This window comes from Paracoccus shandongensis, from assembly GCF_017315735.1.
In the GTDB taxonomy this organism is placed as follows: Bacteria; Pseudomonadota; Alphaproteobacteria; order Rhodobacterales; family Rhodobacteraceae; genus Paracoccus; species Paracoccus shandongensis.
Genome location: NZ_JAFLRK010000008.1, coordinates 1 through 109,314, shown reverse-complemented (window position 1 = coordinate 109,314; position 109,314 = coordinate 1). Strand labels below are relative to the sequence as shown.

At 59.6% G+C, this 109,314-nt stretch carries 127 protein-coding genes and 3 pseudogenes (1 of these 130 only partly in view); 60 read left to right on the top strand and 70 right to left on the bottom strand.

Features of this window, described 5'->3' with window-relative positions:
- A protein-coding gene (locus JX613_RS08125; RefSeq protein WP_207100952.1) for a sulfite exporter TauE/SafE family protein crosses the window boundary here: on the bottom strand, positions 1–261 show its 5' portion. It extends 483 nt beyond the left edge of the window; the window shows 261 of its 744 coding nt (coding positions 1–261); it begins with the start codon at positions 259–261; the stop codon falls past the left edge of the window.
- A gap of 1,012 nt (positions 262–1,273) precedes the next feature.
- Here JX613_RS08125 and JX613_RS08120 point away from each other — a divergent pair.
- Positions 1,274–1,783 carry a DUF305 domain-containing protein gene (locus JX613_RS08120; RefSeq protein ID WP_207100951.1) on the top strand — a complete coding sequence of 170 codons (510 nt, stop codon included), beginning with the start codon at positions 1,274–1,276 and terminating at the stop codon, positions 1,781–1,783.
- Positions 1,784–1,947: 164 nt separating this feature from the next.
- Positions 1,948–4,314 carry a heavy metal translocating P-type ATPase gene (locus tag JX613_RS08115; RefSeq protein WP_207100950.1) on the top strand — a complete coding sequence of 789 codons (2,367 nt, stop codon included), beginning with the start codon at positions 1,948–1,950 and terminating at the stop codon, positions 4,312–4,314.
- A 213-nt stretch (positions 4,315–4,527) separates the two neighbouring features.
- Here the strand turns inward: JX613_RS08115 and lspA are convergent, their stop codons facing one another.
- On the bottom strand, positions 4,528–4,986 hold the full coding sequence (gene lspA, locus JX613_RS08110) for a signal peptidase II (protein WP_237168435.1): 459 nt from the start codon (positions 4,984–4,986) through the stop codon (positions 4,528–4,530).
- A gap of 29 nt (positions 4,987–5,015) precedes the next feature.
- Positions 5,016–5,882: a cation diffusion facilitator family transporter gene (locus JX613_RS08105; RefSeq protein ID WP_207100948.1), complete on the bottom strand. Its 867-nt coding sequence runs from the start codon at positions 5,880–5,882 to the stop codon at positions 5,016–5,018.
- A gap of 18 nt (positions 5,883–5,900) precedes the next feature.
- Here JX613_RS08105 and JX613_RS08100 point away from each other — a divergent pair, with 18 nt between their 5' ends.
- Positions 5,901–6,302 (top strand): metalloregulator ArsR/SmtB family transcription factor, encoded by a 402-nt coding sequence (locus JX613_RS08100; RefSeq protein ID WP_207100978.1) that lies wholly within the window; start codon positions 5,901–5,903, stop codon positions 6,300–6,302.
- Between the two features lie 158 nt (positions 6,303–6,460).
- Here the strand turns inward: JX613_RS08100 and JX613_RS08095 are convergent, their stop codons facing one another.
- The gene (locus JX613_RS08095; RefSeq protein WP_336512284.1) at positions 6,461–6,880 is read right to left on the bottom strand and encodes a c-type cytochrome; all 420 of its coding nucleotides are present in this window, start codon (positions 6,878–6,880) and stop codon (positions 6,461–6,463) included.
- A gap of 590 nt (positions 6,881–7,470) precedes the next feature.
- Between JX613_RS08095 and JX613_RS08090 the strand changes: the two genes are divergently transcribed.
- Positions 7,471–7,905 carry a YqaA family protein gene (locus JX613_RS08090; RefSeq protein WP_207100946.1) on the top strand — a complete coding sequence of 145 codons (435 nt, stop codon included), beginning with the start codon at positions 7,471–7,473 and terminating at the stop codon, positions 7,903–7,905.
- Between the two features lie 134 nt (positions 7,906–8,039).
- On the opposite strand, the gene JX613_RS20385 is transcribed toward JX613_RS08090, so the two are convergent.
- Complete coding sequence (locus JX613_RS20385) at positions 8,040–8,162, bottom strand: hypothetical protein (protein ID WP_419538825.1); 123 nt, start codon at positions 8,160–8,162, stop codon at positions 8,040–8,042.
- Between JX613_RS20385 and JX613_RS19845 the strand changes: the two genes are divergently transcribed.
- From JX613_RS19845 to JX613_RS20275, 3 genes are all read left to right on the top strand, one after another.
- Positions 8,112–8,321 (top strand): hypothetical protein, encoded by a 210-nt coding sequence (locus tag JX613_RS19845; RefSeq protein WP_237168434.1) that lies wholly within the window; start codon positions 8,112–8,114, stop codon positions 8,319–8,321. The genes JX613_RS20385 and JX613_RS19845 overlap by 51 nt on opposite strands.
- Positions 8,322–8,341: 20 nt before the next feature.
- Positions 8,342–8,530 carry a c-type cytochrome gene (locus JX613_RS20380; protein WP_419538824.1) on the top strand — a complete coding sequence of 63 codons (189 nt, stop codon included), beginning with the start codon at positions 8,342–8,344 and terminating at the stop codon, positions 8,528–8,530.
- 78 nt (positions 8,531–8,608) lie between these two features.
- A complete protein-coding gene (locus tag JX613_RS20275) occupies positions 8,609–8,797 on the top strand; it encodes a c-type cytochrome (RefSeq protein WP_336512283.1) in 189 nt (62 codons plus the stop codon).
- 622 nt (positions 8,798–9,419) lie between these two features.
- On the opposite strand, the gene arsH is transcribed toward JX613_RS20275, so the two are convergent.
- From arsH to JX613_RS08060, 4 genes are read right to left on the bottom strand one after another with little or no spacing between them, the layout of a single operon-like run.
- Positions 9,420–10,127, bottom strand: a complete 708-nt coding sequence (gene arsH, locus JX613_RS08075) for an arsenical resistance protein ArsH (protein ID WP_207100944.1) — start codon at positions 10,125–10,127, stop codon at positions 9,420–9,422.
- Positions 10,124–11,200 carry an ACR3 family arsenite efflux transporter gene (gene arsB, locus JX613_RS08070; protein ID WP_207100943.1) on the bottom strand — a complete coding sequence of 359 codons (1,077 nt, stop codon included), beginning with the start codon at positions 11,198–11,200 and terminating at the stop codon, positions 10,124–10,126. The genes arsH and arsB overlap by 4 nt, the downstream gene beginning before the upstream one ends.
- A 14-nt stretch (positions 11,201–11,214) precedes the next feature.
- Positions 11,215–11,640, bottom strand: coding sequence for an arsenate reductase (glutaredoxin) (arsC, locus tag JX613_RS08065; protein ID WP_207100942.1), 426 nt, complete (start codon positions 11,638–11,640; stop codon positions 11,215–11,217).
- Positions 11,641–11,643: 3 nt separating this feature from the next.
- Positions 11,644–12,003 (bottom strand): ArsR/SmtB family transcription factor, encoded by a 360-nt coding sequence (locus JX613_RS08060; RefSeq protein WP_207100941.1) that lies wholly within the window; start codon positions 12,001–12,003, stop codon positions 11,644–11,646.
- Between the two features lie 324 nt (positions 12,004–12,327).
- On the opposite strand from JX613_RS08060, the gene JX613_RS08055 reads away from it, so the two are divergent.
- Positions 12,328–12,909, top strand: coding sequence for a recombinase family protein (locus JX613_RS08055; protein ID WP_207100940.1), 582 nt, complete (start codon positions 12,328–12,330; stop codon positions 12,907–12,909).
- A complete protein-coding gene (locus JX613_RS08050; RefSeq protein ID WP_207100939.1) occupies positions 12,906–13,214 on the top strand; it encodes a hypothetical protein in 309 nt (102 codons plus the stop codon). Before JX613_RS08055 ends, JX613_RS08050 begins: the two co-directional genes overlap by 4 nt.
- 249 nt (positions 13,215–13,463) lie before the next feature.
- On the opposite strand, the gene JX613_RS08045 is transcribed toward JX613_RS08050, so the two are convergent.
- Both JX613_RS08045 and JX613_RS08040 read right to left on the bottom strand, forming a co-directional pair.
- The gene (locus JX613_RS08045; protein WP_207100977.1) at positions 13,464–14,636 is read right to left on the bottom strand and encodes an IS5 family transposase; all 1,173 of its coding nucleotides are present in this window, start codon (positions 14,634–14,636) and stop codon (positions 13,464–13,466) included.
- A gap of 158 nt (positions 14,637–14,794) precedes the next feature.
- Positions 14,795–15,625 (bottom strand): hypothetical protein, encoded by an 831-nt coding sequence (locus JX613_RS08040; protein WP_207100938.1) that lies wholly within the window; start codon positions 15,623–15,625, stop codon positions 14,795–14,797.
- 551 nt (positions 15,626–16,176) lie between these two features.
- On the opposite strand from JX613_RS08040, the gene JX613_RS08035 reads away from it, so the two are divergent.
- Entirely contained in the window at positions 16,177–17,307 is a 1,131-nt protein-coding gene (locus JX613_RS08035; RefSeq protein ID WP_237168445.1) for a DUF3800 domain-containing protein, read from the top strand.
- A gap of 143 nt (positions 17,308–17,450) precedes the next feature.
- On the opposite strand, the gene JX613_RS08030 is transcribed toward JX613_RS08035, so the two are convergent.
- Positions 17,451–18,023: a recombinase family protein gene (locus JX613_RS08030; RefSeq protein ID WP_207100936.1), complete on the bottom strand. Its 573-nt coding sequence runs from the start codon at positions 18,021–18,023 to the stop codon at positions 17,451–17,453.
- Positions 18,024–18,265: 242 nt separating this feature from the next.
- On the opposite strand from JX613_RS08030, the gene JX613_RS08025 reads away from it, so the two are divergent.
- Together JX613_RS08025 and JX613_RS08020 are read left to right on the top strand one after the other, a co-directional pair.
- Complete coding sequence (locus tag JX613_RS08025) at positions 18,266–18,523, top strand: AbrB/MazE/SpoVT family DNA-binding domain-containing protein (protein ID WP_207100935.1); 258 nt, start codon at positions 18,266–18,268, stop codon at positions 18,521–18,523.
- Entirely contained in the window at positions 18,516–18,905 is a 390-nt protein-coding gene (locus JX613_RS08020) for a PIN domain-containing protein (RefSeq protein WP_207100934.1), read from the top strand. Before JX613_RS08025 ends, JX613_RS08020 begins: the two co-directional genes overlap by 8 nt.
- A 194-nt stretch (positions 18,906–19,099) precedes the next feature.
- Here JX613_RS08020 and JX613_RS08015 read toward each other — a convergent pair whose 3' ends face one another.
- Together JX613_RS08015 and JX613_RS08010 are read right to left on the bottom strand one after the other, a co-directional pair.
- Positions 19,100–20,548 (bottom strand): argonaute/piwi family protein, encoded by a 1,449-nt coding sequence (locus tag JX613_RS08015; RefSeq protein ID WP_207100933.1) that lies wholly within the window; start codon positions 20,546–20,548, stop codon positions 19,100–19,102.
- Positions 20,548–21,858: a DUF4365 domain-containing protein gene (locus tag JX613_RS08010; RefSeq protein ID WP_207100932.1), complete on the bottom strand. Its 1,311-nt coding sequence runs from the start codon at positions 21,856–21,858 to the stop codon at positions 20,548–20,550. Before JX613_RS08010 ends, JX613_RS08015 begins: the two co-directional genes overlap by 1 nt.
- Before the next feature lie 193 nt (positions 21,859–22,051).
- Between JX613_RS08010 and JX613_RS08005 the strand changes: the two genes are divergently transcribed.
- From JX613_RS08005 to JX613_RS07980, 6 genes are all read left to right on the top strand, one after another.
- Positions 22,052–25,156, top strand: coding sequence for a DEAD/DEAH box helicase (locus JX613_RS08005; protein ID WP_237168433.1), 3,105 nt, complete (start codon positions 22,052–22,054; stop codon positions 25,154–25,156).
- Positions 25,153–25,953, top strand: coding sequence for a DUF4391 domain-containing protein (locus tag JX613_RS08000; RefSeq protein WP_207100930.1), 801 nt, complete (start codon positions 25,153–25,155; stop codon positions 25,951–25,953). Before JX613_RS08005 ends, JX613_RS08000 begins: the two co-directional genes overlap by 4 nt.
- Before the next feature lie 32 nt (positions 25,954–25,985).
- On the top strand, positions 25,986–27,920 hold the full coding sequence (locus JX613_RS07995) for a DNA methyltransferase (protein ID WP_207100929.1): 1,935 nt from the start codon (positions 25,986–25,988) through the stop codon (positions 27,918–27,920).
- A gap of 12 nt (positions 27,921–27,932) precedes the next feature.
- Entirely contained in the window at positions 27,933–30,929 is a 2,997-nt protein-coding gene (locus tag JX613_RS07990; protein ID WP_207100928.1) for a restriction endonuclease, read from the top strand.
- 305 nt (positions 30,930–31,234) lie between these two features.
- On the top strand, positions 31,235–31,441 hold the full coding sequence (locus JX613_RS07985) for a hypothetical protein (RefSeq protein ID WP_207100927.1): 207 nt from the start codon (positions 31,235–31,237) through the stop codon (positions 31,439–31,441).
- 100 nt (positions 31,442–31,541) lie between these two features.
- Positions 31,542–31,745: a hypothetical protein gene (locus JX613_RS07980; RefSeq protein WP_207100926.1), complete on the top strand. Its 204-nt coding sequence runs from the start codon at positions 31,542–31,544 to the stop codon at positions 31,743–31,745.
- A gap of 53 nt (positions 31,746–31,798) precedes the next feature.
- Here the strand turns inward: JX613_RS07980 and JX613_RS07975 are convergent, their stop codons facing one another.
- The 8 genes from JX613_RS07975 to mbhE are packed head-to-tail and all read right to left on the bottom strand — an operon-like array spanning position 31,799 to position 38,153.
- Positions 31,799–32,659 (bottom strand): hypothetical protein, encoded by an 861-nt coding sequence (locus JX613_RS07975; protein WP_207100925.1) that lies wholly within the window; start codon positions 32,657–32,659, stop codon positions 31,799–31,801.
- Entirely contained in the window at positions 32,656–32,985 is a 330-nt protein-coding gene (gene mnhG / locus JX613_RS07970) for a monovalent cation/H(+) antiporter subunit G (RefSeq protein WP_207100924.1), read from the bottom strand. Before mnhG ends, JX613_RS07975 begins: the two co-directional genes overlap by 4 nt.
- The gene (locus JX613_RS07965) at positions 32,978–33,274 is read right to left on the bottom strand and encodes an MrpF/PhaF family protein (protein ID WP_103174710.1); all 297 of its coding nucleotides are present in this window, start codon (positions 33,272–33,274) and stop codon (positions 32,978–32,980) included. Before JX613_RS07965 ends, mnhG begins: the two co-directional genes overlap by 8 nt.
- Positions 33,271–33,756 carry a Na+/H+ antiporter subunit E gene (locus JX613_RS07960; RefSeq protein WP_207100923.1) on the bottom strand — a complete coding sequence of 162 codons (486 nt, stop codon included), beginning with the start codon at positions 33,754–33,756 and terminating at the stop codon, positions 33,271–33,273. Before JX613_RS07960 ends, JX613_RS07965 begins: the two co-directional genes overlap by 4 nt.
- Complete coding sequence (locus JX613_RS07955) at positions 33,753–35,255, bottom strand: Na+/H+ antiporter subunit D (protein WP_207100922.1); 1,503 nt, start codon at positions 35,253–35,255, stop codon at positions 33,753–33,755. The genes JX613_RS07960 and JX613_RS07955 overlap by 4 nt, the downstream gene beginning before the upstream one ends.
- A complete protein-coding gene (locus tag JX613_RS07950; RefSeq protein ID WP_207100921.1) occupies positions 35,252–35,614 on the bottom strand; it encodes a Na+/H+ antiporter subunit C in 363 nt (120 codons plus the stop codon). Before JX613_RS07950 ends, JX613_RS07955 begins: the two co-directional genes overlap by 4 nt.
- Complete coding sequence (locus JX613_RS07945) at positions 35,614–36,015, bottom strand: MnhB domain-containing protein (protein WP_207100920.1); 402 nt, start codon at positions 36,013–36,015, stop codon at positions 35,614–35,616. Before JX613_RS07945 ends, JX613_RS07950 begins: the two co-directional genes overlap by 1 nt.
- Positions 36,012–38,153, bottom strand: coding sequence for a hydrogen gas-evolving membrane-bound hydrogenase subunit E (gene mbhE, locus JX613_RS07940; RefSeq protein WP_207100919.1), 2,142 nt, complete (start codon positions 38,151–38,153; stop codon positions 36,012–36,014). The genes JX613_RS07945 and mbhE overlap by 4 nt, the downstream gene beginning before the upstream one ends.
- A gap of 205 nt (positions 38,154–38,358) precedes the next feature.
- Here mbhE and JX613_RS07935 point away from each other — a divergent pair, with 205 nt between their 5' ends.
- On the top strand, positions 38,359–39,270 hold the full coding sequence (locus JX613_RS07935; RefSeq protein WP_207100918.1) for a LysR substrate-binding domain-containing protein: 912 nt from the start codon (positions 38,359–38,361) through the stop codon (positions 39,268–39,270).
- Between the two features lie 699 nt (positions 39,271–39,969).
- On the opposite strand, the gene JX613_RS07930 is transcribed toward JX613_RS07935, so the two are convergent.
- Complete coding sequence (locus JX613_RS07930) at positions 39,970–40,962, bottom strand: calcium/sodium antiporter (protein ID WP_207100917.1); 993 nt, start codon at positions 40,960–40,962, stop codon at positions 39,970–39,972.
- 286 nt (positions 40,963–41,248) lie between these two features.
- Here JX613_RS07930 and JX613_RS19840 point away from each other — a divergent pair.
- Together JX613_RS19840 and JX613_RS20170 are read left to right on the top strand one after the other, a co-directional pair.
- Positions 41,249–41,557 (top strand): annotated as a pseudogene (locus JX613_RS19840) (transposase); the annotation flags it as partial.
- Between the two features lie 183 nt (positions 41,558–41,740).
- Complete coding sequence (locus tag JX613_RS20170; protein WP_272874516.1) at positions 41,741–41,932, top strand: DUF4113 domain-containing protein; 192 nt, start codon at positions 41,741–41,743, stop codon at positions 41,930–41,932.
- Between the two features lie 24 nt (positions 41,933–41,956).
- On the opposite strand, the gene JX613_RS07920 is transcribed toward JX613_RS20170, so the two are convergent.
- From JX613_RS07920 to JX613_RS07910, 3 genes are all read right to left on the bottom strand, one after another.
- Entirely contained in the window at positions 41,957–42,250 is a 294-nt protein-coding gene (locus JX613_RS07920; RefSeq protein WP_336512282.1) for a hypothetical protein, read from the bottom strand.
- Positions 42,213–42,482, bottom strand: a complete 270-nt coding sequence (locus JX613_RS07915) for a BrnT family toxin (protein WP_207100916.1) — start codon at positions 42,480–42,482, stop codon at positions 42,213–42,215. Before JX613_RS07915 ends, JX613_RS07920 begins: the two co-directional genes overlap by 38 nt.
- 502 nt (positions 42,483–42,984) lie before the next feature.
- Positions 42,985–43,146, bottom strand: a complete 162-nt coding sequence (locus JX613_RS07910; RefSeq protein ID WP_207100915.1) for a hypothetical protein — start codon at positions 43,144–43,146, stop codon at positions 42,985–42,987.
- Between the two features lie 610 nt (positions 43,147–43,756).
- Here JX613_RS07910 and JX613_RS07905 point away from each other — a divergent pair.
- The 8 genes from JX613_RS07905 (at position 43,757) to JX613_RS07875 (ending at position 48,993) form a co-directional block, all read left to right on the top strand.
- On the top strand, positions 43,757–44,170 hold the full coding sequence (locus JX613_RS07905; protein WP_207100914.1) for a DUF3768 domain-containing protein: 414 nt from the start codon (positions 43,757–43,759) through the stop codon (positions 44,168–44,170).
- Between the two features lie 374 nt (positions 44,171–44,544).
- The gene (locus JX613_RS20165; RefSeq protein WP_272874513.1) at positions 44,545–44,676 is read left to right on the top strand and encodes a hypothetical protein; all 132 of its coding nucleotides are present in this window, start codon (positions 44,545–44,547) and stop codon (positions 44,674–44,676) included.
- Between the two features lie 53 nt (positions 44,677–44,729).
- The gene (locus JX613_RS07900) at positions 44,730–45,089 is read left to right on the top strand and encodes a hypothetical protein (protein ID WP_207100913.1); all 360 of its coding nucleotides are present in this window, start codon (positions 44,730–44,732) and stop codon (positions 45,087–45,089) included.
- A 719-nt stretch (positions 45,090–45,808) separates the two neighbouring features.
- Positions 45,809–46,243, top strand: a complete 435-nt coding sequence (locus JX613_RS07895; RefSeq protein WP_207100912.1) for a hypothetical protein — start codon at positions 45,809–45,811, stop codon at positions 46,241–46,243.
- A gap of 309 nt (positions 46,244–46,552) precedes the next feature.
- Positions 46,553–47,164, top strand: coding sequence for a LysE family translocator (locus JX613_RS07890; RefSeq protein ID WP_207100911.1), 612 nt, complete (start codon positions 46,553–46,555; stop codon positions 47,162–47,164).
- Positions 47,165–47,591: 427 nt separating this feature from the next.
- A complete protein-coding gene (locus JX613_RS07885; protein WP_336512281.1) occupies positions 47,592–48,653 on the top strand; it encodes an ArdC family protein in 1,062 nt (353 codons plus the stop codon).
- On the top strand, positions 48,650–48,829 hold the full coding sequence (locus JX613_RS07880; RefSeq protein ID WP_207100910.1) for a hypothetical protein: 180 nt from the start codon (positions 48,650–48,652) through the stop codon (positions 48,827–48,829). The genes JX613_RS07885 and JX613_RS07880 overlap by 4 nt, the downstream gene beginning before the upstream one ends.
- Positions 48,826–48,993, top strand: a complete 168-nt coding sequence (locus JX613_RS07875) for a hypothetical protein (protein ID WP_207100909.1) — start codon at positions 48,826–48,828, stop codon at positions 48,991–48,993. The genes JX613_RS07880 and JX613_RS07875 overlap by 4 nt, the downstream gene beginning before the upstream one ends.
- A 236-nt stretch (positions 48,994–49,229) precedes the next feature.
- On the opposite strand, the gene JX613_RS07870 is transcribed toward JX613_RS07875, so the two are convergent.
- The 3 genes from JX613_RS07870 to JX613_RS07860 all read right to left on the bottom strand — a co-directional run bounded on the left by JX613_RS07870 (position 49,230) and on the right by JX613_RS07860 (position 50,370).
- A complete protein-coding gene (locus tag JX613_RS07870; protein WP_207100908.1) occupies positions 49,230–49,718 on the bottom strand; it encodes a GIY-YIG nuclease family protein in 489 nt (162 codons plus the stop codon).
- On the bottom strand, positions 49,700–50,080 hold the full coding sequence (locus JX613_RS07865; protein WP_207100907.1) for a hypothetical protein: 381 nt from the start codon (positions 50,078–50,080) through the stop codon (positions 49,700–49,702). Before JX613_RS07865 ends, JX613_RS07870 begins: the two co-directional genes overlap by 19 nt.
- A 62-nt stretch (positions 50,081–50,142) precedes the next feature.
- The gene (locus JX613_RS07860) at positions 50,143–50,370 is read right to left on the bottom strand and encodes a type II toxin-antitoxin system VapB family antitoxin (RefSeq protein WP_207100906.1); all 228 of its coding nucleotides are present in this window, start codon (positions 50,368–50,370) and stop codon (positions 50,143–50,145) included.
- A gap of 85 nt (positions 50,371–50,455) precedes the next feature.
- On the opposite strand from JX613_RS07860, the gene JX613_RS07855 reads away from it, so the two are divergent.
- The 3 genes from JX613_RS07855 to JX613_RS07845 all read left to right on the top strand — a co-directional run bounded on the left by JX613_RS07855 (position 50,456) and on the right by JX613_RS07845 (position 51,263).
- Positions 50,456–50,755 (top strand): hypothetical protein, encoded by a 300-nt coding sequence (locus JX613_RS07855; RefSeq protein WP_207100905.1) that lies wholly within the window; start codon positions 50,456–50,458, stop codon positions 50,753–50,755.
- Between the two features lie 63 nt (positions 50,756–50,818).
- Entirely contained in the window at positions 50,819–51,001 is a 183-nt protein-coding gene (locus tag JX613_RS07850) for a DUF3606 domain-containing protein (RefSeq protein ID WP_207100904.1), read from the top strand.
- Between the two features lie 4 nt (positions 51,002–51,005).
- The gene (locus JX613_RS07845) at positions 51,006–51,263 is read left to right on the top strand and encodes a DUF982 domain-containing protein (RefSeq protein WP_207100903.1); all 258 of its coding nucleotides are present in this window, start codon (positions 51,006–51,008) and stop codon (positions 51,261–51,263) included.
- Positions 51,264–51,267: 4 nt separating this feature from the next.
- Here the strand turns inward: JX613_RS07845 and JX613_RS07840 are convergent, their stop codons facing one another.
- Positions 51,268–51,468 carry a hypothetical protein gene (locus JX613_RS07840; protein WP_207100902.1) on the bottom strand — a complete coding sequence of 67 codons (201 nt, stop codon included), beginning with the start codon at positions 51,466–51,468 and terminating at the stop codon, positions 51,268–51,270.
- Positions 51,469–51,510: 42 nt separating this feature from the next.
- On the opposite strand from JX613_RS07840, the gene JX613_RS07835 reads away from it, so the two are divergent.
- A complete protein-coding gene (locus JX613_RS07835) occupies positions 51,511–51,756 on the top strand; it encodes a hypothetical protein (protein WP_207100901.1) in 246 nt (81 codons plus the stop codon).
- On the opposite strand, the gene JX613_RS07830 is transcribed toward JX613_RS07835, so the two are convergent.
- The 3 genes from JX613_RS07830 to JX613_RS07820 all read right to left on the bottom strand — a co-directional run bounded on the left by JX613_RS07830 (position 51,753) and on the right by JX613_RS07820 (position 54,124).
- A complete protein-coding gene (locus JX613_RS07830; protein WP_207100900.1) occupies positions 51,753–52,463 on the bottom strand; it encodes a TetR-like C-terminal domain-containing protein in 711 nt (236 codons plus the stop codon). The two genes, JX613_RS07835 and JX613_RS07830, sit on opposite strands and share 4 nt — an antisense overlap.
- A gap of 411 nt (positions 52,464–52,874) precedes the next feature.
- Positions 52,875–53,153 carry a hypothetical protein gene (locus tag JX613_RS07825; RefSeq protein WP_207100899.1) on the bottom strand — a complete coding sequence of 93 codons (279 nt, stop codon included), beginning with the start codon at positions 53,151–53,153 and terminating at the stop codon, positions 52,875–52,877.
- A gap of 371 nt (positions 53,154–53,524) precedes the next feature.
- Entirely contained in the window at positions 53,525–54,124 is a 600-nt protein-coding gene (locus JX613_RS07820) for a LysE family translocator (RefSeq protein WP_207100898.1), read from the bottom strand.
- Between the two features lie 96 nt (positions 54,125–54,220).
- Here JX613_RS07820 and JX613_RS07815 point away from each other — a divergent pair, with 96 nt between their 5' ends.
- From JX613_RS07815 to JX613_RS07795, 5 genes are all read left to right on the top strand, one after another.
- Positions 54,221–54,676, top strand: coding sequence for an Lrp/AsnC family transcriptional regulator (locus JX613_RS07815; RefSeq protein WP_207100897.1), 456 nt, complete (start codon positions 54,221–54,223; stop codon positions 54,674–54,676).
- Positions 54,677–55,694: 1,018 nt separating this feature from the next.
- Complete coding sequence (locus JX613_RS07810; RefSeq protein WP_207100896.1) at positions 55,695–55,952, top strand: hypothetical protein; 258 nt, start codon at positions 55,695–55,697, stop codon at positions 55,950–55,952.
- Positions 55,953–55,962: 10 nt separating this feature from the next.
- Complete coding sequence (locus JX613_RS07805; protein WP_207100895.1) at positions 55,963–56,436, top strand: hypothetical protein; 474 nt, start codon at positions 55,963–55,965, stop codon at positions 56,434–56,436.
- 165 nt (positions 56,437–56,601) lie between these two features.
- Entirely contained in the window at positions 56,602–57,951 is a 1,350-nt protein-coding gene (locus JX613_RS07800) for a DUF4942 domain-containing protein (RefSeq protein WP_207100894.1), read from the top strand.
- A 63-nt stretch (positions 57,952–58,014) separates the two neighbouring features.
- Positions 58,015–58,206, top strand: a complete 192-nt coding sequence (locus JX613_RS07795) for a hypothetical protein (RefSeq protein WP_207100893.1) — start codon at positions 58,015–58,017, stop codon at positions 58,204–58,206.
- Between the two features lie 35 nt (positions 58,207–58,241).
- On the opposite strand, the gene JX613_RS07790 is transcribed toward JX613_RS07795, so the two are convergent.
- From JX613_RS07790 to JX613_RS07770, 5 genes are all read right to left on the bottom strand, one after another.
- A complete protein-coding gene (locus tag JX613_RS07790; protein ID WP_207100892.1) occupies positions 58,242–58,718 on the bottom strand; it encodes a thermonuclease family protein in 477 nt (158 codons plus the stop codon).
- Between the two features lie 71 nt (positions 58,719–58,789).
- A complete protein-coding gene (locus JX613_RS07785; protein WP_207100891.1) occupies positions 58,790–59,203 on the bottom strand; it encodes a hypothetical protein in 414 nt (137 codons plus the stop codon).
- Positions 59,204–59,257: 54 nt separating this feature from the next.
- On the bottom strand, positions 59,258–60,001 hold the full coding sequence (locus JX613_RS07780) for a hypothetical protein (protein WP_207100890.1): 744 nt from the start codon (positions 59,999–60,001) through the stop codon (positions 59,258–59,260).
- Positions 60,001–60,714, bottom strand: a complete 714-nt coding sequence (locus tag JX613_RS07775) for a ParA family protein (RefSeq protein WP_207100889.1) — start codon at positions 60,712–60,714, stop codon at positions 60,001–60,003. The genes JX613_RS07780 and JX613_RS07775 overlap by 1 nt, the downstream gene beginning before the upstream one ends.
- Before the next feature lie 58 nt (positions 60,715–60,772).
- Positions 60,773–60,934 (bottom strand): hypothetical protein, encoded by a 162-nt coding sequence (locus JX613_RS07770; protein WP_207100888.1) that lies wholly within the window; start codon positions 60,932–60,934, stop codon positions 60,773–60,775.
- Positions 60,935–61,184: 250 nt separating this feature from the next.
- Between JX613_RS07770 and JX613_RS07765 the strand changes: the two genes are divergently transcribed.
- From JX613_RS07765 to JX613_RS07745, 5 genes are all read left to right on the top strand, one after another.
- On the top strand, positions 61,185–61,769 hold the full coding sequence (locus tag JX613_RS07765; protein ID WP_207100887.1) for a helix-turn-helix domain-containing protein: 585 nt from the start codon (positions 61,185–61,187) through the stop codon (positions 61,767–61,769).
- On the top strand, positions 61,766–64,084 hold the full coding sequence (locus JX613_RS07760) for a relaxase/mobilization nuclease domain-containing protein (RefSeq protein ID WP_207100886.1): 2,319 nt from the start codon (positions 61,766–61,768) through the stop codon (positions 64,082–64,084). Before JX613_RS07765 ends, JX613_RS07760 begins: the two co-directional genes overlap by 4 nt.
- A gap of 12 nt (positions 64,085–64,096) precedes the next feature.
- On the top strand, positions 64,097–66,355 hold the full coding sequence (locus JX613_RS07755; RefSeq protein ID WP_207100885.1) for a type IV secretory system conjugative DNA transfer family protein: 2,259 nt from the start codon (positions 64,097–64,099) through the stop codon (positions 66,353–66,355).
- 1,063 nt (positions 66,356–67,418) lie between these two features.
- Positions 67,419–68,090, top strand: coding sequence for a ParA family protein (locus JX613_RS07750; RefSeq protein ID WP_207100884.1), 672 nt, complete (start codon positions 67,419–67,421; stop codon positions 68,088–68,090).
- A complete protein-coding gene (locus JX613_RS07745; protein ID WP_207100883.1) occupies positions 68,087–68,422 on the top strand; it encodes a hypothetical protein in 336 nt (111 codons plus the stop codon). The genes JX613_RS07750 and JX613_RS07745 overlap by 4 nt, the downstream gene beginning before the upstream one ends.
- 233 nt (positions 68,423–68,655) lie before the next feature.
- Here JX613_RS07745 and JX613_RS07740 read toward each other — a convergent pair whose 3' ends face one another.
- The 3 genes and pseudogenes from JX613_RS07740 to JX613_RS07730 all read right to left on the bottom strand — a co-directional run.
- Positions 68,656–69,537, bottom strand: a complete 882-nt coding sequence (locus tag JX613_RS07740) for a recombinase family protein (protein ID WP_207100882.1) — start codon at positions 69,535–69,537, stop codon at positions 68,656–68,658.
- Between the two features lie 472 nt (positions 69,538–70,009).
- Positions 70,010–70,693: an IS6 family transposase gene (locus tag JX613_RS07735; protein ID WP_207100973.1), complete on the bottom strand. Its 684-nt coding sequence runs from the start codon at positions 70,691–70,693 to the stop codon at positions 70,010–70,012.
- A 78-nt stretch (positions 70,694–70,771) separates the two neighbouring features.
- A pseudogene (locus JX613_RS07730) lies at positions 70,772–70,933 on the bottom strand (IS6-like element ISPmar1 family transposase); the annotation flags it as partial.
- A 390-nt stretch (positions 70,934–71,323) separates the two neighbouring features.
- On the opposite strand from JX613_RS07730, the gene JX613_RS07725 reads away from it, so the two are divergent.
- Together JX613_RS07725 and JX613_RS07720 are read left to right on the top strand one after the other, a co-directional pair.
- Complete coding sequence (locus JX613_RS07725) at positions 71,324–72,454, top strand: S-(hydroxymethyl)glutathione dehydrogenase/class III alcohol dehydrogenase (RefSeq protein WP_207100881.1); 1,131 nt, start codon at positions 71,324–71,326, stop codon at positions 72,452–72,454.
- Positions 72,455–72,512: 58 nt separating this feature from the next.
- Complete coding sequence (locus tag JX613_RS07720; RefSeq protein ID WP_207100880.1) at positions 72,513–73,343, top strand: hypothetical protein; 831 nt, start codon at positions 72,513–72,515, stop codon at positions 73,341–73,343.
- A 325-nt stretch (positions 73,344–73,668) separates the two neighbouring features.
- On the opposite strand, the gene JX613_RS07715 is transcribed toward JX613_RS07720, so the two are convergent.
- From JX613_RS07715 to JX613_RS07670, 10 genes are all read right to left on the bottom strand, one after another.
- Positions 73,669–74,295: a glutathione S-transferase family protein gene (locus tag JX613_RS07715; protein ID WP_207100879.1), complete on the bottom strand. Its 627-nt coding sequence runs from the start codon at positions 74,293–74,295 to the stop codon at positions 73,669–73,671.
- Position 74,296: 1 nt separating this feature from the next.
- A complete protein-coding gene (locus JX613_RS07710) occupies positions 74,297–75,151 on the bottom strand; it encodes an aromatic ring-hydroxylating oxygenase subunit alpha (protein WP_207100878.1) in 855 nt (284 codons plus the stop codon).
- A 59-nt stretch (positions 75,152–75,210) separates the two neighbouring features.
- The gene (locus JX613_RS07705) at positions 75,211–75,882 is read right to left on the bottom strand and encodes a Rieske 2Fe-2S domain-containing protein (protein WP_207100877.1); all 672 of its coding nucleotides are present in this window, start codon (positions 75,880–75,882) and stop codon (positions 75,211–75,213) included.
- Between the two features lie 109 nt (positions 75,883–75,991).
- Positions 75,992–76,138, bottom strand: a complete 147-nt coding sequence (locus JX613_RS07700) for a hypothetical protein (RefSeq protein ID WP_207100876.1) — start codon at positions 76,136–76,138, stop codon at positions 75,992–75,994.
- A gap of 88 nt (positions 76,139–76,226) precedes the next feature.
- Positions 76,227–77,174, bottom strand: a complete 948-nt coding sequence (locus tag JX613_RS07695) for a PDR/VanB family oxidoreductase (protein WP_207100875.1) — start codon at positions 77,172–77,174, stop codon at positions 76,227–76,229.
- Positions 77,171–77,812, bottom strand: coding sequence for a glutathione S-transferase family protein (locus tag JX613_RS07690; RefSeq protein ID WP_237168432.1), 642 nt, complete (start codon positions 77,810–77,812; stop codon positions 77,171–77,173). The genes JX613_RS07695 and JX613_RS07690 overlap by 4 nt, the downstream gene beginning before the upstream one ends.
- Positions 77,809–78,342: a Rieske 2Fe-2S domain-containing protein gene (locus JX613_RS07685; protein ID WP_207100874.1), complete on the bottom strand. Its 534-nt coding sequence runs from the start codon at positions 78,340–78,342 to the stop codon at positions 77,809–77,811. Before JX613_RS07685 ends, JX613_RS07690 begins: the two co-directional genes overlap by 4 nt.
- Positions 78,339–79,160, bottom strand: a complete 822-nt coding sequence (locus JX613_RS07680; protein WP_207100873.1) for a hypothetical protein — start codon at positions 79,158–79,160, stop codon at positions 78,339–78,341. The genes JX613_RS07685 and JX613_RS07680 overlap by 4 nt, the downstream gene beginning before the upstream one ends.
- 5 nt (positions 79,161–79,165) lie before the next feature.
- Entirely contained in the window at positions 79,166–80,221 is a 1,056-nt protein-coding gene (locus JX613_RS07675; protein WP_207100872.1) for an aromatic ring-hydroxylating oxygenase subunit alpha, read from the bottom strand.
- A 367-nt stretch (positions 80,222–80,588) separates the two neighbouring features.
- A complete protein-coding gene (locus JX613_RS07670) occupies positions 80,589–81,527 on the bottom strand; it encodes a LysR family transcriptional regulator (RefSeq protein WP_207100871.1) in 939 nt (312 codons plus the stop codon).
- Positions 81,528–81,765: 238 nt separating this feature from the next.
- Between JX613_RS07670 and JX613_RS07665 the strand changes: the two genes are divergently transcribed.
- The 5 genes from JX613_RS07665 to JX613_RS07645 all read left to right on the top strand — a co-directional run bounded on the left by JX613_RS07665 (position 81,766) and on the right by JX613_RS07645 (position 87,313).
- Positions 81,766–83,304 (top strand): ABC transporter ATP-binding protein, encoded by a 1,539-nt coding sequence (locus JX613_RS07665; protein ID WP_207100870.1) that lies wholly within the window; start codon positions 81,766–81,768, stop codon positions 83,302–83,304.
- Positions 83,305–83,357: 53 nt separating this feature from the next.
- Positions 83,358–84,389, top strand: a complete 1,032-nt coding sequence (locus JX613_RS07660; protein ID WP_237168431.1) for an ABC transporter permease — start codon at positions 83,358–83,360, stop codon at positions 84,387–84,389.
- A complete protein-coding gene (locus tag JX613_RS07655) occupies positions 84,386–85,309 on the top strand; it encodes an ABC transporter permease (RefSeq protein WP_237168430.1) in 924 nt (307 codons plus the stop codon). Before JX613_RS07660 ends, JX613_RS07655 begins: the two co-directional genes overlap by 4 nt.
- 25 nt (positions 85,310–85,334) lie before the next feature.
- Entirely contained in the window at positions 85,335–86,417 is a 1,083-nt protein-coding gene (locus JX613_RS07650; protein WP_207100868.1) for a BMP family ABC transporter substrate-binding protein, read from the top strand.
- A gap of 137 nt (positions 86,418–86,554) precedes the next feature.
- The gene (locus tag JX613_RS07645) at positions 86,555–87,313 is read left to right on the top strand and encodes a DUF5020 family protein (RefSeq protein WP_207100867.1); all 759 of its coding nucleotides are present in this window, start codon (positions 86,555–86,557) and stop codon (positions 87,311–87,313) included.
- A gap of 210 nt (positions 87,314–87,523) precedes the next feature.
- Here the strand turns inward: JX613_RS07645 and JX613_RS07640 are convergent.
- Both JX613_RS07640 and JX613_RS07635 read right to left on the bottom strand, forming a co-directional pair.
- A pseudogene (locus tag JX613_RS07640) lies at positions 87,524–87,690 on the bottom strand (transposase); the annotation flags it as partial.
- 219 nt (positions 87,691–87,909) lie between these two features.
- Entirely contained in the window at positions 87,910–88,194 is a 285-nt protein-coding gene (locus JX613_RS07635; protein ID WP_237168429.1) for an HU family DNA-binding protein, read from the bottom strand.
- 267 nt (positions 88,195–88,461) lie between these two features.
- Here JX613_RS07635 and JX613_RS07630 point away from each other — a divergent pair, with 267 nt between their 5' ends.
- The 5 genes from JX613_RS07630 (at position 88,462) to JX613_RS07610 (ending at position 91,086) form a co-directional block, all read left to right on the top strand.
- Positions 88,462–88,938 carry an exonuclease/endonuclease/phosphatase family protein gene (locus JX613_RS07630; protein ID WP_237168428.1) on the top strand — a complete coding sequence of 159 codons (477 nt, stop codon included), beginning with the start codon at positions 88,462–88,464 and terminating at the stop codon, positions 88,936–88,938.
- A gap of 320 nt (positions 88,939–89,258) precedes the next feature.
- The gene (locus JX613_RS07625) at positions 89,259–89,570 is read left to right on the top strand and encodes an H-NS histone family protein (RefSeq protein ID WP_237168427.1); all 312 of its coding nucleotides are present in this window, start codon (positions 89,259–89,261) and stop codon (positions 89,568–89,570) included.
- A 140-nt stretch (positions 89,571–89,710) separates the two neighbouring features.
- Positions 89,711–89,920, top strand: coding sequence for a cold-shock protein (locus JX613_RS07620; RefSeq protein ID WP_207100866.1), 210 nt, complete (start codon positions 89,711–89,713; stop codon positions 89,918–89,920).
- A gap of 128 nt (positions 89,921–90,048) precedes the next feature.
- The gene (locus tag JX613_RS07615; RefSeq protein WP_207100865.1) at positions 90,049–90,273 is read left to right on the top strand and encodes a hypothetical protein; all 225 of its coding nucleotides are present in this window, start codon (positions 90,049–90,051) and stop codon (positions 90,271–90,273) included.
- Between the two features lie 180 nt (positions 90,274–90,453).
- Positions 90,454–91,086, top strand: coding sequence for a DUF2934 domain-containing protein (locus tag JX613_RS07610; RefSeq protein WP_207100864.1), 633 nt, complete (start codon positions 90,454–90,456; stop codon positions 91,084–91,086).
- 480 nt (positions 91,087–91,566) lie between these two features.
- Here the strand turns inward: JX613_RS07610 and JX613_RS07605 are convergent, their stop codons facing one another.
- The 17 genes from JX613_RS07605 to JX613_RS07525 form a co-directional block, all read right to left on the bottom strand.
- On the bottom strand, positions 91,567–92,580 hold the full coding sequence (locus JX613_RS07605) for a TrbL/VirB6 family protein (RefSeq protein WP_207100863.1): 1,014 nt from the start codon (positions 92,578–92,580) through the stop codon (positions 91,567–91,569).
- The gene (locus tag JX613_RS07600; RefSeq protein ID WP_207100862.1) at positions 92,580–93,200 is read right to left on the bottom strand and encodes a hypothetical protein; all 621 of its coding nucleotides are present in this window, start codon (positions 93,198–93,200) and stop codon (positions 92,580–92,582) included. Before JX613_RS07600 ends, JX613_RS07605 begins: the two co-directional genes overlap by 1 nt.
- Positions 93,197–94,171 carry an ATPase, T2SS/T4P/T4SS family gene (locus JX613_RS07595; RefSeq protein ID WP_207100861.1) on the bottom strand — a complete coding sequence of 325 codons (975 nt, stop codon included), beginning with the start codon at positions 94,169–94,171 and terminating at the stop codon, positions 93,197–93,199. The genes JX613_RS07600 and JX613_RS07595 overlap by 4 nt, the downstream gene beginning before the upstream one ends.
- Positions 94,171–95,709, bottom strand: coding sequence for a TraB/TrbI/VirB10 family type IV secretion system protein (locus tag JX613_RS07590; protein ID WP_207100860.1), 1,539 nt, complete (start codon positions 95,707–95,709; stop codon positions 94,171–94,173). Before JX613_RS07590 ends, JX613_RS07595 begins: the two co-directional genes overlap by 1 nt.
- Positions 95,706–96,407 (bottom strand): TrbG/VirB9 family P-type conjugative transfer protein, encoded by a 702-nt coding sequence (locus JX613_RS07585; RefSeq protein ID WP_237168426.1) that lies wholly within the window; start codon positions 96,405–96,407, stop codon positions 95,706–95,708. The genes JX613_RS07590 and JX613_RS07585 overlap by 4 nt, the downstream gene beginning before the upstream one ends.
- A gap of 8 nt (positions 96,408–96,415) precedes the next feature.
- Positions 96,416–97,084, bottom strand: a complete 669-nt coding sequence (locus tag JX613_RS07580) for a VirB8 family type IV secretion system protein (protein ID WP_207100858.1) — start codon at positions 97,082–97,084, stop codon at positions 96,416–96,418.
- 7 nt (positions 97,085–97,091) lie between these two features.
- Positions 97,092–97,898, bottom strand: a complete 807-nt coding sequence (locus JX613_RS07575; protein ID WP_207100857.1) for a type IV secretion system protein — start codon at positions 97,896–97,898, stop codon at positions 97,092–97,094.
- Between the two features lie 8 nt (positions 97,899–97,906).
- On the bottom strand, positions 97,907–99,058 hold the full coding sequence (locus tag JX613_RS20160) for a lytic transglycosylase domain-containing protein (protein ID WP_207100856.1): 1,152 nt from the start codon (positions 99,056–99,058) through the stop codon (positions 97,907–97,909).
- The gene (locus tag JX613_RS07565; protein WP_207100855.1) at positions 99,055–99,198 is read right to left on the bottom strand and encodes a hypothetical protein; all 144 of its coding nucleotides are present in this window, start codon (positions 99,196–99,198) and stop codon (positions 99,055–99,057) included. The genes JX613_RS20160 and JX613_RS07565 overlap by 4 nt, the downstream gene beginning before the upstream one ends.
- The gene (locus tag JX613_RS07560) at positions 99,195–101,705 is read right to left on the bottom strand and encodes a VirB4 family type IV secretion/conjugal transfer ATPase (RefSeq protein WP_207100854.1); all 2,511 of its coding nucleotides are present in this window, start codon (positions 101,703–101,705) and stop codon (positions 99,195–99,197) included. Before JX613_RS07560 ends, JX613_RS07565 begins: the two co-directional genes overlap by 4 nt.
- Positions 101,623–101,904 carry a VirB3 family type IV secretion system protein gene (locus JX613_RS07555; protein WP_207100853.1) on the bottom strand — a complete coding sequence of 94 codons (282 nt, stop codon included), beginning with the start codon at positions 101,902–101,904 and terminating at the stop codon, positions 101,623–101,625. The genes JX613_RS07560 and JX613_RS07555 overlap by 83 nt, the downstream gene beginning before the upstream one ends.
- Positions 101,905–101,911: 7 nt before the next feature.
- A complete protein-coding gene (locus JX613_RS07550; protein WP_237168425.1) occupies positions 101,912–102,292 on the bottom strand; it encodes a TrbC/VirB2 family protein in 381 nt (126 codons plus the stop codon).
- 12 nt (positions 102,293–102,304) lie between these two features.
- Positions 102,305–102,913, bottom strand: coding sequence for a lytic transglycosylase domain-containing protein (locus tag JX613_RS07545; protein WP_207100852.1), 609 nt, complete (start codon positions 102,911–102,913; stop codon positions 102,305–102,307).
- 463 nt (positions 102,914–103,376) lie between these two features.
- Complete coding sequence (locus JX613_RS07540) at positions 103,377–103,640, bottom strand: hypothetical protein (RefSeq protein ID WP_207100851.1); 264 nt, start codon at positions 103,638–103,640, stop codon at positions 103,377–103,379.
- 58 nt (positions 103,641–103,698) lie between these two features.
- Positions 103,699–104,052, bottom strand: a complete 354-nt coding sequence (locus JX613_RS07535; RefSeq protein WP_207100850.1) for a hypothetical protein — start codon at positions 104,050–104,052, stop codon at positions 103,699–103,701.
- Between the two features lie 213 nt (positions 104,053–104,265).
- The gene (locus JX613_RS07530; protein WP_207100849.1) at positions 104,266–104,880 is read right to left on the bottom strand and encodes an acyl-homoserine-lactone synthase; all 615 of its coding nucleotides are present in this window, start codon (positions 104,878–104,880) and stop codon (positions 104,266–104,268) included.
- 10 nt (positions 104,881–104,890) lie between these two features.
- Complete coding sequence (locus JX613_RS07525; RefSeq protein WP_207100848.1) at positions 104,891–105,109, bottom strand: hypothetical protein; 219 nt, start codon at positions 105,107–105,109, stop codon at positions 104,891–104,893.
- A 129-nt stretch (positions 105,110–105,238) separates the two neighbouring features.
- On the opposite strand from JX613_RS07525, the gene JX613_RS07520 reads away from it, so the two are divergent.
- The 5 genes from JX613_RS07520 to JX613_RS07500 all read left to right on the top strand — a co-directional run bounded on the left by JX613_RS07520 (position 105,239) and on the right by JX613_RS07500 (position 109,177).
- Positions 105,239–105,859 carry a helix-turn-helix transcriptional regulator gene (locus JX613_RS07520; protein WP_207100847.1) on the top strand — a complete coding sequence of 207 codons (621 nt, stop codon included), beginning with the start codon at positions 105,239–105,241 and terminating at the stop codon, positions 105,857–105,859.
- A 170-nt stretch (positions 105,860–106,029) separates the two neighbouring features.
- Complete coding sequence (locus JX613_RS07515; RefSeq protein WP_207100846.1) at positions 106,030–106,170, top strand: hypothetical protein; 141 nt, start codon at positions 106,030–106,032, stop codon at positions 106,168–106,170.
- Positions 106,171–106,251: 81 nt separating this feature from the next.
- On the top strand, positions 106,252–106,821 hold the full coding sequence (locus JX613_RS19825; RefSeq protein WP_237168424.1) for a hypothetical protein: 570 nt from the start codon (positions 106,252–106,254) through the stop codon (positions 106,819–106,821).
- A gap of 317 nt (positions 106,822–107,138) precedes the next feature.
- On the top strand, positions 107,139–107,888 hold the full coding sequence (locus JX613_RS07505; RefSeq protein WP_207100845.1) for a helix-turn-helix domain-containing protein: 750 nt from the start codon (positions 107,139–107,141) through the stop codon (positions 107,886–107,888).
- A 281-nt stretch (positions 107,889–108,169) separates the two neighbouring features.
- On the top strand, positions 108,170–109,177 hold the full coding sequence (locus JX613_RS07500; protein ID WP_207100844.1) for an IS30 family transposase: 1,008 nt from the start codon (positions 108,170–108,172) through the stop codon (positions 109,175–109,177).
- Positions 109,178–109,314: the final 137 nt, after the last annotated feature.

Here is a 109,314-nt window from a genome sequence, read left to right as displayed (position 1 = left end):
AAGCATCGAGAAAGGGAAACCCAAAATGGCAAAAGGCCAAACATTACGCCATGAAAGCCGTCCTGCCTTCAGAAACAGGACGGTGCCGATAGCGGCTACCAAAAGGTTCAGGGCAAGAGCCGTTGTTTTCATGGCAAGGGGTGTGAAGCCTGCCAGGCCCATGATTGCGATATAGCCCGAGGCTCCTGCCTGCCCAACCGCTGCATAGATCAAGGCGATGACAAGAAAGGCAGCCGAAAGGAGGATTGTATCGCTGTCCAATGTCACTGCCCGAGCTGTTGGAAGCTCAGCTTATGCCGCTTCGATTCGTTGGGTCCAAGGCAGCAAATGGATGTTCTGGCTGCTTCCTCAGCGTTGAGTAACCAGAAACCCGGCTTACGACTGAGATTAGGACCCGGATTCCTTGTGTATCCTGTGGCATCCAACTCTTCTGCAGGATCCCGCACCTCGGAACTGGCATCTTCGTGACGTGACAAGACGCCGGATCAAGGCGCATCATGACGGGCGAGCGGGGCTGGAAAGCGATTAGAATGAAGGAAGGGACGATGACCAGCCTGATTCATCAAAGCTCAGCCGGAACATTTTGATTGCACAATCGTTTTCCTGATATGGGCTATCGGACTACCCGCATGACAGGCGCGTCGCAGGGCCGAAGGTTGCTCGTCAGTGCAGCAGCCTTCCTGTTTGCGGCTGTGTTTCTGGCCCATTCGGTGATCGCGGGAGGAATGCTGTCGCATTCGCAGGCTCCCAGTGAGCACGCACTCATGCGTTCACAGGCTGATCATGGAAGCGTCCCTTGCCACCAAATCGTGTCACAAGGCGGAGCCAAGGCGTCTGTCGGATCAGGGCACGATTACAGCAATGATACAAGAACACCTCCGTGTTGCGGAGATGCGTGTCATCTGGCGTTGACACCGCAGGAGGTCTCCTCCCCGGAGCGGATGTCACACGAGGAGTCGATCCTGTTTGTCTCTGGATCCCTCCTCAGCGGGCGCGTGCTTGAAGGTCCGCGCCGTCCTCCACGGTTCTCCATCTGATCTGATCGCGCGCCAGCAGGAACTCTGTTCAATCTGATCCTGTCAGGTTGATGGCATTCCTTCCTTTCTTGTTATTGGAAAACGCGATCAGGCTGTGCAGGCCCCGGGGTCATGCATGCTTAGCAACGGGGAGGAGGCATTAGCCGCTCCTCGACCCTAATATTTCCTGACTGGAGAGCTGCCGGAAAAGGCTGCTTGATCCGTTCCAAACCCTATGAACCCTAAGGAGAATGACCATGGGTAAATCCTATCTTACAACCGCCGTTGCTGTGTTTATCGCTGCGACTCCCGGTTTTGCTCAGGAAGCCAGAAATGCCCAATCAGGAGCCTCTGCGAACCAGGCTGAGCAGATGGCCGATCTGTCGATCCTGCCCCAAGGCTGTCAGGACGCGATCCAGCAGTCCGGAATGGGCGGCATGATGCGGGGAGGCATGATGCAGGGAATGGACATGTCAAACATGATGGGTGGCATGGAAGGCATGGACGAGGCCCAGAAAGCGTCCATGGAAGCCATGATGAAAATGAACATGCCCATGATGGCCACCCACACCATCAAGGATCCTGATCTTGCTTTCCACTGCGGGATGATCGCCCATCACGCTGGTGCCATTGCCATGGCAGAAGTCGAGCTGAAATATGGCGACGACGAGCAATCGAAGGCGATGGCTCAGAAGATCATCGACGCGCAGGGCCCGGAAATCGAAGAGATGACGGCCTGGGTCGAGCAAAACACGGGCCAACAGTAACAGACGGGCCGCTGGAGCCTCGTGCTCCAGCGGCTTGGCCGCAGGCTACAACCCGAAGTTCAGGACGGCGTCTGCACCGTTCCCTGACAACGACAGACTCGAAAAAACACAGTGTCGCCCTCGGGATGATCACCGCGGGGGATTGTCTGGAGAAAGGACATATCATGTCGGCGGCTCACGAAAATCATGCCAGTCATAGCCATTCGCATACGGCGGGAAGCGGCACGGCTGAGGGTACCCATCGGGTCAAGGATCCGGTTTGCGGCATGATGGTCGATCCCCACACATCGACCCATCGCGCGGAACATGGCGGGCGGACCTACAACTTCTGCTCGGCCGGGTGCCGAACGAAATTCCTGGCCCAGCCGACGCGCTACCTTGATCCGGCTGCGGCCGCAGCGTCCGAACCCGTTCCCGAAGGAACAATCTATACCTGCCCGATGCACCCGGAGATCCGACAGGTCGGGCCGGGGTCCTGCCCGATCTGCGGCATGGCCCTGGAGCCTGTTCTGGTGAGCCTGGAGGCTGAACCAAACGAGGAACTGATCGACATGCGGCGCCGCTTGCGCGTGGGACTGGTGCTGACGATCCCCGTCGTCATCCTCGAAATGGGCGGGCATTTCCTCGGCCTGGACCATTATATCGGGCAGCGCACGTCCAGCTGGCTGCAGCTGATCCTGGCGACCCCGGTTGTGCTCTGGGCAGGATGGCCCTTTTTCGAACGTGCCTGGCAGTCGCTGCTCACCCGCAACCTCAACATGTTCACCCTCATCGCCTTGGGAACAGGAACCGCGTGGATCTACAGTATCGTGGCAACGCTGGCACCGGGCATCTTCCCTGACGCTTTTCGCCAGCATGACGGGTCGGTCGCAGTTTACTTCGAGGCTGCTTCCGTCATCACCGTTCTTGTGCTGCTGGGTCAGGTCCTGGAACTGAAGGCGCGGGAGGGCACCAGCGGGGCAATCCGGGCACTGCTGGATCTGGCGCCCAAGACGGCCCGGCGGATCAGGGAGGATGGCACTGAAGAGGAGGTGTCGCTCGATCAGGTGCAGGTTGGGGATCGGCTCAGGGTTCGGCCAGGCGAGAAGGTCCCTGTGGACGGCGCGGTCCTTGAAGGGCGCAGCGCGGTCGACGAGTCGATGGTCACGGGCGAGTCCATGCCCGTGACCAAGAAAACTGGTGCCACGGTGATCGGCGGGACCATGAACCAGTCAGGGGCCCTGGTGATCGAGGCGCGCAAGGTGGGGCGCGACACCATGCTGGCGCAGATCGTGCAACTGGTGGCGGAGGCTCAGCGCTCGCGAGCACCGATCCAGCGGCTTGCCGACCAGGTTTCGGGTTGGTTCGTGCCAGCGGTGATCCTTGTAGCGCTGCTTGCCTTTGCGGCCTGGTCAGTCTGGGGACCCGAGCCGCGTTTCTCATTCGGTCTGATCGCTGCGGTCTCGGTCTTGATCATCGCCTGCCCCTGTGCCCTTGGCCTTGCGACCCCGATGTCGATCATGGTGGGGGTTGGCCGCGGCGCGCAGGCCGGTGTCCTGATCAAGAACGCCGAAGCCTTGGAGCACATGGAGAAGGTAGATACGATCGTGGTCGACAAGACCGGCACCCTGACCGAAGGCCGGCCCGCCGTCACTGCGATTGTTTCCGCTCCCGGATGGACCGAAAGTCAGGCTCTCAGTCTTGCGGCCAGCGTGGAACGGGCAAGCGAGCATCCCCTGGCGCTTGCCATCGTGCGGGCCGCGGAAGACCAAGGCGTGGAAATCTCCTCGGTGGCAGAGTTCGACTCGCCTACGGGCAAAGGCGCCCTGGGTATCGTGGACGGCAAGCGTGTTGCCTTGGGCAACGGCAAGTTCCTCGAGGAAGAAGGTGTTGATGTTGCACCACTCGCAGAGCGTGCGGACGCGTTGCGCGCCGACGGTGCCACTGCCATTTTCATGGGCGTGGACGGCCATCCTGCCGCGATCTTTGCGATCGCTGATCCGGTGAAACCTTCGACGCCCGAGGCGCTTGCGGCCCTCAAGGCTGACGGGATCCGGGTGGTCATGCTGACCGGTGACAACTGGACGACGGCAAGGGCAGTGGCCCGGCAACTCGGGATCGATGAGGTCGAGGCCGAGGTCCTGCCGGATCAGAAGAGCGCCGTGATCCAACGTTACAAAGCTGAAGGCCGGGTTGTGGCCATGGCGGGCGACGGGGTTAACGACGCTCCTGCACTGGCCGCCGCGGATGTCGGCATTGCAATGGGCACCGGCACCGATGTCGCCATGGAGAGCGCCGGTGTTACCTTGCTCAAGGGAGATCTGACTGGCATCGTCCGGGCGCGGCATCTTTCCGAGGCTGTGATGCGCAACATCCGGCAAAACCTGTTCTTCGCCTTCATCTACAATGCGCTCGGGATCCCGGTCGCAGCGGGGGTTCTTTATCCGGTCTTCGGCATTTTGCTGTCCCCGATCATCGCAGCAGCAGCCATGGCCCTTTCCTCTGTCAGCGTCATCGCCAATGCCACACGGCTACGAGGTGTGAAGTTATAAGAACATGACCCGGGCCTTAGCCGCATCATCGCGTGGCTCGTCCCGCATCGCGATCAGCCCAAGCGGCTGCCCAGGCAGAAAGACGGCAACAACGTTTTTCCCTTCTTCTTCTTCAAGCGTGGCGCCACGATGGGCAGACGCCTCGTCGGTCTCACCCTTAGAGCCAGCACTGCTGTCATCTGAGATAGGAACTTGCGCTTGTCGCAGAGCCTTCTATCTCGAGAAATCGTGCTCTGGTGCAGAAAGCTTGCGCTTTGGGCTAATTAGGCTATCGAGCAGGAGAAGCGCCGTCCCTACAACAATTGCCATGTCCGCCAAGTTGAAGGCGGGCCAATGGTAGGCAGCAAGATGGAGGTCCAGAAAATCCGTTACGGCCCCATGTCTTATGCGATCGAGGACGTTGGATAGGGCGCCGCCAATAATCAGACCTAAGGCTACACTTAGTACACGACTTTGAGCACTCCAAAGCCAAGAAGCAAGGACCGTCACGATGGCCAAGCTGAGGAGGGTTAGGACCCACCATGGCACGACGCCGCTGAGCATTCCGAAGCTGACACCCTCATTACGCACGAGCACGAAGTTCAAAATGGGCAGAACTTCGACACCCTGCGCCAAGGCTGTAGAGCCCAAGGCAAAAGCCTTGGTACCCTGATCGAACGCAAATGCCGCCATTATGCAGCCTGGGCCTAGGGCGCGGCCGTTCATTGAGCTTCACGCAGATCGTTCCGGGCATCCCGAACAATCGACCACGAGGATTGCAGAAACAGTCCGGCGATAACGATTGCCACAGCCAAATCGGGCCAAGCCGTGCCGGTCCAAGCCACGAGCCCCGCCGCCGCCACAACCGCCGCGTTGCCGATGGCGTCATTGCGCGAGAACAGCCACACCGCGCGGACGTTGGCGTCCCCTGTCCGGTGCGGGATCAGCACCAATGCCGCCGCCACGTTGACGACGAGGGCAATGGCGCCGAACAGGCCCATCAGTTCAGCCTCGGGCTGCTGCTGGACGATCATGCGGTAGATCGTGCTGGCAAGAACGCCCAGCCCGAGGGCGCCCAGGAAGAGCCCTTGGATGAGGGCAGAACGTGCCCGCCAAAGCAGACTCCAGCCGATGGCCAGAAGGCCCAGGAAGGTGATAAGGCCGTCGCCCAAGAAGTCTAGTGCGTCGGCCTTGAGCGCCTGCGAGCCCGAGAGAAAGCCGCCGACAATCTCGACTAGGCCGTAGCCCACGTTCAGGGCCACCACGATCCACAGCGCACGCTTGTAGGCCGGAGTGATGTGGGACAGGTCGCGGGGCAACTCGTCATCATCGTCCGCTTCGGCCCCAGGCCTGGGCTGGTCCAGCCGGTCGAGTTGGTAGCCGATGGCAGTCACAGCCTGTTCGATCTGCGCCAGGCGAGCGCTGTCAGCGTGCAAGGTCATGATCTGAGTAGCAGTCGATACCTTCACATCTTCAACGCCGACCGAACGCGCTGCCTTTTCGATCTTCGCTGCGCACGAAGCGCAGTCCATGCCGGTGACGCGGTATCGGACAGGTTCAGTGTGGCTTATGGAATTTCTATCGGTCATCAGTCATCTTCCTTTGACATGCCGTTAATATCATTGGAAACTGATATGTCGAGTAGGACTGATCTCCTAGCAAACCCTGTTGTTGATGTTCTGACCGTGACGCAAAGAGCCAAGCTGTTTCGCGGGCTGGCTGACCCTTCGCGACTAGCAATTCTTGAAGCCTTGCGGCCTGGAGCTTTGTCGGTGAGCGAGATCGTCACCGCCACCGGCCTGAACCAGCCCAACGCCTCAAACCACCTGCGCTGCCTAAGTGAGTGCGGACTGGTAGTGGGCGTGCCGCAGGGGCGCTTTGTCCACTACCGGCTGGCTGATCCGCTCATTGACGAACTGCTGGTCTTGGCGGGGGAACTGCTGAAGGGTACAGCGCGAGGCATCGATAGCTGTCAGAATTATGCCGCTAGCTTGAAGCAAAAATTTTAAGAAGCCTGTTGTTCAGCCGCCTTATTCGGGCAGTAGGCCTGATCGCAACGACCATCTAGCTGAGATATCGTCGAAGGGTCACAAGCATGGAGTAAAGACTATTCTTGAGCGAACGTCGCTTACGGCAGTCATGACCCACGCCTGCCTCCACGGGGCGCTCAATCGTCGTTCTGCTTTGCCTGGAGAGCCTGTATCCGCGCAGGCCAAGTCGATTTTATATAGGCAAGGATGGCGGCAATGTCGTCATCTTCTAGGATGGCGCCGAACGCCGGCATGCCGGACGTCATGAGGACGCCCAGATCATCCAAGACGGCTTGCCCGCCCTGGCGGATATAGTCAATCAGCATCGCATCGTCGTGGTGCCAGGTATGACCTGTCTCGTCATGCGGCGGAGCGGGCAGAACCCCGTCATCCCCAATGATCTGCCAGTCCGGCTGACCTTCCAGTTGAGCGCCGTGGCATGTCGCGCAGTGTTCGTTGTAAAGCTGAGCACCCCGCTGCAGCTCTTGAGGCCTCACATAAGCCCCGGTTGCCCAAACAGCCGCGCCGACAAATGCCAAAGCCAGCAGCAACTTCAATAAGATTGGACTAATGGAGTGTAACTTTGCTGACATTTTCGAAGCATTGCGGCTGTGTTATTGAAGGTCAACCTTCGCAGATGCTTGTATCCGTTTCCTATATCAGCAGTGGAAATCTGTCTGACCTGGTTGCGCCGAATCCTGGCTGCTGGTCTTGGGCTTCAAGCTCATCTGCCAACAAGTCTTACTAGCCTATTAGAGCCTTTGCCTTTTATCTGGGCTGCCGATAGTTCGTCGTCGAAAATGCGGGGCCTTGGCCTTTGCTCGCCGGGCGCGCCAGTCCAGAGACTTGTCCTGCTCCGCCAGCACGGCGCAGGGGACGGTCAAACGAATACTCCATCCGGACTCCAAGTGGCCGTAACGGCACTGCCAAAGCGTTCTGCGACGCAGAAGATAGTCTTGTGCTTTCCTGAAATGGGGTATCCCTAAAATTCTGTGGTTCAAACAACGAAGCAAAACACCAAGCTACTAGCCCCCGTCCGCCGCCTGAAAGGGCAGATTGAGGCTGTTGTGTGGTCCTTGGAGGCCGAGGCACTCTGTGGGGAGAGCTTGAAACCTGGTCGCTTCTGTCGGCGGGCTGATGGAGGTTCATGATTGATATTGCCGTTTACGGTGGCCTGTTTCTGGCGGCCTTCACCGCAGCTACCTTACTCCCCACCCAGTCCGAGATCCTGGTTGTTAGCCTTCTGCTAACCGACCATTCGCCATGGCTGGTGCTGACCGTTGCCAGCGTCGGCAATGTGCTAGGGTCTGTCGTCAACTGGTTTCTCGGGCGAGGGATCGAAGGGCTACGCAACAGACGTTGGTTCCCGGTGAGCCCGGCCTCCTTGGCACGAGCGGAGAACTGGTATCGCCACTATGGCAGATGGTCGCTGCTGCTGGCTTGGATGCCGATCATCGGCGACCCGCTGACTATCGTTGCAGGAGTGCTGCGCGAGTCCTTCTGGGTGTTCCTGCTTCTTGTCAGCGTCGCGAAGATTGGCCGCTACCTTGTCTTGGCGGCAGCAACGCTGGGGTTCGCTTGAGCAGGTCCGGGCTGTGCCGCCCCTACCATCAGGGGGTGGGTTGTCGCGGGTCCGTCTCGAAGGCCGCCCGGCAGAGGCGATGCCTCGCGGGGCTGCTGTATATCGAAATGAGGGCGCTTAGCGGGTTGGCGGCATCACAGGGAGCCTGCTGCGGCTAGGGCGGACGCAAAGCACACACGCGGCAGATTGCTAGTCAGCACGACCTCGTGACGGTTCTGATCGATGACGATCGCGGCATTTCCATCGGCCGACTGGATGGCGCGAGTGACGCTGCGGACGCATCCGCCGCAGCTCATGTTTGGGAGATGGAGACGCATGAAACCTTCCTTGGTTCTTCTCATTCCCGAGCAAATGGGAGCTTTCAGCACTGGAAGGTCAAGGCACTCGACAACGTCCTGATGTTGACCGTGGTGTGAATACCTACAATCTGGCTGTCATGACTGGAAGCCGTTCGTCTGCCCTCTTTCTTTCCACTGCATCGCTGCTTGCCGTGGCCCTTGGTTGCATCGCCATCTGGGCAGGATGGAGCTACAGCATTTCCGCCCAGACCCAACGAGGGGCCGCGCTCTATGCGGAGCATTGTGGGATGTGCCACGGTGCCCAACTCGAAGGTCAGCCCGACTAGCAGGTTGCTGACGAAAACGGCGTTCTTCCTGCCCCGCCGCATGACGCATCCGGCCACACCTGGCACCATGATGATGCCATGCTGAAGGACTACATCCGGCGGGGTGGCCAGGCAGTTCTGAACGACTTGGGCGTGTCCATGACGTCCGGCATGCCAGCTTTTGGCGAGCTTTTGACAGACAGCGACATTGCCGCCGTCCTCGGGTTCATCAAATCGACCTGGCCGGACCGGATACGCGCGATCCAGGCCGAGCGGAATGGTAGCTAGGCCCGGTTCCGGGTCGTGCAATCACTTGCCAGTGCATCGAGTATCGAACAATCCGGCCGCCCGTCGCCGACACAGTTCTGAACAAGCTGCTGCAAGGCCGTCCGTACTTGCATCAGATCGGACTGGTCGTCCCATGCCGCTGGAACGCAGAGAGAGGAGTTGTTCCCCATTGGGCTTGTTACTTGTCGTGTCGAACGAAGGGGCGGGTATGGTCCAGGCTGATCGGCCGGCTGGCTGTAAGCGATAAAGGGAAAAATCTTTCGTTAGATGAAAAACAAAGCTGCAACCGACCTGTGGTAAGTAAAGAAAACGGAGATTTCTTTACCAGAGCTGCAGGCCATCGTTGCTGTTGGTGAGCTTCGCAGTTCCGAGTAAATCTACTCGGTAAGGAAAACTAGGGAAGCTTACTCCCTTATCATGACGACCTTTCTTACTCAAATCGCCTGAAGATCGGCTCTGTGCGGGTTTACACCATTGGGAAGAACCTGGCTTGGCATTCACGCTCCACGGCACAATCTGACGTTCAGCAAAGCCAAGAGATCGACAGGAAGAGCCCACTTCTGTCGTTCATTCACTCCGCAGCAAAGACCTGACTTTTGCAGTCGCAGCAGAGCTGCCCTTATCAGGTGGCGGCTTTCAGGCTCACCCGGGCTTCCAGCTTTGCCGCCGTTTCCTTCCGCTCGCTGTAGCGATCCGTCAGGACCTCTGAAAGGTCTCGGGTCAGCAGCGTGAACTTCACCAGTTCTTCCATCACATCAACGATGCGGTCGTAATAGCTCGACGGGCGCATCCGCCCGGCCTCATCGAACTCGTCATAAGCCTTGGCGACAGAAGACTGGTTCGGGATCGTGACCATCCGCATCCAACGGCCAAGGACGCGCATCTGGTTTACGGCGTTGAAGGACTGCGAACCGCCAGACACCTGCATCAGCGCAAGCGTCCGGCCCTGGGTCGGCCGGATCGCCCCCATCGACAGCGGGATCCAGTCGATCTGGGACTTCATCACGCCGGTCATGGCGCCGTGCCGCTCGGGGCTGGTCCAGACCTGGCCTTCGGACCAGAGGCACGCCTCGCGCAGCTCCTGCACCTTGGGATGCGAGGCCTCGGCGTCGTCGGGCAGCGGCAGGCCGTTGGCATGGAAGACGCGCGTCTCGCAGCCGAAGTGGCGCAGCAGGCGTTCGGCCTCCAGCGTGGCAAAACGGCTGTAGGAGCGTTGCCGCAACGAGCCGTAAAGCAGCAGGATGCGCGGAGGGTGGCTTGCGCGGGACACCAAGGGCAGGCTCGGCGGGCGGATAGCGTCGGGCGACAGGTTCGGCAGGTCGGGGATCATGCGGGGACTTCCTTCAGGGCGGCATCTTCAGGGAACCAGCGGTCACCAAGGCGCAGGGCCACGTTCACCAGCAGGATCAGCACCGGCACCTCGACCAGCGGACCGATAACAGCCGCGAAGGCCACAGGCGAGGCCAGACCATAGGCCGCAATGGCCACGGCAATCGCCAGCTCGAAGTTGTTGCCGGCCGCGGTAAAGGCGATGGCCGTGGTGCGCGGGTAGTCCTTGGCGATCAGCCGGCCCATGGCGAAGCTCAGCAGGAACTGGATGGCGAAATAGAGTATCAGCGGAATGGCGATCCGCACCACATCGAGCGGCAGCCGCACCAGGTCTCCGCCCTTGAGGCTAAACATCGCAACAATGGTGAAGAGCAACGCCACCAGCGTGATTGGGCTGATCTTCGGCAGGAACACGTTCTGATACCAGTCCGCCTCCTTCCGGGCGATCAGGATGCGCCGGGTCAGGAAGCCCGCAACAAAGGGCAGGCCCAGATAGATCAGCACGGCCTCGGTGACTGTCCAGAAGCCCACGTCGATGACACTGCCCTCAAGCCCGAATAGCGGCGGCAGCACGGTCAAGAACAGCCAGGCATAGGTGGAGAAGAACAGGATCTGGAAGATCGAGTTGAAGGCCACCAGTCCTGCGACATACTGGTTGTCGCCGCGTGCGAGCTGGTTCCAGACCAGCACCATGGCGATGCAGCGCGCGAGGCCGATCAGGATCAGCCCGGTCATGTATTCCGGCTGGTCGCGCAGAAAGATCACCGCAAGGGCGAACATCAGCACTGGTCCAATGATCCAGTTCTGCACCAGCGACAGCACCAGGACGCGCTTGTCGGCAAAGACCTGGTGCAGCTCCTCGTAGCGGACCTTGGCTAGGGGCGGATACATCATCAGGATCAGGCCAATGGCGATCGGGATGTTGGTCGATCCGACCGACATGGCATTCAAGGCATCCGGCAGATCGGTGAAGATCGTTCCGAGCGCAATGCCAAGCGCCATGGCCGCAAAAATCCAGAGCGTCAGGTAGCGGTCGAGAAAGGAAAGCCGGCTGGCCGGGCGGGGGGCGGTCATGATGATATCCTTGATCAGGCCGAGCCGGTGCGGTTGCCTTGGGCGTCCACGACCTGTTCACCGTCTTCCTTGCTGAAGGCGGATTTCTGGGGCGGCAGCAGATCAAGCACCTGCTCGGAAGGACGGCAGAGCCGCACTCCTTGCGGGCTGACCACGATAGGTCTGTTGATCAGGATCGGATGCGCCATCATGGCTTCAAGCAGCGCTGCATCGGACAAGGACGGATCGCCCAGACCAAGCTCGCCATAGGGCGTGCCCTTCTCGCGCAGCAGGTCGCGCGGCGTGATCCCCATGCGGGCGATCAGTTGCTCCAGCATGGCGCGCGAAGGAGGCAACTTCAGATACTCGATGACATGCGGCTCGATGCCGGCATTGCGGATCATCGCCAGCGTATTGCGCGACGTGCCGCAGTCCGGGTTGTGGTAGATGACGACATCCATGGGTCAGGCGCTTTCGGTCAGGGCAGGCTCGCAGGCACAGGTCAGCGCCGCAACGGCAGGGGCGCAGATCTCGGGATGGCCCTGACAGCAATCCTTCAAGAGAAAGCTGACAAGCCCCGCCAAGGCGGAATAAACAGCGCTGTAGATGATGTAGCGCCCTTCCCGTCGTGACTGGATCAGTCCGGCATGTTCGAGATGGGTCAGGTGGAAGGACAGGCGTGAGGTGGTGGCGCCACCGAGAGCTTCGCCGATTGCCCCTGCAGCCATGCCGTCCGGCCCCGCTTGAACCAGCAGCCGCACCACGCGCAGCCGCGTTTCCTGGGACATGGCCGCAAAGGCGACAAGAGCTTGAGGCTCGTTCATCGAATCAACTCCTCAACAGTTGTTGATACAATTGATCCGCTTACTTGGAAGGTCAAGGAGTTTCAGGATAGGTCGCTGATGAGGCGACGCGGCAAAGCAGCGCACGACAGCTTCGTCCCGCATAGCGAAATGCAGCGCCAGCTCTGCGGCTCCTCTCTCCGAATGCTCTTCCCGGTAGTGTTCATAAGGGGATCGTTGAGAGGACGGTCAGCTTGCCCTTAAACAGACCCGTTGAAGGCCAGCATTTGCTGGCAGGACTAAATCTCAGATGAATGGTCCGATATTTTTTGCAATGAAGGGGCGGCTACTGTTACAGATCAGGACATGACACAGATCTTGATCGGCTACGCCCGCTGTTCCACCGACAAACAGGACCTTGCTGCGCAGAAGGGCATCCTTGTCAGCTTCGGAGTTGCCTCCGATCGCATCTACACCGACCACGGCTTTACCGGCACGAACCGCGCCCGCCCTGGTCTCGATCAGGCGCTTGCAGCCTTGCGGGAGGGTGACACCCTAGTCGTGCCAAAGCTGGACCGGCTGGCGCGTTCCGTCCCCGACGCCCGCGACATTGCCGACAAGCTGGCCGAGCGCGGGATCAAGCTTCAGCTTGGCACCTCGATCCATGATCCGACCGACCCGATGGGCAAGCTGTTCTTCAACATCCTGGCGACCTTTGCCGAGTTCGAGGCCGACCTGATCCGGATGCGGACCCGCGAGGGCATGGCCGTAGCCCGTGCCAAGGGCAAGCTGCGGGGCAAGAAGCCGAAGCTGTCGGATCGTCAGCAGCAGGAGCTGCGGCGCATGTATGACACCGGAGAGTATTCCATCAGTGATCTGGCAGAGGTGTTCTCGATCTCGCGGCCGACCGTGTACCGCACGTTGGGCCGGCAGGCGGCAGTGGCGTGATGACAGATGATCTAAAGGCCCCACGGCCACCGTCCCTGAAAAGCGAGACCCGCCAGACGAACTGGCGCCGCACCAACCTGCCGAAGTATCAGGCCCATCTTGCCGTTCAGCGGGCGCTCATCTCTGGCATCTTGGAAAGGCAAGCCTGTGAGGTCTGCGGCGCGGCCAAGGTTGATGCCCATCACGACCGATATGATGAACCCCTGAACGTGCGGTGGCTCTGCCGCAGCCATCACGTCAAGCTGCACCATTACGGTGAAGATATGTTTCCCATCGGCCGACAGCAGGCGGGGTCACTGGACTGACGCAGCCAGCGACCTTGGGCGATTGGAACGAAGCGGCCACTGGGGGTCGGCCCCGCGCATGACGCGAAGGGAGCCCAAAGCTGCCGGTCGGCTGCTTCCCTCGTTATGTCCGCTTGCAGCCCATTGTAGCCTAACAGGGTGCTGAAGAAGTCTGCGATGCGGAACGCTATTCCTTTTGCTTGGGCGTCGGCGTTCGGAGTCGGGTTTGTCGGTGCCCGCGGCATGGACGCGTGACGCCGCTTCCAGTCGTCATGCAGCCAGCAACCTCGGCAGTCTGGCAAGGTTGTTGGCGGCCATCGTGAGGATGAAGCGGGATCGGACCCGCTCGACGCCACGATAGACCGTCTGCGCCATGCCCCCGACGGTCTTGGCCCAGCCAAAGGCCTCCTCGATCCGTTTGCGGTGCTTGATCGACAGGGCATAGCCCTCGTGCCGGGTGGTGCGCCCGTCGATCGCTGAATAGCGCGTCTTCTGGGCGACATGCGGTGTCACGCAGGCCGTTCGCAGATCACCGACGAAATTAGCGGCGTCATATCCTTTGTCCGCCCCGAGGGTCAGCCTGCGGGTGGATCCCGGGGAGTGGCGATGCACCATGTCGAGAGCGGCACGCCGTTCGGCATGGCCGTCCGCTTCGGTCAGATCGCCCTGGACGATCAGGCCCGAACGGTTCTCCATCAGAGCATGGCCGATGAAGCACAGCATCGCGCCGGTGCCGGGCGACTTTTTGTAGAGCCGGGCGTCCGGATCGGTGGTCGAGGCATGGGTGGCGTTCGAGCGCTTCTCGCCTCGGAAGTCGACCTCAGCGTTGCGGTGCTGGCGGGTGGGGCGGGGCATCGGGCTGGTCTCGGCTTGGGTCTGTTCAGGTTGGTCGGCGGCGGTCGTGGCTGGCGAGGGCGGGTCGTCCGGCCCCTCGTCATCAGGGGATGTGATGGCAGGCTTCGGCTGAAAGCTCTTCATTGAAGCCCAGGCCTTGACCAGCGTGCCGTCGACGGAGAAATGCTCGTCCGACAAGAGCGGCGCGACCTCCCGGTGCGCCAGGATCGCGGTCATTACCTTGCGCGACATATCGGTCGTCAGCAGCCGGTCCCGGTTCTTCGTGAACACTGTCGGGACCCAGACCTGGTCGTCGATGCCCAGCCCCACGAACCATCGGAACAGCAGGTTATATTGCATCTGTTCCATCAACTGCCGCTCCGACCGGATCGAGAACAGGATCTGGATCAGGCTGGCCCGGATCAACCGTTCCGGCGCAATCGAGGGGCGGCCAAAGTCGACGTAAAGCGCCTCGAACTCGGTATCGAGACTGGCCATAGCATTATTCACCACCTGCCGGATCTTGCGCAGCGGGTGCTTGACGGGGATCCGATCCTCAAGATCGACATAGCTGAACAGCGATCCACTCTTCTCATCCGTCCCGCGCATCATCACCCCGCCCGATGTCGTGCAGACGGTGAATCATGTTCCGTAAACCGCGTCGAGAGCCGACTATTTCAGCATCCTGCTAAACAGCCAGGTAAGAGCGGTGCCAAAGCGGACTTGTCGACCAAAGCGGTGGCGCGGCCTTCGCTCGTATGCGGTCACTATGGCCCCGTGGGCACAATTGAAGCAAACTTGGTTTCAGCAATCGCATGCTCGACACTCGATAGGTTGCCGTTCGGTGCGACATGAATCCCTTTAAGCCTTAAATCGCAGTAGTCATTTGCGGAACAAATAGGGATTGGCCAGTAGTCATACGTCCCATTATTTTGTGTTAGGTCCTCACCGCACTTGTAGCGCTTTACCATAAGCCGGACTTCGTCTTCGGAGCTCACTAGTGATGAGAGATAGAAGGCGCCGATGTGGGATATCGTGAAGGGCACGAAGGGTGGCTCGCCGCTCTCTATCAGGGCAGCATTCATTTCCTTGAGAAGGGTCGCGGCGCCCTTCTGCTCGTAATAAACTGGGCGAAGTTGAGCCATCTTGGCCGTGACCTCAAATTCAAGGCGAACGCCAGTCCCTGACGAGAAGGCTCCCCACATAAGTGTCGGGTCCTTCGGCGGGATGCGTGTCATCGATACATAGAAGAGATCGTCCGAAAGCACTTTGTAATATGGTTCGCCCTCGTCACTGTTCAGATATCCCGTCAGCCCATGGGCTTTAGCGAAGGCACTAAGCTCCCCACCCTCATCGATCCGCTTCCTGAGTGGAAACAGGCGCAGTTCAGCGGAAGACGCAATCCCGGAAAGGCCACTGAGACTGGTGTAGTGGTATAGGGTAGTTGGTGATGTTTCGCAGGGAAACATATGGTCGAAAATAGCCTGAGAAAGACCTGCGTTTTGGGACGTATGCTCGGTGACACAGATGTCCCTGACGTGAATGTCGTTTTGAAAATCCGATAGCACGACGCCATGCTGAGTAAGCACCCGTTTCATTATTTGCGCAACATTTTTGCGCCTTTGGATGTCTGTTATGACCCATGGCTGCTGCATTTCGCTCCCCGCACACATGATAACGTCAGCACAGCATCGCTTGCTTGGCCCCAAGCAGTGCATGACGACGGTCATACTAATGTCGTTTCTGGCGAGCCGCCATCTGAAAGCAGCCAGTCTCCTTTGAGGAGAGGGTGTGTCAAAACTCGTTCAAGGGGCACAACGCCTGGAACGACGTTCTTCCATGCGTAGATTATCGAAACAGCGTCCCTGGGAGAGCTGATTGGCGTGGCAGCGGAGGAAGGGTTTTCTCGTAAAAATCGCGTGACCTGAGTTTTCACACACCCTAAGCCCTTAGCTGCCGATCAGCATGTGAACCTCACTTCCGTGCTATAGTGGCTTTCATGCGAAATTTACCAGGCAGGCTAACCACATCGATGACTGGTCTCGCAGATCTAATCCAACCGCCGAGTGTAGCGTGGCATTGACTGTGACGGAAGCCAAATTTAAACTCTTAATGTATTGCGAAACATCGCTTTCTAGGGAACTCGTTGATGTTGATTGCTTGCGACGAGGCGGGGTTTACAGGCCCAGATTTGCTGGCAAAGGACCAAAGGTATTTTGCATTCGCTTCGGTTAGTATTTCAGATGAAGATGCGTGGTCGCTAATCAGTGACGCCCGAAAAGCATATCCCGTGCAAATGCCGGAACTCAAGGCTTCAAGACTTATGGGGAGCAATCAAGGTCGTAGATTAATATCTTATTTGGTGCAGAACATATCTGGCCGATTTGCCATAAATGCCCACGACAAGCTTCTGGCACTTTGCGGCTGGATGTTTGAATACATTTTCGAACCAGTCTTTCAAGATAATCCACGTATATTTTACCAAAAGGAGTTTCATAAATTTATTGCGATGTATAGTTACCTTTGGTTCAAAAGTGACAGCCCTGAAGTCAAGGCAACTCTTGCCGAGTTTCAGGAGATGATGCGGACAAAGGATCTCTCTAAAGCGCCCTCAATGTTTTTAAGTTCAAATAGCATTGCAGATCGGCGTCGGCATCCTTTCGATTTAATTCGTAGGTTTTCTCAGGCTCACCGAACGATAATTGCTAAAGAGCTACTTGAAGTCCAGCACCATGCATTCGACCGAGGGACTTGGACTCTCGACTTGTCGATTTCAGGGCTTTGGAGCCACCTGAACCACTGGGGTCAATACAAAGTACCGCTTGAGGTCATGTGCGATGACAGCAAGCCATTAAAAGCCTTTGCCGCCGAATTAAATGGTGACGCTATGGACGCGGCAATTTCAAGAGCACGGATGATGAGACCAGACGATCCACTCGGTTGGGACATGTCAGGGCCAGTTAAATTTGCCGACTCACGGGCTCATCCTGCAATTCAACTTGCTGATATTTTGGCTAGTACAGTAGTGCATTGCTACACGAATGGTCTTCCAGATGGATTTGAGCTCACCGCTCATGCTTTAGAAGCAGGAATGCTAAATGATTCAATCTTCCCCGACTTGAAGCGAGTGGATTTGAACGATGACGCCGTTAAGGTTCATTATGCGGTATTACATGAATTAGTAGCTCGTGCAGAAGGGCGCGGCACAAACATGCCAATCGAGGTCTACTTTGATGTAGTTGAGCAGGCGATTGCGCGTGGGGAGTTAGTTCTTGAGTAGCTAATGAGCCTTAGTTGTGCTGGCTGCTGTCATACCGTCAACGTCACACGCCGAATGGAGGCAGCACACCCCCTAGGTCATTAGCATCCGTGATGCGTCTATGACAGGACCGGCAGCTTCGTCCCGCATTGCGGCCGCTGGCCTCACCAGGTTTCCGTATCTTCCTTAGTGTCTACATTATCAAGCGCCCGATAAACCGTCATTCGGGACACACCCAGATCACGGGCGATCCGGGCCTTGGACATGCCGTCTGATGCGAGCTTACGGATTTTCGCATCGTCTACTCGCTTTTCCCGTCCCTTGTAGACGCCCTTGCCCTTTGCCGCCTCGATACCGGCGCGCTGACGATCACGAATGAACTTCAGCTCCATGTCGGCCACCATGCCGAGAACAGTGATGACCATCCGCCCCATGTCCCCGGCCGTGGTGACTTCGGGTTCGAGAACGCGGAGCCACGCTCCATTGGCATCCAGCTCATGCATCAGGTTCAGCACGTCGCGCGTGGACCGGCCAAGGCGGTCGAGGCGATGCACGACCAGTTCATCACCCCCGCGCAGAAACTCCAAAACCATTGCCAGCTCGCTGCGGCCGTCGCGGGAAGCTCCCGACCCGGTCTCGGCGCGAATGATCTCGCAGCCTGCAGCCCTGAGCGTGGCTTTCTGGACATCGAGATACTGACTCGACGTGCTGACGCGGGCGTATCCGATCCGGGACATGGGCAACCTGTCACATGAGGGTGATTGAGTCCTGAGACTGTCGGAAAGGCCTCTTTGCCACTCATTTGTGACACTTTGGGTCGTCACATTTGGCTGTCATTTGAGGGGGTGCCCAACGTGACACAGCAGGGTAGGGCAGTGGTTGGCCGGTGCCTTTTTGCCGTGGTGCTTCTGACTTTTTTGTCTTCCCGATACCATATACACTGGCAGGTATAAGATCTGAAAAGATGACCTGAGGAAGGATGGAAGACATGACAGCCCAACGGGTCCGGATCATCGAAGGAGGCAAGCTCGTCATTCCGGCGCTCATGCGCCGCGAGCTTGGGATTGCCACAGGCGATACTGTGCTTGTCGACGTTGAAGATGGAGAGCTGCGTGTTCGTTCGCTTTCGCAAGCCGTTGCAAGAGCCCAGGCCATATTGCGGCGCCATGTGCCCGAGGGCGTCTCGCTGGCGGCCGAGCTGATCGCGGACCGGCGGCGCGAGGCAGAGCGTGAGTAAGGCCGCGGTCCTGGACGCCTCTGCCCTGCTTTGCCTTCTAAACGGGGAGTCGGGCAGCGAGCGTGTTCTAGAAGCCCTACCTTCCGCCGTGATCGGCGCCGCCAATCTTGCGGAGGTCGTGTCCAAGCTACGCGAACGCGGCCTGAGTGTTGAAGAGGTGGGGGACGTGCTCGGCAGCCTTCCCCTCGATGTCCGGGCTCTCAATGCCTCCCAGGCATACAAGATTGGTCATCTGCGCCCGACAACCCGGTCTTCTGGCCTGTCGCTCGGGGATCGGGCCTGTCTTGCCTTGGCAGCCGAACTCGGAATGCCTGCTCTGACCGCAGACCAGGCTTGGGCCGGCTTGGACATCGGCGTAGCCGTCGAACTGATCCGAGGCTGACAGACAATAGGGTCGTGCTGTCGTCCTGCACTTTGCTTTTCTTAGGTCGATCAGGAGACGGAAATGCATGAATGGAACCAAGCAAGATAGTCCGGTCAGCTGATTTCCTGCCACGGCTTTCAGACGGGAGCATGGGCTTATGGCAAATGGTGAGAGATCTGTCTGCCGTCATGCTTAGCAGGGGAACAAATCATTTACATGAAGAAGCTATATCGCGTTTGAACCCTGTCATTTTCTCCGACGTACTTGAGTATTTTTCCCACCTTGCGTGACGCAGCGATAGTAATTGGGTCGCGATTATCGAATTGGGTGTTGTTCCAGTTCATCTTGCTAAGGGCGAGTATCTCGGCGGCGTTGTGGGTTACTGGCTGGGACGGAGCCTGCGAACGGATCATCAGCGGCTTAGGAATATACATGCCGGTATAGGTCTTGAAGAAGTCCACGCCGCCCCGGCTGTACAGGACCGCGCGGTCGCGATCTAAGCGTAGTAGCGTGCCTCGAAGTGGTGGAAACTGCCCGTCACGGAATAGTCGGAAAGCGCACGGGGCCACCGCCATGCAGTCCAAATTGTCGATCCGGCATTCCTCAACGGCGGCGTCGAACCCAGCCATTTCCTCACGGTGGAAGGGCGACGTCTTGTGCAGTACTACGCGCGCTGGATATTGGGAATGCTGATCGTAGTACGCCTGCATGGAACGGGACAGCAGGTCGTGTGCGTGGGCCTCTGTCATGTACGGCCGCCGGTCGTCCGACAGCTTGGCGGCCCGTCCGCCGCGCAGGATCATTCCCTCACCGCGCTCGTCGAACATCTGCGCGGTGCTTGTATCCAGATATGCACCGCTTTGCGACTCGTGAAAGCTTATCCCTACGAAGCAGGACCGCATCTGCCGGGAGTCTCGCGCCAGCCGCCACGGCAGACCACCGGCCTTATAGTACAGTGCCGTGAACAAGTTCCATGCTCGGGTGGCGTCCTCCTGCACCTCCCGGAAGCTATCGGTTTTTGTCTTCCGAGGGATCTTGATCGTCGGATCGTAAAGCGTCGGCCAGAAGAGCTGAATGGGCAAGCCGAACTCCATTGCGGCGATCTTTAACCGCGCCCGGAAGTCCACACCGGACGGGAGCGCCGCGCTTTCCAACACTTCCTCTTCGTCATCAGTTGTCACATTCAATGCCGCAATCACTTCCAGGGGCAAGCCAATGAGAACTACGTTCGGCCGGGTGTTGCCCTCGGCGAGCGCGCGCAACTCTGCCACAAACAGGTCAGAGTATCGATCGGCTAGGTCCAGAGGATTAGTATTCTTCAGTTTGGTTAACACACGCGCCGGGATGGTGCGAATGTCCTGTTCGTCGCAGGTGAAGGCCACGCGGAACGGGCCTTCCGCCGTGGAGCCAGGGAATGGCGGATAAAGATTGGTCAGGCGGGTATCTGCCTTGCCGTCAATACCAGCGGCGCAGCGGGCGAACCATCTCTGCGTTCCCTCCACCGTCTCCGTGTCGCCGATCAGGCCCACCCGCACAGCGGTCGGCGCGCCCGTTTGTCCAGCGTCGAGCGGACCATAATCCATCAGCCCAAACCGAATGTCGATATGGCGATGCGCCTGCCCGAACTCCAATTCAGGTTCAGGAAGGTGAGACAGCTTCATCACAGCAGCAGGCCTTCCTCATCCGGCGGGTCGGCGCGCACGGGCTTCCACAGGTCATCGGGCACACCGAAGTCTGCCAACAGCTTCTCGACAGGGGCGAGGGTCAGATACGGATACGCCTGCCGGAACATATCCTTCTGCTCGTCGACACAGAGGTACGCCCGCCACATGCCGAATTGGCCGCGCACGTCCGGATTCCACTCCATGCGCTTGATTTTAGAAAGGTGCTCTCCTCCGAATTTGTCCTTCTCCCTTCCGTCACGGGTGAAATGGTAAGTCGGAGTGATTTGCGCGAACCACTCGTCGCCAATGCGGATGAACTGCCATTTGAACGCTGAGTGCCGCCAAAATTTCGTCTGCCCGTCCGGCTTCTTGTACCGCTTGGCCACGGACCGATCGGTACTCTTCTTTTCGGCAAAGTAAGTGATCTTACGGTCACGCTTGCCGGGGTTCGGACGGAAGTACAGCACGTAGTGGTCGCGGTCGTAACTCATATCATGCCGAACCATTTCTCTCATCGCACGGTTCAGCAGGTCCACGAAGTCGCGTTCCCTGTCTGGGTCATCCGATAGCGCCCATTCCGACACATCGAACTCTTCCATTGCACCGATGTCGCAGGCTTCGCGCCATGGCAGCTGATCCAGATTGCAAAAAGACAACACCGCCCCGCCGCGCAGGATCGCTGCACCTGACGGATATGGGTCATGCTCCCTAACCCGCGCCCAGAATTCAGCTACACTCTTCGCGTTGGTAGGCGCCCAGTACAGCGTCGTCGCCATGGCGGACACGCGCAGCAGATTGGTCGTTAACTCTTCGGTTCGGCGTGGCGCCGAGTAGTAACTGCCAGGGCGGGCGGTGGTAGTTACCTCTCGTAAGGCACGCGCTGCACCGATGTCGAATAGGTCAGCTTTCTTGTCGAACTGCACCTTCCGGCTGGCACGGTTCTGGGGATCGCTAAACCATGCGCGCACGTCTTTCCAATAAGCCCGGTCAGCGGTCAGATCGACCACGATCAGCACCACAGGTGCGGTGCCGAATGTCCAGTAGTCAATGTCGCGCGCGTCGCAGGGCCAGTGGAAGCTCGTGTCAGTGTCTCCAGGCAAGCGGTTGCCAGTAGCTTTGCTTTGGAACTGCACGAGCTGATTGGCAACTTCGCCCGTTTTCGGATCGCGGATTTCAATAAAGCCGTCGATACCGGCCTCCACTCCGCCCGTTTCGTAGAACAAGTACTCCATTGCAGCCACCACTTTGCGGATGTGGGCAATGCCTTGTTCACCTTTTATCCCAGAGGGATGAATCTTCTTGACCAAGAATGAACACCACTACGCGTTGAGGACGGCCAACAAATAACTACTACAGATGCGTTCAGCACACTAGCAATCGCCCAGAAAGACAACCAGAACCAAAGCAACCTACTGTTTTCTGTATTTTGCTTACTGGGCGATGGAGGCATGACACGTGCGGCTTATTGCGAACACCGGTAGAGATCGAACGTTCGACATTTTGAGCGGTCTCAAGCGCCAGACTCTGGACGTTCTTACCGACGAAGTGTCAATCTTCGGAGCGCACGCTGCGCTTGAGGCTGGTCCCTGTACTTTAGCGCGGGTTCTGCTTGGTTCTTCAACTGACGCGCTTCTTACTGGTGAAACTACTGACCGGGTACGCCGCAACCGTCTGCAGAACCGGGCGATTTCTACTGCCCTTGCCCGAGCGCTCGCAACTGCGGATATCAGGCAAACGCGATTGCCCCCCTCACAATCAGTACTCCTGACGCAGCGGGGCGCCGTCTTGGGCAATTGTAGTCTGACGACCGGCGGTCTTGGCATTGCTCCGCAGTCCCGGCTCGGTTTCATCCAGCAAACTGAGAACGACACGGAATTGGCCATGGTTCGCCAGTGGTTTGAAACAGAGTGGAAAGCTGCCAATCCGCAGGGTCCTGCAGTGGCTGCGTTAATCGAAGCTGTTAATGTGGCCTCCTCCGAACATGCCCCTCGCACAGTCTACACTCAGGCACTTTACCAGCTATTTTCTGAGATGCAGGCGGGCACGGACGAGTCGCGCATTGTCGACCCTGCGACTGGCATCCGAGACACACAGATCTGGTCAAAACTATATCGTTTTCAAAAGGATGGGGTCATCGGCGCTATTGACAAACTGCAGCGCTTTGGTGGCTGTATCATCGCCGATAGCGTCGGACTGGGCAAAACCTTTGAGGCGTTGGCTGTTATCAAGTACTTCGAGTTGCGCAACGCTCGCGTGCTTGTCCTCGCGCCTAAGCGTTTGCGTGAAAACTGGACGCTTTGGACGCGCAATGATGTCCGCAACATGCTTGCTCGCGACCGCTTCGCGTTCGACGTTCTGAATCATACCGATCTATCTCGCGAGGGCGGTCAATCCGGCGACATTGATCTAAGTCATATTAACTGGGCTAACTACGATTTGGTCGTTATCGACGAGAGTCATAATTTTCGCAATCGCCCGTCCGGCAAAGGCGAACGCGAGAGTAGGTACGATAAGCTGCTCAATGCAGTCGTGAGGGCAGGCGTCAAGACGCGGGTGCTAATGCTGTCGGCCACCCCGGTCAACAACCGCCTCAACGACCTGAAAAATCAGATCGCCTTTGCGACCGAAGGGCACGACCAAGCGCTTGCCGGTCATGGCATTGCAAGTATTGCGAGTACGATCCGCATAGCACAGGGCCAGTTTAACCGTTGGCAGCAACTGCCGGAGACAGCGCGAACACCGGCCAAGCTTCTAGAGATGCTCGGCTTCGACTATTTCCGCCTGCTCGATCTACTTACCATTGCGCGTAGTCGTAGGCATATCGAACGTTATTACGGCACCGCCGAGACTGGCACTTTCCCAGAGAAGCTGGCGCCAGCCAACATTAAATCTGACGTTGATCTTACCGGATCGTTCCCGCCGATAGCCGAGGTGAATAACGAGATTCGTCGCTTGAAACTGGCGGCCTTCGCACCACTTCGCTATGTCTTGGAAAACCGCCGCGATGCTTATGAGCGGCGCTACAATCAGAATGTGGCAGGTGCTGGCGGCGGTGCCAGCGTATTTCGCCAACTGGACCGCGAAGAAAGCTTGATTGCGCTGCTGCGGGTGAACCTGCTCAAGCGCATGGAAAGCTCGGTCTACGCGTTCGCGCTGACGATTGGCCGTCAGTTGGAGGTAGTCGAGGCGCTGATCGCCCGGATTGACGCGCACGACGACAGCGTCACCTCGCCGACCATCGATGACTTGGACGACGATGACCCCGCGTTCGACCTACTCGGCGTCGGCCGCAGCGTGCGCGTGCTTCTCAGCGACGCGGACCTTGTGCGCTGGCGTCAGGATCTGACCGAAGACCGAGACCGACTCACGCGCCTGCATATGCAGGCCCAACGCGTCACAGCGGAACGAGACGCAAAGCTTGCCGATCTGAAGAAGTTGATCGCAGGCAAGCTGGCAGATCCATTCAACCCCGGTAACGTAAAGCTGCTGGTTTTCACCGCTTTCGCCGACACGGCCGCATATCTATATGACGCCATCCGGGCGGACTATCCACATCGTATGGCTTTAGTAACGGGGTCTGGTCGTAATAAAACAACACATCCCAAGCTGAACGCTGACCTCGGCTCAATCCTCACTGCCTTCGCGCCGGGTGCCAGGTCGCGGCCGGAAGCGCTGGCGGGTGAGGAGGAGATCGACCTTATTATCGCGACAGACTGCATCTCCGAAGGCCAAAACCTGCAGGACTGTGATTGTGTGGTGAATTACGATATCCACTGGAACCCGGTTCGCATTGTTCAGCGCTTTGGTCGCGTCGATCGCTTGGGATCGCCAAACGCTGTTATCAAGCTGATAAATTTTTGGCCGAATATGGACTTAGACAGCTATATCGGCTTGGAGCGCAGCGTTTCGGGAAAAATGATGCTGCTCGACGTTTCGGCGACAGGTGAGGAGAACCTGATCGAGGCGCAAGCGGGCAACCAGATGAACGACTTGGAGTACCGCCGTCAACAACTGGAAGCTCTACAGTCGCGTGTGATTGATCTGGAGGATCTGTCCTCAGGCGTGTCTATCACAGACATGACGCTCAACGACCTTCGGTTGGACTTGGCTCGTCTTTCCCCGGATGAGCGCATGGTCCTCAGCAAGCAGATGCTTGGCACCTACTCTCCCATCTTTGCTAGCGACGAATTTCCTCCTGGCGGGCTGTTCGTCTTGCGCGCCGCGTCCGTTGCGGCGGAGCGGGCCATTGCCAAGGGCGATCCGTTGTTCCCACATGCCTTGATCTATGTTGGCGCCGACGAACGGATCATCTTGCCGCACAGCCAGCCCAAGCGGATGCTGGATCTGCTACGGCTTGCAGCAGCGACCCCAGCGGAGCAACAAGCCGAGGCTTGGAGGTATTTCGATGCTGAAACACGCGGAGGTGAGGCGATGGAGACGTGGCAGGCGTTGCTTGCAGCCGCAATCCGCGGCGTCACCGGTAAAGCTGAAGAGCGTGCTGTAGAAAGCCTGTTCACCACCGGTGGGATTGAGGGATCCGGCGGTGAGAGCGGGTTAGACGACTGGGAAGTCGTCTGCTGGCTCGCGATCATGCCACCAAGATGATGATTACGCCTGCGGATGTCCGCGCCGCGCTTGCGCTGCCATCAATGGACGCGCCGGTTCGACGGCTGCCCAAGGACGTGCTTGCCCAGCACAGCGCCTCCAACGCCACTGATAGGAAACTGATTGACGGTGCGATAGAACGTCTGGACTGGTGGGCAACGCTTTCGCCGGCCACGGTTGGTATAGCTCAAGGCGTTGACGATGAGCGCCCTGTTCCCGCCCTCCAACTGCTGACCCTAACTGCACGGGCTGAGCCGACACAGCGGCTACTGACGCTAATCCACCGTGCGGTCCCTGTACCTATCATACTAGTTACGGCCCTGCCCGATAAAGCGGGCACTCGTGTCAGTCTTGCGCCTCTCCGGCGAGCGGAGCGGATCGCCGGGCAGATGGTAGTCGAGCGAGTGGTGGTGGTGCCAGATCTCACGAGGCAAGACGATCCCGCCACCGCTGCCTTCCTTACTAGTCTCGCGCTTCCTGAACTGCCGCAGACGACGCTTGCTGCACTCTATACCGCGCTAATCGAGCGAGCAGAGGCGCTGACAGTGGCCCGTTTGATTGGAGCGCCGTTCCAGCTTCTTGCTGATACAGCAGCGGTGGCAGCGCGGCGTGATGCGCTCGGTCGTTATGCGCTAGCGGAAGCAGAGTTGCTTACCGCACGCGCTGCAGCGAGGGGGGAAAAGAGACTCGCGGCGCAGGTTGATCTTGGCAATCGGGTAAGGTCGCTTAAAGAAAGGCTTCAGGCGGTGGCGGCAGAGTTGGCTGAAGCTCCTGTCGCTGGACCATATTTGAAATAGATGCGCGTCTACGCCGTGCATGGAGAAAATTTGTGACTGAAGCTAACGACCCCATCCCCCAGATCAACCGTACCGATGAGAATGCTAACAGCGGCGACCTGGTAGCGGGCAATGTAACGCGATTGATGGCGCTGTTTCCGGAGATCCTGGTGGATGGGAAGGTTGACTTCGACGTACTGCGGGAACTGCTTGGCGATACAGTGGAAGAAGGCGAAGAACGGTACGGCCTCAACTGGAAAGGTAAGCGCCGTGCTCGTGCATTCGCACTGACGCCAAGCCTTGGTACGCTGCGTCCCGACCCAGAAGACAGTGTTGATTGGAACACAACGCAGAACATCTTTGTCGAAGGCGACAATCTTGAAGTGCTGAAACTTATTCGACGATCTTATGCCTCTAAAGTAAAGCTGATCTATATCGACCCACCCTACAATACCGGCGGTGATTTTGTCTATCCGGACAACTACCGCGACTCTATCGGTGGTTATCTCGCACTTACTGGTCAGTCTGGAGAAAAGGGAGAGGCCTTAACGAGTAATAAAGAGGCCAGTGGACGTTTTCATACGGATTGGCTTAACATGATTTACCCTCGGCTGATCCTCGCAAAGGAAATGCTAACCGAAAACGGCTTTATAGCCGTCTCAATTGATCATAACGAGTGTGCTAACCTGCGTCTACTCATGGACGACGTTTTTGGAGCAGAATGCTTTAAGAACCAAATTATCGTTCGAAGAGGTATAAAGAACGTTCAAGCACAATTTGATAGCATAGATAGTTTATCTGTAGGACACGAATACATCGTTATTTATGGGCGCAGCGCAGCAGCTCGGATGAACAAGTTGTCAGTAAAACTGAAAGATTTTCAGCCTGGCAAATGGGATACCTTCTGGCGTGGAACAGACCGACCAACAATGCGCTACGAATTGTTCGGTCACAAGCCAGAGTCCGGCCAATGGCGCTGGAGTGAAGATCGAACATTAGAAGCCATAAATAATCATCAGAAAGTCATCGAAGAGTTTGGTTCCGATGAAAAAATTGATGATTATTATTTAGATAGAATTCAAGCGACTAATGAGCAGATTAATTTTGTGCGGTTGAATGGAGATGGAGTGGTTCAATACTATGTTCCACCTACTGGCACAAAGCTTCTCTCCAACAACTGGATGGATGTCGCGCTAAAAGGAAGTGAGACAAATTTCTTTGATACTGAAAAGCACGTTGATCTTTTGTGCCGGATAATATCCTGGATTACCGATGAAAACGATGTCATCCTAGATTTTTTTGCTGGATCTGGTACGACGGGTCATGCAGTGATGCTACAGAATGCTTTAGACAGTTCAGCGCGTCGTTTTATACTCGTGCAAATTCCAGAGCCAGTTTCTGCCGACGAAAACAGTGAGCGTGTAGCCGCTGCCTTCCTAGCTTCAGCAGGGAAGGCAGCAAATATCGCCGAATTGACGAAGGAACGTCTTCGCCAATCCGCTGAAGGTGTTCGCGGAAAATATCCAACTACGAAGATTGATACGGGCTTCCGCGTTTACAAGCTCGCCACATCGAACCTTAAGCCGTGGCAGCCAGACACTGAAGATCTGGAAGCCAGCCTCCTTGACGCAGTCGACAATGTCCTTCCGGGTCGCACCGAGGACGATCTGCTGGTCGAACTGTTGCTGAAGACCGGCATCGACCTGACATTACTAGAGGAAAAGCGTGAAATTGCCGGTCAGATCGTCCACGCCCTTGGTAGTGGCACGCTGATGGTGTGCATGGGCAATATCGGTGCCGATGAAGCTGAAGTGCTGGGCCAAGGCATGGCGGACTGGGTCAACGAACTCGATCCCGTTCAGACTACGGTTTACTTCAAGGATACGGGGCTAGGCGCCGACGGCAACCGCGCGGCGACCAAGGCAAATCTGGCTGCCATCCTGCGCCAGCGTCTTGGTGATCGCATCGCTAAAATCGCCAGCATCTAACTGGAACGCGTTATGAAGTTCATTTTCGAAGCCGAGTTGCCGCACCAGGTCGCTGCGATCGATGCTGTGGTAGATCTGTTTGCTGGGCAGGACGTGCGTCAATCTCTCTTCACAATCGCGCCGCGTCAGATTGCGGGTGAGTTAGATTTCGCTGAGAAACTGCTAGGTTACTCTAACCGCTTCGACTTATTGGACGAAACGGTACTAGAGAACCTGCATGTCGTGCAGAACCGCCATGCGCTTCCTGCATCGCCGGAATTGGCAGTTGCAGCCAAGGGCAAGAAGGATGCTGGCGGCGACTACAAAATGGACTTCACCATTGAGATGGAGACTGGCACGGGGAAAACCTATGTTTATCTGCGCACTATCTTTGAGTTGCATCGGCGTTACGGTTTCACCAAGTTCGTCATCGTCGTGCCCTCGGTCGCAATCCGCGAGGGCGTGAAGAAGACAATTGAGCAAACCCGCGACCATTTTCGCCAGATCTATGACGGTGTGCCGTTCGAGAGCTTTGTCTATGACAGCTCCGATCTGTCGCGGATTATCGATTTTGCCTCATCATCGTCCATCCGGGTGATGATTGCCACTGTGCAGTCTCTCGGCACCAAGACGGCAGTTTTTCAGCAAGCGCGTGAGCAGACCCGAGACATACCCGGTGTCGATTGGGTGAAGAGCACACGACCAATCATCATCGTCGACGAACCGCAGTCGGTTGATGCTAATCCCAATGGTGCTGGCCGCCAAATCATGCGGGCGATGCAGCCGCTCGCTACGATCCGCTACTCGGCGACCCATGTGGCGAAGTTTCATCCCGTCTATCGCCTCGATGCCTTCGACGCGCATGACCGAGGACTGGTAAAGTCGATTGAGGTCGATGGCGCCCGCATTCAGGACGCCGACAACAGCCCCTATGTGAAGCTGCTTGAAGTCGAGGCGAGGAAGGGGCAGCTACCGCGTGCCCTGATCGAAGTGGCCAAGCAGATGAAAGGCCGGGTGTCGCGACAGGCGGTTTGGGTTAGCGACAACGACATGCTGGAGGAGGCATCAGGCGGCCGCAGCGTCTATGCGGGCTATCGCGTCGGCATTATTCAGAAAATGCGAGGCGCTGGCTCAATGCAGCTGGTCGTTCCGGGCGATGGCGTAAAGACCCTAGGAGTGGGAGATAGCTGGGGTGACGTGGACGCAGACTCGCTTTCCCGCGCCATGGTTCGCCAGACGATTGAGCATCATTTCCGAAAGGAACTGCGCAACCGGCCATTGGGTATTAAAACGCTTAGCCTGTTCTTCATCGATGCGGTCGCGGATTATCGGCGGTACGATGAAGCCGGCAATCCACAGCCTGGTCCGCTGGCGACCATGTTTGAGGAGGAATATGCGAAGCTAGCTGCGCTTCCCGATTTTCAATCACTCTTTGTAGACGTTCCGGCGAACGCGGCCCGTGCGCATGACGGTTATTTTTCGCAGGACAAGAAGGGCCGTTTTACCGAGCCGACGCTTAACAGCTCAGGCGAGTTTTCCAACGCTCGGTCCCGCGAAGATGCGGAGCGCACGTTCGATCTGATCATGAAGGACAAAGAGCGTCTGCTCGACGAGGCTGAGCCACTGCGCTTCCTGTTCTCACACTCCGCACTGCGCGAAGGCTGGGATAATCCTAATGTCTTTCAAATCTGCTCGTTGCGGGAGATGGCCAGCGAAACACGGCGTCGACAGTCGATCGGCCGCGGTTTGCGCCTGTGCGTGGACCAAGAGGGGCAGCGTCGACGTGATGAGGGACTGAACGTCCTGACGGTCGTTGCGCAGGAGAGTTACGCTGAGTTTGCCAAAGGCCTGCAAACAGAAATGGAGCAGGCGCTGGATATCAAACTGGGCATTGTCACCGCTGAGCTGTTTGCCGGCCTAGCATATGTCTTGCCGAACGGCAGCACTGCCCTCATATCCGTGCAGGAAAGCCGGGCCGTGTTTCAGGGGCTCGCCGACGCCGGCCTGATCGACAATAAGGGCAACGCCAAGCCCGAGCTCCGCTCTGCCTTGGCGCAAAATGCAGTACCGCTGCCAGAGAACCTGCCGGAGTCCGCAGCAAAGCTGGTTCGCGATATGCTCCATCGCCTTGCGCGCAAGGTGCCAGTCAGTGACGCGCGAGCGAAAGGGCAAGTAAAGCTCAACCTTGCAGTTTTGGAAGGTCACGACTTCAAAGCCCTGTGGGATCGCATCAGCCGGAAGACAACGTATCGTCTCGATTTCGACGATACGGCTCTCGTCGAACGCTGCGCACAAGCAATGCGGGATATGCCTCGTCCTGGTGATGCACGCGTTACCTTCGAACTGGCCGAGATACTGGTCGGCCGAGAGGGCGTAACGCCAGAGAAGATCAGTACATCGATGCCGCAGCGTCTCGCAGCATCCCGCCTCGACGTTCCGGATTTGTTGGGTGAATTGCAGAACCGGACTGAACTGCCTCGCAAAGTGTTGGCGGACATCCTTGTCCAATCTGGGCGGCTTGAGGATGCGGCAGTGAATCCTTCTGCATTCGTTGACGGGGTGACAGCCATCATCCAAGCGGGCAAGCGCTTGATGATGACTGACGGCATTGTCTACAAACCTCTGGACGAATGGTGGACGCAGAACCTGTTTATTGCCGAAGATGACGTTCCGCTTGATCGATTGGTCGCGGTCAAGCATGCGCCCCTGGATCACATCATTACGGACTCGAACATTGAGGCCGAACTTGCCAGAGCGCTCGATATCAGCGGCGCGATCAAGGTGTTCGCCAAGCTACCGAAGGGCTTCAAGGTCACGACTCCGCTGGGGACCTATAACCCGGACTGGGCCATCGTCCGCCAGCATGACGGCCGAGAGGATGTCTACTTGGTAAGTGAAAGCAAGGGGGACCTGAATACGCTACGCGAAGCCGAAAAAGCTCAGATCGCGTGCGGAAAAGCACATTTCAAGGCGCTTGACGTACCGTTCGTGACAGCGACAAGTTTTGAAGGAATAATTGCTTCATCCTAGAGCAGCACGCGGAGGTAGCCATGCGTCTTCTGCCTTGTCGCCAATGCTTGATCTTGCGACGTTCTTATAGGGTAGGGTGGCAGAACCAAACCTTCATTCTGTAATCTTATCATGCTCAACCGATCGTTGAGCACAGAAAGCCGCATTTCAGGATGGTGCGTCCCCCTAGCGCAACAATTTTCGTCAGTAATTCGTTTTATGGAACAAGACCTTGCAGCCTTCTAGCTCCGCCCAGTTACTCGGCAGCCCATTAGCCTATACAAAAAGGCAAATTGGCCAAGAGACAACCTCCGGTTATGGAGAGGATGTTCGTTACAGTTGTAGGTATTTCCATGTTTGCCTCTGAAACCACCTTTGCGTTTCGTCCCGCTGTGTCTGTCGATGACTGGAAGGTCATCATGTCGGCAATCAGCGCTTATTCCCATAACGCAGAGTACCGCGAGCTTCTGGGGCGCCTGGAGCATCAGGCGCAGATCATCGGCATCGCGTCGTCCGCCCCTCGACTGTCCTGACGTCACGAGTTGAGCCCGCACTGAGGTCAGTTTGACTTCGGAAGGTCATCGCGGCCCAGGCCACGATGTTAAAGTCCTTGTTTGTAAAGAGTAGTTTGTCATGTTTGTTCAGCAGCAGCTTCTGGCTGATGGCCCGGCCTATGTCTCCACCGTTGCCCCGCGTCATGGATTTTACCGCAGTTCGCTCAAGCGGCCGCTTGATCTCCTCCTGGTGCTGATGGTCTTGCCGGTTGTCTTGCCGCTGGTGCTGGTGCTGGCCCTGGTCGTGCTCATCGACGGCGGTAATCCCAATTATCATATGTAGGGCTGCACCGGGGGAGGCACCATGGCGAACCCCGCCCCACAGGACTGGTGCATTCAGATTGGAGCCTGCAGAGTTGTTCCGTCCCAAGAGGACTTTGTTTGGGAGTTAGGCCTTTTGATAATGACGATCTCCGCCATAGTCCGGCGGCATAGAGTCTCAGCCAAGTTCGGCTGAAGCCTTGCGGTCCAGCCATCACGGCCCTCGGACCCAGTGACAATAAGCGTGTCCGAGGGCAGGATGCTGTCAAGGCTGTCGATCACCGGCCCCTGCACACAGTGGATCTCGTTCCATGTAAGTTCGGGCGGAAGCGTCGACAGCACTCTGGCAAGGTCTGCTTGAGCGATCCAGGCTGCCCTTCGCCGTCTCGCAGCCACCTCCTGCTCGGGCATCCTGATCCTCCAAGATCGGAGAAGTCCTTCCTCATGGAGATACCAGACGTTGATGATATTCATTGGAATATTCAACGCGTGTGCGAGCTTGAATGACAGGCGCAACACTTCGTCGGCCAAACAGGGATCTAAGCGGCTTTCCCTGTCGGGATCGATCAGGGCGGTCACCCTGCATGGGGGACCGGTGTGCGCATTCATGATCCAGACCGGCAAAGGCGATCGCCGGGACAAGTCTTGAACTAGTTTCCACGATTCCGGGCGGGCTGCATTAGGTGTTTCAGACGCGACAATGACCAGATCGGGCTTCATTGCTTCCAGGCAGTCCATGGTAACGGCCAAATGCAGTGAGGTCTCCGCATTCATCTCTTGTAGCCATCCAAGCAGCTGCGACTGGCTAGCCGACAGCTGCTGTTCTTGGGAACACAGCTGAACTTGCAACGGCTGTCGGCGTGCAAGCCTTTCCAGGATCCCCAACATGGCGCCTCCTTCGAAAATCTCGGGTAGGACAAGGGCGATCCGCTTCATGGCCCCGGCTTTCCTCGGTCGGACGGGCGGATCAGCAGGTCGGGCTTCTGCCCCGCCCGCCAGGCTGCAGCGCGGCCGAGAAGATGCGCGCCGATCGGCGCCGTCATTAGCAAGAACAGGATCGCGATCAGCGCCCGGCTGGCCGCGCTGACGCCGCCGATATCGACGGCCGCCGCCAGAAGAGCCAGCGAGCCTGCCAGGCTGCCAACCTTCGAGGAGGCGTGCATCCGGGTCAGGGCGTCGGGAAAGCGCAGGATCCCAATGGCCGCGACAAGGGCAAAGCCACCGCCCAGAAGCGCAAGAATGCCGGTGAGGATCTCAGTCATCGCGGTCGTTCCTGCGGCCAAGCCGTTCGGCGTAGCGGGCCAGGGCCACCACCGACAGGAAGCTGACAAGGGCAAGCGCGACCGCGATGTCCAGAAAGGCCTCGGCCTCGGTGCGCACCGCATAAAGGCCGCACACGACGATGACGGCGGTAGTCATCATATCCAGGGCCACGACCCTGTCGGCCAGGCTGGGTCCGCGGGCCAGCCGGATAAAGCCGATAAAGATCGCCAGTCCGACCATGATCAGGGCCAGGGTGACGCTCGTCTGCATGAAGGCGGTGGGTGTCATGGGCGGAAGACCTTTCCGATGCGACGCTCCATCCCCGACTTCAGATCGGCGACCAGGGCGGCTTCGTCGGTGGCATAGATCGAATGGACAAGAAGGAAGCTGCGGTCCGGCGCCACATCCAGCGTCAGCGTGCCCGGCGTGAGGGTGATGAGATTGGCCAGCAGGAAGATCTCGGCATCCGAATGGGCGTCCAAGGGCATTTTGACGATGGCCGGGTGCAGGTTCGGGCGCGGCGCGATGCAATCGCGGGCCACCATGATCGAGGACTTGATCAGCTCCTTGAGGAAATAGACAATCAGGACCAAGGTCTGCGGCAGGGCCCGGAAATAGCGCCGCTCGTCCCCTTGGGCGATCAGGTCGCGGGCGAACCACAGGGCACCGAAGCCGATAACGAATCCTGTCAGCAGATTTGCCAGCGAGAACCCGTTCCACAGCGCCGCCCAGGCGACGGCCAGAAGGACATTGATGGCCAGAAGCTTCATCGGCGTGCCTCCCCCAGAACGGCCGCGACATAGGCGGCGGGATCAAGAAGCTGTTCAGCCCCCTTTGTCGCAAACTCCAGGAAGGCCGAGGGGAAGGCGCCAATCACGACGGTCATGACCGCCAGGGCGATGATCGGCACCATCATCTGCCACCGCGCGGACCGGGGCAGATCGGCCAGGGCCGGCTGGCGTCCGTCGGGATGGGCCTTCCAGAAGGCCTCGGCCCAGATCTTGGTCATCGAGAAGATGGTCAGCAGCCCGACCAGCAGCGCGACCCCCGCCACCAGCCATTCGCCCAGGTCCAGCGAGGCCCGGACGATCACGAACTTGGCCCAGAAGCCCGAGAGCGGCGGAAAACCGGCCAGCGAGAAGGCAGGGATGATGAACAGCGCGGCCAGCAGCGGCGCGGTCCTGTAAAGGCCGCCGATGGCGTAAAGGTCGGACGAGCCCGTCAGGCGCTGCGACACGCCGGCGATCAGGAACAGGTTGGTCTTCACGATGATGTGGTGCAGCAGATAGAAGACTGCACCCATTACGGCCAGGGGCGTCATCAGTGCCAGGCCCAGCACCATGTAGCCGATCTGGCTGATGATGTGGAAGGACAGGATCTTGCGGAAATCGCTCTGCGCGGCTGCCCCCAGCACGCCCGTCAGCATTGTCAGCAGCGACACCCACAGCAGGATCTCGTGCGTGTAGCCAAGGTCGCCCACGAAGATCAGCGTGAAGACGCGCAGGAGGGCATAGACCCCGACCTTGGTCAGCAGGCCCGCAAAGACCGCCGAGACCGCGTAATGCGGCGTGTGATAGGAGGCGGGCAGCCAGAAGAACAAGGGAAAGACCGCGGCCTTCATCCCGAAGGCCACCATCAGCATCATCGCGATCAGCGTCATCAGCCCTTGGTCGGGCGAGGCCGCGACGGCACCGCGGAGATCGGCCATGTTCAGGGTGCCGGTCGCGCCATAAAGCAGGCCCGCGCCCGCCAGGAACAGCACCGTCGCGATCAGGTTCAGCGTGACGTATTTCACCGCCCCGTCGATTGCGGACTTCCTGCCTCCGATCACCAGAAGCCCGAAGGACGAGATCAGCAGAACCTCGAACCAGACATAAAGGTTGAACAGATCGCCGGTCAGGAAGGCGCCGGTGACGCCGCCCAGCAGCGACTGGAACAGGGCATGGTATCCGAACCGGGCGGATGTGGGGCCAATCTCGGCCAGGGACCAGACGGCAACCGACAGGCCGATGATGGCGGTGATCAGCACCATCGCCGCCGACAGGTGATCGGCTACCAGTGTGATGCCGAAGGGGGCCTGCCAGCCGCCGATCTGGCCGGCGATGACACCCTGGTCCAGAACCTCGGCGATCAGCACCACGGCGGCAACAAGCGACGCCACGGAGCCGCCGACCGAAGCCAAGTCACCCATCCGCGACCGGCGCAGAAGAAAGGCCAGGACCGCCGTAACGAACGGGATCATGATGGGCAGCGCAAGAACCCAGCTCATTCCCGCTCCTCCGCCGGTTCGGCGATGCGCATTCGATCAACTTCGAGATGGCCAAAGGTTCGATAGGCGCGGATGGTCAGGGCCAGGGCAAAGGCGAACAGGCCGAAGCCGATCACGATGGCGGTCAGCAGCAGCGCCTGCGGCAGGGCATTGGCCATGGTGTCAGGCGGCAACGCGCCCTTCGCGCCCAGCAGAGGCGGCGCGCCGGGCGTCAGGCGGCCTGCCGCCAGGATCGCCAGGTTCACGCCGTTCGACAGCAGCAGCAGCCCGAACAGGAAGCGCATCAGGTTGCCCGACAGCATCAGCCAGATGGACGTCGCGACTAGGAAACCCGACAGGCAGGCGACAAGGGTTTCCATCAGAGCGTCTCCTCAAGCGCGAAGACCAGCGTCAGGATCGCCCCGAAGACGGCCAGATAGACGCCGATGTCGAAAACCAGGACCGTGGACAGGGCAAGATCCGCCAGGATCAGCCAAAGCCCGGTGAAGGGGTCCAGGCTTGCCAGTGCCGAAGCCAGCCCGGACAGCACCGCAATCGCCATGCCCCAGACGCCGATGGCGCGCGGATCGACGCGCAGCGCCTGGCGCGCGGCCTCGACCCCTGCGGCGAAGCTGTAGAGGACGAACCCGGCCGCGCCGATCAGCCCACCGATGAAGCCGCCGCCGGGGCTGTTATGGCCGCGCAGCAGCACGAACAGAGAGAACAGCAGGAACAGCGCCGTCAGGAACCGCGCGCCGACCGAAAGGATCAGCGAGTTCATGCCCCTGCCCTCCCCTTCCGCTTGAGGACCGCATAGGCGCCGAAGGAGGCCAGCAGCACCACGATCAGTTCGCCAAAGGTATCGAAGGCGCGGAAGTCGACCAGAACCACGTTCACAATGTTGAGGCCGTGAGCCAAGACATAGGAGTTCTCCTCGAAGTATTGGGTGATAGTCCGGTCAAGCGGCGAGGCCGTGACCGACAGCACCATCACCGTCACGCAAAGACCCACGGCCAAGGCCACCGCCCCATGAGCCAGCTGCCTTTGGCGGCTGCGGCGTTCGACCAGGCCCGGCAGGCGCAGGGCCGCGATGGCGAACATGACCGCTGACAGCGTCTCGACCATCAGCTGGGTCGTGGCGACATCCGGCGCGCCGGCGAAGATGAAGATCACCGCCACCCCGATCCCGACTGTGCCGATGCCGGCAATGGCCGCGATCCGCGAATGGGTGTTCAGCGCAACAACCGCCCCGGCTGCGGTAAAGCCCACCGTCAACCACAGGAAGGCCGAACGCGGAAGCTCGGGCATGATGACAGGCCTGCCGTGGAGGATGGTCGCGCCAAGCGCCAGGGCCGTGACGGCAAAGACCGCCAGCATATAGCCCGTCAGCCTGCCGGTCTGCAGCACCCGGGTCTGCCAGGCCGCAAGGTCACGGAACCAGTCCAGGAAACTGTCCCAGCCGGCGTCCAGCGACGGCATGCTCCGGAGCACGGGATCGACCAGAGTCGCAAAGCGGTCGCGCATAGTGTAGAGCATGGCGCCGATGGCGAAGGTCAGGATGCTGAGCACGAAAGCCTCGTTGAACCCGGCCCACAGGTGCAGCCCGGCGGCGCGATCCTGCAGCAGGCTTCCCGTCAGGGCGCTGCCGACCACCGATCCCAGCAGGGGCTGCGCAAGAACGCCGACGACCAGCCCGCCAAGCGCCAGGACGGTCGGCCCGGCCAGCATCTGCCAGGGCGCCTCGTGCGGGACATGGGGTGTGGCGATGGGCGCGCCGAAGAACGGGCGCAGCGCGATGATCCCCGCAACCGCGAACATCAGGGCATTGGCCGTGACCGCTGCGGCGATGACCAGGGGGGCGCCCGTCATGGTGGCAGCGCCTGCATAGATCAGCTCCTTGCCGATCCAGCCGATCATCGGCGGCAGCCCCGCCATCGACAAACAGGCCAGGACCGCCGCCGCCGCCGTAACCGGCATGGCGCGGCCCAGCCCGCCCAGCCGTTCCACCTCGCGCGTGCCGGTGCCGTGGTCGACGGCACCCACGACCATGAACAGGCTGGCCTTGTAGAGCGAATGAACGATCAGAAAGGTCACCGCCGCCGTCAGGGCATAGGAATGGGCCCCGGCCAGCAGCATCGTGATCGTTCCCAGGGCCATCAGCGTGGTATAGGCAAGCGCCTGTTTCAGATCGCTTTGCCGCATCGCCAGGACCGAGGACAGCACCGCCGTTACCGCCCCGGCCGTGGCCAGCGTCACGCTCCAGGCCATGGTGCCCCCCAAGGCCGGGTGCAGCCGGGCCAGCAGATAGACGCCCGCCTTCACCATCGTCGCCGAATGAAGATAGGCCGACACCGGGGTCGGCGCCGCCATCGCGTTCGGCAGCCAGAAATGGAACGGGAACTGCGCGGACTTGGTAAATGCCCCCAGCAGCACCAGCACGAGGATCGGCCCGTACAGGCTGCTGTCCTGAAGCCCTGGACCCGTCAGGATTTCAGCCAAGTCGTATCCGCCGGCCGCCGTGCCCATCAGGATGAAGCCCGCCAGCAGCGCCAGTCCCCCGCCCGCCGTGACCAGCATCGCCTGCAAGGCATTGCGACGGGCGCGGGGATTATCGTGGTCGAAGCCAATCAGCAGGTACGAGGTGATGCTGGTCAGTTCCCAGAACAGGAACAGCGTGATCAGGTCGCGGGCCAGCACCAGCCCCAGCATCGACACCATAAAGGCGAACAGGAACAGGACGAACCGCCCGAACTGCGGGTGATTACCCATGTAGCCGGTGGCGTACAGAAAGATTAGCGACCCGATCCCGCTGATCAGAAGGCCGAAGATCAGCGACAGCCCGTCCACCATGAAGGCCAGCGAGATCCCCAGCGAGGGCGCCCAGTCCAAGGCGAACAGCACGGGCCGGCCGTCAACCACGGCAGGAACTGTCAGCGCAATGCCGACAAGGATCAGGGCGGCAAGGATCGATGCAGTATAACCGAATGGCCGACTTATGCCCGGTGCCGTACTGTCAGCCATAGGTAACCTTTCTGAAGTTTGACGGCTTAAATATCATTCCTAGCAAGATATAGAAATTGATAATCAAACAAGATATATAGTGTAAATCTATAAGGAAGCTGGGATGCCAACTTTTCAGCAGCTACGATACCTCTTGGCCTTGGCAGATACCTTGAGCTTCAGCCGGGCCGCGGAACTGTGCCATGTGACGCAGCCGACACTCAGTATTCAGTTGAAGGAGCTGGAAGCACGTTTAGGCACGAAGCTGGTGGAACGGACCCGCGCGCGCGTCTTGTTGACCCCGGTAGGGGCCGAGATCGCTCGCCGCGCTCGCAACATTTCCGCTGAGATCGACGACATTCGCGACATAGCCCGGCGCGAGGATCCCCATGCGATGCAGAGCCTGCTACGCATGGGCGTTGTCCACACGGTCGGTGCCTATGTGCTTTCAATAGCGATGCCAATGCTGCGTCGGGATTTCCCCGAAACTCGCATTCACGTGCGCGAGGAACGGTCCAAGGAACTGCAGGATCATCTTGCAGATGGCCAGTATGATGTAATCCTGCTGCCCGAGTTGCCCGTCCGTGAGGACTTTATATCCTATGTGCTGATGGCCGAGCCTCTCCACCTGGTCGTGCCGCAGGATCATCGGTTAGCAGGGTGTACGACCATCGCGCCCGAGGATCTGGCTGGAGAAACCATCCTAACGATGGAACGCTCGCATGGGTCCAACAATGACGTCGCAGAGCTTTGTCAGGAGGTTGGAGCTATCCAAGCCTCGGACTTCGTGGGAACAACTCTTGACACTTTGCGGCAGATGGTTGCGGCGGGTATGGGAATATCGTTGCTACCAGCCCTTTATGTCCGCTCCGAGGTTATGCGCGAGGAGCTGGTTCAGGCGATACCCTTGCGTGCCCTTGCCCCGACACGCAGCATTTGCATGGCATGGCGGAGATCATCACCACGAGCCGAGACCTACATCGACTTTGCCAACACGATCAGCGGCTGCCTGAAACCTTGGGGGGCTGCGGTATAAGCAGGGCTAACCTCACGCGACTTAGTGAAGTGCTTTGCAGCACAACAAATGCTGCTTTTGGACCTCTTGTCACTCGATCATGCAGTATGCACGATCGAGAGCAGATTGCCTTCACTTCAGTTGAAGGAAGGCGAATGCGGAGCTTAGCCCTGCTGCAGGCCACCTTGTTCTTTCACTCCTCATTCAGCGCGACGCATGTCAATATCTGGTTCGCGAGCGCTCACGGGACGGCAATTCTCCCGCGTGATCCAAAGCGCCTGAGGGAGCTGTTTTACGTTCTGTGGCAGCCAGGTTCTTTTTGCCGGGATCAGCATCTGGGTCCAAAGGATGCAAGGGCGCGCCGTCTTCCAGCATGGAGTTCTGCGCGCTATTTGCATTTTTCAGTTCCATAGCCCTGCGAGCCAAGTCGGCTTGGCTTAGGCTATCATCGTTTGATGCAATGTCCTGAGGCGTAGATTGGCGGCGGTCGCGTTCTGCTAGGGCGCGATCCAGGGCCTCATTGAGGAAACTGGCCTTTGCGCGGGTGCCTTCATTGCCACCGGCAGATGACGCGCCCGCCGGCTCTGCCTTGCCGCGCGCTTCCCGTCCCTGACGATCACAGAGGTGGTTCGGTTTGTCTGAACAGGTTCCGAGCGTTTTCTAAGTGGTTTTCCACCTCGGTTATGCCGCTGCCGCTTCGGGCATTGACTGCCGGTTCAGTCACGGCCAGATCAGCGCCACATAGGCCGCGTATCCAGCGACAAGGACGGCCCCCTCCCTCCGGCTAATACGCCTGCCAGTGAAGGCGAAAGCCACCAGCACCAGCGACGCCCCGATCATGATCAGGTTGTCGAAGCGGACGATCTCGCTTGGGACATTCGTGGGCGCGATCAATGCCGTGAAGCCGCCGATACCCAGGATGTTGTAGATGTTCGATCCGACGACGTTTCCGAATGCCACCTCGGTCTGCTTGCGCAATGCGGCCATGACGGAAGTCACAAGTTCGGGCATCGAGGTTCCGATGGCTACGATCGTCAGGCCGATGATCGTTTCCGATATCGAGAACGAACGTGCCAGGCCGACGGCACCGCTGACCAGGAGATTGCCGCCCAACACGACAAGGGCCAATCCGGCGATCGCAATCAGGATCGAGAGGAATGCGGACCTGCCGATGTCACTTGTTCCCTTGAGGGCAGGATCCGCCTCTTGCAGGGCTAGCGACTTGTCGAAGGCTGCGCCATGCGCATCGTCCAGGGCGCCGGCGGCCAAGCCGCGTTCCTGCCAGAAGGCTGCGAAGATGTAGCCTGCAAGGGCAGCCACAAAGACCAGACCGGCCAGCAGCCCCATCGGCACAAGCGCGGCGACGATCGCGAAGACGACCGTGACCAGGACCATGATCGTGCTGTCCCGCTTCAGGGCATTCGAGGACACCGCAATCGGCGTGATGATCGCGGCGATCCCGAGGATCAGCAGGATGTTGGCGATGTTTGAGCCGACGATGTTGCCATAGGCGATCCCGGGCGACCCGCTGAGTGCAGCCTGGACCGAGGTAACAAGCTCGGGCGTCGAGGTTCCGAAACCGACCAGCGTAAGGCCGATGACCAGCGGCGAGACACCAAACCGGGTCGCCACCTGCACGGCCCCCCGGACCAGCAGCTCTCCTCCCAGCATCAGCAGGATCAAGCCCCCGACAAGCTGAAGTGCTATCTGCATGGATGATCCCTAATCTGGTCTTCCGCACCAAACTGCCGCAAGAGACAGCGCCGTTCAACCCGGGCAGAGGTTTTCGATAGAAGCCCATAGGAGCTGCTCTACAGTCGGCTCTGGGCTCTTCGCGCCGTTGTCGAGGATGAACTCCATCACCAGGTGGAACAAGCGCCAGATACGTCCCTGTCTGCTGCCGAGAACGAGGTAAAGAAAACGGTCGGACACTGTTGGCGAAGTCGGAACCTGCGGGCGATGGAGCGTTAAACAGGCGCCTCTGGTAGGAGTAGCTCCCATGTCCTTGCGCCCCCATCGCCCTGCGCCGTCCATTCCTGCGCAGACAGAGATTGTAGCTCGTGCGGCATTCCCGCAGGGCAATCCCTACCTGCTTCTGCGCGACCGGCTGGGTCCATTGTTTGATGACGCTGACTTCGGTGACCTCTACCCAGCCCTGGGCCAGCCCGCCTACGCGCCATGGCGGCTGGCCCTAGTCACGCTGATGCAGTTCCGCGAGGGCCTTTCGGATCGCCAAGCGGCCGAGGCGGTTCGAGCGCGGATCGACTGGAAGTACCTTTTGGCCTTGAACCTGGCCGACCCCGGCTTCAGACCAAAACCGCTTCTTCTGCCCCTTCGTGCCCGCCATCGAGTGCCTCAAGATGTCCATTATCAACCATGGACATTATCAAGCGCCGGCTTTCACCGTCAGGGCAGGCACACCGGACGGATACGCTATACCAAGGCGGGCGTGATCCTCGATGACCTGCTGCCCGAGGCCGACCGGCCGGCCATGCTGTTCCAGCCTGACCGGCCGCGCGATGCGCGCCTGACGGATGCGCTCGATGCGATCAACGACCGCTTTGGCAAAAAGACGATGGTGCTGGCGCGCGAGGGCTTCGCCGGTGAATGGCGCTTGCGCGCCGATCACCGCTCGCCCCGCTACACCACCAGGATCAGCGAATTGCCGACTGTGCAGGTGTAGAGCGTGAAGAACAGCCCAAGTGATCTATGCAGCCGGGCTACCTTCTGTCTTTTTTGCTTTCACATAGGCAGCAAGAACATCCTGCATGCGTTTGATGTGGCCTTTCCCTTGTGTCTCTTCCTGGAAAAAACGAAACACTTCGGGTTCAAGGCGCAGGTGAACTGACTTCTTCGTCTCACGTTCAACGCGTTCAGCATGCTTCCAGAAGTCGTCGGGAAGGTCGACTTCGGGGGGGGTAGGATCAATGTGCAGCTTGCCCGCGTTCTTCAGTGCGCGCACATCAGCCAGAGAGAGCTTCTTCATATCTTTGTCTGTCACGACGGCCTCCTTTTCGGGTCGAAATGAGACGGATCGCGTTACCTCGTTTGACATAGACGGTTACAAAAACCTCGCCATCCACAAGCCCGACTGCAAGAACACGATCTTCCCCGTTTCGGGGAGACGGAACCTCGAAGGTCGGCCCTTCAAAGATCAACGCTCCAAAGAGCAGATCAACTCCATGCTTCTTGATGTTGGCTTGGCGCTTTGCCTCATCGTATTCGATTTCCATAAGGTACCATTTTGATCGTCGTCCCCCATGGTCTGCTTGATGAAAGCTTTCGGCCTCTGCGAGCCATTAATTGATAGGTATACTTTCTGTGTACACATTTCAAGTGCTCATGTGGGATCAAGTTTCAGGCCGCATCCCGTCCTTTGGTCGGGATCGCGCTCCAGGCTGCGCCCGGCTTGCGCCGGCCTTAGCCCCGAGCCTGGACCCCTGCCCCTCCTTTGCGGCTTTTCCCGCGCCGTCCGTCTCGTCCCGAGCCAGCCTTTGCGGGGCCGCAATAGTTGGTCCAGCGGCCCAGTCTCGGCCCTTCGGGTGTCGATCGCTTGCGGGGAGCCCGGTTGTCCAGCCTCGTGCCAGAACGACCTTGGGAGTGGAGGCGGGAGGCCGAAGCAGGCTGTAAGCGAGACCACAGGGATCGAGCGCACAGCCTGTGGTCAACTGGGCGATAGGGTGATCCGATCAAACCATTGCACAAGACCCTCGCGCGGACAGCGAGGGGGGACTTTCATATCGAACTGACGTACCGCTTATCTGACGCTGATCGCTCTTCTTCGTTGAGCTTTGCGACCAAGGCGTCGAACACTTGCCTGACCTCATCGTCTGACATCTCCGTTTCGGTTTTAGGGTCCGACCAACGGATGTCGTGCTGCTCGGGCGAATGGAACATGTCACACCCTCCTTTGCACAGAGCGATCCTAGCACGACAAAAGTCGTATGCATAATTTTCCTCCCCTGATCCTTTAGGTTGGCACAATCCCGCCGAACCTTCCCACAAGACGGCTCGCTTCCCTTCGCTCTTTGATGGGCGCGTCCAGCTCGCCGCCCTGCAAGGCCCGCCGCCTGTAGAGGGGCGGCAGGCTGGATAGCTTTGAGCGGGAAAGATGATGGAGAGATCCCCGCGCGAGGCGCGGTGATCGCGGCAAAGGCGCGGGACCGCGCCTGGCCGGGGGATTCGGACAAGCCGAACGCCCCTGCCCTTTGTGGGGCCACGCGCGAAGGGCGCCTGTCCGTTCATGGGAACCGCCGGTTCCCCCACGCAAGGCCGTCCGCTTGACGGGGCGAAGGGGTTTCCCCGGCCTTCCTCCGCCTTTGGCTCCGTGCAGGCCGGGTGATCCCCCTCCCCTTCGCCCCTGACGTCCAACCTTGCCTGGGTCCCCCTCCTGCCCTCGCCGGGAGGCAGGGTTTCAGGAGAGGCGCCGCTTCGCGGTCCTCGCCAGAAACCCCGCCCGATCATCCGGCACCAGACCGGCAAAGGGCAGCACCACAAGGAGGCCGGAATGGCTCAAGCACTCGAAACCGATACCCCCACCGAGCAGGCCCGCGACCACATGCTGCGGCTGATGATCGCGGAACAGAACGATGCCTTCCGTCGTGCCCTGGGCTTTGCGGCCCTCTGGCGCGGCCAGCATCTGAAAGGCCGCACCGTCGCCACGCCGGGCTTCCTCGCCATTCCCGAGCGGACCCAAGCCGCGCTGATGAACGCGGTTATCAGCTTCACGGACTGGACCGAGGACAATGACCCTTGGGAGGATCATTCCTTTGGCCGGGTCGAGGCGCATGGCGTGGCGATCTTCTGGAAGATCGACCTTTACGACGCCGCCTACACCTACGGGGCGACCATGCCCGAGTGCGCCACTGACCCCGAGCAGACGCGCCGCGTCCTGACGCTCTACCTGCCCTCCGAACACTAACCCCGAGATCGGCGCGGGGTGGCTCCGTTCCCGCGCCGAGGCTGGCCTTTCGAGCAGGCCAACCGGGAGGGACGCCCAACGTCCCCCACCAACCCGCAACCCGGAAAGGGGGTGAATGTATGAGCAGAGAAACCTTGCAGCGCCGCCTCGCAGAGGCCTGGGCGCTTGTCAGGAAGGGCGACACCTTCGGTATCGGCCGCCGCTTCCTGATCCAGCACGGCGCACTTTGACAAAGCCCGCCCTGCCCCCAGGGCAATGAGGGCAGGGCATCCCTAACAGAAGAACTCACCACACAACAAGGATACGACCCGTGATTTACGAACAGATTAACAGCCCGGTTGAACTGGTCCCCTTCCGCAACCACCTTCGCCAAGATGAAGAAAGGCGAGAAGGCCGAGCGGCTTGAAGCCTTGTTCCGGGGCGACGGGGATCTGCGCAGCGCCCTTGCCGTCACCGAGGAACAGGCCGCGAAGATCGCGGCATGGCTTCCCGAAGGCATGAAGTGACCAAACGGTGGGGCGCAAGCGCCCCACCCCTTCACCCCGCAGGAGATTGTGTCGTGACCATCGGAGACCTCGAACGCATCGCCGGGATCGAGCAGACCCCGGAAGCCCGCGCCCGGTTCTGGAAACCCTTTGCCCATCTTGAAGCCCGCGCCATGCTCGATGCCGGACGGGAGGAATTGCAGCGGATCATCGGGGAAAAGGCCGGTGACAGCGCCGATCCCGGTGACGGCTTGACGGCCGAGGAATGGGAAGCCTTGCGGGCCTTTGCGGCCGAGCATGGCCGGTGCTGGAAGGCCGAACTGCAAAAGCAATGGATGAACGCCAGTGCCATTCCCGTCCTTTATGGGCTGCGCAACCGGCTCGGGCCATCCTGGCTTGTCCGGTTCCGCCTTGATCGCCGCCCGAAGGCATGACGTGAACCACGGCGGCAGGGCGCGAACGCCCTGCCTGCCCTCTGCGAGGCCGCGCAGGTATCCGCCCGCAGCCCGACAAGATGGCCCTGACCTGATGGAATAATCGGTTCAGTCGCTAGAACAGTAAGCCTGTTAGTGGTACCGAAGACTTGCACCAGCCGTATCGGCCCCCGGCTGAGTTGCATACTCATATCTTTGTGGTGAGGATAGCACTGGCCCTGCATCACGCAGGGCCTTTTCTTTTGTCCAGGCGCAGCTCCCCAAGGTTGGCCGTAGCGGCAGGACAATGCCCCGCCGCCACGGCCCCGCGCTGTTCGCGCGGAACCGCTGCGCGGACAAGGAAAGCGCGGCTGGCGCCGCGCTTACGTCGATGAAGCGGATTTCTGCTTCTCTTTTAGATTGATCTTCTAAAGCATTGAACAACCACAGATCGTTTTGGAATGGTCCGGTTTCCCCATTGATGAGTGCGCCAGGGTGGGGTCGTGGTTGTCTGCGCCCCGGCAGTTTGCCCGAGACGCCAAAGCAACCACTTGCCCTGAGGGCCGAGCGGAAGAACAAGGACGCCTGGCGGCGTCCTGGCCCATCTGACGGCGGGCTTCAATCGTGGCGGGCATGGTCCTGAAACAGACGCATCATACCGGGTGTTGTGGCGAAGGGCTGCGAGGGTATGCTTCGGGCAAGGTTCGAGCCTTGGGCGGCCTTCAGGTCAGGGATGGCAGATGATCTATCAAGTGATTTACACAAACTGGATCGAGGATATTCGCGATACTGGCGGAATATCGGATTGCCCCCGTGATGTGTCCAATGCCTTTAAGGCCGCAAAGAACTTCTGCATGGCCGAGGCAAGGAAAAGAGGGATCGCGCCAAATCCTGTCATAAACTGGGCCGCCGATGTCATGGCGGCCTACATGGTGTCCTGCGTCAAGAATGAAGAATACGATCTCTGGGCAATCCTGGACCCCGGCGATGATATTTGTGACGTGTTCAGGGTCGAGGCGGAACGCAACACCGGCATGATCCACGAGGTTCTGATGAAGGGCGCAAATGCCCAGCCGAGATTGCTGAAAACCGGCCTGTTGGGACTGTCATCGCATCTGCGCGTGAAGCCCACAGGATCAGGCAAGGGCGTCCGCAACATCAGAAAATTGTTCTAGCCGCATCCCGGCCTCTGGCCGGGACCGCGCCAGGCTGCGTCCGGCTGGCGCCGGCCTTCGCCCCGAGCCTGAACCCCTGCCCCTCCTTTGCGGCTTGTCCCGCGCCGTCCGTCTCGTCCCGAGCCAGCCTGTACGGGGCCGCAATAGTCGGTTTACGGGTCCAGTCTCGGCCCTGCGGGTTGCGATCGCTTGCGGGGTGCATGGGACAGGCGTCAGCTTTGCGGACAGAGCTGACGGTCGCCAAGTTTACGCGCAACATTCTGAACGATAGAATTCACGCAATCCTCGACGCATTTGGAGACCAGAACTATGAGCCTCGAATATCTGCTGACTGCGTTCATTATCTGTCTCTCACCGGGAATCGGCGTCGTCTATACGCTTTCGTCAACTCTCGGCGGCGGTGTCCGGGCAGGGTTCTGGGCTGCAACTGGCTGCACTGTTGCGACGATTATCCATCTGATTGTTGCCATGGTTGGTCTGGCCGCCGTTCTGCACACCAGCGCCGTGCTGTTTCAGACCATCAAGTTCGCAGGCGTAGCCTATCTAGTCTGGATGGCTTGGGCCGTCCTGAACGACCGAGGTGGGTTGTCGGTGCGTCCGTCCGCGCCGGTGCCGCCCGGCAGGCTAGTTTGGCGTGGCATCCTGCTAAACATCCTGAATCCAAAGCTCCCTCTGTTCTTCATGGCGTTCATCCCCCAGTTCGTGCCGGTCGGCAGCCCGGTCGGCCTGCTGGTTGAACTCGGCTTAGGATTCTCTGTCATGACCTTCGCGGTGTTTATGGGCTACGTCGCTGTTGCAGCAACAGGACGTCAGCGTCTGTTGCAAAGCGAACGAGCGATGAATTGGTTGCGCCGTGCCTTCGCCGCGTCCTTCGCAGCGCTCGGGATGAAGCTGGCTACTGAGGGCGTGCGGCAGAGCTGATTAAAAAAGACGAATGGCGGCATTGGGCTCAAAGCGTCGCTAGCCTGACCTTGGCATAAAGCCGGGCGGGTGACAGGGGCCGAACCTTCCCACAAGGCGGCTCGCTTCCCTTCGCTCTTTGATGGGCGCGTTCCGCTCGCCGCCCTGCGAGGCCCGCCGCCTCGAAGCGGGCGGCAGGCTGGATAGCTGCGGCCCCGATGATGATGGAGAGAGCCCCGCGCGAGGCGCGGTGATCGCGGCAAAGGCGCGGGACCGCGCCTGGCCGGGGGATTCGGTCGAGCCGAACGCCCCGGCCCTTTGTGGGGCCACGCGCGAAGGGCGCGTGTCCGTTCATGGGAACCGCCGGTTCCCCCACGCAAGGCCGTCCGCTTGACGGGGCGAAAGGGTTTCCCCGGCCTTCCTCCGCCTGCGGCTCCGTGCAGGCCGGGTGATCCCCCTCCCCTTCGCCCCTACGGACAGCCTTGCCTGGGTCCCCCTCCTGCCCTCGCCGGGAGGCAGGGTTTCAGGAGAGGCGCGCGCTTCGCGCTTCCTCGCCAGAAACCCCGCCCGATCATCCGGCACCAGACCGGCAAAGGGCAGCACCACAAGGAGGCCACACATGGCTGACACGTTCGACCTCTACGCCCACGTCACCGACAGCATCATTGCCAGCATTGAGGCGGGTACTCCGGCATGGCGCAAGCCGTGGACCGGCGACAAGGGCGGCGCACCCTTCCCGCTGCGCAGCAACGGCGAACCCTATTCCGGCATCAACGTCCTGATGTTGTGGCTTGCCGCCGATGCCAAAGGCTACCGCGCCGCCCGTTGGTTCACCTACAAGCAGGCCCAAGAGGCAGGCGGACAGGTCCGCAAGGGCGAGAAATCGTCAACCGTTGTCAAATACGGCACCTTTGAACGCGAGGACGCGGAAACGGGCGAGGAACGCCGCCTGCCCTACCTGAAAGCCTATCGCGTCTTTAACGCCGAGCAGATCGACGGCTTGCCCGCAGAATACTACGGCACCCCCGCCGAGCCTGCCCATGACCTTGGCACCGAGGCCGACCCCGCCCTTGACGCTTTCTTTGCGGCGACCGGCGCGGACATTCGCACCAGCGACGAGCCGCAAGCCTTCTACAACCCCGCCGAGGACTTCATCCACATGCCGCCGATTGCGACCTTCCACAGCGCCGCTGGATTTTATGCCACGCTCGCCCATGAGGCCACGCATTGGACCGGCCACAAGAGCCGCCTTGACCGGCTTGGCCGCTTCACCGACCGCAAGGCTTATGCGTTCGAGGAACTGATTGCCGAGATTGGCAACTGCATGACTTGCGCCCGGCTTGGCCTGACCCCCGATTTTGAGCAATCCGGCGCTTATGTCCAAAGCTGGTTACGCGCCCTGAAGGACGACAAGCGGCTGATCTTCAAAGCCGCCAGTGAGGCGCAGAAGGCGGCCGAATGGCTGGCAAAAGGCAAGCCCGCTGAGAAAGAAGAAGGGGCTGCCGCATGAGCGGCCCCCACCCCTTGCCCGCCCTGTCCTGCCGCAAATGCGGCAGGAGCAACCCTTGGGTCTATCTTGCGCCGGTTGTGGTCGAGGGATCTGGCACCTGCATCTGCATGGATTGCGCCACAGCACGCGGCTGGCTGGACGCGGCCGGAAATCTCAAGCCGGGAGTCACGCTTTGACCACCTACGAGATCCGGGACGATCCCGACGACCTGCCCATCATCTGCGCCACCTTGGCCGAAGCGGAGCGGCGCGGCCAACGCCGCGCCGCCCGCCTCGGCATCGAGGTTCTGATTTACGAAATGCACCCCACACGCGGAGAGCGGCTTATCGCTGCGATCTAACCCCCCGGTCCCCGCAGCAGCGGGGCTTTTACGTGTCGATCTGGTTGACCAGGCGGGGTGGAGCCGTCGAGCCGGCCCCGCCCTGCCCGGCCTCGCGCTATCCGCGCGGGAACCGCTTTCGCGGCCAAGCGGAGACGGCTGCGCCGTCAGCCTATGAAGAAGCCCCGCCCTTTGGGGCGGGGCGAGACTCAGGGAGGGAGTGTCGCTCAACGTAGGGTTGGAATGCGGGTTCCCGGTCAGGACAGATCATACTTCTCGGACGGCCGCAGCCCGTCCTTGCGCCAGCCAGAGTCAAAGACCGTAACCCGACCCTGCGAGGGCCATGCCAGTTTCCATCGGGCTTCCCGCCGAAGGCGCCGCGCATTGTCGAGCATGGTCTGCGCCACATCATCGAGGGTGAAGCCGTCGCCCAGGACGAACCATTCGCTCGATTTGGCAAAGTCCCGATCCGCAAGCCGTGTCGCGCTCTTGAGGCAACGGCTTTCAAGGCAATGAGCGTGCGGCATCTGGATCGTCTGCACGATCAGAAGCCGCTTTTCGAAACCGCGCGCCAGCTCGCGCCGCCGCTCGGTCATCTTGCGCTGCGTGAAGCCGATCTTGATCCGCTGCGGATACCGCTCGTCGCAGGTCAGATAGACCGTGCCCCAGGGCACGGCGCGGCGGAACCACCGAACCTTGAGACTGCCGCGCGACTTTCGCGCACCCGTCACTCCCCCGCCCGCCATGCCGTCCAGTCCTGTTCCGTGATCCTGTCGATGGCCGGGTTGCTGTGCAGCACCGGCAGGTGCAGCGACTCCGCGGCCGCAAGGGCGAGGCAGGTCTGCACCGTCAGTTTCGCCGGGTGATCCGCTCCCTGGCCGAAGCGGGCCGCCAGCCTGCATCCGTCAGCCGCGATGCGCGGGCTGACCACGATTTCATAGACCTTCAGGATCTGAAGCAGGCTGTCGAATACCTCGGTGGCCTGCTCAACCGCCTCAGATGAGACGCCGCGCCTGTCCGCGCCGCTTTCGGCCAAAGCCATGACCACATCGAGACGAACACTGGCCGAGGTCTTGCACGGCTTGCGGCTGTTCTTGATCTTTTCCACCAGCAAGGCCGCGTCAGACCTGTTGCCCAGGATGGCAAGGAAGGCAGAGCTATCAATGAACATCAGCGTTTGCCCTTTGGCGGAACGATGTGCACGGACTTGAAGCCGTAGTTCTTCACCCGCTCCTGCAGGGCGGCAATCTGGTCCTCGATGGTCGGCATGGACCGGATGCGCTCGATCTCGTTCTGGATCGCCTGCCGCACCGCTTCTGTCTTGGTGACCCCCAGCATCTCCGCCAGCGTTTCCGCCAGATCGTTCACGCTTTCGTCGCGGATGGATAACTTGCCCATGTGCGCCCTAATATGTATGCACAGTATTTACGAATTAGCCTATACGGTGCTATCATGGTCGGCAAGTCCGAGCGAGGTTCAGGCCATGCCACCCGATACCCTGACGGGCCGCATCCGCTTCCTGGTATTGCAGCCGGTCGATGCCCTGCACTTCGCGCACGGCACGCCCGCCACTGAGCTCGGCGGGCTGAAGGCTGCGGCGGTCCTGCTGTTGCTGATGAACGTCGCCTTCGCCATGTCGCTCTATTATCATGGCGAGGCGCTGACGCTGCTGCCCCTCATCGGCACGGGCCTGCACCTCGTGCTGGTCTATATCCAGCGGGTGTTCGACCTCTTTGCCTGGGGAATGTTCCTCTATCTGGTGATCCTGCGCCGCCGCGCCTGATCCCCTGTCGGGGAAACATCGCAGAGACGACTGCGTTGATCCTTCACAGGTATGGACGCAACGATGACCCAGGAACAGACAAACAGGGGCCGCGCCCAGGATCGCCGTCAGGTCGCAGCCGGACAGGATCACGAAGTCCGCTATGAAGCCGAGAAGATGGACGTGTCCAAGGACGAGGTGCGGGACGCCGTGAAGTCCGAAGGCAACAGCCGCAACAAGGTCGAGCGCAAGCTGTCCGAGGACTGAAATCATGGCGGGCCATGCAAGCGGGCTGCGCACGATCCGGCCCGTAGCCTACCAGGAGACCGACAACCGGTTTCGCATCGTCAATGATGCCAACGGCATGGGTGGGGCGTTGATGGAACAATGCGACCCGGCCGATCCTGCCTACCAGCAGGCGGCCGGTTCCTGCATCGCTTTTGCCGCAGGCAGCGTGACGGCCGAACAGGCGAGGGCCGAGTTCATCCAGGCGCTGACGTCAGCCGGGGTGTTCGTCCGCGAAGGGTAGCAGCTCACGCCTTGGCGTCGGAGGTCGTGTCGCTGTGGGACGGAGCATTGCAAAGACGAAGGGCAAGACGCGCCTCAAGCAGAACACCGTCAAGATCGCCTTTCTCAGCCAGCATCTCGATCTGCCGAAGATAGCCCACAAGCTTGTGGATCACGTCATTTGCCATCTTCCATTCCTTCTTTTCCGCTGTCAGGTCGGGCACCATAAACCTTACCCAACACGAGCAGGCAATGACTGGAAATCTGCAATGATCGTCTCCGCAATCGTCATGGCTGCCCGTGATGCTGCCGCCGATATTGAATATGCGTCGACCGAAGAAAATCTTACAGCCGAACGGGCGCGTGCCCTCAAGGCCCTGGCCGACAATATCTATGCTACCGCCTTTCAGGCCGAAGAGAACGACCCCGAAGCGGTCAGGTTCTTGTGCGACATGCTGGGCCTGGAAAAACTGCTGGCAGCCTTTGACGCGCAATGCGGCCCGGAGCAGGGTTAGACAGGTCTCACGTGAGAATGTGATCCTGCCCCTGCCGCTCTTGCATCAGTAGATGAAGCCGCAGGTTTGAACAGTCTTCTGTTGAACACCTGCACAGCCGTTCGCGCGGCGTCCTGGTCAGTTGAGCCGGGCGTCCAGCGGGCCAGATCCCCAAGCAGCATCTTGGTGATGACGCCATACAGGTAAGTATGGCTCATCGCCCGCAGCATGACCAAGTCCTCGTCCGGATCAAGATAGCCTTGCTCCTGGGCACGCTGAAGGATCTTCATGATAAGATCATGGACCGACTGCTCATATTGCAGAAGACGGGGATGGGCCTCGAAAACACGAGCAGGCATTTCCCCGACAAACCGGAACTCCTGCGGGTAGAGACGCGCCCAGTCGACATAGGCGACAGCCATTGCCTCAAGCTGATCGACAGGTGATGACTGCCGCGCGGCCTCCCGGGTGATGGTGTGCAGCAGCCGTTGCAGCGCGACATCGGCCATCGCCACAAGCAGATGCTCGCGGTCGAAGATGACCTGCTTGAGGAGATGCTCTTCGATCCGAAGCTCCTCGGCCACTGTTTTCAGGTGCGGCAGCTCGCCGGTCTTGGCAGCAAGACGGCTTGCTGTGCTGATGGCGGCCGAAAGCAGATGCTGGCCGGGCAGAAAGGGAGCATTCATAACATTCAACTGGTGATTGATGTGGCAGTCTCCCTGCCACATTTACGGCAGTGCAGAAAAGACGGAAAGAGGGCGAAAATCTTTTCTGATCCTGTGGATGATCTGCCGCATCCCGTCCTTCGACCGGGACCGCGGTCCAGACTTCGTCCGGCTGGCGCCGGCCATCGCCCTGAGCTTAACCCCCTGCCCCTCCATTGTGGGCTTTTCCCGTGTCGCCCGCTTCGTCTCTTCGGGCGGGACCGCTGACGCGGTTATCCACAATTTGCGTGGATCATTCCGGGGATAACAACGACAGAAATGGAGGCAGGAGCACGGTTGTCCAGCCTCGCGCTGGCCCGACCTTGGGAGGGGAGGCGGGACGCCGAAGCAGGCTGTACGCGAGACCACAGGGATCTAGCGAACAGCCTGTGGTCAACCGGGCGAATATTCGAGTAGGGCCAAGCTATCGTGCTACTATCCTTGCGACATCAACGATACGGACACCTTCACCGGGCGATAATCCATTCCATCTGGCAGCTCACTTTCGTCCAACTCCGCCTCAAAGAAGTCAAACTCTGGGAATGCAGCGGCCAGTTGGTCGATAAGCTGGCCTACCAAAATCTCGTTGCCGTGACCTGCTGTGCCAACAATGTCTGCGACCTTTTGCATTTCCTCTAGCGTCATCGCCGGCTGGCTCCACTGTAAACGTCGACCAAGAACAGCTTGAGCCCATACTGCTGCAACATGTCGCATTTATGAATGTTGCAAGACGGATGGTACCCTGACTTGCCTTTCTGATCCTTCTGCCGTCGCCGCGCGGTCTAAGAAGAAGATACGGGAGAAGCCCGCGCCAGGCGCGAGCCAGCCTGTAGCGGGGCCGCTACAAGTCAGTCCAGCGGCCCAGTCTCGGCCCTGCGGGTCACATGGGGTGACAACCGTTCTTCACCCGGCCTTTCCTACCGAAGCCCATTCTGCGGCGGCAGTTGCCGACCTTGTAAGGAACCATGTGCCCGGCGGTGGTCATAAAGGTATCCTCCTCGCGAAGCGATGTGTGGGCCGGTCTGGTTCGGACATTTGACAAGTCGAAACCAATTCGGACATTCATGTCCTGCCATTGCGAAAGGCTACCTTCCCAAACTTAAGATTGGATACAGCGAGGCGACCAGCAGGAATGCCATGAGGCCGTTGAAGACCCGCAGCCGCGTTGGGTTCGACAACCATTGCCGTATCACTGTTCCCAGCCATGCCCACAGGGAGATCGCGGGCATGGACACCACGGCAAAGGCGCCGGCCACAACGGCGACCGACAGTACCGTCCTGTCGGGGGCATAGAGCGTGACGGCCGACAGGCACATCGCCCACGCCTTTGGGTTCACCCATTGGAAAGCAGCTGCCTGAATCATGCTCATGGGACGGGCGTTCGCGGCCTGATCCTTCAAGGGGGCCGCTGTCGCGATCTTGTAGGCAAGCCAGAGCAGATAGACGACGGACACCACCTGCAACGCGATGCCGAGCATCGGAGCGGCCTCGAACACCGCCATCAGACCCATTCCCACGAGAAAGGCCATGGCCGAGACGCCTCCGGAGATCCCCAACATGTGCGGCACGGATCTGCGGAAACCGAAGTTCGCACCCGAGGCCATCAGCATCAGGTTGTTCGGACCCGGCGTGACGGTGGTGACGAACGCGAAACCCAGAAGGGCGGTGAGGAGTGCGAAGCTCATAAGGACTTGCCTGAAGGAAGGAATGCGACGAACTTACAGCGCCCAGGGTGCAATGAGGCGCCAAAGGTTGATCATTTTACGGTATCTGCACAACGAATGGCGCTGCTGGACGAAACTGACCATCGAATATTGCGCGAACTGCGCCGCGAGGCACGCATCAGCAACGTGCAGCTTGCGGAGCGCATCGGTCTGTCCCCGTCGGCCTGCCTCCGCCGCGTTCAAGAGCTGGAACGGGCCGGCGTGATACGGGGCTACCGCGTCGTCACGGACCCGGAGGCGATGGGACGAGGGTTCGCAGCCTACGTCATGGTCGGCCTGTCATCCCATACCAAGGCGGCGCAGGAAGGCTTCGAGCGGGCCATGGCCATCGCCCGTGAGGTGACGGAATGCCACAACATCGCCGGAGCCTTCGAATACATCCTGCGGGTCGAATGCGCTAACCTGTCGGACTACAAGCGTTTCCACACCGACGTTCTGGGCACCCGATCCCACGTCAATGCGATCACCTCCTACATCGTCATGGGCTCCCCGAAGGACGATCGCGCCACCTGAGTTGAACTGACGTCTCATCCCCGTAGCCGTCGCGCCGAGAACGGCACCGTCGTCCCACTCTCGACCTGAGCAGTTGCTTCAGAAACCCACCATTTGTGGTTGACAGGGTGAACCGTTGTCAAGGAACGCCCGCTTGCGGGTAGCACGGTTGTCCAGCCGCGCACTGGCCCGACCTTGGGAGGGACAGGGTGGGGCCGAAGCAGGCTGTAAGCGAGACCACAGGGATCGAGCACACAGCCTGTGGTCAACCGGGCGGGCAGTTGAGGTGAGACGCTAAGCCATTGGAGGGAAATGTTACTGGATTATTTAGTTGGTTTTTGGCTTAGTATTCTTTAGTCGCCCTCGGGCGACGGCCCCGCTGTGTGCGCGCATTGGCGGGGCCATTATCAATCTTGCCTTGAATTAACCTTTGATGATTAGGTGGCGGCCTGTGAAGGCAAGCGCACACCCTTCATGGGGCTCTTACAGTCCTCTGGGCTGTAAGAGCTTTTCAGACCAACCTTCCCATAAGGCGGCTCGCTTCCCTTCGCGTCTCACGATGGGCACATCCGTCTCGCCGCCCTGCAAGGCCCGCCGCCAGCAGAGGGGCGGCAGGCTGGAAAGCTGCGGCCCCCGATGATGATGGAGAGATCCCCGCGCGAGGCGCGGTGATCGTGGCAAACGCGCGGGACCGCGCCTGGCCGGGGGATTCGGACAAGCCGAACGCCCCTGCCTTTGTGGGGCCACGCGCGAAGGGCGCGTGTCCGTTCAGGGGAACCGCCGGTTCCCCCACGCAAGGCCGTCCGTTTGACGGGGCGAAGGGGTTTCCCCGGCCTTCCTGCGCGGCTTACGCGCTCCGTGCAGGCCGGGTGATCCCCCTCCCCTTCGCCCCTGACGTCCAACCTTGCCTGGGTCCCCCTCCTGCCCTCGCCGGGAGGCAGGGTTTCAGGAGAGGCGCGCGCTTCGCGGTCCTCGCCAGAAACCCCGCCCGATGATCCGGCACCAGACCGGCAAAGGGCAGCACCACAAGGAGGCCGGAATGGCTTTGTTTGAGATTGTCACCATGACCGACGACAGCGGCATGACCCGCATCGTGACCGATAACCTTGCCGCATGGGTCGAGGACATGGGCACGGAAATCACCGGGACCGAGACCCGCACCCGCCTGCGCCCCGAGTTGCAGGGCCAGCCGAAGATCGCGGGCTTTGTCGGCCCTTGCTGGGGCGGACTGTCCAAGACCGGCGAACCCATCATCCGCTACGAAGATCGCGGCACCTATGCCGCCTTGAGCCAGTAAGGAGGCGGCGATGACCTATTTTCCCGTGGTCCAGATTGACATGCACCCGGCACCCTACGTTGCCGCGACCGGCAGCGCCCGCAGCGCACAGATCGGGGCCCGCCTTGTGGCCGAGCGTTGCCCCGGCAATGTGTTCGGCATCCGCGACACCGCCGACTTCAAGGGTCCGAAAAGCAACGGCTTCATCCGCGATTGCGCCCGGTGCGTCGAGGTTCAGACCCTGACCGCACAGGAGTTGATGGCCGAGGAAAACGACAACCCCGATCAGCTTCCCAAGTGGCACGTCTATTTCTACGACAGCGGCGCAGGTGAAAATCGCTTCACGGTCAACGCCTATCTTGACCATGATCTGCGCGTCCGCGCCAAGTGCGAAGCCGACCCGGCCCTGGCTGGCCACGCCGTTGTCTATGGCGACGGTCCTTCGATGGAAACGATGTATCTCATGCTCGATGCCTTTGCCGCCCGGCAGGAGGCCACGGCATGACTTGGCGGATCATCGAAACAAGGGCGCATCCCGGCGCCCTCCCCCGCACGCATGACACCGAGGCCCTGGCATGGCGCTTTGCGCGCCGCCACGGCCATGAGGTTTGGGAAATAACGGATAACGGCCGGACCGCCTTCAAGTGTTTCCTGGGTCAAGGGTGACGACATGACCTATCACAACACCGAGTTTCCGAAGATCGGAGAAACCACGGAACATGCCGCGCCCGCCCTGCGGCGCAGCCTGTCCGAGATCGTGGCCGAGTATGACGCCAAGGTCGCGGCCATTCCCGAGGTGATTGCCGACTTCAGCCGGGCCGAGGCAGCGGTCAATGTTGCCGCTAGTATAGGCGGAGCTTATGGCGGTCAGGTCTTTTCCCGCAGTCCGAGCCTTTACGAACGCGATGTGCGCCTTGCCCTGCTGCGGTCAGCCTGGAAGCATGTCTATGAGGGATTGCAGATCGAGCGCATTGCCAGTGCCAAGGACCGCAAGCAGCTTGACCTGAAACTGACCAACCCCCTGCCCTTCACCCTGCCCAACATCGCGGAAGTGTTCGGGGATTATCTCCTGGACCCGCGCTTTCACGTCCTCAAGGGTCTGGCCGAGTGCTTTTGCGATCTGGACCCCGCCTACAAGAGCCATTCCAAGGTCAAGATCGGCGTTGAGGGCCTGCCCAAGCGCATCATCATTGGCAGCGCGACCGGCTGGAACGGTTGGGGCCAGGAGCGGCTGAAGGACACGCTCAATGCCCTGCGCGTCTATCGCGGCCAGCCGCGCTATGAATACCGCGAGTTTGCCGACATGATGAAAGAGGCCGAGCGGCACGGCGAGGCCGATTGCTGCGCAGGCTTCATCCGCGCCTTCAAGAACGGCAACGTGCATCTGATTTTCAACGCTGATGGACGACGCGACATCAACCGCGCCCTGGCCGAGTTCTATGGCGAGGTTCTGCCTGACGCGCCGACCGAGGCCGAGGCCAAGCGGCCAAGCACGGAGGTTGCCCGCGACCTGCAATTCTACCCCACGCCCCGCCGCGTGGCGCAGGAGATTGTCAGCGCCCTGCACCTGTCAGGTGGCGAACAGATCCTGGAGCCGTCCTGCGGTGACGGCCGGATCATGGACGAGCTGGCCGCGTGGAACGACAACCCCGAGGACCGGCGCGGCCGCGCGCCCGTCACTGTGACCGGCATCGAGTATGACGCAGGCCGCGCCGAGCAGGCCCGCGCCAAGGGTCATTCCGTCATGACCGCCAATTTCCTGCAGGTTGCCCCCGATCCGCGCTTTGATGCAGTCGTGATGAACCCGCCCTTCTATGGCCGGCACTACAAGCTGCACCTCGATCATGCGGTAAAGTTCCTGAAGCCGGGCGGCGTCCTGGTCTGCATCCTGCCCGCGACGGCCCATTATGACCACGGCACCACCATAGGCCGCTGGACCGATCTGCCCGTGGGCAGCTTCGCCAGTTCCGGCACCAATGTTCCGACCGGCTATTGCGTCTATCACAAGCCCAAGGCGTGACTGAAAACGACAGGGGCAGGCGATGCGCCTGCCCCTGCCCTTGCCCCTTTCACGGATCACCCCATGAACCTTTATCTGCGCATCTATCTGGCGGGACATTCCAGCCGCGTCATGCCGCGTTGGCTGCGCCGCCTTGTCGCGCGCAGCGTATTGCACCGCGCCTGGTTGTGCGGCTTCAATGGCTGCTTCGAGCAGGACGGCGTGCGCTACGGACCCGCGAACCCCTACCCCGGCGCTGTCCTGCCCGACGCCTGACAGCACCGGGGCGGGCAAGTGCCCGCCCCATGTCCTTATCTCTGCTGAAACCGCCATACCTCTGGCGGGGTATACGTCCCGGCGAAGATGCCGTTTCCCTCGGCACGGGCTTCGGCTTCGGCCTGTTCATAGTCTCGGCTGTAGCGGGTGTAGGCCACGGCCCATCCGTTGCGGACGACCCAATAATTAATGTCCTTGCCGCCAGCTTCGCAGACGGAAACCGCCCGGCCATAGCGGTCCGTGTCTTGCACGAGGCACCGCACGTTCTGTCCATCGAGGGTGGCCTCCAGTTTCTCGGTCGCTTGACGACCGCATGGCCAGTCTTCCCCTGCCCTGTCTTGGCACATCTGGTTCTTTTCCACGGCGTCGATGCCGAACAGGCGAACCCGCGTGCCGTCCACGTCCAGCGTGTCAGCGTCGATCACGCGCACTGGCCCTGACAGGATCTCGCCTTGCGGCCGGAACAGATCGCCAAGAAGCTTTTCCGCTTCCTTTGTCAGTTCATCAGCCATGCCAGCGAGGATCGCCCCAAGCAGGACAACCCCAATGGCCGCGCCAGGACCGACGCGGAGCTTTCGGCCGATCATATGGCGCAGTCCGCTTTCAGTTCATCCTCGATGTTGAAGCTCACGTCCTGCCCGCCCGCACTGAAGGTAATCGGCCCCGGCTTGGACAGGGTGGCGACAACCTTGTTCCAGACTTCCGGCTCACGGCTGACGATGGACCCGCCCGACAAGGGGAAGGTCTGCGTTTCCGTCTCCGTGCGGACCTCTATCGTGGTGCCCTCAAGAAACTGTCCTGGTGCCGGAGTCACGACGACATGATACTCTGGCGGCAGCCAAGCGCCCTCGGGATCGCACACCAGTTCAAGACGGGCTGTGCCGTCTTGGATCGTGTGCAGGAAAAGGTTCTTATCTTCGACCGATTGCCATTCCGCCGCGCCCACCGGCAGGGCCATGACGGCAAGAGACAATGCTGAAACTACAAAGCTTTTCATTTCACTCCTCTTGTCCGAGCAAACAGATCGATTGCCAAGCCCTCATGATGGGAGTCACAGCTTGTCGTTCTCAAGCTGCCTTAAAAGCATTTCTGCTGCCCGGTCGAAGGCAGCGCGCCCGACGGCTCGGAGCATGGTGCGTGGATAGGTGTAATAACCCAGAGGATCCTGTTTCTTGATCCACCTGATTGCAGCGCTTTCGGGAAAGCTGACACCGTGGCGAAATGTCGGGCCAGTGCGTACCGTTTCCCCTCTATCCACAAAGTCGCTTGTGGTCACGGTCGTCATCTTCGCCGCCTTTTTCAGCACCCCATGGGGAGATAATCCAAGCGTTACAGCTATTGCCTGGGCCCGTGCGAAATGATCCTGCGTGAACTGGAAAATAACGCGGTGGAATATTGTCCCCGTGTTATCAATCTCATCGCTGTCCATGCTACCGTTTCGGGCCACACCGTTTCGAGGACCTGTTACCTGCCTTGAATCTGCCGGACCCGGTGCAGACGCTGCGTTCTGTTGCTTGCTCTTTTCGGTGAGAACGGTTGCATCGACTTGAGCCGTAGGATCCTTCACTGGCGGGACCTCTGCTGCTGGCGTGTCATCCGAAGGTTCGGCTTTCTGAGCCTTCCTGAAAGAAGGGTTTTCACCTGCATCAGCCTGTGGCGCAGGCGCTTCCAGTCGTGCTCCCTTGGGGTAGCCGATCATCGGATCTGGAAGGGCCAAGCCTTGCGCCTTCTTCAGCATCGCCGCCCTGCGGACGCGGTCGGCATTCTTGTCTTTGAGATGTCCTAGCTGGGCCATCACGCCATTCCTTCGATTGACGCAAGGATAGTATTCGCTTCTGCGATATCGACATCCAGGTGCTTGCGCGCGAGCCCCTGTCCCGCTCCCGTCAGCGCACTTCGCTCCAAGGGCAGGATGCGGCCGCGACCAAGCGTTTCATAGGCGGTTCTGAAGGGCATGAAGAACGGAAGCATCATTGGGTGGCCGGTGATGACATCGAGAGCGCCAGCTTGTTCGAGCGTCAGTTTCTGCGCGGGCTTGAGGTTGTTCAACAGCAAGCCACAGGGCGCGGCCTGGTGCCCATCTTCCTTGAGCGTGGCGTGCAAGGCTTCATACAGAGCGACGGTCGCAAGTTGGCTGTGATACTCGTGGAGGACCGGCTTGACGGGAATGATGATACGGTCGGACATGGACATGACATCGCGAGCCAGATCGCTGTGCCGCCCCTCGGTATCGATCAAAGCGTAGTCGACCCCGCTTTCCATGGCCTTCTCGACAAGATCATAGAGCTCTTCGCCATTCGACACCTTTTCGCAGAATAGCCGATCCTGAAGTTCGGGATAGGCTGCATGGGCGCCTTTGACAAAGCCACTCGTCGAACCCTGCTTATCGGTTTCCACAAGAAGGATTGTGGATTCATGTGATCTTGCCAAGGCAGCTTGAGCCAGGATCCAGCAGACCGTGCTTTTGCCCCCACCGCCTTTCTGGCCCACCAGGGAGATTGTCAGCATCGCCTCGCCTGCATGCGAAGCTGTGTTTCTGCTGTGTGTGCGGGTTGACGCATGGGCCTCACCGATCCAAGCCAAACGGTGCCAGATCGCCTCGATGGCAGATGACCAGCTTGCCACCTCGCTCTATGGCTAGGCTGCCATCCAACCATTTTGCCAAATTGTCGATGCGCCAGCCGGCCACAGTACAACATTGCCAACTATCCAGACTGCCGCTCAGCATCGTTGCTCCTTGACCTGATTGCCGAATTGCCACTTCGGCCGCATTGCCAGCGCTCCATCTTTCCCCCGGACCAGCAAGCCAATCGGCCACACTCTCGGTAGACGACGCTGCCACGAGGGCGGCTTCAGATGTTGTTGTTCTGCTCATCATCGCAGTCTCCCCAGAAAGACAATTTCGCACGACCTCACCAAATGTGTTGCACACATGTAATTATGAGTCAATATTGCAGTAATGTAGCAGGAAATGTAATTTGGCATCGTTACACTCACCAAAACCAACTGGACGGCGGCTTTCGCTGAGCGAAAGCAGGGAGATCTTCGCTGCCTTCCAGCGTGGTGACAGCGTTACAGTGCTTGCCAGGCGTTTCGGGGTGTCGCGGCCGACAGTCTACCGGGCCATCGAAAAGAATGGCCGTCCGGGCCATCCGTCCGCGAATTCTGCCCGGGTCGCGATCCGTCTCACGCCTGATGAACGGGCGACCTTTGACGGGCTTGCAGGGCGGCTTGGCTTTTCCCGGGCGGCTCTCGGCCGTCGCGTCTTGCGGTTGGCAGCAGGGTATTTGGAGCCGGAGCCTGACCTCGTCGAGGCGGTTCAGGACCTGTCGCGGCAGATCAAAGCTGTGGGGGGAAACCTCAACCAGATCGCTGCGCACCTCAACCGCGAGGTCCGCTTGCAGGGACGTGCGTCACCCCACGCAGACCAGCGAGCGCAGATCGAGCTATCCGAGCGGGCCTTGAAGGCACTAGCAAAAGAGGTTGATGCGCTTTTTGTCCATGCAGCCAAGCGCCGGAAAGCGCGGGTTGAGGCGCTGCTCCGCCAGGGCAATGAGGGATGAGCCAGGCCAAATTCATCATTGGCCGCTTTGACTGGGCCAAGAACCGAGGCGGCGGCGCCGGGCGCGACACCTTCCGTGTGCGAACAGGACGGACCGCGCGTGCCATAGGGAACATCCGAGGGCTGCCCCAGGTGATGTTCAAGGTCGTCCCAAATGGGGGCTGTAAGGGCCCTAGGGGACTGGCAGCACAGCTTGGCTACGTGCTGGGCAAAGCCGAACACATCATCGACCCTAACAAGGAATATGACCGACTCGATCACCTGCCGGCGCAGTTCACCGAGGCGCTTGCCGAGGCATGGGCGGATGGCTGGGAGCGCAGGGTCAAGGCCGGGCACTCGATGCATATGGTCGCGAGCTTCCCGCGCGGCACCTGCCCCGAGAAGGTGGGTGAGATCATGCGTGCTACCTGCTTTGACATCTTCGATCAAGGCCGCAGCCGGTTCGATTACATCGCGGCGCTCCACACCGACACCGGCTTTCCGCATGTCCATATCGTCGTAGACCGTAAGAATGCCGAAGGCGAGTGGTTCTATTTCGCCCGCGACGGCGAGTTCACCTATGACCGCGTGAAGGATACCATCGTCGAACATGCCGCCGTCCACGGCATTGAAATGGTCAACAGCAGCAAGCTGTCCCGCGGCATCACCGACGAGCATGAACAAGGGCGTAACCGCGCACCTGCCGTGCGTGGCCTTGCCGGAACGCTCGTTGAGCATGGCGCTTCCCCCTATCAAAACAACCCGAGAGAGCGCCTGAGCTACTTCGTGACAGTGGAGACGCCCCAAGGTCAAAAGACCCTGTGGGGCAAGGATCTCGGCCCAGTCATTCAGGAAAGCTGCGCCCAAAAGGGCGATGCCATTCGCATCACGCATGAGGGCAAAGAGGCAGTCCAGATCGTGACGCGCGATGGGCGCACCATTGAGACGCACCGAAACCAGTGGGCTGTCACGCTGCCCGAGAGAGACATTGCCCACGCCAGCCAGCATGAACTTGCACCGACCGTCTGCGAACAAAGCAGCGCGGAATGGAAGCGCGAACAGATCTTGGCCAATGCCGCCGAATACCGTTCGCTTTCTGCCGTCTTCGCGGACGGGTTTTCCGCGCTGTCTCGCGGTTTTGCCGCAGCCGCCGACCTGCTGGAACGCGGCCTTTCATTAACCCCAGAGATTTTAGAGAACGTGAGGAGCCATACCATGCAACATGTGCGTCAAGATGATGGCCTGGACGCATCGAAGCCTATTCTGACGACCAATGCCGAGCGTGAGAACCTGCTGTCGCAAAGTGTTCAGGTTGAGATCACGGGGCTACAGGCGAAGGAATACGACCGGGCTTACAGCTCTGCCAACAGCGTAGAACGAGAGGACGGTGTTCGAGCAAGCCTGGGGATGCCTCGCGAGGAGGAGCTTGCCGCTGAAACCGCCAAGGCCTTGGCTATCATCGAGGAGGCCCGTGACAAGCTGGCCGAGGTCCGCGATACGATTGCGCAGCTTGACCCAAGCACCCGCCCCGGTATCGAGGCACAGTATTTCGCAGCCGTTCGCGACGTTGAGCGGCTGACCAGCGGGCTTGATCGTCCCGAATTCTCTGAACCCGCACAGGGGACGATCTACGCGGACGGCCACCGCGAAGCGATTGCTGCGATGGACCGCAGCCAGCTTTCCGTTGCCTTGGAGAGCACCTGCATGGATCCTGACGAGATTGCGGCGCGCGTGGCCGTCGAGGCCCGGTCTGCCGCTCTTGAGGCTCATTGGGTTGCCGTCGATGCCGAGAAGATCGCAGTCGCGCGCGGCTATGACATGGCGACCGAAGACGGCTCACGGCAGGCATATCGCGATCTTGCCGCGGCCTACCTGGCGGTTTCGGAACGCAGCCTCGTCACAGAGCGCATTGTGCCTGTGGTGGCAGACGACCGCGACCTGGTCGAGGTTGCCGAGGATCGTCAGGCGCTGATCGAGGAAGCCCGCGATTTGGCAGGCCGGAGTCATCTGAGCCATGAGCAGCAGGTCCGCCTAACCGAGATCGTGGAGCAAGTTGCGGGAAAGGATGCAGTTCATGAGCTGCGCGGCGGAAACAGCGACGCCTTGTCCGTTATGATGCTGGACAAGGCCGAGCGTTTGAACCTGGCAGCGCGGTATCTTGAAGCCGAGCAGAGCCGGGGTCTGGACCGGTCAGACGCCATTACCGCCGTCCAGATGGAACGCAGGGTCATGGAGCTTGACGAAAGGCTGGAGCGGCAGACCGCTTTTGAGCGGCACTACGAGCACGAGGTCCAGCTGCGACGCGAACGCGGTCACGACGAAGGTCACGAGCTCTAGGAGGGTACAAGGATGGCAAGTGATACAATGGCGATCCGGCTTCGGATGGCGGGCGGCGTGTTGCTGATTTCGGCCTTTGCCGCCGCCATCGGCTATGTCGTAGCGACGGGAGTGATCCAATACTGGTTTGGCCACGCAGAGCCGGACTTTCTCTGGCTAATCCGCAATTACTTGGCGCTGCAGGACTACCAGCCGAACCGATGGATGATCGTCAATATCATCATCATTGGCTTTTTCTGCGCGGGCTTGCTCATCGCCAGCCGCATCGTCCAGGAGCAGTTGACGCGATTTGGCACAACCCACTGGATGACGGAGCGGGAGCTCAAGCGCAAAAACTTCTTTGGCGATGCCCGTACGGGCTTTGTGCTGGCAAAGACGACCGGGCCGACCAGGAAGGGCCGGTACATCGTCTCTGGTAAGTATCCCCATTGCCTGCTGGTGGCACCGACTGGCGCGGGCAAGGGCGTGGGCTTCGTCAAGCCGAACCTTCTTTCCTACAAGGGCAGCGCCGTGGTTCTTGATGTGAAGGGAGAAAACTTCGAAGACACCGCGCGCTTTCGCGAAAAGATGGGACAGACGGTTTATCGGTTTAGTCCACGCGACTTTGACGAACCCTCCTTCCGCTACAATCCGCTGGATCGGATCAAGACCTATACCAACCCGGCAAAGCGCATGGCCGAGCTGGAAAAGATCGCGACGCTGTTTCTGCAAGCGGAGGACAGTTCGGCCGCCAGCTTCCTGCCGAATAGCCGGGCTATCTTCGTGGCCTGCGGCATTCTCGCCTATGAGCAAGGGGAACTGACCTTGGGGCGGATCCACAAGCTCGCCAATGGAGGCGGAGATTTCAACGCCAAGTTCAAAGCCTATGCCGGCATCGTCAAGGACCGCAGCGCCAGACTGATCTTCCAGCAGATGGCAGGCATGAACGAAAAGACCCTCACGTCCTATATCTCGATCTTAAACTCATCGGGAATGAGCGCTTGGTCGAACCCGCATACTTGCGCGGTCACGGATGCAAGCGACTTCGATTTTGCTACCTTCCGCAAAAAGCCGCAGACAGTCTACCTGACCACGCCCTTTAACGAGATTGGGGCGATTGCACCGCTGATCCGGCTGTTCTTCGCGGACCTGATTGCCACTCTGCAGGATCATGAACCCGGCAAGGATGAGCCCTTCCCTGTTCTGATCCTGATGGACGAGTTTCAGCGCATCGGCCGGATGCCGGTCGTGGCCGAGAGCATTTCGCTTCTGCGCAGCTATGGCGGCAACCTTGCGATCATCACGCAGACCATCCCCGACCTCGATGTGGTTTATGGGGAGCAGGTACGTAAGACCCTTCAGGGCGGCGCGGGGATCAAACTCTATCTCACCCCGAGCGAACCCGACACCATTGCGGAATTGTCGGATGCTGTTGGCATGACCACCAAGCGGGTCGTGAGCAAGTCTAAGAACATCAAGGACGGGCTTTTCTCCAACAACATCTCTGAGCGAACCGAGGAGCATCCCTTGCTGACGCGCGATCAGGCCCGCCGCCTGCCGAGGGAGGATGTGGTCATCGTCGTGGACGGAGACATGCCCATCCGGGCCAAGCGGTTGATGTATTATGACGATACCGCCTACAAGGAGCTCTACGAAAGCCAGGATTTCAACGCGCCGCTGCCGCAACCACCTCACGTCATCACCGAGGCCGACTACACGTACATAGAGACTGCCGAGGATACCGCTGAACAGAAGGCAGAGGCCGAGGTAGAGGGCGATGCGGCCCGGTCCCGTGCGGCCGAGAAGCGTGACGAGGACGCCGCGGCGCTGAGACAAAGGCAGTTCGACTTTGATAAGACTGAGCCGTCTACCGGTGCAGCAGGCGGCGCGGGCACCCAGCTTGGCGCTCAGAACGGTTCGCCAGATTCCGCACTGATCAAAGAGCCAGACAAAGTTGCGCCTGTGGCGAACGCAACCATTCCTCCAGAGGCGCCAGAGGCGCCAGAGGCGCAATCCCAAGAAGCGGGACAACAATCCCATCAGGTCGACGGTCAGGCAGATACAACGTCGGCCCCTGCCCCAAGAAAATGCGTGGCCCTATCGGGCGACAACGAGCTTATCAAAAAGGCAGCGTTGCTGCGTAAGAAGAATCAGGAGCGGCGGGCTGCCCTGCCCTTGCCCGAACTCAGCCCTTCGAGAACAATGTTTTCTTCGGAGAGTGCGACATTGGCGCATCTGCGGATCGAAAATCTGATAACGACGATTTCGGAGACGCTTTCGGCGGCTTCCTGAACCGCCCCCTCGAAGGGCAAGATCACCGTCGGTGTCGCCTTGAAGACAGCGACGAATAATTGCCCGAGATTCAGAGTAAGCAATCATAGTACCTGGTAGCTATCAGATAGTATTCGTTTACCGGATAGCTACTTGGTTATGGATGGCCCTCTCAGCTGCTTATCTAGGAACTTGATCATTCTGTCGTAGTGCGTTCGGTCTTCGCTATCATGCACTTTCTCGAAAGAGCTTTGATATGCTTTTCGCTCTACACTCCGCAACAGTTTCAGCAGGGCGAGCTGCGCATGTATCGTCGATGTCGTGAAGGAGATTTGGAGAATGCGGGCGGATCATAGCTGGCCTAGCTTCCCTTCCAAGCGGCATCATAAGATAGCTACCGCATACCAAGATAGTACCATTCAAGTGTCACGATCCATTTGCTTGGTAAGAAGATCTATGAGTGTAGGGCATTACTGCCGTGTGAATCTGTCAGCGTAGTGGGGTATTGGGGAGAGACGGAACTAGTGCATTGTCGACACCTGATAGCTAACCGATATACTAAAACGCCTATGCGAGTGGATACCTACTTACGAAAGTTAGGTACATCTTGATACCAGATAGCTAGCCGATATCCGCAGGGTTGCGAGTAGCTATCGGATATCAGTACATCAAAGTGTCTATGACGGGTGGTGCTTTCTACGGGCCGATTTCTGCAACTCGCTCAGTACTCGATAGCTACCATCAACCGGATTGAGCGCTGTCACAGGATCAGCACTGAGGAGCCATAGCTCACAGTGGAATACGAGTAGACTGCCAATCGTCTTTATACGACTCCGCGACCTGTACCTGTCAGCAAAGAAGGGCACCCAAGTACCTTCGAAGTATCAGACAGGTAGCTATATCTATACTGCATGGACCTGTTATATGCTTTGCTTCTGCAGGTGTTTTGCAGACACTATTCAGGCACCCTCAATATAAATAGCTGGTAGCTACTATCCAACAGTATTAGCGGATAGCTAGCAAGTATCTACTTGCCAGTTCGGCTGGTTGCTGCTTTGGTACCTCGAAAAAGAGGGAGCAGAAGATGCCAGTGATCAGCTTTGCAAATCCTAAGGGTGGAGCAGGAAAGACGACGACCGCTCTTCTGGCTGCAACACAATTGGCCGAAGCTGGGGCGACAGTCGCAATTATAGATGCCGATCCTGAGCGATGGATTTCTCAGTGGGGGGCTCTCCCGGGCAAGCCAGAGACAATACAAATCATCAGCGACGTAACCGAAGATACTATTGTGGACGTGATCGAGCGTGAAGCAGCTCAGGCTCAATTCGTTATCGTGGACTTGGAAGGCACAGCATCCCTGATGGTGGCGAATGCGATCGGCATGTCGGACTTTGTGACGATCCCGCTACAGGGTTCGAGTATGGACGCGAAGGGCGGGGCGAAAGTGCTGAAGCTGATCGCCTCCCAAGCAAAGCTGGCTCGTCGCACAATTCCTCATGCCGTTGTGCTGACGCGAACCAGTGCGGCTATCAGATCTCGCAGTCTAAAGAACGTCAGTACTGAACTAGAGGATGCAGGCATTCCTGTTTTCCAGACCGCAATAGTGGAACGCGCAGCTTATCGCGACCTTTTCGATTTTGGGGGCACATTACTGGCTCTGGACTCATCCCAGACGAGCAACATCGAGAAGGCGATTGAGAACGCCCGTCAGTTTGCGGGCGAGTTGGTCGCGAAGATCAAGGAGGCTGTAGCATGACGAACACGCGCGCAAAGATCGGGTTTGGTGATGCTCTTGATGACCTGGCGTCGTTCACGCCAGCTAAGCCTACCAAAACTGTAGCAGAGCCTAATGCGGCGGCAGCAGTTGGGTTCACACGGCGGGAACCCTCGGCGATTCATGAGAATGTAACGGCACCACAAAAGGTGCAGAGGCGGCGCAGGACAGGCCGGAACGTCCAGATCAACATCAAAGCGAAGCAAGAGACTCTCGATCGATTCTATGCGGCAGTAGATGCGATGGGATGTGGGGTAGGGGAGGCATTTGAAGTTGCTGTGGACCTTCTTGAGACCAAGATATCAGAAAGCTAACTGGTACCATGAAGGTATTTAGGCGTTTTTGGTAGAGCTTCAGGAATATAAGGGGTGGGGTAGGGGATCGGGATGAATGCTCCCAGCTAAGTAAACAGAAGTTGTCCTGTTCATGCTTGAGGACCCGGCCACACTTTACTCTACCTCTTTCCTTCGATTTTGGCACCCAGCACGAATGCCCGACGGGCCAAAAGCCAGTCGCCCCTTATCGGTCGGCCTGACCCGGCAGGGGACTAGGCCGTGATCAGGCCCATCTTCTCGGCCCGTAGCAGCAGCGACCGTACGGACGACGGATACCATTTCGAACTGCCGCGGGGGGTGCGTTCGCGCATGTCCTCCAGCCGCTTGGCAATGCCCGCCAGCGTCAGGTCGGGATCGGCATGGCGCATCCCGGCGATGATGGCCAGCAGCCGGTCGTCCGCTGTGCGGCGCGGGGCGCGGTCCAGCACGGCCGCAGGCAAAAGCCCGTCGCGGACATAGCGGCGGGCCGCGCGCTTCAACCGCTCGACCGTCCAGGGCTGGCCGGTGCGGTTGCCCAGGAGCCTGGTCAGGTCGTCCCAGGCCATTCCGGGTCGGTGCCGGCGCACCAAGGGCAGCCAGGTGTCGGCTGTGGCCTCGAGCTTCTGGAAGTAGGTCTCGTCCCGGGCGGCACGCAGCTTGCGGATCGCCTCACGGTCGCCCGCCTTCAGTGCCGGATTGCCGCCGACCCGCCCCTGCGCACGCGCGGCCCGCAGCCCGGCCTTGGTGCGTTCCCTGATCAGCGCGCGTTCCAGTTCCGCAACCGCCCCCATCACCTGCAGGCTGAACTTGCCCTGTGCCGTGGTGGTGTCGATCGGATCGCCCAGCGACCGGAAATGCGCGCCCTTGGCCTCCAGCGTCTCGATCACCTGCAACAGATGGCTCAGCGAGCGCGCCAGCCGGTCCAAGCGGACCACCACCAGCGTCTCTCCGGGCCGGATCGTTGCCAGCAGCCGCGCCAGGGCAGGGCGGGTGCGGTCGGCACCCGAGGCGTGCTCCTCATGGATCACGGCACAGCCCGCCGCACGCAGCTCCATCCGCTGCGGGTCAAGCGTCTGTTCACCGGTCGAGACGCGGGCATAGCCGATCAGAGGCATGGATGGCTCCAAGGTTGGGCTGTTGGTTGCCCTGCATACACAATCAAGATGCGTAAGAAAATGGTCGTTTGTTGACACGTGCAAAGCAAAACGTCGCTAATTCGTGCTGTTTTTGAGAAGGGCAGGGGGGGCCAGATACGAGGCCTGTGCCTCCTGCCAGAACAGCACTCCTGTAATCCAAAGACGTTTGAGAGCAGCCTTTCGGGACGCAGAGCGGGCTGCTGACGACCCCCCAGCAAGTACTGTCGATAAGCGATGATTACCGGCTATATATCAACAATCCTTAGAATGGCTCCCTGATCCGCAACTGTGCCGATAATTGCGGAGTTGGCAGAGTACAGGCGCGAGGTTATCGTCTTTTTCTTTGGGCGGCTCTTGGGTAACTGGGGCAGATTCCGGGCGTTGATGATGTGATCGAGCTCTGTCGCAAACCGTGGGACAGGATATGTACGGTCGGCGACGTTTGTGGAATTCAGGCGGCCAGCTGACAGAACTGCTGAAAGGGACGCAGTTCGGGCCTGAACTGGCTCTTGCGGATCATGTTCACGATCTCGATGCCTCCTATAGTCGAAGCGGCTGAGGTGAAGCTCTTGAAGCCCAGCATGGGTCTCACCCGACGCTTGATGAAACGGTGGTCCTGCTCAACCAGATTATTGAGGTATTTGATCCGCACCATCTCAATCGGGAGCGGGCAGCCGAAGCGCTTCAGCATCCGATTGATGTCCTTGATGGCGTGGGTATTGGCGGCACTCTTATCCATGACGATCTTACGCGGGAGGCCGTTGACCTCCATTGCCCGGGCAAAGAACTTGATCGCTGCCGGCTTGTTGCGGCGCTTCGACAGCATGAACTCCAGGGTTTTTCCGAACTTGTCCACGGCGCGGTAAAGATAAACCCATTGTCCTTTCACCTTGATGTACGTCTCGTCCATCCGCCAGGATCTGTCAGTCGCCTGCTTGCGGCGGCGAGCATCCTCAGCGACCTGCCCGGCATAGCGCTCCACCCATCTGTTCAGCGTGGCATGATCGACCCTGACGCCTCGCTCAGCCATGATCTCCTCAAGATCGCGGTACGACACGCTGTAGCGCAGATAGAAGAAGACGGCGTGCAGGATGATGTCTTTGGGGAAATGAGAGCCTTTGAACGATACGGCGATAGCTCATCCTCCGATCTCAGTCCTCAGGCCGATCATAGTCTCTTGCCGCTGACCTGCCAAAGTTTGCGACAGATCCTATCGCTCCACCCACCTGTTCAGCGTGGCATGATCCACTGTGACACCGCGCTCCGCCATGATCTCCTTAAGGTTGCGGTACGACACCCCGTAGCGCAGATAGAAGAAGACGGCGTGCAGGATGATGTCCTTGGGGAAATGAGCACCCTTGAATGACACGGTCATCGCTCATCCTCTGAAAACGTCAGTCCTCAAGCCGATCGTAGCCTCTTGTCACTGACCTGGCAAAGTTTGCGACAGATCCCCACAGATCCCCTTGGATCAACTGATAACATATCTAAAGGGTGCGCGCTGTTCTTTGGCAACGCTGAAAAGGTGATACGTACCGTATTGCGCTGTTCAAAATTGTGAACGCCAAGTCCAGATAAAATGACTTCTTTGGATGGGTTATGCCCATATTCTAATCTTCAGCAAGACACGTCTGGTGCGTTTAATCTCCGCCGCCGGACGAGGCGAAGCCTTGATCCTCCCTTTGTCGAGGCTTCGCCAGTTTTCTCAACACGCGAAGATCGCCTGTCCCGCATTGCCGGACGAGCATGGAACAAGGAACCGACCATGAAGACTCGTGCCGCCGTAGCCCTGGAGGCTGGCCGACCGCTGGAAGTGATGGAGGTCAACCTCGACGGCCCGAAAGAGGGCGAGGTGATGATCGAGATCAAGGCCACCGGCATCTGCCACACCGACGAATTCACCCGTTCGGGCGACGATCCGGAAGGCTTGTTCCCGGCGATCCTGGGCCATGAAGGCGCAGGCGTGGTGGTCGAGGTCGGCCCCGGCGTGAAATCGGTCAAGCCGGGCGATCACGTCATCCCGCTTTACACGCCGGAATGCCGCGAATGCCCGTCCTGCCTGTCGGGCAAGACGAACCTGTGCACCCGGATCCGCGCGACCCAGGGCCAGGGCCTGATGCCGGATGGGACCAGCCGGTTCTCGATGCTGGATGGCACGCCGATCCACCACTACATGGGCTGCTCGACCTTCTCGAACTTCACGGTGCTGCCCGAAATCGCGGTGGCCAAGGTCCGCGAGGACGCGCCCTTCGACAAGATCTGCTATATCGGCTGCGGCGTCACCACCGGCATCGGCGCGGTGATCAACACCGCCAAGGTGGAAATCGGCGCCAAGGCGGTGGTCTTTGGCCTGGGCGGGATTGGGCTGAACGTGATCCAGGGCCTGCGTCTGGCGGGCGCGGACATGATCATCGGCGTCGACCTGAACAACGACAAGAAGGAAATGGCCGAACGCTTCGGCATGACCCATTTCGTCAACCCCAAGGAAATCGACGGTAGCATCGTCCAGCACATCGTCGAGATGACCAAGACGCCCTTCGACCAGATCGGCGGCGCGGATTACTCCTTCGACGCGACCGGCAGCACCAAGGTGATGCGCGACGCGCTGGAGTGCACCCATCGCGGCTGGGGACAGTCGGTCATCATCGGCGTGGCGGCCGCAGGCGCGGAAATCAGCACCCGCCCGTTCCAACTGGTCACCGGCCGGGTCTGGAAAGGCACCGCCTTTGGCGGCGCGCGCGGACGCACGGATGTGCCGAAGATCGTCGACTGGTACATGGACGGCAAGATCGAGATCGACCCGATGATCACTCACACCATGCCGCTGGACGACATCAACAAGGGCTTCGACCTGATGCACAAGGGCGAGTCGATCCGCTCGGTCGTCCTTTACTGAACCCTAAGGGGCCGCGATGCTTGGTCAAAGAATTCAGATTGCGCGCCAAAGCCTCGACATGGAGATTGCCGAATTTGCCTCGGCGCTTGGCATGGGTGGCAACGCCGCCACTCTTACTAGGTGGGAGGCAGACGAGGCATCGCCGACACTTCGTGACCTGACAGCCATTGGTTCGCTGGCGGGCATCTCGCTCTGCTTCTTCCTGCCGCCGCTTGTCAGAGACATTAAGGTGCAGAGATACTTCGGCGATGCCGTCAACTCTCTGCCGATAAGGGCACGGGCGCTAGTGGCGACATATATTTCCGTCGAGAACTACATCTCTGCCGAGTTTCTGGCCACGGGAACCATCACCCCACCCAGCAGAATGGATTTTTGCGATCCGAAGCATCGAACTGCCACTGGTATAGCGGACATGATCCGGCATCGACTGGGGATTGGTTCCCGTTCGTTTCGAAGCCTGTCGGATGAGCTTGAGCTGAGTGGCCTGAAAATTTTTGCAGCGCGCCTGCCTGCCGAAATAACTGGCATAAGTTGCGACGTCTGCCTTGGGGATAATACGGCACATCCCTTTTTCGTTGCCTCAAGCAGCGCCTCACTCCGGGAAACACAGGAAAACCTGTTCGACTGGGCCTTCTCGGAAGGCATAAGGGCAATCTGCGGCGATAGCGCCGAGCTTCATTCGGAGACAAGGACAATCTTCTTTCGGTCGTGCTTTCCGACCTCTGGTGCATCGGAGACCCGTACCCTGTGCCACACCAGGGAAGACAGCCGCACGGATGGGCATGCAAGCGCCATTTACCGAAAGGTCAGAAGCGGCACCGCAAGCGGGCGCTTGTCGAAGTCGGACGCGCAGCGCATCGAAACGATCCTGCGCAGCAGCGAGGCCTAGCAGGCTGTACAAGCCATCCAATGCCGTGCAAGAGCATGTTTAATCCTCTGCCTAACCGGAGGCGGGGCGACGATAACCGGGATGGATGTGACGCGCGGGTTGTAATCCAGCTGCAACGATCCACCGGCTCTAGCGTGGCAGATTGTGGTTTGCAGCGAGAAATCAACCGCTGGCCGTTCCCGTGGCCAGCACGGAACGGCCAAGAGTCTTGCACTGCCGCAAGACACGGTTTTGCCTGGCTACTGCTGACTCGGCAAGATCATCAAAAGACCGGGTACGACATCCTGATGACAGGTGACGTCCCCGGTCATGGCAGTCCGACAGATCAATCGAAGATGTTGATCCCCGGCATGAGCTTGAAGCGCGGAAGATTGACGAACCTGCGTATCCAACGCTGGATTGCCGGGTAATAGAACAACTCGATGCCGCCGTCCCCAGCCAGCGCCACATAGGGGAAGCACGCGATATCCGCCACCGTGGGGTTCGATCCGGCAATCCAGTTGAAACCTTGCAGCTCCTGGTTGGCCAGATGGTCATCCAGGATCCGGAACAGCCTGTGAGCACCGGCCCTTGCCTGCGCCACGTCGAGGTCATAGCCCAGAACGTCGTGCAGCCGTGCCGCCGAGGCCGTGGACGTGATGCTGTCCGCGAAAGCCAGCCATTGCGCAACCCGGCCCAGTTCGGACGGATCGTTGACCGGCCACCACGTTGCTGTCGGATCGTAGCGCGAGGCAAGATACACGAGAATGGCTTGTGCGTCCCGGATGTAGGCTCCGTCATCCTCCAGTACCGGGATCTGGCCCAGTGGATTTATCTGGAGAAATTCATCAGACTTGTGTTCACGCCCCGGAAAGAAGTCCACGGCTCGTTTTTCATGGGACAGTTCCAGGAAATCTAGCAACAGCCGTATCTTGTAGCAGTTGCCGGACAGGACATAATCGTACAGCTTCATTTCATGCCGCCTCGTTGAAGAGCGCGACACCCCACTGAAGTTCATTGGCCTTCAGCCAGCGACGGTAGGCGATCGAGGACGCGTCCGCGCGGGTTGGCAATTCCCAACGGGGATCGAGCGGCAGCTTCCGAGGAACTTGGTTCTCGAGGATCATCCGGTCCTGCAGGAAGATGTTCTGCTGGAAGTGGAGAAGGCCGGTGTCGGTGTTTTCATCGTCAAAGACTAGAATGAACGAATGGACGATGCATTCGTCCTCTTCCACGGGCTGGATGAACAACCCAACCAGATCCCAGACATTATCCCGGATCGGGCAGGTCTTGTACAAAATCGTCGAATAGGGATGCGGGACGCGATACTTGTATTCGGTTATCTGGCCGCCCGATGCAGCCGCCGAAGCCATGGGCTGGAAGAACTTGCATTTGGTCGCCCAGATTTCGTCTTTTTCCGCATCCATGCTGACGTCGTAACTTTCGACGCTCGGATGCTCTTCCACGCCGAGGATATCGGTGTGGACGAAGGGAAAATGCGCCATGTCGAGGAAGTTTTCCACGCAGCGCAGCCCCGAGCAGCGAACGCCCACGCCGCCGGCGGTCACAAGACGCCGGTCCGGCTCGTCGAACTCGGGCATGTCGTAAAGCGGGCGCGGCGTATCGCTCAGCGTGGTCCAGAGATGGCCATAGCGGATCTGAGTCAAAAGGCTGCGCCCATCCGCGTCGTTTACCGAAAGAACACCAGCCTTGTCGCTCACAGTCAGATCCTGCGACAGAAGCCGGACGGGCTTTGCTTCTGCGCCGTCGAAATCGGGAAGACGGCCAATGGCGTACCATTGCGAACGGGTGAAAGTATCGAGTGTCATAGTGTGTTTCTCCTCGCTTGTCGAAGTGAGACGATCAACTTGCTAGGCTGCGATGCCTATCAAGCGGCGCTTGACGCCTTGAATACCTGCCGCAGACGGCTGGTCAGCTTGCTGACGGCGATCGCGACATCCTCCGATGCACTGGCTGGAACCGAGGTGTGGATCATCGCCCCGTGTTTCTTCATGTCCAGGAACGCTAGGAGGATTTCTTCCTCCACTCCGTGAACGCGGACGATTCCAGCGTGGTCGGTGATCTTCGACACCAGACCGGCGCCCATGCCTTCGGCAAGTTCATTCAGGCTGACCGGGGTGGCGTCGATATGGACCGAACGGTTGGGAACCCAATCACCGTCGATAGATGGCGGCGCCGTCGTCTCGCCGGGATTGGCGACCCAGATGAACCCGCCAGCATCTGCCGCTCGATAGGCCTTAGCGCGGATCGTCTTGGGCGGGGTCAGTTCGGGATGCGCCGGGATGCCCGCGCAGGCGCCCGCCCCATCATAGGACCAGCCATGATACAGGCATGTCAGCGTATTCCCCCGGACGATGCCGTAGGACAGGCGCATGCCCCGGTGAGGGCACCTGTTTTCCCATGCGCGGATCTGGCCGTCCTCGCCGCGCCACAGAGCGATGTCGTTGTCGGCGATCACCACGCGTCCTGCCGTCTTCGGAAGGACATAGTTCTGAAGTCCGGCAGGGAACCACCCGGCTTCCAGTTCTGAAGGTTTCATTCCACTCCCCATTTCTGCATTTCAGCCCAGGGCACTGGCCAATCGGGCCATGGTCCAGCGCGTTCATTTCAGCGTCCTTCGCGGCGCCGGGCGTCGCTTCTGGACCGCGTCAGACGGTTTCAAGCGTGATCGCGTCGATGTTCACGTCGTCCGGCCCGAGCCAGCAGGCAATCTCGAACATGTCGATAAGCCGTTCGTCCCCGGTCAGGATCAGCGTGATGCAACTAGGAGTCGCACTGGCGATCGTGCTCGACAACGAAAGGCGCCGGGCGAAGTGGCTGACCATGGCAAGGCAGGACTCGGTCTTGAGAGTTCCCTCAAGAGATACGCGCCGCGTTACCATGTCACAGATCCAGCACCAGTCTCTTGCCCTTGCAACGCGACACGCAAGGCAGGATCAGCGTCCCAGATTCCTTTTCGGCCGGATTGAGGTAGAAATCGCGATGGTCCGGCTCGCCTTCCAGAACTGTAGTCAGGCAGGTGCCGCAAACCCCCTGCTCGCAGGATGTCATCGGCTCCAGTCCGGCAGCCTCCATGGCGGCGATGATGGTCTGGTCTTCTTCGACCTTTAGTGTAACGCCAGATTTTTGCAGCACCACCTCAAAGCTGTCGCCGTCGAGTTCCAACGCATCCGGATCGATGCTGAACCGCTCCAGATGGACGCGGTCGCTTTTCCAGCCGCAGTCCTTCGCCAATTGCTCGACCAGGTCCATGAAGGGTCCGGGCCCGCAGAAATACAGGCGCGCATCGGCGGGCGGGTTGGACAGGATGCCGGTCAGAACGGCGTTGAGCGTCGGTGGAACAAGGCCAAGATAGACCGGGGCCTCGTCAAGGGCAGCGAGTTCGCTTTTGAACGGCGCATGCTCGGCGCTTCGGGCGAACAGGTGAAGGACGCATTTGCGGTTCACGGACTGAAGGTGGCGCGCCATCGCCAGCACCGGGGTAATGCCAATGCCCCCGGCAATCAGGATCACCGGACCCTCGTCCGACCGAAGCTCGAAATTGTTCCGCGGCAGGCCCACCTCGATCTCGTCGCCCTCGTGCAGCGCGTGCATCGCAGCTGATCCGCCCCGGCCATTCGCTTCGCGCTTGACGCCGATGTGATAGGCGTCGCGGTCCTTGGGGGCGTTCCAGAGCGAGTACTGGCGGACGATGCCGTCGCCGACGCAGACGTCGATATGATCGCCCGGCGTGAACTTGACGGAAGATCCGTCGCAGGGAACCAGTTCGAACGATCGGATTTCAGGCGTCTGCTCCACGATCCGCCTGATCTTTACCCGTTGAGTGTTCATGGCGTCTCCTTCGGCATTGGAAGAGGCATCATGCCGGGCATTGGCTTGAACCCCTTGAGTCTCATGAAGCGCTCCATCCACCGCGACACGGAGGAAAACGGAGCCAGGTCGATGCCACCTTCTTCGGCAAGTGCAATGTAAGGAAAGCATGCGACATCCCCGATGGTGGGATGCGGCAGCGGCAGCAGCCATTCGTGACCATCCTTCTCGGCGAACCAGAGATGCTCGTCGATGATCCGCAGCAGCCTGATGCCGTCGGACCGAGCCTTGCCCACGTCCAGCCGATAGAACATTGCATCATGCAGCCGCGCGGCCGAGATGGAACCTGTCAGTTGGTCCGCAAAGGCAAGCCATTGGTAGACCTCACCCTGGCGGTCGCGCGGAAACCACTTGCCGGACTTGTCGTATGCGGTGGCAAGATAGACCAGGATGGCTTGCGCATCGCGAACCGCTTCGCCCCCCTCCACGATTGCCGGAAGCTGTCCCAGCGGATTTATGTCAAGGAACCGTGGCGACTTGTGCTCGTAGCCCGGATAAAAGTCGACAAGGATCGACTGGTATTCCAAGTCAAGCTGCTCCAGCAGGAAGCGGACCTTGAAGCAGTTCCCCGAAAGCGGATAGTCATGCAGCTGTATCATGACTCCTCCAGTCTGCGCCGGATGGCCGACAGTTCCGCGCGCCGTTGCACTGGATCGCCGGTCGGGTAAACCATTGTCCTATCTATACCCCAAGGGGTGAGATGATTAGCGCTGGCATCGACATGCAGCCTAACTTGATCGACCGGCGCCGCGATGTGGACCGGATAGCATGGTTCGCCCGCGCTGCCTGAGGGCGCGCATTCTTCTTCGCTTGCCCAGACAAAACCGTCCGCCACAGCCGTGGAATAGACGGTCGCAGTGATGTCTTCCGACGGGCGTCCCTGCAGCGCAGGAACCTGCGTTACCTTGCCCGATTCATCAAACTTCCAGCCGTGGTACACGCCTTCGAGGTATCCGCCCATGTTCCGTCCGGCGCTAAGCCTTACGGAACGGTGGGGGCAGCGATCCAGCCAGACGTTGATCGCGCCGCTGGCGCCGCGCCAGATGACCAAGGGCTTGTCGCCCATCATCGACCTGACAATCGAAAAATCGCGGACGTCCTTTTCAAGTGCAACGACATATGAGGTCATGTCATCGCCCCATAGCTCACTTGATTGGCCCGCAGCCATTCGCGATAGTTAAGCGAAGAGCTGTCCACCTCGATGGAGGTTTCCGCGCCGTTCAGCGGCAACTTCTTATGGACATGCCGCTCGAGGACATACTTGTCCTGGGCCGAGATGCTCTGCTGGTCGGCCTTCAGCTGGCGCTCGTCCATCCAGTCTTCTTTTATCCAGGCAAGCAGCTTGTGTGCGATGAAGTTTTCCTCGTCCACGGGCTGCGCGAAGATGCCGAGGTAGTCGTACCGATCCGGTGTCGACGGGCGATGGATGAAGAGAACCACCGAATACGGATCCGAAATCCGGTAGGTGTATTCCGCGACCGAGTTCGTCAGCGGCAGCCAGGCTTTCTGCGACTTTAGCCATAGCGCTCCCGCGTCATCCACGCTGGCCTCTCCCGGAACCAGGTCTAGGTGATCCTCGTCACCCAGGATGTTGGGATGCAGAAACGGGAAGTGCGCGTTGTCAATCACGTTGTCCACGATCCGCAGGCCCGAACACTTGATCGGCGTGGACCAGATGTTCATCACCAGGCGATCGACCTCGTAGTATTCCAGCAACTGCTGTGGGGGTCCGTCGGGCGTGCCAAGGCTTGTCCAGACATATCCCAGCCGCTCGGTCACCGGCAAAGGCCGGGAGTCGCTCGACGCGGAAATCCAGGTCTTGTGGATTTCCAAATCGATGTCGTGGCCCAGAAGCCTGGTCCTAGTCGCCTTCCGCCGCCGGATATCCGTTGGCGACCCAAGCGGGTACCAACGGTTCCAGACCGCTGCGTCTTCACGTGCGTTCATGCCGGTCACTTGCTTTCGGTGACGTCGGTGAACAGGGCCGCCTTGAACGCTTCTTCACCCTTGGTAGCGGCGGTGGAGAGTTCGCGCAGCCATTTCCGGTACTGGTTCGAGATCTTGTCCGTCGGTAGCGAAACCTCGTCCAGGTAGATTGGGCCGGGTTGCGTTTCGATGACAGGCTGGTCTTCGGCCAGAACAAGCTTCTGGAAGTCGAGCGGCTGACTGTCGGGCATAGTGTCGTCGGTATGCGCGATGATCATGAAGTTGCGGCACGAATTCTGCGAAATCGGGCTGGATGTTGTCCAGAGAAGGAACGGCTTGTCGTTCTTGTACAGTCTGATCGACAGGTTGACGCTGAACGGCATGGAGTTCCGGTAGTTCCAGCTTCCCAGCGGGCTGTCGTCCGGCAGCGTGTCCAGCATGTCGCGGCCCGGCTCCATAAAAAAGCGGAGTTCGCCGCCCACGCGGTCCACAGGCACGATTGCCGGTTCCGAATATGCCGGGTCATAAAGGGTACCCGGATGCACATAGGCGAAGTGTGAGAAGTCGGTGAAGTTTTCCCAGCGGCGTTCGGCCGAGCTGTCCCAGTTGTAGGGCTCCGCAATGATCTGGCGCTTGTACTCGGGGTTTTCCCAAGCCTCGCAATAAGGAATGTTCGTGCAATCCCACGAGCTGTCCAGGCGGACCCAGATGATTCCATACCGCTCTTCGCAGGCATAGGCGGGCGTGAACGCCTTTTTCGGAATGGCGTCGTTGGGACAGGCCGGCATTAGTTCGCAGCGGCCGCTAGCGCCGTATTCCCAGCCATGATACGGGCACTGGATGCGGTTGTTATCAAGCACCTTTCCGACGGACAGTTTCGCGTAACGATGCGCGCAACGGTCCCGCATGGCGACGTATTTTCCGTCCAGCTTCGCAATGACCAGCGGTTCGTCCAGAAGCATCCTGCCGATCGGACCATTGCCTGCTGGATCGGCAGCCTGGAGTTCGTTCACGGTTGCGACAGGATGCCAGAAATGGCGCAGATAGCTTTGATCTGCGGTGAGTGGAGTCAAAGCGTTCATTATTCCCCCCGGTTAGCTACCGTTGTAATAGTTGCTTCATAATAGCCTACGGAAAGCACTGCGTTTCAAAAAGTGCAGTAGTTTGTACCTTGTGTTTCAGATTCTGAACAATCCAAGGCGCTAAGAGTGACCAACCTTATGGTCCAGCGAAGACTCGCATCCAAATCACTCCATCGTGCCCAGTTTGACACGGCATGCTCGCTTAAAATGTGCCCACATCTGTGTGCCCTTCGCCCTTATTTACAATGTAATTACAGACGTTTTCTGCGACGACCTTTTCTGGTTTGAGCGCGAACGCAGGGTCTTGATTGGGAACGGCTCATGTCTGGCGCATTCCTGCGCGCGCCTTGCATGCTGGCAGAACGTCTCAGTCGTTTCCTCGAACCAAGGCATACCCAGGATGACGAATGACACTAGAAAACTGCTTGCACAAGGTCTCGACCACCAGCTTGACGCGCGGGTTTTTGTGCCGGGCGGCGCCATAGATCGCCCAGACGGCAATCTGGTCCACATTCTCGGCGGGCTTCAGTAAGGGGACAAGGCTGCCCTGCGCCACTTCGTAGTGAACGAAAAAGTCGGGCAGGTAGGAGACAGCCTCGCCCGAAACTGCATAGAACTTCGCCATCCAGTAATCGTGCACGCTGAACCGCATGCTGTAGCGTGCAACCTGCTTGCTTTCATCGTCCTGAAGCAGCCAAGGCTCGGCAATACCCTTTCGCATGTATTCAATGCCTGGCATGGGCGATAGGTCGTCGATCCTTTCGGGAGTACCCCACTTCTCAAGCAGGATCGGACTTGCATAGGCGCGATAGCTGACATTCCCGAGCTTCCGGCATACATAATCGGACGACGGCGCTGTGCCGACGAAGATCATGCAGTCGAAGTCGGATTGCTCCGGCAAGGGCGTATCGCTGGGGTAGGTGCGTGTCTCGAACGATAAGCCGGGATGCTCTCGCGCCAGCAACAAGGTGGCGGCGCCGATGATGCTGGTTCCGAACTCGGCGCTGCCTAGGATGCGAACCTTGCCGTTCAGCGAACTGTGCGCGCGCTGAGCGGCGCTTGTCGCAACCTCAATGCTGTCGAACACGCGCGCGCTGTTGTCCAGCAGGGCACGACCTGCATCGGTCAGGTGCAACCCCTTTTGGGATCTGAGGAACAGTTCGACTTCAAGCAGATCCTCCAGACGGCGAATGCTATGGCTCAACGTCGCCTTTGGAATGCCGGACACCATCGTCGCGCGCGTCAGACTGCCCGCCCGGGCAATCAGCACAAAGTTGCTGATGTCCTTCAATTCTACCTTGGGCATATTCAATCCCTGGGTGCCGTTCTATTTTTGGAACGGAACGTCTCTGTTGTTTGTCTACTCGTCGTAATCTCGACTTGCTACGCAAGCTAGAGTCAGCGTTCGGCAGATTGATCAGTGTACGATCAGCTTGAGCGCTGCCTACAAAAAAGGCAAAAAACGCAACTTTTGTCGCAGATCTGGCGCGAGTTGCTGCCGGGTTCCGCAAGAATGCGTGGTCATCAATAACAGGGAGCAGCATTTGAAGACCAAGGTAGGTGAATCCCCCCCATTGCTTCAACTGCGGAACATTACCAAAAGATACGGCACATATGTGGCAAACGACAGCGTGTATCTTTCGCTGGAACAAGGCCAGATATGCGCCATCCTCGGTGAGAACGGCGCAGGCAAGTCCACCCTCATGAAGACCATTTACGGTATTCAGCAACCTGATGAGGGCGAGATTGTCTGGAATGGTGAAAAGGTCGCCGTCACCAGCCCGAGCGTTGCCCGAGACCTGGGCATCGGAATGGTGTTCCAGCATTTCTCGCTGTTTGAAACGATCAGCGTCGTTGAAAACATCTCGTTGACCGTTCCCGGATCATTGCCGGACCTGTCCGAGATAATCAGCCAGAAGGCGAATGAATACGGCCTTCACGTTAATCCCGACGCGCCGGTGCATGGCCTTTCAGTCGGCGAGCGACAGCGGGTCGAGATCATCCGCTGCCTTATGCAAGATCCGAAGCTGCTCATCCTGGACGAACCAACATCCGTGCTGCCGCCCCACAGCGTCCAGCAGCTTTTCGGGACATTGAGGAAACTGTCCGAGCGTGGCGTCGCGATGCTCTATATCTCGCACAAGCTGGAGGAAATCAGGGACCTGTGCCATTGCGCCGTCGTGTTGCGCCAGGGACGCGTGACGGGAACAGCGAACCCACGACAGGCCACATCGGCGGAACTGGCCCGCTTGATGATTGGACAGGCCATCCCGACAGCCCGCCATGCCGAGGCGAAACCAAGCTGCGAGCCGGCCCTGACCGTTAGCGACCTCAGCTATGACAACCCCGATCCGCTGGGAGAGAGCCTCGACAGCGTCTCGATGGTGGTCCGCCCGGGCGAGATCGTCGGCATTGCCGGTGTGTCGGGCAATGGCCAGTCCACGCTGGCGCGGCTTTTGTCAGGTGAAATCAGGCTGCAGAGCGACATGGCGAGCAGGATCCGGGTTTTTGATCGTTCTGTGGGGGATACCCAGCCGGGAATGCGCAGGGAACTGGGAGTGACGTTTGTCCCGGAAGAACGGCTGGGGCGCGCCACGGTCCCTGCTATGAGCCTGGCGGACAACGTGCTTCTTACCGCCCACCGGGCGGGCCTGGTCCGAAAGGGATTGATCAGACGACGGCAGCAGGCCGATTTCGCTGACAGTTGCATTTCCGGCATGGATGTCCGTTCGCGGGGTCGGCAATCGATCGCGTCCAGCCTCTCGGGCGGCAACCTCCAGAAGTTCGTGCTGGGCCGCGAGATCCTGCTGGAGCCTCGTATCCTGATCGTTTCCCAGCCGACCTGGGGCATCGATGTCGGAGCGGCGGCGATGGTCAGGCAGAAGTTGGTGGACCTGCGGGACACCGGCACGGCGATCCTCATGATTTCCGAGGAACTGGAGGAGATATTCGAGATCTCCGACCGGATCCACGTCATGTACCATGGACGCCTGTCTCCCTCGGTCCAGGCCAGGTCTGTGACCGCCGAAGACGTCGGGCGGATGATGATGGGCGAATTCGACCAGACGATGAGGGCGGCGTGATGATAGGCGGGTATGCACTTGTCCAGCGAAGCGAGGTTTCGCTCAAGAGCATCATGCTCGTGCCACTGGTGACCTTCGTTCTGGCATTGCTGGGTAGCATGGTCTTGTTCGGCTTTCTTGGCGCCCCCCCTCTCGAAGTCCTCTACAGGTTGCTGATTGATCCGCTGGCATCGGCGTACAACATTTCCGAGGTGGTGATAAAGGCTGCGCCTCTGATCCTGATCGCCCAGGGTCTGGCCATCGGCTTCCGGGCGAAGGTCTGGAATATCGGCGCTGAAGGCCAACTGATCATCGGCGCCGTGGCGGCAAGCGTGATCCCCATCACCTTTCCGGAAAGCCAGAACATCCTGATGCTTCCGACGATGATGCTAGCCGGCATGATCTCGGGGGCGGCGTGGGCTGGGATCGCTGCAGCGCTTAAGACGCGCTTCAACGCCAGCGAAATCATTGTGACGCTGATGCTAAATCAGATCGCGGTGCAGATTCTGTATTTTCTCATCAACGGGCCGCTCAAGGATCCGATGGGGTTCTCCTATCCCCAGTCGGTAAGTTTTCCGCCGGTGGCGATGTATCCGCTTCTATCGGGTGACGGGGTGCTTCGGGCAAACGCGTCCATTTTTGTGGTCGTCCTGCTGTCGATTGTAGCGCTGATCTATGTCACGCGCACTTTCTCGGGATACACGCTGCTTGTGGGAGGGCTTGCCCCGAGTGCCGCCAGCTACGCGGGCTTTAGCGCCAAGAAGGCGGTCTGGATCACGCTGCTGATCGGTGGTGCCGCTGCGGGCCTGGCTGGAGTGGGCGAAATATCGGGGCCGATTGGCAGGCTTCAGCCGTCATTGTCCCCCGGCTACGGTTTTGCCGCGATCATCGTAGCTTATCTCGGCGGCCTGCATCCGGTCGGGATACTGCTGGCCGGAACATTCATGGCAATCGTCTATGTCGGCGCGGACGGTGCGATCATCGATGTAGGCCTTCCCCCGGCGGCGCCGGTAATTTTCCAGGGAATGGTTCTTGTGTTCTACCTCGCCTCGTTCGCCTTGGTCCAATACCGCATCGTACGAATCCAACCGGAGGCAAGGGCATGATGGACACGATCATCTTCGTCCTGGCGGGCGCCTTTGCAACCGCCACACCCCTTCTACTCGCGGCGATCGGCGAGGCCGTGGTAGAGAAAACGGGTGTCATGAACCTTTCTGTGGAAGGCATGATGGCATTCGCGGCAGCTGTGGCCTTTGCCGTCACATATCAGACAGGAAACATTGTGCTGGGTTTCGGCCTTGCGGTCGGCGCATCTGTGGCGCTGTCCCTGGTTTTCTCTGTGCTCGTGCTGGCCTTTTCGGCGAACCAAATCGTCTCCGGGCTTGCGGTCGGGATCCTAGGCCTTGGCCTTTCCAGCCTAGTCGGGCGCAATTTTGAGAACCTGACGATGATGGCCCCGGCAAACCTCTCGCCACCCGTTCTGTCGGAGCTGCCCCTTGTCGGGCTGATCCTGTTCCAGCAGAACGCCATCACCTATCTCGCCTTTGCGGTCGCGTTCCTGACTTGGTGGTTCCTTGCCAGGACGCGTCACGGCCGCATCACGAAGGTCGTGGGCGAAGACCCGGCCATAGCGCATAACCTAGGCTTTGCCGTTATCCGGATCCGCCTGTTTGCGATAATCTTCGGCGCCACAATGTCGGGCCTTGGGGGCGCCTATGCCTCGACGATCCTGACGCCCGGCTGGTCGGACGGTCTAATCGCCGGCCGGGGGTGGATCGCAGTTGCACTAGTGGTATTCGGAACCTGGCGGCCGCTCAGAATCGCATTCGGAGCCTATCTCTTCGGGGCGCTCCTTCTGGGGGATCTGGCCGTCCAAGCCACCGGCTTCAGTGTTCCGCCGCAGATCATGACATCCCTACCCTACGTAATGACCATCGTTGTCCTTGCCGCGGTTTCCAGGAACGCACTTCTGATCCGGCTAAACGCACCGGTCTCGCTGGGCCAGAATTTCCGTCCATCAAAATAAGAACAAACGACCAACAGGAGCAACCATGTTTCAGATCATTCGCGCACCCTTGCTTGGTGCAGTCCTTTCCATGTCATGGTCCGGGGCGCTGTTCGCGCAGGAACCACTCGACGTGGCAATCGTAGCGCCCAACGCAATCGGCGATGTCGGCTGGGACCACGAAGTCGTACGCGGCAAAGAGGTTCTCGAAGAGCGGTTCGGGGAAAAGATAAACGTGACGGTTATAGATTCTGTCGGTGAAGGACCTAACGCCACCCGCGTCATGAACCGGCTTGTGGCGAACGGGACCGACGTCCTGATCTTGGGTTCGTTCGGACACATGAGCGATGGCCTAGCCTTGGCCAAGAGATCGCCCGAGCTGAAGGTCTTGCATATCGGCGGGTACCAGAACCTTCCGAACTTCGCAACATTCACGACGCGACATTACCAAGCCTCCTATCTGTGCGGCATGGCGGCTGGCTATGCGACGAAGAACCAGCAGCTTGGTGTCGTGGCCGCTTTTCCTTTGCCGGAAGTCCTAGGCATCCTCAACGCCTATGTCTTGGGTGCGCAGAGCGTCAACCCGGACCTCAAGCCGGTAAAGGTGGTATGGCTGAATGCCTGGTATGATCCCCCGCGCGACCGGTCTTCGGCGGAAAGCCTGATTTCGCAGGGCGCCGACGTGATCTATTCGTTGTTCCCGGGCACCCCCTCAGCTGTCGCCACCGCCGAGGAAAAGGGTGTCTACGCTGTCACTACGCTCAGCGACAACTCCGCCCATGCGCCGACCAAGCACCTGTGCGCGGGGCAGGCCAATTTCGGGGTTGTCTATGCCGATGTCGTCCAGTCCGTGATTGATGGAACCTTCGAAGGCAAGGACATCTTCGCCGGTGTCGCCGAAGGAGCGATGGAAGTGGCCGGATTGTCAAAGGATCTGACGGAAGAACAGCGGGCGGCGATCCTGGCAAAGCAGGATGCGATGCGCGACGGCAGTTTCGATCCTTTCACCGGCCCGGTCATGAACAATAACGGGTCAGAGGCGATCGCTTCCGGAAAGACGCTGAACTCGTCCGAGATCAAGAGCATGGACTTCCTTGTCGAAGGCATCGACTCGCGGCTGCAGAACTAGGCGGTCGCTGCCATTGACTCAGGATTAGCCCCGGAATGGGCTGATCCTCCCATCGATCATGCGCTTCCCGGGTGCATGCCGGTAACCGTCCAGAGCATCAAGAAGCAGAAAAACCTGCTCCAACAGGAGGAAGACTTATGACCAAACACCGCATCATCCCGGCGTCGATATTGGCACTGGGCTTGGGCAGCGCCGGGCATGGAGCCCAGGCCGAGGTGCTTTTTTCCGGTGGCGAAGTACAGCTGCACTATGGCGACGGATTTCATCTGGGTGCTAATGGTCTTGACTCGACCACCCGCACTACCCTGACCTTTGAACATTACACACTGTTCGACTGGGGCGATCTTTTCTATTTCGTCGATCTCAACATGGATCATCAGGGAACCGGGTCGGACAACAATCACTACGCCGAGGCTTGGCTGCACCTGAGCGGCAGGACCATGGGGCTGACATTCCCGGAGGGCGCGTTCGTCAAGGATGTCGGACCCGATCTTGGTATCAACCATGGCGAGGATTTTCTGGTCATCTCTCCTGGGGTCCGCGCCGACCTGAACGTGAATGGCTTTTCCGTCCTGACGGCAGGTGCCTATGTCTATGACAGTGTCGATGATCCGTTTGATCGCGACCTCGACACGACATACCAGATAACCTTTGTCTGGGATTACCCTTTCCAGATTGGCAACGAAAACCTGTCCATAAGGGGATTTGCGGACTTTATCGGCGAACAAGGCGACGGTTTCGAAAGCCAAATTGTCTTCTCGCCCCAACTGCGCTGGGATGTCGGCAAGGAAGGCGGCACCATCCTGGGTCTGGAGTATACATACTACAAGAACAAGTACGGAGTGAAAGACTTAGACGACAACTCGGTCAGCGCATTTGCAGCTTTGAGGTTCTAGATCCTGTGTGACTGAAGCGAACCGGACAGCGCTTGGCATTCCCTGCGAAAGGAGGAAGGCATTGTCCGAGTTCTTCGCCTCTCGGCTGATTATTCCCAGAAATTTCTGGCCCCGGTCATTACGCACCAGGGTGGTCCTGCACAGGAACCCTGGTGCGGCTTTTCTTCAGCCAGAGAGCCGGATCATCGCACTGCAGCTCTCTAAGAACACTTAACAAAACCTGCTGATCTGGTTGAGGCAGATGAGAGCGCAGCCGAGGATCACGAAAGCCTCGTGGATGGCGGCGCGCCGCTCATGAGCCGGATGGCGAGGCGGCGAAAGCGGTTCAGCCATGCCGGTGTCCGCTCGACGACCCAGCGATGTCGGCCCAGTCTTTCGCCGCCTCGCCATCCGAAGCCTATGATAGCCCCAACCAGAACCTTAAAGCCGCCTTCGGACATGCAACCCATACCAGAGCTTAGCGAGGCGGCAAACGGGTCGAAAGTTCTGGACTACGTCTGTCGCGCGGGACAGGACCAGGCGAACTCGTCTTTTCACCCGATATGGCGTCACTCCCACTGCATGCGGGAGCAAGCCATGTCCGCGGTCGGCAGCGGTTAAGAGTTGACGCTGTCCTTCAGAGCCTTGGCCACCGTAAACTTTACCACGCGATCTGCCGGCTTTGTCATGGCCTCGCCCGTGGACGGATTTCGGACCTGTCGTTCGGGACGATCGCGGCAGGCGAGCTTGCCCAAGCCAGGAAGGGTCAGGGCGCCGCCCTCGGCTACGATCGAGGTCGCAACCTCGGAAAGTGCATCAAGGACAGAAGAGACATCCTTTTTCTCAATGCCAGACTTTTCGGCCAAGGTGGCAAGCAACTCAGTCTTGGTCATCGGCTTCATCGTTCTTTCCTTATAATGTGAATATCTGGGAGAGGGGTAGCCAGTGTCGGCCGGTTTTGCCACCGTAATGCGATTTAGGCCAAGGTCCGGGAGGAGATCCGCACGATATGCTTGTTGAAAGGCAAGATTGAGACGTCTGCAAGGGCCGATGGGTCCGCAGGTGCAAGTGCGGCACAATCTGCCGGCAAACGACGTCCGGGCCCTGCATGCGGCGCCTGTATCGAGGCTCAAAGCCAGAGCACCTGATGGGAGAGGCAGGGCAGCGCCATGCGGATCGCCACCTACAACATCAACGGCATCCGCAGGCGACGTTCCCGGAGCGGCAGCTGGCGGAGGCCGGCTACGCTTCCGTCTGGCACGGGCAGAGCCGCTGGAACGGCGTGGCCATCCTGTCGCGCGGCAGCGAGCCGGTGTTCACGCGCCGCGGGTTGCCGGGGGGGTCCCGATCCCAGCCAAAGCCGCTATATCGAGGCTGCGGTGAATGGCATCCTGGTGGGCTGTCTTTATGCTCCCAATGGCAATCCCGAACTGGGGCAGAAATGGGATTACAAGCTGGCTTGGCTAAAGCGGTTCACCGTCTACGCAAAACAGCTGCTCGCCCTGAACGTCCCGGTGATCCTCGCCGGGGACTACAACATCACTCCCGCCGAGCGCGATGTCTATAACCGGGATCGCTGGCAGGATGATGCTCTGTTCTTGCCGCAGGTTCGAAAATCCTATGCGTCTCTTCTGAAACAGGGCTGATGTCCTGCAATAGCGGCAGTCCATCCCGACAAGCCCGTTTATACCTTCCGGGATTATCTGCCACAAGCTTGGGAGCGAAATGCCGGATTACGGCTTGATCACCTGCTGCTCTCACCTCATTTGGCAGCATGGTTCAAGGACGCGGGTGTGGATCGAGAGATGCGGACTCTGTCGAAAGCCAGCGATCATGCGCCGGCTTGGATAGTGCTCGACATTAAGTGATCCAGTTTTTCCGTTGAAGATCAGACCTACTCGGCAGATGAGAGGCTTTCCTGTCAAGGATGCTTTCTGTATTGCGACAGGCATCTAAGGAGATCATCATGGATATCGTCTATAATGAGCTGTCGCTTGAGCAGCTGAAAGAGATCAACAAGAAATCCGCAGCCGCCATTGCCGATTTCGAGACCCGCCGGAAAAAGGACGCCATCCAGAAGGCGACCGAGATCGCAAAGGCTGCGGGCTTTGCCTCGCTTGAAGACATGCTGGCCGCTCAGCCCGCCAAGCAAAAGGCAGAGCCGAAATACCGCCATCCTGAAAACCCCGAGCTGACCTGGAGCGGCCGGGGCCGAAAGCCCGGCTGGATTGTGGAGGCTCTGGAAGCCGGAAAGTCGCTCGAGGATTTCGCAATCTGATTGCTCGCTCTGACTTTGGGGTATGCGCCAAGCGAATGCGCATGCCTCAACCCGATCATCCGGCTGGGATGATACCTGCTAAACTTCTTCCGCTGTGATCTGCCTCAGCGATCAACAATCTTCTTCCAAAAGGGTCCATCATGGCCACAGGCACTGTCAAATGGTTCAACGCCACCAAAGGGTTTGGCTTCATTCAGCCCGACGATGGCGGGCAAGATGTCTTCGTGCATATCTCGGCAGTCCAGCGTTCGGGCTTGCCCGAGTTCGTCGACGGCCAGAAGGTGTCCTATGACCTGGAGCGTGACAAGCGCTCGGGCAAGATGTCGGCCGGCAATCTGCAAGCAGGGTAAGCGAGGGTGCCGTCCTTCTTCACCACCTTACTGCTCCTGGTGAGGACACACCATCGAGCAAGGTCAGGTATGTTGCCTGGCCTTTTTTCATGATCGGCTGCCCAGCAAGGCCATAAGGGAGACCAGGAATGACCGAGAACCGCAGTGACGCACGTCTGAAGGCCGAGCTTGTCTTCGGCAAACTGCAGGCTCCACCTTCCGCACGTGATCGTGCCTTCGAGGAGATCAACGCTGTTCGGGCGGCGGGGGCGGAAAAGGTCCAAAGGCTTCGGGAAGCGCGGCTTGCCAGGGAATTGCGGGACAAGGGCGCGCTGAGGGAAGCATCAGAACCTGGCTTGCCCGAAACATCCTGAGCACGGTTGCAGCACAGGCAACCCCTTGCAATTGCCCTTCGCGGATGGAGGACTGCTGCAGACATTGGCGGCAAGCTGGCGGAGGCATGTCACCCCCAAGGTCAGCCGACCTGAACCTGTCCTGATCCGAAACCTGATCCAACGGCCACACGTTGTTGATCGCACACACGAGGATTCATCATGATGGAAGACCGCACACGGCGGATCGAGGAACGCGCGCATTCCCTCTGGGAGATGGAGGGCCGGCCCCATGGCCGGGACGCGCAGCATTGGCAGCAGGCGGAACGCGAGATCGACGCGGAAGACGCGGCCGAAGCATCCGCCACCTCGGCCGACATGACCGCGAGGGGCCGCAAGCCAAAGCCGAAGGCTGCAGCGACAAAAGCCAGAAAGACCGCACAGGCAAGCCAGGGACCGCAAGCCGGTGCGACAGCAGATGCTGCCGCGGAGGAGCCGGCCAAGACCCGAGGCCGCAAGCCGAAGGCTGCGGCAGGGGATGAGCCAAAGGCGCCAAAGGCAAAACGCGGCCGTCCTCCCAAGGCCGAAGCCGAAACCCCGGGCACGGCATCAGCATCGGGCAGGGGCCGCAAACCGAAAGCGGCCGCTACCGAGAGTGGCGAGGCGACAAAGGCAACCCGAGGACGCAAGGCAAGGGCTGCGTCAGAGGCTGGACCGGTCGGTGCAGCGGCAGACAGGGAGCCCGCGCCCCAAGACTACACCACTCCGGACGAGGCCAAGGATCGCAGCCCGGAGCCGGATCTGGACACGCAGGTGTCTCCAGAGGCCGCAGGACCCTCTCAGACGACCGAGTAAGATCCCGTTCCGGCTGCCCCCCTGGATGGCCCTTTGCGCCGCAAGGCTGCGCAAAGGGCACTGGTCGAGCAGTCAAGTTCAGTGTCGCTGACCTTCTACATTGTCCCTTCTGGCAAGGCGCTGCTGGCCGCAGACACGGCACGTGAGCGTCAAATGTCGAGACCCAGGTCCAGCACGCGAACAGAATGGGCCAGTGCTCAATCGAGATATAGTCTTCCTGTTTTGCTGCCACTTCGGCAATGCGTTCCAGTACCAGTCTCCCTTTGATGCAAGAAACGATATCTGGTAGCTATCGAATATCATAAGAGTATCGCGAAAGAGATTGTGAGATCGACCGGCGCCTGTTTACAGGATGTCCCTGCGCCCTTGTACAAAGCCTCAATGCCCATGCTGAAGGACGTCAATTATTGGCCTAGATCAAGAAGAGCTTTGCTTTGCTAGTTGAGCGCCTGACCGACTTTTTAGCGCATAGATCGTGTCTCAATATTTCGAACTTCGTTCGGCTATTCGGTGCGCCAGATTGCGCGATCCTGCCAAGGCAAGTTCACCATAGTTTGCCCCCTGTTGCATCGCCTTCTGTCCAACGAAAGCGGCGGCGCGCGCCGGAGGGCTGGCTGCGGCCGCTTTTCCGGCAAGAGAGCCAGCCGCCTTTGCGCCGACCGCCGCGATAGCTGCTTGCGTGGGCGTGACGGACATAATCATGCCGCTTAAGGAACTGACGATCATGGGGATGCAAAGCGTGCAAACGGTCATGATGACCATGCAGGCGATGAACGGGATGAAGTCGGAAACACTTTCCGTTATCGATGTGTCGAGAGAGGTCATGTAGCCCGAGACAATGCGGATCAGCCCGCCGAGCATTATGGCCGTGACGAGCGGATAGAGCATGTAGCTGACTGCGCCTTGGAGCCAACGGTTGAAGTAGTCCTTCGTGACCTCGAACATGCTCAAGGCAATGAAGATGGGTGCGATGCCAAGATAGATCGTCACCATGACCTGACCGAAGATCAGCAGAAGCGCGGCCAGGGCGGCAAGTGTGCCCATGCTGGTAAAGATCAGCACGCTCATGATTGCACCACCCATCCAGCCCATCGGCTCCATGACCTTGTTTGCCTTGTCGGAAAAGGAGGTGATGAAGTCATCCATGGCACCGGCGAGATTATTAGAAGGCACGTCGCCACCTCCGAACTTTCCGAGCAGATTGGCGGCAATGCTGTCCACGCCGCCTTCAACGGCACTGGCGATCAAGTTGAACTGGCCCCAGACCAACCCGATACTGCCTATCGCGATCAGTTTGATAAAGGTGACGACGATCTGCCCGGCCGACATGGGCCGGTATTGCAGAACCATGTTTACGCCGAGCATGACCACGGCAAGCGTCGCCATCGTTGCAGTAAGCGCTCCCATCCCATCCAGCACGGCCCCGAAGCTGGATTTTGCTACATCGTCAAGCTGGCCTTGGGCGCGACTGACGAACTCCTCGATGACCCCCATCAGTAGACCCCCTGCGCCTTGCAAAGCTTATCCACCTCGCGCGTCAGGCGACTACGATCAGAATTGGCATAATCTCTTACCCATGCGCTGCTTTCGTCACTTGGCAAGGTCATGAACCGCGTTTCCAATTCCTCCAAGGCAGCATCCCAAGTTGGGAACCGAAGTTCGCAAGTGCATTTTCCGCCTGCCGCCTCAATGCTTGCTGCGACCTGATGGATATAGGCACTTTCCAGAAAGCGCAGCGAGGCGGCACCCTGGATTGCCCGATGTTCAACCTCGGGTGCGCGGTAGGCGGCGCAGCCACCACGCGTGGTATAAGCACCACCGCGTGACGTTCCACCACCGTAATTCGAGAAGGTCGTGTAGCCCGGCTGCCCCGCAGGATCATTCGCCTGGGCCATGTCCACCGGCATGTCGCTTTGTGCCTTGGACGGGTCCAATGTGACCGGAGAGCCGCCAGTGCTGAAGGAGAAGGTCAGGTAGCCAGCTTCTTCCATTGCCTCACTTGGCATGGTCATCGCGGCAGGCGTCTCGCCCTTGTCATTCGAGAAGGTCATGGCGCCACCGGCCAAAGCCGCAGCACCCGAAACAGCCAGAATACCCGTAATCACCCATTTCATGCCGCGTCTCCTATGGTTGGAATGTAAACCTGCGCGATGCCGCGCGTTTCCCCAATGCGCCCCGTCTGAACAATCACGTCGATGGTGCGAAGGATATAGTTTCGCAGATCGTTGTAGCTCATGCGAACATCCGAACGGCCAGCGGCAATCGCCAGCCGGTCAAGCGCCAGTTCCGGCGTTTCCGCGTGGATCGTCGTCATCGAGCCGCCATGCCCGGTGTTGACGGCTTCGAGGAAGGTCATGGCTTCCTTGCCCCGAACCTCGCCCACGATCAGGCGATCCGGCCGCATCCTGAGCGTGGCTTCCAGAAGCATGTCGGGCGTCCTGGTGGAGCCGCCGCGATCCGCAATGAGAGACACCGCGTTCGGCTGGTCGGGGAACAGCTCACGGGCGTCCTCGATGGTGATGACCCGTTCCTCTTGCGGGATCATGGAAATGATCTTGCGCAGCGCCACGGACTTGCCGGTATCCGTGCCGCCAGAGATCAGGATGTTCAGCTTATGGGTCACGCAGAAGCGCAGCGCCGCCATCAGGTCGCCAGCCTCGATCAGTTCAGCAAGGCTGGCGTTGCGCCTTTTCCGTTCCGCATCGAGAGCCACCTGTTTGCCGTGCAGAAACCGCAGTTCGATTTCCTCTATGGGCAGGGCGGCAAAGAGCCGGAAGGAGAGGGCCGCTTCCTGCGGCGTGGCAGGCGCAAGGACCGCCTGCGCCCGGATCGGGCGGTCGTGATAGGCCACAGTCGCGGAGACCAGCAGCTTGTCGCGGCCGGTCTGCGCCTGGTTCTCGCCCGCGATCTGGTTGGCAAGGGAATGGCCGAAGCCCGGATCAACCCGTTCCCCGGCCGGCTTCATATGCACGTCGCCGCGCTTCAAGATCCAGATGCTGCGATCCGGGTTGACCGAGACTTCAATCGTAGCCGGATCATCCAGCCACGACTTGAAGCGGTCCAGCTTGTGAGCCAGCCAACCCATCAGAGGATTTCCAGGTCGCGATCAACCATGATCGTCACAAGCGAGCCCTGCTTGATGGCAATAGTCGGCTGGCGGTTCAGGTAGCCATCCAAGGCGCTGGAGGTGGCCTCCATCATGTTCTGCGACATGGCTTCCGCCACATCCGATGTGCTGTCATCGTCGTCATCAGCCACGGCAATCGCAGGCGCGAGGCCGATCAGGCTGATCAGCGCGGCCGAGCCAAAGCGCGCGCCGAAATGAGTGTTCACCACCCCGCCCAAGCCCGAACGGCCAATGGCGTCACCTCCATAAGCCCCAATTTCCACCATCTGGTTGTCGGGCAGGATGATCCTGTTCCAGACGATCATCGCGCGGCGCTGCCCGAGGTCGGTGTTGTCGTTATAGGCCCCAATCACCCGCGACCCGCGCGGGATCAGGATGCGCGATCCGTCATAGGAATGAACATCCTCGGTGACGAGGGCGCGGATCGCCCCCGGCAGGTCGGTGTTGATGGCGGTTTCCAGCACCGCCTGGATCATCGTGCCCTGCAGGACGGTATTGGCCGGGCTGGCGATGACCTTGGCCCGCTCCATCGGCGCCCGCGCCGCCTGCTGGCGGGCAAAGCGTTCGTTCTGGCTCTGGTTGCGCAGGTTGGGGTCCAACCCTTCCATGCCGGGCATGGCCGCCGCCGCCTCCATCGCACCCGGAACGCCTGCCGCACTGCTGCTGCCGCCCAAAGCCCTGCCACCAAAGGCGATCATGGGCGACGATGCGCGGGCGCGGTAGAGTTCTTCGGCCTCGCGGCGGCGATCAACTTCCCCGTCCACCATGCCAAGGTCTGGGTTTCCGCTGGTGATCCGCGCCGCGTCAAGCTGCGCCTGAAGCTGCGCAAGCTGCCGGTCACGGTCGGCAATCATGTTGGCATTTTCAAACTGCATGGAGGTCATCGTGTCCTGCAGCTGGCTGACCTGCGCCAAGAGGCTGTCGATCTGCGGGTCATTGTTGACGACCGGCGCCTCCTTGACCGGCGGCACATCGTCTTCAACGGTAACTTCCACGTCCTGCGGCTGCTGGCGCAGCCGCTCGATTTCTGCCTCCAAAGCCTCGATCTGCGCCAGCATCCGGGGATCGGGTTCAGGCTCACGCTGCGCGGGCAGGGGCATCCGGCCAAAGGGTTCCTCACTCGTGGTCTGGAACGCGGCAGGTCGGCCGGTCGGCAAGGCCGCCTCTGACGCCATGTCAGACTGCGGCCAGAACATCACCGCAATAAACAGCGCACATGCCCCGGCCAGGGCGGTGCCAGCCAGAAGCCTGCCTTTTCCACCGCCAACCGTGCCGCGTCGGTTGTTGGCCCGCGCCTCCTGCACCTCCGCCGCCAGACGGGCGGTATCGTCCTCAAGATCAGGCGTGCCCTTGGAGGCATTGTCCTGATCGCCCTTGTTCTGTTCGGTCTGGCCCTGATCCGCTTGGCTCTTTTCGCCCTTGTTCTGTTCGGTCTGGCTCTGATCCGGCTGGACCTGATCCGCGTGGTTTTGTTCGCTCTGGTTCTGTTCGCTCATGGCCGGGGGTCCAGTCGCTTGATGACGGTTTCAGTCGCGGCGATGCGCAGCACCCAATAGGGGCTGATGCCACTCACGCGGATCGTGCCGTCAGGCAGGGTTGTGCTGTTGACAGTGCGTTCCGGCCCCGACGAGGTTTTGAAGATCGCCGGGAGCTGCGCGCCGCGCGGGAAGCGGAAATAGGTGAAGTCGCCATCATCCCAAACCTGCAAGGGCAGGGCGGCATTGCGCTTGCTGGCCGCATAGCCGCCCCAGGGCGTTGTCGGGTTCAGCCGCTTGTTCTGCGGCTCTGCCGCAACTGTGCGGGGCGCCTGCGCACTCACACCGCCACCGAAGCGGACCACATAATCGGCCCGCGCACCCACTTCATTCAGATGCAGGTAGTAGGCGCGGCGATTGGTATAGACGGTCATGTTGGTGGACCCGCCTGCGACGGTCGGCTTGACCACCAAGGCCCGCCCGCCCGGAACACCGTCGAAGTTGAAGCCCTCGGTATCGCCCGCGACGATGCTGACGATTTCCTCACCGGGGCCGAACTCCACGGAGGTCACGCGCATCATGCCCACATTCACGCGGTAAACCTGCCCATCCTGATACACGGCATTGCGGACGCGCGAGTCATGCCGCCCGGCCGAGGGCGTGACTTCGGCCAAGGCCGGTGCCGCCCCCATTGCCGCGCCAAGCGCGGCCGCGATCAACCATGCTTTCATTGGGTGTCTCCCTCATCCCGGAACCGTTCGGCGGCCACGCTGTAGTTGCTGACCGTGAAGCCGAAGGGGTTGGACCAGACCCCATCGAGGCTGCGCAGCGTCGAAGGGTCGTAATCATAGGCCAGCGTGACGACGAAGGTGCCCTCCGTCACGCCGTCCACTGTTGTCAGGCGCTTGGTGATGCGGGCCTGTGCGCGGTTGTTGCCAATGTCGGAGATCGAGGACACGGCCACGTCGATGCGGGCGTTTTCCCCGTAGATTTTGGGTGGAAACTCCGGGTTTTGTTCGTTCCACAGATCCTGAAGCGACTTCGCGGCCTGACCCGTGGAGCGGGCAAAGACGCCCTCGATGCGCAGGTCATTGTCGAGTTGGTTGTAGGTTTCGCGGTCGCGCACATAGGCATAAACCAGCGACTGCATGACCGCCTCGCGTTCCGCGAGGCTGATCGTGCCGACATTCGCCATCGGCAGCGCCACGCCCGTTGTCGGATCGAAGGGCACCAGGGCAGGGGGCGGCTTGTCGATGAAGAGGGCCACCATGGCCGCAGCCAGACAGCCGGCGACACCGAAGCCCGAGGTGATGAAGGCGATGCGTTTCCACATCGCGGCTTCCTCGCGTGCGCCGTAGATCAGTTCTTCCTCGAACACATCCTTGATGTTGCTCATGGCTGGATCACTCGTTCGAGAAGGTCATGTAGGCGCGTTCCTCGGCAATGGTCGCGGCCGAGAGGACACCCGCCTGGCCATTGTAGACGGCCTCGATGGATTGCAGTTCGAGCGACTTGGCGAGCTGCACCGAGAGTTCGGCCAGCATCCGCGTGTTGAGGTCGATCGACTCCTTTATGTCGCCGCTGTCTTGGGTCATGGCGACAAGCGTGTTGACCCGTTCCAGCGAGGACGAGGTTTCCGCATAGGTCTGTTCGGCGGACGCTGCGAGAACCGCGCCGCCCGAGGCTTGCGCCGCCACCCTTTGCGCGCCGGGCACGCCCGAGGACGCCATGCCTGTGACTTTCTCTTGGCTTAGCCCGCCTGTGGTCAGCGCGGTTTCCACCCCCTTGGTCAGCTTGTCGCCCTTAGCCGGTGTGAAGCCGCCCCAGTTGCCAGTCATGCCGCCCTGGATCGTGCCAAGCACATCGGTCATGTTGCCGCTCAAGAGGCCGTCGAGATCGCCGCCCATTGCCAGATCCACAATGTCGCGCGTGCCGTTGAATTGCCCGTAAATGTCTTGGAGTTGCGTAAGCTGCGCCTGCAACTGTTCGACCTGCTTCACGGCATTGGACAGAAGATCGGACTGCACCCCTGCATCGCGGAGCATGGCTTCAAGCTGCTTGATCGTCTGCAAGGTGTTCTGCCCGTCAATGGTCGGAACGCCCTGCGCCAAGGCGGCAGAGGGGAGGGCAGTTGCGGTCAGGCTGCTGATCGCAAGAACGGCCGCAAAAAGGCCAGCTTTCGGAAAGTCACTGATACGGTGGAAAAGCATCGTGAACCTCAATCGTTCGAGAATGTCATGTATTGGCGTTCTTCAGCGTGGGCCGCGGCTTGCTGCAAAGCCTCGGCGCTGACCGTCTTGGTGTTCGCCGCAAGCACCCGGACCCGAAGCGTCATGATCCGGGCCATTTCCGCGCGCGCGTAGCTGTTCAGCGCCCAGGCTTGCGTAGGGTTCTGGTTCTGCTCCATCTGGCTCAGGATCGCCTTGAGGCGATGCGCGATGGCGGCGATTTCCTGAGCCATGTTGCCGCCATAGGCGGAGGCCCCGGCGCCCATCATGGCGAGGTTGGCCCCTGCCGCATCGACCGGGGCAATGGTGCCAAGCGCGTCAACGCCGCCGATGGCTGCCAGATACTCGTTATACTTGGTAGGGATCACCTGGACGTAGTGCTGCGTTTCCTTGAAGGGCGGCACGCCGCCGTATTTCTGGACGTTGCCCGGACCCGCGTTGTAGGCGGCAAGCGCGATCACGATGTTGCCGTCGAACATCGACAGCATCCGGGCCAGATAGGTCGCCCCGCCATAAACCTGCGAATAGGGGTTGGTCCGGTAGTCGGCGTCCACCCCGAGGTCCTTGGCCGTGCCCGGCATGAGCTGCGTCAGGCCGTAGGCCCCTTTCGGAGACCCGGCATGGGGGTTGAAGCGGCTTTCCTGCCAGATCATCGCCTGGATCAAGGCCCGCCATTGGGCCTGCGACAGCCCCGCCTTGGACACACCGGCATGGCCGTAGGTGGCCTTCGACCCGGCGATGATGACTTCCTCCACCGTCAGCGCCGCATCCCCGAAGGTCTTGCCCGCAGCCGGATTGGTGTCGTCGGGATTGTAGAGACTGTCAGCCGACGCCTCCGGCTGGCCTGCCCCATCTTCCAGCGTCTGGATCATGTCGCCGGTCCCGTCCACCGGCAGGTTTCCCGCCTCGATCAGCTTGTCCAGTTCCGCGATAATGTCCGCGTCGATCTGCAACAGGACGTTTGACCGCGCCAGCCTGCCTTGCTGGCGGCCGAGGTCGCGTTCCTGTTCAGCCAGGATGGCGAGGTTCTGCCGCAGCAGGTTTGGGTCGATGATGGGAACGCCTTGCGCCGTGGCGGGGGCCGTGCTGGCGCACAGGCCCGCCACGGCAAGCGCCGCTGCCTGTGTGACCCGCCCGATCATTCTTCGGCCCACAGGTCCTGAATGGGCGTGAAGGTGCAGACCGGCTTGCCGTTCATGAAGCAGGACGAGCGGGCCGGTTGAGTGCTGGCGCAGGCCGAGACGGTGAAGGCCAGCACACAGATCAAGAGAACGGACTTCATGCGATTTCTTCCTTCTTCTGGTGGCGGGCGCGGTAGGCGTCAAAGGCCGCACGGCCGGTCTTGCTCCCGCCGAGGATTTTCAGGTGATCGCCCAAAGGGGAGAGGTTCACGTCCACGACCACCGAGGCAGAGGCATTGCGGATCAGCGCGAGGCGCGACCCCGTGGGTGCGCCGAGAACCATGCCCATTTCCCGGTCATTCAGGTGCAGCGCCGCATAGTTCTCAGTCGAGGCCGCGCGGTTCGGGATCAGCACCTGCGTCTGGACGCCCTGCAGGATGGCCGCGCCCGCGCGGCTCTTGTCGAGCTGCGAAGGAAACTGCGTGACCATGACGACCACGGCATTGAGCTTGCGCGCCGTGACCAGCCATTTTTCCAGCTTGTCGGCGAAGTATTCCGTGCCAAGCGCGTTCCAGGCTTCGTCAATGACGATGATCGTGGGGTGGCGGTCTTGCAGCTTCCGTTCGAGACGCTGGAAGATGTAGCCCAGGATCGCGGTGCGCTCCTTCTCGTTGTCGGAGTCGAGCACCGCCGTCATGTCAAAGCCCATGACATTCTGGTCGAGGGCGAAGTTGTCGGCCGCGTTGCCGCCGAACACCCACCCGTAGCGGCCTCCCGGTGCCCATTCCCGCACCCGCTGTTCCAGATCGCCGTTGTCGTCGAGGTGACGGAACAGCGACGGGAAGCCGTCGAAGTTGCGCAGATGGTCCGGGGCCGTCGCGGTCTGCACGACCGCATCATGAAGCTGCTGCGTCTGGACCGGCGACAGCGGACGCTCAGAGCGGTTGAGAAGGGCGGTCAGCCATTCGCTGAGCCACGCCTGACCGGCCATGTCAGTTTCCGCAAAAAGCGGATTGAGCCCCGTGGCCTGGTGCGGCGAGATTGTGGTGTAGCTGCCGCCCAAGGCCTCGATCTGGACCTCAAGCCCGCGCAGGTAGTCGAAGGCAAAGATCCTCGCACCCACCCGCTGCGCCTGCGTCATCAGAAACGAGATCAGGACCGATTTGCCGCCGCTGGACGGCCCGAAGATCACCGTATGACCGGCAGGCGGTTCCTTGTCCGCTTCCCCGGCAGGGTGGAAGGAGAACAGATAGCCGCTCTTTTCCGGGGTCGGGAACACCGAGAGGGGCGTGCCCCAGGGCAGAAGATCGCCCGTGAGGCCCGTAGGTGTGCGGTGCAGCGCCGCCATGCCTGCAAAGACATGGTTGCTGATAAGGCCGGTGCGCGCCCGATAGGTCGCGTTGCCCGGCCATTGCGCGAAATAGTGGCCCTGACCGGCAAAGGCTTCGGTGATGATCCTGGTGCCGGTTTCCTGCGCAATCTGGCGCACATCGGCCGCTGCACGCGCGAGGGTCTTTTCATCTGCGGCATAGATGGCAACCGTCATGTGATGGGAGCCAAGCATTTCCAGACCCGAAGCTACCTTGTTGCGGCCTTCGCGCAGCATCTGCTGATCGGTCTCCGCCGCATCGCCCGAGCCGCGCCGCTGTTCGAGGTTGCGGCGGATCAATTCGCTGGCCCGGTCATCGCTGATCGGCACGAAGGAATTGGTGATCACCATGTCGATCGGCAGGTTCAGTTCATCGAACATGCCGGGGAAGGTGCCGGTCGGATAATTCTTGATCGTGAACACATGGCCCACGCGGTTCGGCACCACCCCGCCCGTCACATGCACCCGCGTTCCCCGGAAGGTGGCGCGGTAGTTGCAGACGCTGCGGGCGAGGACGCCCAGGTCATTGCTTGGAAAGGCCGGAAGCTCAATGCCGGTGCCGATGCCTTCGAGAAAGCCGATGAGTTCGCCCGAGGCCCCTGTCAGGACACGCGCCTTGAGGTGCGCGAGGGTGGCGACAACCACGCCAACCGTTTCATCGAGGTCAGTCAGCCGTTCGGCCTTGTTGGCGATGAAGGCTTGCAGCGCGTCAGACTTGCGCTTGCGCGAGAAGATTTCCTTCAGCTTGTCGCCCGCTGAGAGACTGCCAAAAAGGCCAGCAGGGCGGTTGATGATGCTGATGGTCAGGGTCTTGTCGCGCAGCGTGCGGCCCGCCACGACCTGCCTCCAGGCCGCATCAACTTCCTGGGCGAACCCGCCAGTTTCGACCGGGGCGAGGGTCGCCTTGAAAGGGCGGCTGATCTTGTGGACATAGACCGCATAGCGTTCGCCCTGCTGCGCCAGCAGTTCGGCCACGGTTTCCTTCAACAAGGAAATGTCGCGGTCGCTGGCCGTCATCGAGTTCAGGCCATCGACGCGGATGCACTGGATCAGTTCGCCCCCGCGCGTCAGGATCGTCTTGTCGTCAGCCTGCAAGGACACGAAGGGCAGGAACGCCTCGAATTGCAGCTCGCTCTTCATGGCGCGGGGGAACACCGCCTTGCCATGCCGGGAATTGAACAGCCGCTTGAAGCCTGCCGTCATCGGCTTTTTGTCATTACGGCTCATAGGAGTCTCCGCCCCACACTTTGCGGTTCTTGGAGGGACCGAAGTTCTTGAGCGTCCTGGTGATGACGTCAAAGAAGTTCGGGTCCCATTTAGCCAGCCCATAAAGGGCTGGATAAAAGACGATGATGGATGCCAAGGCCCAAAAGCTTTCCGCCCACATGAACCCGAGCAGCACCGTCACAAGAAGGATGACGGCGGAGGTCAGAGGCAGGCCGAACAGCTTGGCCGGGCGAAGAAGTCCTCGATAGACCGTATCTTTTTCCACCGTCATTCCCCCGTCATGCGCCCCAGAGGGAGTTCACGATGGTCGCGGCGGAGCCCACGAACACGATGGCGACAAGCACATAGATCGCCGTGCGCATTTCGATGTAGCCCATGAACCAGCCGATAAAGACGCAGACCAAGGCCAGCGTGGCGATGGTCTTGCCCAGGGTGCCTGTCAGTGCCGTGACGATGCTGTTCAGGAAGGTCTGGATCGGGTTGAGGTTGATCGCCTGCGCTGCCGCCGGTTCGCTCCACGCGAGCGTGAAGGCGAGGGCAATCAGCATCACCAGCGAGACTTTCACCCAGGTATCCAGGACGCGCGGTGCGGCATGAACACCTTGGGCGCAGGCAATAGAAGATCGTGCCGGCCAAACGGCATGCATTGCAGAGGTCATGATGGAAGGCTCCTATTCTGCGGTTGCTAAAGTCAGCTTCTGAAACACGGACATGACCTTGCGGACGTGACCTTGTGTTTCAGGGTACGGGGGGATGCCCCCGTATTTCTCGACCGCGCCGGGACCAGCATTGTAGCCCGCAAGCGCAAGTTCCTTGGACCCGAACCGGCCGAGCAGCATCAGCATGTAGCGTGCCGAGCCATCGAGGTTCTGGTGCATGTCATTGGGATTGACGCCAAGCTTGGCCGCTGTGGCGGGCATGAGTTGGCCCAAGCCAATCGCCCCCACCGAACTGACGGCAGTTTGGCGATAGCCGCTTTCAATCTCGATGTTCGCCCGGAAGAAGGACAGCCATTCGGTGACGCTCATGCCCGCCGCGCGAAGCGAGGGATGACCGGCATAGCGCATCCCGACGTCATCAATCGCGGCCAGAACCTCCGGCCTTGGGATGACGCGCGGCGTGCGGACAGGCGCCAGGTGCATCACCTGTTCGGCCGGAAGGTCTACTTCAGGCACTTCGGACAGGAGCGGAACGCCCCCCGGCCCGAAGTGGCGGGCAAAGGAGAACGTCGATCTTTGCCTCTCAAAGCTGCCGGATGCGTGGTTCAGAACCAGAACCATTCCGTTTTCGGCCGATTGCGCCGCTGCTTCAGTCGAAGACCACACTGCCAATGAAGCGCATATCGCCAGACTTGCTTGTTTCAACACCGGACCCAACTCCAAATGGAATTATCCCGGCTGGAAACCCTACGTCCTTCATGAAACTGCACGCACCGTTGACAGTCTTGACCACACGCGGGGGCGTTACCCCGCGTCGAGGTCGGAACAGATTAAGGACGGCCCATTTCCCCGTTCGGGGGTTGAGGGCATAGAATTGCCAGCCTCCTTGGAAGTTGCCGCGCGTGGGGACCGCATCTTCGGTGCACAGGATCAGGAGCTTTCCGCTTCCGATCAGATACTCTCTAAAGCCCGCTTCGCTCGCGCCACTTTCCAAACGATACATTCTGGCCGCTCTGAATTGTCTGAGTCCTGTGAAACTCATGACACAGGCGGCTTACGGTTGCACGTTACTCTGCATCGGTGGTCAATACTCTGTTTCGACCATTGGATGCGCCTTTCGATACTGTTGCATGTATTGATCGACCTCGCTGTTGAGCTGCTGCTTGGTTGCATCGAGGCATTGGCTGTAAGCTTGGGCCTCGTTCATGAAACGAGCCAGTTCTTCGCCCATCGTGAGATCCAGGGCGTGCAGGCTTGCCTCATCAACAAGAGGCTGAGACGGGTAGATGCAGTGTCCCGGCACCTGCTGAACAGGCGCGGGCTGCGCATGGGTGGAAAGCGGCAGCAAACCGGCTACGACAAGGAAAGCCAGCTTTACTTTGCAAAGCGCTGTCTGGGGGCGCGTGCTAGGTCGAGCTTGGAGAGACCTCTTCCCTGATGACAGGCTGAAGGGCACGCATTCCTTGTTCCAGCGGGATACTGGGAACTTTGACATTAAGGTCATACAGGAAGGCAATGAGGCCGTTGACCGTCTTGAACATCCGCATCTGCATGTCCTTGCGGGCTGTAACAAGCGTTCGTTCATAGGTGCCGTCAGGCGAGATGATCCTGATGCCCCATGTCCCAAAGTAGTTCTGGTGTCTCTTCTCGGCTGAACCCGCGCAGAAAACCTGTAACTGCCATCCTGAAGCCACGAGCTTCCTGCAACCTTCTTCGCTGACCACATTCGGTGCTTCTTCATAGTTGATCGGGGTCGTCACCGCTAGCCAGCCTTTCACAAGTGGACAACCTCGCAGCGATGCTACAAAGTTGATACAAAATTGCATATCTGTTATCAAGAGGTATTCTTGATGTGCGCTGCTTTCTTATCTGCGGCGCAAATCTATACAGATAAGCCGAAAATGCCAAGGAACACGGTTCCTTGGCATGGCATCTGTTTTCGCTTCAAGATTGCTAGTTTGTTCTCTAGCCTGTCAGTTGCTAGCTGCGGCGGAGTGTGGTTCGCGAACTGAACAGGCAAAGGCGAGGAACTTTCCATCCTCGTTCTGAACCACATCGCCCAGTTTCTGCGGGGACCAGCCTAGCCGTTCTGCCATACGCAAGAACGCAGGCGGCCCAAGGAACAAACAGCCCTTCGCTCCAACCTGGAACAGGTAGTCATTGGCTGCCTCAAGGATCTTCTCGGCCACTCCCTTGATAGGAAGGGTCACAAGTCTGGTCAGCTCCCAATCATCCGGCGAAAGCGGGGGCGCATCGTTGCAAAGATCGACCGGCATACCGGGAAGTAGCCCCCTATAGGCATCTCGAATCATGTATTCATACATGCTGTTTCCGCAGGCCTGGCGCTTATCCGTAGGCTTGATCCTTGCTCCGCCCAGCACTTCGCCGTTCCTGTGGGCGACAACATAGGTCGTGTCGAAGGTGTCATATTGATCGAACTCAATGCCGTCAGTCTGACCAAGTGGCCAGGACATGCGATCAATGAAAACCGCCTTGCGCAGCCGCATGTAGGCATGGACCAGGTGAAACCGTGAAATCTGACCGGGCAGTGTCACAATCTCGACGGTGATGGGCCGTTCTTCTGACACAACAAGCTCCTTACTGCTTCGCAACGCCTGCCGGCAACCGGGCAAGGCCGATGAACTGAGGCGGGAGGCCACGGACGGGGTTTGGAACCCATAACCCGTGCTCCCTGACTTCAACCGTCAGGACACCTTCTTCATCGGCATAGGTTTCGAAATACTGAAGAATGGTCTCAACCATGTCCTTGCTGAACTCTGCGTCAGCTATCTTTTTGTTCTTCCAAGCCGAGACCATAGCTAGCTTCCGTGTTGTGGATGCCTTACTAAAACCACTCGAACTTGGTATGTCTCGCACAAAAGTGCAAAAGTAGCTTTTCGATATATCTGAAAAGCTACATAGGTCGCGTGAGACCATGAGGACCACATGCTGCACGACTTGATCCCACACTTCGACCAGGAAATTGATGCACTACACAACTTGGCGCCGGCAGGTTGGATTATGGGATTCAACCTGACCTATCAAGGCCCAGAGCACCTACACAACGCCTACCCTGACAAGTGGCGGGACATCTACCAGGAGCGGAACTATTTTTTCTCGGACCCGGTCGCCCGCTGGACGATTGAGCAGGAAGGGTGGATTCGCTGGTCAGACGTGAAGAAGTCCGCCTTGGACATGCCGTTCATGCACGCCGCCCAACAGTTTGGCCTGAACTACGGGGTTGCGATTTCCCGGAAGACTGACCTCAAGCGCTCGTTTCTAACTCTCTCGCACCCGACAAGAGAGTTTGCTGACGAGGAGATCATCAAGGTTGTCACCAAGTTTAACCATTGGACGGACCTTGTTCTGAACCGGGCCTCTCTGACGGCAGGGGAACTTGATGTTCTGGCAGGACTGAGGGATGGACTGGGGCAGCGGGCCATCGCAGAAAAGCTTGGCATCGCTGAAGCGACTGTGACGCAGCGCGCTCAAAAGGCGTGCTCTAAGCTTAGCGCAAAGACTCGAACCCAGGCTGTCGCCATTGCCGTGGCCCGTCACTTCATCTGACACAAAACGGCGAGCTTTTGCCTATTATGACTAAAGTAGCTGATGAGTATATCTCAAAAGCTACTTTCTAGAGTTTCCGCTTTTCGCTGGTTAACCAAGAGTTAACGGTGGCTGGACTAACTACAAGCAGGTCCTTGCCCATGTCCATGCCACGCCTCTATGCCGACCCTATGCAGAAGATCGACCTGCACGATGCAAGCGGATGGCTCTACCGCTGGAACAACGGCGAGATGCAGATGATGTGGATCGTTCCCCCTTCGCCGCAACGTCTGGCAGACCTCAAAAAAAGCCAACCATGGTTAGTCGACTAAGCAAGAGCATATGTGATATTGCAATATTGTTTCAAATGTGTACTTATCTGTTGGTTCTTGTAACAGCTACGGCGGCCGACGATGAGCACTCGAAATTTTTTCGCCAGTTTAGCGGTTTTAGGTCTAACTGCCGTCTCTCCAGCTAATCAGGCTGATGCCTATCCTATCGACTGCGCCATCCTGCTCTGTCTGGCAGGCGGTTTTCCGGCCTCGGCAGAGTGCAGCGCGGCGAAGGCGGAGCTTATCCGCCGCATCACGCCCTGGCCAGTTGAGCCGCCCTTGCAACTGTGGCGATGCCCCATGGGAAGTCACAATGTAAGCCTTCCGGGTGGAGGTAGCTCTGACACCGTGCCGCCTGAAGTCGCGCAATACCGTGATGCCATCGAACTGTGGCAGCTTTCCAAGCATGTGACGAGCGGTAGCGGAGGACGAGACGTCTATGTCAGCATGACCCGCTACGGATATGCACCATCTGGTGACTTTGTCCGGCTTCCCGCCCGATACAGCGAGATGCCTGCATGGCTTGATGACAAAATACGGCAGAGAACCGGCAGCACGTTCCTTGGCGAGTACGGCCGGGGCTTCCGAAGCATTGTCTTGCGCATGCAGGATTACACGGGTTCCTACTCAACCGAGTGGGTGTCCTACTGATGCCTTTGATGTCACGATCGTTACACAAAGAATTGCCGCTAAGCCCCTGCTGGCGTAGGCTGTTCGGCAAAATGCCCCAAAGGGGAGGGACGAGCAGAATCAGATAGACCACCAGCCCAAAAGGAAACCCCCCGCGCGGGGGTCCGCACGAGGGGGCTTGGGTTGATAACACAGGTTTGGCGACCTGAATTAGCAGCTAATGTTCACCTGCTATAGTTAGCTTCCCGCTCCCGGAAATCAAGAGCAAAAAGCGCATCTGTGCGAACGGATGAGGCTTGCCTGCGGACACCGCGCTTCTTGTGACAAAGGAGCAGCACTTGACGACTGTAGCAGCCGCAGCAGGCGGCGATTTTTTCCGATGCCTTGGCGTCTTGGCCCAGGCTTGCACCAGCCTGCGCGCTCAAAACCGGCCGCGCTTGCACCGTAACTCTCACCAGCTTGGCACCTGCGAAGCCACGTTCTGGCGCAGCACTACGCGGCAGGAGATACAGAAGATCCTCAAAGCCGCGCAGCGATACGAATTGCACGGCCGCAAGCCCGGCAGGCGCAATGGACCTCTGGGCAGCGTCGCCCTGGAAGTTCTGGCGCTGTTCGGCAATCTGGTCAGCTTCAAGACCGGCCGCCTGGACCCGTCCCTGGACTGGATCATGGACAAGTTGAAACGGTCGAGGGACGCCGTCGTTCGCGCCTTGAAGGCGCTGCGCGACCACGGCTTTCTGGACTGGCTGCGCCGGTTCGAGCCAACTCCGAATGACGGTCGCGGCCCCCAGGTCCGGCAGGTCAGCAACGCTTATCGTCTTTTCGCACCCAAGCATGCCCTGGCACTTCTTGGCCGCTGGTCCGGCCGTCCTTCACTGCCGGGTGACGATGCCGCAGCACGTGCCGACAGGAAGGCCATCGAAGCCGAGCATGTGGCCTCGCTCGATCTGGGGGCATTCGCCAGTTTCCAGTGCGGTGATTCACCACTCGGGAGGGCACTGGCTCAGATGGGAAAAGCCCTGGATCTACGCGAGTCTGTCAAGCGGACTGAATCCCAGTCTACCTCTTATTCTTATGTCCAGATGTAGAACGAAGGCGTGACACAGATGCACTCAAACTGATCCGTCAGCTTTGACGGCACCCAAGCATGGCTATGAACATTGCCTGTGGAAGCCGCACGGCACATCAGAACTGTTGCACAAGCTGAACCATCCCAATGAATATGGTGTTATCATAATTGGACAAATCATTGATAGTAAACGATTTATCTTCCATAATCTTCATTATCATCCTGTGAGATTACCGGCAGGCACATTCCATTCTGGAATGCATCACTCGATAGTTTCCTGAAGCTATTCAGGAGGATGTGATGAGGCGCCCTTTCACCAACCTGACGCTGGACGAACGCCGCGTGATTGCGCGTTTGTTGCAGGCCAAAGTGCCGAAGACGAAGATTGCGGCGATGCTCGACCGTGATCGCTCGACCATCACCCGCGAAGTCAAGCACAACTGGTGGCATGACAAGGATGTCCCGCAAGCTGATGGCTACTGGCATGTGACGGCTCAGTCCCAGGCCGACCGCAGGCGTTCCCGCCGGCGCAAGCTCGAGCGTCTTCCGGACTTACGCGCCGAAGTGATCCGTTGCCTTCAGGAAGGCTGGTCTCCGGAACAGATTGCAGGCCGGCTCAGGATCGAACCTGGGGCTCCGCACCGGCTCTGCCATGAGACGATCTACCAATATGTCTATTCTGCCGAAGGACAGTCAGCGCAACTGGCCCGCCTCTTGCCCGAGCGGCGCCGAAAGCGGAAGCCACGCTATGCCCGCACGCCACGCAACCGGGTTTTTCCTGTGGAAACAAGCATCCATAACCGGCCACCCGAGCTCAACGATCGCAGCCAGTTTGGCAATTGGGAAGGCGACTTGATGATCTTCGAGCGGGCTCAGGGCGACGCCAATGTGGCGACGCTGGTCGAACGGAAGACCCGCTACACCGTTCTGCTGCGCAACAACGATCGGAAGTCCAAGCCCCTCATGAACCGCCTGATCCATGAGATGTCACCCCTGCCCGCCGAGGCGCGGCGCTCGATCACCTTTGACCGCGGCCTGGAGTTCGTGGCCTGGCGTGAGTTGGAAACCGGCATGGGCACAAGAGCATGGTTCTGCGACCCGCAAGCGCCTTGGCAAAAAGGCTCAGTCGAGAACATGAACCGGCGACTACGCCGTTACCTGCCCCGGGACACTGCTGTGTTGCAGCTGACACCTCGTTCGATGAGAATGATGTGTCAGCGCCTGAACGCCACGCCCCGGAAGTGCCTGGGCTACCGAACACCCACAGAAGCGTTTCGAGATGAACTGATACGATTGGAGGCACCATGACGAACCCTGCCCCGCAGGACTGGTGCATTCAGAATGGAGCCTGCAGCAACGTATTCCTCCGGTGAAGGCCGCCTGACGGGTTTAGCGCTTGAGTGATAGCTCCGACCTTATGCGCGACCTTAAATTCGAACCCCCGA

Excerpts from the sequence above, each read along its gene's own strand:
- arsH (WP_207100944.1), bottom strand. The coding sequence starts at position 10,127 with ATGATCCCCGACCTGCCGAACCTGTCGCCCGACGCTATCCGCCCGCCG.
- JX613_RS07950 (WP_207100921.1), bottom strand. The coding sequence starts at position 35,614 with ATGGAAACCCTTGTCGCCTGCCTGTCGGGTTTCCTAGTCGCGACGTCC.
- JX613_RS07695 (WP_207100875.1), bottom strand. The coding sequence starts at position 77,174 with ATGAACACTCAACGGGTAAAGATCAGGCGGATCGTGGAGCAGACGCCT.
- JX613_RS07590 (WP_207100860.1), bottom strand. The coding sequence starts at position 95,709 with ATGAGCGAACAGAACCAGAGCGAACAAAACCACGCGGATCAGGTCCAG.
- JX613_RS07840 (WP_207100902.1), bottom strand. The coding sequence starts at position 51,468 with ATGGTGCCCGACCTGACAGCGGAAAAGAAGGAATGGAAGATGGCAAAT.
- JX613_RS20380 (WP_419538824.1), top strand. The coding sequence starts at position 8,342 with ATGACTGGAAGCCGTTCGTCTGCCCTCTTTCTTTCCACTGCATCGCTG.
- JX613_RS20170 (WP_272874516.1), top strand. The coding sequence starts at position 41,741 with ATGCTGTTCCAGCCTGACCGGCCGCGCGATGCGCGCCTGACGGATGCG.
- JX613_RS07890 (WP_207100911.1), top strand. The coding sequence starts at position 46,553 with ATGAGCCTCGAATATCTGCTGACTGCGTTCATTATCTGTCTCTCACCG.
- JX613_RS08000 (WP_207100930.1), top strand. The coding sequence starts at position 25,153 with ATGATGATTACGCCTGCGGATGTCCGCGCCGCGCTTGCGCTGCCATCA.
- JX613_RS08015 (WP_207100933.1), bottom strand. The coding sequence starts at position 20,548 with ATGAAGCTGTCTCACCTTCCTGAACCTGAATTGGAGTTCGGGCAGGCG.
- JX613_RS07625 (WP_237168427.1), top strand. The coding sequence starts at position 89,259 with ATGGATATCGTCTATAATGAGCTGTCGCTTGAGCAGCTGAAAGAGATC.
- JX613_RS08100 (WP_207100978.1), top strand. The coding sequence starts at position 5,901 with ATGCCGTTAATATCATTGGAAACTGATATGTCGAGTAGGACTGATCTC.
- JX613_RS07710 (WP_207100878.1), bottom strand. The coding sequence starts at position 75,151 with ATGACACTCGATACTTTCACCCGTTCGCAATGGTACGCCATTGGCCGT.
- JX613_RS07780 (WP_207100890.1), bottom strand. The coding sequence starts at position 60,001 with ATGGCCCAGCTAGGACATCTCAAAGACAAGAATGCCGACCGCGTCCGC.
- JX613_RS07980 (WP_207100926.1), top strand. The coding sequence starts at position 31,542 with ATGTTTGTTCAGCAGCAGCTTCTGGCTGATGGCCCGGCCTATGTCTCC.
- JX613_RS07545 (WP_207100852.1), bottom strand. The coding sequence starts at position 102,913 with ATGGTTCTGGTTCTGAACCACGCATCCGGCAGCTTTGAGAGGCAAAGA.
- JX613_RS20165 (WP_272874513.1), top strand. The coding sequence starts at position 44,545 with ATGAAGAAAGGCGAGAAGGCCGAGCGGCTTGAAGCCTTGTTCCGGGGC.
- JX613_RS07850 (WP_207100904.1), top strand. The coding sequence starts at position 50,819 with ATGACCCAGGAACAGACAAACAGGGGCCGCGCCCAGGATCGCCGTCAG.
- JX613_RS20160 (WP_207100856.1), bottom strand. The coding sequence starts at position 99,058 with ATGATCGGGCGGGTCACACAGGCAGCGGCGCTTGCCGTGGCGGGCCTG.
- JX613_RS07575 (WP_207100857.1), bottom strand. The coding sequence starts at position 97,898 with ATGCTTTTCCACCGTATCAGTGACTTTCCGAAAGCTGGCCTTTTTGCG.
- lspA (WP_237168435.1), bottom strand. The coding sequence starts at position 4,986 with ATGGCGGCATTTGCGTTCGATCAGGGTACCAAGGCTTTTGCCTTGGGC.
- JX613_RS07825 (WP_207100899.1), bottom strand. The coding sequence starts at position 53,153 with ATGCGACATGTTGCAGCAGTATGGGCTCAAGCTGTTCTTGGTCGACGT.
- JX613_RS07815 (WP_207100897.1), top strand. The coding sequence starts at position 54,221 with ATGGCGCTGCTGGACGAAACTGACCATCGAATATTGCGCGAACTGCGC.
- JX613_RS07795 (WP_207100893.1), top strand. The coding sequence starts at position 58,015 with ATGAACCTTTATCTGCGCATCTATCTGGCGGGACATTCCAGCCGCGTC.
- JX613_RS07620 (WP_207100866.1), top strand. The coding sequence starts at position 89,711 with ATGGCCACAGGCACTGTCAAATGGTTCAACGCCACCAAAGGGTTTGGC.
- JX613_RS07720 (WP_207100880.1), top strand. The coding sequence starts at position 72,513 with ATGGAGATTGCCGAATTTGCCTCGGCGCTTGGCATGGGTGGCAACGCC.
- JX613_RS08120 (WP_207100951.1), top strand. The coding sequence starts at position 1,274 with ATGGGTAAATCCTATCTTACAACCGCCGTTGCTGTGTTTATCGCTGCG.
- JX613_RS07705 (WP_207100877.1), bottom strand. The coding sequence starts at position 75,882 with ATGAAACCTTCAGAACTGGAAGCCGGGTGGTTCCCTGCCGGACTTCAG.
- JX613_RS07675 (WP_207100872.1), bottom strand. The coding sequence starts at position 80,221 with ATGAACGCTTTGACTCCACTCACCGCAGATCAAAGCTATCTGCGCCAT.
- JX613_RS07605 (WP_207100863.1), bottom strand. The coding sequence starts at position 92,580 with ATGGGGGTCATCGAGGAGTTCGTCAGTCGCGCCCAAGGCCAGCTTGAC.
- JX613_RS19825 (WP_237168424.1), top strand. The coding sequence starts at position 106,252 with ATGAGCACTCGAAATTTTTTCGCCAGTTTAGCGGTTTTAGGTCTAACT.
- JX613_RS07880 (WP_207100910.1), top strand. The coding sequence starts at position 48,650 with ATGAGCGGCCCCCACCCCTTGCCCGCCCTGTCCTGCCGCAAATGCGGC.
- JX613_RS07835 (WP_207100901.1), top strand. The coding sequence starts at position 51,511 with ATGATCGTCTCCGCAATCGTCATGGCTGCCCGTGATGCTGCCGCCGAT.
- JX613_RS07930 (WP_207100917.1), bottom strand. The coding sequence starts at position 40,962 with ATGCAGATAGCACTTCAGCTTGTCGGGGGCTTGATCCTGCTGATGCTG.
- JX613_RS08040 (WP_207100938.1), bottom strand. The coding sequence starts at position 15,625 with ATGAAACGGGTGCTTACTCAGCATGGCGTCGTGCTATCGGATTTTCAA.
- JX613_RS07715 (WP_207100879.1), bottom strand. The coding sequence starts at position 74,295 with ATGAAGCTGTACGATTATGTCCTGTCCGGCAACTGCTACAAGATACGG.
- JX613_RS08055 (WP_207100940.1), top strand. The coding sequence starts at position 12,328 with ATGACACAGATCTTGATCGGCTACGCCCGCTGTTCCACCGACAAACAG.
- JX613_RS07870 (WP_207100908.1), bottom strand. The coding sequence starts at position 49,718 with ATGGCGGGCGGGGGAGTGACGGGTGCGCGAAAGTCGCGCGGCAGTCTC.
- JX613_RS07555 (WP_207100853.1), bottom strand. The coding sequence starts at position 101,904 with ATGACGGTGGAAAAAGATACGGTCTATCGAGGACTTCTTCGCCCGGCC.
- JX613_RS07820 (WP_207100898.1), bottom strand. The coding sequence starts at position 54,124 with ATGAGCTTCGCACTCCTCACCGCCCTTCTGGGTTTCGCGTTCGTCACC.
- JX613_RS07830 (WP_207100900.1), bottom strand. The coding sequence starts at position 52,463 with ATGTGGCAGGGAGACTGCCACATCAATCACCAGTTGAATGTTATGAAT.
- JX613_RS07600 (WP_207100862.1), bottom strand. The coding sequence starts at position 93,200 with ATGAAATGGGTGATTACGGGTATTCTGGCTGTTTCGGGTGCTGCGGCT.
- JX613_RS07965 (WP_103174710.1), bottom strand. The coding sequence starts at position 33,274 with ATGACACCCACCGCCTTCATGCAGACGAGCGTCACCCTGGCCCTGATC.
- JX613_RS07855 (WP_207100905.1), top strand. The coding sequence starts at position 50,456 with ATGCCACCCGATACCCTGACGGGCCGCATCCGCTTCCTGGTATTGCAG.
- JX613_RS07740 (WP_207100882.1), bottom strand. The coding sequence starts at position 69,537 with ATGCCTCTGATCGGCTATGCCCGCGTCTCGACCGGTGAACAGACGCTT.
- JX613_RS07860 (WP_207100906.1), bottom strand. The coding sequence starts at position 50,370 with ATGGGCAAGTTATCCATCCGCGACGAAAGCGTGAACGATCTGGCGGAA.
- JX613_RS07565 (WP_207100855.1), bottom strand. The coding sequence starts at position 99,198 with ATGAAGTCCGTTCTCTTGATCTGTGTGCTGGCCTTCACCGTCTCGGCC.
- JX613_RS07770 (WP_207100888.1), bottom strand. The coding sequence starts at position 60,934 with ATGCTGAGCGGCAGTCTGGATAGTTGGCAATGTTGTACTGTGGCCGGC.
- JX613_RS07895 (WP_207100912.1), top strand. The coding sequence starts at position 45,809 with ATGATCTATCAAGTGATTTACACAAACTGGATCGAGGATATTCGCGAT.
- JX613_RS07955 (WP_207100922.1), bottom strand. The coding sequence starts at position 35,255 with ATGAGCTGGGTTCTTGCGCTGCCCATCATGATCCCGTTCGTTACGGCG.
- JX613_RS07615 (WP_207100865.1), top strand. The coding sequence starts at position 90,049 with ATGACCGAGAACCGCAGTGACGCACGTCTGAAGGCCGAGCTTGTCTTC.
- JX613_RS07595 (WP_207100861.1), bottom strand. The coding sequence starts at position 94,171 with ATGGGTTGGCTGGCTCACAAGCTGGACCGCTTCAAGTCGTGGCTGGAT.
- mnhG (WP_207100924.1), bottom strand. The coding sequence starts at position 32,985 with ATGACTGAGATCCTCACCGGCATTCTTGCGCTTCTGGGCGGTGGCTTT.
- JX613_RS07645 (WP_207100867.1), top strand. The coding sequence starts at position 86,555 with ATGACCAAACACCGCATCATCCCGGCGTCGATATTGGCACTGGGCTTG.
- JX613_RS07650 (WP_207100868.1), top strand. The coding sequence starts at position 85,335 with ATGTTTCAGATCATTCGCGCACCCTTGCTTGGTGCAGTCCTTTCCATG.
- JX613_RS07750 (WP_207100884.1), top strand. The coding sequence starts at position 67,419 with ATGCCAGTGATCAGCTTTGCAAATCCTAAGGGTGGAGCAGGAAAGACG.
- JX613_RS07790 (WP_207100892.1), bottom strand. The coding sequence starts at position 58,718 with ATGGCTGATGAACTGACAAAGGAAGCGGAAAAGCTTCTTGGCGATCTG.
- JX613_RS07580 (WP_207100858.1), bottom strand. The coding sequence starts at position 97,084 with ATGAGCAACATCAAGGATGTGTTCGAGGAAGAACTGATCTACGGCGCA.
- JX613_RS07810 (WP_207100896.1), top strand. The coding sequence starts at position 55,695 with ATGGCTTTGTTTGAGATTGTCACCATGACCGACGACAGCGGCATGACC.
- JX613_RS07975 (WP_207100925.1), bottom strand. The coding sequence starts at position 32,659 with ATGAAGCGGATCGCCCTTGTCCTACCCGAGATTTTCGAAGGAGGCGCC.
- JX613_RS07805 (WP_207100895.1), top strand. The coding sequence starts at position 55,963 with ATGACCTATTTTCCCGTGGTCCAGATTGACATGCACCCGGCACCCTAC.
- JX613_RS07685 (WP_207100874.1), bottom strand. The coding sequence starts at position 78,342 with ATGACCTCATATGTCGTTGCACTTGAAAAGGACGTCCGCGATTTTTCG.
- JX613_RS07550 (WP_237168425.1), bottom strand. The coding sequence starts at position 102,292 with ATGACCTCTGCAATGCATGCCGTTTGGCCGGCACGATCTTCTATTGCC.
- JX613_RS07935 (WP_207100918.1), top strand. The coding sequence starts at position 38,359 with ATGCCAACTTTTCAGCAGCTACGATACCTCTTGGCCTTGGCAGATACC.
- JX613_RS07775 (WP_207100889.1), bottom strand. The coding sequence starts at position 60,714 with ATGCTGACAATCTCCCTGGTGGGCCAGAAAGGCGGTGGGGGCAAAAGC.
- JX613_RS07960 (WP_207100923.1), bottom strand. The coding sequence starts at position 33,756 with ATGAAGCTTCTGGCCATCAATGTCCTTCTGGCCGTCGCCTGGGCGGCG.
- JX613_RS07670 (WP_207100871.1), bottom strand. The coding sequence starts at position 81,527 with ATGCCCAAGGTAGAATTGAAGGACATCAGCAACTTTGTGCTGATTGCC.
- JX613_RS07945 (WP_207100920.1), bottom strand. The coding sequence starts at position 36,015 with ATGAACTCGCTGATCCTTTCGGTCGGCGCGCGGTTCCTGACGGCGCTG.
- JX613_RS20275 (WP_336512283.1), top strand. The coding sequence starts at position 8,609 with ATGCTGAAGGACTACATCCGGCGGGGTGGCCAGGCAGTTCTGAACGAC.
- JX613_RS07725 (WP_207100881.1), top strand. The coding sequence starts at position 71,324 with ATGAAGACTCGTGCCGCCGTAGCCCTGGAGGCTGGCCGACCGCTGGAA.
- JX613_RS07990 (WP_207100928.1), top strand. The coding sequence starts at position 27,933 with ATGAAGTTCATTTTCGAAGCCGAGTTGCCGCACCAGGTCGCTGCGATC.
- JX613_RS08030 (WP_207100936.1), bottom strand. The coding sequence starts at position 18,023 with ATGTCCCGGATCGGATACGCCCGCGTCAGCACGTCGAGTCAGTATCTC.
- JX613_RS07985 (WP_207100927.1), top strand. The coding sequence starts at position 31,235 with ATGTTCGTTACAGTTGTAGGTATTTCCATGTTTGCCTCTGAAACCACC.
- JX613_RS07500 (WP_207100844.1), top strand. The coding sequence starts at position 108,170 with ATGAGGCGCCCTTTCACCAACCTGACGCTGGACGAACGCCGCGTGATT.
- JX613_RS07680 (WP_207100873.1), bottom strand. The coding sequence starts at position 79,160 with ATGAACGCACGTGAAGACGCAGCGGTCTGGAACCGTTGGTACCCGCTT.
- JX613_RS07910 (WP_207100915.1), bottom strand. The coding sequence starts at position 43,146 with ATGTTCCATTCGCCCGAGCAGCACGACATCCGTTGGTCGGACCCTAAA.
- JX613_RS07660 (WP_237168431.1), top strand. The coding sequence starts at position 83,358 with ATGCTCGTGCCACTGGTGACCTTCGTTCTGGCATTGCTGGGTAGCATG.
- JX613_RS07760 (WP_207100886.1), top strand. The coding sequence starts at position 61,766 with ATGAGCCAGGCCAAATTCATCATTGGCCGCTTTGACTGGGCCAAGAAC.
- arsC (WP_207100942.1), bottom strand. The coding sequence starts at position 11,640 with ATGGATGTCGTCATCTACCACAACCCGGACTGCGGCACGTCGCGCAAT.
- JX613_RS07690 (WP_237168432.1), bottom strand. The coding sequence starts at position 77,812 with ATGATACAGCTGCATGACTATCCGCTTTCGGGGAACTGCTTCAAGGTC.
- JX613_RS07515 (WP_207100846.1), top strand. The coding sequence starts at position 106,030 with ATGCAGAAGATCGACCTGCACGATGCAAGCGGATGGCTCTACCGCTGG.
- JX613_RS08115 (WP_207100950.1), top strand. The coding sequence starts at position 1,948 with ATGTCGGCGGCTCACGAAAATCATGCCAGTCATAGCCATTCGCATACG.
- JX613_RS08060 (WP_207100941.1), bottom strand. The coding sequence starts at position 12,003 with ATGAACGAGCCTCAAGCTCTTGTCGCCTTTGCGGCCATGTCCCAGGAA.
- JX613_RS08035 (WP_237168445.1), top strand. The coding sequence starts at position 16,177 with ATGTTGATTGCTTGCGACGAGGCGGGGTTTACAGGCCCAGATTTGCTG.
- JX613_RS07525 (WP_207100848.1), bottom strand. The coding sequence starts at position 105,109 with ATGGTCTCGGCTTGGAAGAACAAAAAGATAGCTGACGCAGAGTTCAGC.
- JX613_RS07610 (WP_207100864.1), top strand. The coding sequence starts at position 90,454 with ATGATGGAAGACCGCACACGGCGGATCGAGGAACGCGCGCATTCCCTC.
- JX613_RS07905 (WP_207100914.1), top strand. The coding sequence starts at position 43,757 with ATGGCTCAAGCACTCGAAACCGATACCCCCACCGAGCAGGCCCGCGAC.
- JX613_RS08025 (WP_207100935.1), top strand. The coding sequence starts at position 18,266 with ATGGAAGACATGACAGCCCAACGGGTCCGGATCATCGAAGGAGGCAAG.
- JX613_RS07785 (WP_207100891.1), bottom strand. The coding sequence starts at position 59,203 with ATGAAAAGCTTTGTAGTTTCAGCATTGTCTCTTGCCGTCATGGCCCTG.
- JX613_RS07755 (WP_207100885.1), top strand. The coding sequence starts at position 64,097 with ATGGCAAGTGATACAATGGCGATCCGGCTTCGGATGGCGGGCGGCGTG.
- JX613_RS07800 (WP_207100894.1), top strand. The coding sequence starts at position 56,602 with ATGACCTATCACAACACCGAGTTTCCGAAGATCGGAGAAACCACGGAA.
- JX613_RS07845 (WP_207100903.1), top strand. The coding sequence starts at position 51,006 with ATGGCGGGCCATGCAAGCGGGCTGCGCACGATCCGGCCCGTAGCCTAC.
- JX613_RS07745 (WP_207100883.1), top strand. The coding sequence starts at position 68,087 with ATGACGAACACGCGCGCAAAGATCGGGTTTGGTGATGCTCTTGATGAC.
- JX613_RS07915 (WP_207100916.1), bottom strand. The coding sequence starts at position 42,482 with ATGGAAATCGAATACGATGAGGCAAAGCGCCAAGCCAACATCAAGAAG.
- JX613_RS07520 (WP_207100847.1), top strand. The coding sequence starts at position 105,239 with ATGCTGCACGACTTGATCCCACACTTCGACCAGGAAATTGATGCACTA.
- JX613_RS08090 (WP_207100946.1), top strand. The coding sequence starts at position 7,471 with ATGATTGATATTGCCGTTTACGGTGGCCTGTTTCTGGCGGCCTTCACC.
- JX613_RS08045 (WP_207100977.1), bottom strand. The coding sequence starts at position 14,636 with ATGCGCGGGACGGATGAGAAGAGTGGATCGCTGTTCAGCTATGTCGAT.
- arsB (WP_207100943.1), bottom strand. The coding sequence starts at position 11,200 with ATGACCGCCCCCCGCCCGGCCAGCCGGCTTTCCTTTCTCGACCGCTAC.
- JX613_RS07630 (WP_237168428.1), top strand. The coding sequence starts at position 88,462 with ATGCGGATCGCCACCTACAACATCAACGGCATCCGCAGGCGACGTTCC.
- JX613_RS07635 (WP_237168429.1), bottom strand. The coding sequence starts at position 88,194 with ATGAAGCCGATGACCAAGACTGAGTTGCTTGCCACCTTGGCCGAAAAG.
- JX613_RS07655 (WP_237168430.1), top strand. The coding sequence starts at position 84,386 with ATGATGGACACGATCATCTTCGTCCTGGCGGGCGCCTTTGCAACCGCC.
- JX613_RS08105 (WP_207100948.1), bottom strand. The coding sequence starts at position 5,882 with ATGACCGATAGAAATTCCATAAGCCACACTGAACCTGTCCGATACCGC.